This is a genomic window from Pseudomonas sp., from assembly GCF_030690725.1.
Taxonomy (GTDB): domain Bacteria; phylum Pseudomonadota; class Gammaproteobacteria; order Pseudomonadales; family Pseudomonadaceae; genus Aquipseudomonas.
Map to the genome: position 1 here is coordinate 1 of NZ_JAUYGD010000015.1, position 90,361 is coordinate 90,361.

Annotated in this window: 89 protein-coding genes and 1 pseudogene; 56 read left to right on the forward strand and 34 right to left on the reverse strand. The window is 60.7% G+C overall.

Annotated features, from left to right (window positions below):
- From Q8O69_RS03380 to ispD, 4 genes and pseudogenes are all read left to right on the forward strand, one after another.
- Positions 1 to 474, forward strand: a pseudogene (locus Q8O69_RS03380) (3-deoxy-8-phosphooctulonate synthase); the annotation flags it as partial.
- Positions 475 to 619: 145 nt separating this feature from the next.
- Positions 620 to 1,909, forward strand: a complete 1,290-nt coding sequence (eno, locus tag Q8O69_RS03385; RefSeq protein WP_305589555.1) for a phosphopyruvate hydratase — start codon at positions 620 to 622, stop codon at positions 1,907 to 1,909.
- Between the two features lie 190 nt (positions 1,910 to 2,099).
- A complete protein-coding gene (gene ftsB / locus Q8O69_RS03390) occupies positions 2,100 to 2,381 on the forward strand; it encodes a cell division protein FtsB (RefSeq protein ID WP_090248365.1) in 282 nt (93 codons plus the stop codon).
- Positions 2,378 to 3,082: a 2-C-methyl-D-erythritol 4-phosphate cytidylyltransferase gene (ispD, locus tag Q8O69_RS03395; protein ID WP_305589557.1), complete on the forward strand. Its 705-nt coding sequence runs from the start codon at positions 2,378 to 2,380 to the stop codon at positions 3,080 to 3,082. Before ftsB ends, ispD begins: the two co-directional genes overlap by 4 nt.
- A gap of 29 nt (positions 3,083 to 3,111) precedes the next feature.
- Here the strand turns inward: ispD and Q8O69_RS03400 are convergent, their stop codons facing one another.
- A complete protein-coding gene (locus Q8O69_RS03400; protein WP_305589559.1) occupies positions 3,112 to 3,426 on the reverse strand; it encodes an HPF/RaiA family ribosome-associated protein in 315 nt (104 codons plus the stop codon).
- 79 nt (positions 3,427 to 3,505) lie between these two features.
- Positions 3,506 to 4,438, reverse strand: a complete 933-nt coding sequence (locus Q8O69_RS03405) for a LysR family transcriptional regulator (RefSeq protein ID WP_305589561.1) — start codon at positions 4,436 to 4,438, stop codon at positions 3,506 to 3,508.
- Positions 4,439 to 4,563: 125 nt separating this feature from the next.
- Here Q8O69_RS03405 and Q8O69_RS03410 point away from each other — a divergent pair, with 125 nt between their 5' ends.
- The 9 genes from Q8O69_RS03410 to rpoS all read left to right on the forward strand — a co-directional run bounded on the left by Q8O69_RS03410 (position 4,564) and on the right by rpoS (position 12,597).
- Positions 4,564 to 5,676, forward strand: a complete 1,113-nt coding sequence (locus Q8O69_RS03410) for an S-(hydroxymethyl)glutathione dehydrogenase/class III alcohol dehydrogenase (protein WP_305589563.1) — start codon at positions 4,564 to 4,566, stop codon at positions 5,674 to 5,676.
- Positions 5,677 to 5,716: 40 nt separating this feature from the next.
- The gene (fghA, locus tag Q8O69_RS03415; protein WP_305589565.1) at positions 5,717 to 6,562 is read left to right on the forward strand and encodes an S-formylglutathione hydrolase; all 846 of its coding nucleotides are present in this window, start codon (positions 5,717 to 5,719) and stop codon (positions 6,560 to 6,562) included.
- Between the two features lie 100 nt (positions 6,563 to 6,662).
- Complete coding sequence (ispF, locus tag Q8O69_RS03420) at positions 6,663 to 7,136, forward strand: 2-C-methyl-D-erythritol 2,4-cyclodiphosphate synthase (protein WP_305589567.1); 474 nt, start codon at positions 6,663 to 6,665, stop codon at positions 7,134 to 7,136.
- Positions 7,133 to 8,191 (forward strand): tRNA pseudouridine(13) synthase TruD, encoded by a 1,059-nt coding sequence (gene truD, locus Q8O69_RS03425; RefSeq protein WP_305589569.1) that lies wholly within the window; start codon positions 7,133 to 7,135, stop codon positions 8,189 to 8,191. Before ispF ends, truD begins: the two co-directional genes overlap by 4 nt.
- Positions 8,179 to 8,928, forward strand: a complete 750-nt coding sequence (gene surE / locus Q8O69_RS03430; protein WP_305589571.1) for a 5'/3'-nucleotidase SurE — start codon at positions 8,179 to 8,181, stop codon at positions 8,926 to 8,928. The genes truD and surE overlap by 13 nt, the downstream gene beginning before the upstream one ends.
- A gap of 41 nt (positions 8,929 to 8,969) precedes the next feature.
- Positions 8,970 to 9,605, forward strand: coding sequence for a protein-L-isoaspartate(D-aspartate) O-methyltransferase (locus tag Q8O69_RS03435; RefSeq protein ID WP_275961604.1), 636 nt, complete (start codon positions 8,970 to 8,972; stop codon positions 9,603 to 9,605).
- 23 nt (positions 9,606 to 9,628) lie between these two features.
- Complete coding sequence (locus Q8O69_RS03440) at positions 9,629 to 10,567, forward strand: DUF368 domain-containing protein (RefSeq protein WP_305589573.1); 939 nt, start codon at positions 9,629 to 9,631, stop codon at positions 10,565 to 10,567.
- 50 nt (positions 10,568 to 10,617) lie between these two features.
- Positions 10,618 to 11,481 carry a peptidoglycan DD-metalloendopeptidase family protein gene (locus Q8O69_RS03445; protein WP_305589575.1) on the forward strand — a complete coding sequence of 288 codons (864 nt, stop codon included), beginning with the start codon at positions 10,618 to 10,620 and terminating at the stop codon, positions 11,479 to 11,481.
- A 105-nt stretch (positions 11,482 to 11,586) separates the two neighbouring features.
- On the forward strand, positions 11,587 to 12,597 hold the full coding sequence (gene rpoS / locus Q8O69_RS03450) for an RNA polymerase sigma factor RpoS (RefSeq protein ID WP_275961209.1): 1,011 nt from the start codon (positions 11,587 to 11,589) through the stop codon (positions 12,595 to 12,597).
- A gap of 567 nt (positions 12,598 to 13,164) precedes the next feature.
- On the opposite strand, the gene fdxA is transcribed toward rpoS, so the two are convergent.
- Positions 13,165 to 13,488 carry a ferredoxin FdxA gene (gene fdxA, locus Q8O69_RS03455; RefSeq protein WP_090248347.1) on the reverse strand — a complete coding sequence of 108 codons (324 nt, stop codon included), beginning with the start codon at positions 13,486 to 13,488 and terminating at the stop codon, positions 13,165 to 13,167.
- 138 nt (positions 13,489 to 13,626) lie between these two features.
- Complete coding sequence (gene mutS / locus Q8O69_RS03460; RefSeq protein WP_305589578.1) at positions 13,627 to 16,200, reverse strand: DNA mismatch repair protein MutS; 2,574 nt, start codon at positions 16,198 to 16,200, stop codon at positions 13,627 to 13,629.
- Positions 16,201 to 16,278: 78 nt separating this feature from the next.
- Between mutS and Q8O69_RS03465 the strand changes: the two genes are divergently transcribed.
- From Q8O69_RS03465 to recX, 3 genes are all read left to right on the forward strand, one after another.
- Entirely contained in the window at positions 16,279 to 16,791 is a 513-nt protein-coding gene (locus Q8O69_RS03465; protein ID WP_305589580.1) for a CinA family protein, read from the forward strand.
- A 90-nt stretch (positions 16,792 to 16,881) separates the two neighbouring features.
- On the forward strand, positions 16,882 to 17,925 hold the full coding sequence (gene recA / locus Q8O69_RS03470) for a recombinase RecA (RefSeq protein WP_090248343.1): 1,044 nt from the start codon (positions 16,882 to 16,884) through the stop codon (positions 17,923 to 17,925).
- Positions 17,926 to 17,936: 11 nt separating this feature from the next.
- Positions 17,937 to 18,401, forward strand: a complete 465-nt coding sequence (recX, locus tag Q8O69_RS03475) for a recombination regulator RecX (protein ID WP_305589582.1) — start codon at positions 17,937 to 17,939, stop codon at positions 18,399 to 18,401.
- A 199-nt stretch (positions 18,402 to 18,600) separates the two neighbouring features.
- Here the strand turns inward: recX and Q8O69_RS03480 are convergent, their stop codons facing one another.
- The gene (locus Q8O69_RS03480) at positions 18,601 to 19,680 is read right to left on the reverse strand and encodes an LOG family protein (RefSeq protein ID WP_305589584.1); all 1,080 of its coding nucleotides are present in this window, start codon (positions 19,678 to 19,680) and stop codon (positions 18,601 to 18,603) included.
- Between the two features lie 132 nt (positions 19,681 to 19,812).
- On the reverse strand, positions 19,813 to 21,216 hold the full coding sequence (locus tag Q8O69_RS03485) for an MBL fold metallo-hydrolase RNA specificity domain-containing protein (RefSeq protein ID WP_305589586.1): 1,404 nt from the start codon (positions 21,214 to 21,216) through the stop codon (positions 19,813 to 19,815).
- A 129-nt stretch (positions 21,217 to 21,345) separates the two neighbouring features.
- Between Q8O69_RS03485 and Q8O69_RS03490 the strand changes: the two genes are divergently transcribed.
- Complete coding sequence (locus Q8O69_RS03490) at positions 21,346 to 23,748, forward strand: xylulose 5-phosphate 3-epimerase (RefSeq protein ID WP_305589588.1); 2,403 nt, start codon at positions 21,346 to 21,348, stop codon at positions 23,746 to 23,748.
- Positions 23,749 to 23,783: 35 nt separating this feature from the next.
- The gene (locus Q8O69_RS03495; protein ID WP_160015662.1) at positions 23,784 to 23,984 is read left to right on the forward strand and encodes a hypothetical protein; all 201 of its coding nucleotides are present in this window, start codon (positions 23,784 to 23,786) and stop codon (positions 23,982 to 23,984) included.
- A 3-nt stretch (positions 23,985 to 23,987) separates the two neighbouring features.
- On the opposite strand, the gene Q8O69_RS03500 is transcribed toward Q8O69_RS03495, so the two are convergent.
- The gene (locus Q8O69_RS03500; RefSeq protein WP_305589590.1) at positions 23,988 to 24,386 is read right to left on the reverse strand and encodes a quorum-sensing-regulated virulence factor family protein; all 399 of its coding nucleotides are present in this window, start codon (positions 24,384 to 24,386) and stop codon (positions 23,988 to 23,990) included.
- A gap of 218 nt (positions 24,387 to 24,604) precedes the next feature.
- Between Q8O69_RS03500 and Q8O69_RS03505 the strand changes: the two genes are divergently transcribed.
- Complete coding sequence (locus Q8O69_RS03505; protein WP_305589593.1) at positions 24,605 to 25,315, forward strand: tRNA-uridine aminocarboxypropyltransferase; 711 nt, start codon at positions 24,605 to 24,607, stop codon at positions 25,313 to 25,315.
- Between the two features lie 3 nt (positions 25,316 to 25,318).
- Here Q8O69_RS03505 and Q8O69_RS03510 read toward each other — a convergent pair whose 3' ends face one another.
- Positions 25,319 to 26,206 carry a DMT family transporter gene (locus tag Q8O69_RS03510; protein ID WP_305589595.1) on the reverse strand — a complete coding sequence of 296 codons (888 nt, stop codon included), beginning with the start codon at positions 26,204 to 26,206 and terminating at the stop codon, positions 25,319 to 25,321.
- 199 nt (positions 26,207 to 26,405) lie between these two features.
- Here Q8O69_RS03510 and erdR point away from each other — a divergent pair, with 199 nt between their 5' ends.
- Positions 26,406 to 27,056, forward strand: coding sequence for a response regulator transcription factor ErdR (gene erdR, locus Q8O69_RS03515; protein WP_275961219.1), 651 nt, complete (start codon positions 26,406 to 26,408; stop codon positions 27,054 to 27,056).
- A 58-nt stretch (positions 27,057 to 27,114) separates the two neighbouring features.
- Complete coding sequence (locus tag Q8O69_RS03520) at positions 27,115 to 27,480, forward strand: diacylglycerol kinase (protein ID WP_305589598.1); 366 nt, start codon at positions 27,115 to 27,117, stop codon at positions 27,478 to 27,480.
- 10 nt (positions 27,481 to 27,490) lie between these two features.
- On the opposite strand, the gene Q8O69_RS03525 is transcribed toward Q8O69_RS03520, so the two are convergent.
- A complete protein-coding gene (locus Q8O69_RS03525) occupies positions 27,491 to 28,417 on the reverse strand; it encodes a LysR family transcriptional regulator (protein ID WP_275961221.1) in 927 nt (308 codons plus the stop codon).
- A gap of 124 nt (positions 28,418 to 28,541) precedes the next feature.
- Between Q8O69_RS03525 and fpr the strand changes: the two genes are divergently transcribed.
- Positions 28,542 to 29,321, forward strand: coding sequence for a ferredoxin-NADP reductase (gene fpr / locus Q8O69_RS03530; RefSeq protein WP_305589601.1), 780 nt, complete (start codon positions 28,542 to 28,544; stop codon positions 29,319 to 29,321).
- 49 nt (positions 29,322 to 29,370) lie between these two features.
- Here fpr and Q8O69_RS03535 read toward each other — a convergent pair whose 3' ends face one another.
- From Q8O69_RS03535 to Q8O69_RS03585, 11 genes are all read right to left on the reverse strand, one after another.
- Positions 29,371 to 30,705 (reverse strand): GGDEF domain-containing protein, encoded by a 1,335-nt coding sequence (locus Q8O69_RS03535; protein ID WP_305589603.1) that lies wholly within the window; start codon positions 30,703 to 30,705, stop codon positions 29,371 to 29,373.
- Between the two features lie 206 nt (positions 30,706 to 30,911).
- Positions 30,912 to 31,325 carry a VOC family protein gene (locus Q8O69_RS03540; RefSeq protein ID WP_305589605.1) on the reverse strand — a complete coding sequence of 138 codons (414 nt, stop codon included), beginning with the start codon at positions 31,323 to 31,325 and terminating at the stop codon, positions 30,912 to 30,914.
- 93 nt (positions 31,326 to 31,418) lie between these two features.
- On the reverse strand, positions 31,419 to 32,114 hold the full coding sequence (gene tsaA / locus Q8O69_RS03545; protein ID WP_305589607.1) for a tRNA (N6-threonylcarbamoyladenosine(37)-N6)-methyltransferase TrmO: 696 nt from the start codon (positions 32,112 to 32,114) through the stop codon (positions 31,419 to 31,421).
- Positions 32,115 to 32,153: 39 nt separating this feature from the next.
- Positions 32,154 to 32,924 carry an SDR family oxidoreductase gene (locus Q8O69_RS03550; RefSeq protein ID WP_305589609.1) on the reverse strand — a complete coding sequence of 257 codons (771 nt, stop codon included), beginning with the start codon at positions 32,922 to 32,924 and terminating at the stop codon, positions 32,154 to 32,156.
- A 120-nt stretch (positions 32,925 to 33,044) separates the two neighbouring features.
- Positions 33,045 to 33,506: a DUF1456 family protein gene (locus Q8O69_RS03555; protein ID WP_305589611.1), complete on the reverse strand. Its 462-nt coding sequence runs from the start codon at positions 33,504 to 33,506 to the stop codon at positions 33,045 to 33,047.
- Between the two features lie 48 nt (positions 33,507 to 33,554).
- Positions 33,555 to 34,265 carry an rRNA pseudouridine synthase gene (locus tag Q8O69_RS03560; RefSeq protein WP_305589613.1) on the reverse strand — a complete coding sequence of 237 codons (711 nt, stop codon included), beginning with the start codon at positions 34,263 to 34,265 and terminating at the stop codon, positions 33,555 to 33,557.
- A 190-nt stretch (positions 34,266 to 34,455) separates the two neighbouring features.
- Positions 34,456 to 35,157 (reverse strand): ABC transporter ATP-binding protein, encoded by a 702-nt coding sequence (locus Q8O69_RS03565; protein ID WP_305589614.1) that lies wholly within the window; start codon positions 35,155 to 35,157, stop codon positions 34,456 to 34,458.
- Complete coding sequence (livG, locus tag Q8O69_RS03570; protein WP_305589616.1) at positions 35,157 to 35,924, reverse strand: high-affinity branched-chain amino acid ABC transporter ATP-binding protein LivG; 768 nt, start codon at positions 35,922 to 35,924, stop codon at positions 35,157 to 35,159. The genes Q8O69_RS03565 and livG overlap by 1 nt, the downstream gene beginning before the upstream one ends.
- Positions 35,921 to 37,177, reverse strand: a complete 1,257-nt coding sequence (locus Q8O69_RS03575) for a high-affinity branched-chain amino acid ABC transporter permease LivM (protein WP_275961606.1) — start codon at positions 37,175 to 37,177, stop codon at positions 35,921 to 35,923. Before Q8O69_RS03575 ends, livG begins: the two co-directional genes overlap by 4 nt.
- A gap of 8 nt (positions 37,178 to 37,185) precedes the next feature.
- A complete protein-coding gene (gene livH / locus Q8O69_RS03580) occupies positions 37,186 to 38,109 on the reverse strand; it encodes a high-affinity branched-chain amino acid ABC transporter permease LivH (protein WP_275961229.1) in 924 nt (307 codons plus the stop codon).
- Positions 38,110 to 38,226: 117 nt separating this feature from the next.
- A complete protein-coding gene (locus Q8O69_RS03585; RefSeq protein ID WP_275961230.1) occupies positions 38,227 to 39,348 on the reverse strand; it encodes a branched-chain amino acid ABC transporter substrate-binding protein in 1,122 nt (373 codons plus the stop codon).
- A gap of 309 nt (positions 39,349 to 39,657) precedes the next feature.
- Between Q8O69_RS03585 and Q8O69_RS03590 the strand changes: the two genes are divergently transcribed.
- The 4 genes from Q8O69_RS03590 (at position 39,658) to Q8O69_RS03605 (ending at position 42,189) form a co-directional block, all read left to right on the forward strand.
- Positions 39,658 to 39,975 carry a DUF2288 domain-containing protein gene (locus tag Q8O69_RS03590; RefSeq protein ID WP_305589619.1) on the forward strand — a complete coding sequence of 106 codons (318 nt, stop codon included), beginning with the start codon at positions 39,658 to 39,660 and terminating at the stop codon, positions 39,973 to 39,975.
- 75 nt (positions 39,976 to 40,050) lie between these two features.
- Positions 40,051 to 40,419, forward strand: a complete 369-nt coding sequence (locus tag Q8O69_RS03595; RefSeq protein WP_305589621.1) for a DUF5064 family protein — start codon at positions 40,051 to 40,053, stop codon at positions 40,417 to 40,419.
- Between the two features lie 85 nt (positions 40,420 to 40,504).
- Complete coding sequence (locus Q8O69_RS03600) at positions 40,505 to 41,410, forward strand: NAD(P)-dependent oxidoreductase (RefSeq protein ID WP_305589623.1); 906 nt, start codon at positions 40,505 to 40,507, stop codon at positions 41,408 to 41,410.
- Positions 41,407 to 42,189, forward strand: a complete 783-nt coding sequence (locus Q8O69_RS03605; protein ID WP_305589625.1) for a hydroxypyruvate isomerase family protein — start codon at positions 41,407 to 41,409, stop codon at positions 42,187 to 42,189. The genes Q8O69_RS03600 and Q8O69_RS03605 overlap by 4 nt, the downstream gene beginning before the upstream one ends.
- Positions 42,190 to 42,237: 48 nt before the next feature.
- Here Q8O69_RS03605 and Q8O69_RS03610 read toward each other — a convergent pair whose 3' ends face one another.
- Positions 42,238 to 44,436, reverse strand: a complete 2,199-nt coding sequence (locus tag Q8O69_RS03610; RefSeq protein ID WP_371136039.1) for a hypothetical protein — start codon at positions 44,434 to 44,436, stop codon at positions 42,238 to 42,240.
- A 310-nt stretch (positions 44,437 to 44,746) separates the two neighbouring features.
- Here Q8O69_RS03610 and Q8O69_RS03615 point away from each other — a divergent pair, with 310 nt between their 5' ends.
- Positions 44,747 to 46,075, forward strand: coding sequence for an MFS transporter (locus tag Q8O69_RS03615; RefSeq protein ID WP_305589627.1), 1,329 nt, complete (start codon positions 44,747 to 44,749; stop codon positions 46,073 to 46,075).
- 109 nt (positions 46,076 to 46,184) lie between these two features.
- Complete coding sequence (locus Q8O69_RS03620) at positions 46,185 to 48,143, forward strand: HD family phosphohydrolase (RefSeq protein WP_305589629.1); 1,959 nt, start codon at positions 46,185 to 46,187, stop codon at positions 48,141 to 48,143.
- Between the two features lie 19 nt (positions 48,144 to 48,162).
- Here Q8O69_RS03620 and Q8O69_RS03625 read toward each other — a convergent pair whose 3' ends face one another.
- The 4 genes from Q8O69_RS03625 to rapA all read right to left on the reverse strand — a co-directional run bounded on the left by Q8O69_RS03625 (position 48,163) and on the right by rapA (position 54,448).
- Complete coding sequence (locus Q8O69_RS03625) at positions 48,163 to 49,050, reverse strand: M48 family metalloprotease (RefSeq protein ID WP_305589631.1); 888 nt, start codon at positions 49,048 to 49,050, stop codon at positions 48,163 to 48,165.
- 20 nt (positions 49,051 to 49,070) lie between these two features.
- The gene (locus Q8O69_RS03630) at positions 49,071 to 49,574 is read right to left on the reverse strand and encodes an SH3 domain-containing protein (protein WP_305589633.1); all 504 of its coding nucleotides are present in this window, start codon (positions 49,572 to 49,574) and stop codon (positions 49,071 to 49,073) included.
- Positions 49,567 to 51,414, reverse strand: coding sequence for an adenylate/guanylate cyclase domain-containing protein (locus Q8O69_RS03635; RefSeq protein ID WP_305589635.1), 1,848 nt, complete (start codon positions 51,412 to 51,414; stop codon positions 49,567 to 49,569). The genes Q8O69_RS03630 and Q8O69_RS03635 overlap by 8 nt, the downstream gene beginning before the upstream one ends.
- Positions 51,415 to 51,604: 190 nt before the next feature.
- Positions 51,605 to 54,448 (reverse strand): RNA polymerase-associated protein RapA, encoded by a 2,844-nt coding sequence (gene rapA, locus Q8O69_RS03640; protein ID WP_305589637.1) that lies wholly within the window; start codon positions 54,446 to 54,448, stop codon positions 51,605 to 51,607.
- A gap of 174 nt (positions 54,449 to 54,622) precedes the next feature.
- On the opposite strand from rapA, the gene Q8O69_RS03645 reads away from it, so the two are divergent.
- The 4 genes from Q8O69_RS03645 (at position 54,623) to ccoM (ending at position 55,967) form a co-directional block, all read left to right on the forward strand.
- Positions 54,623 to 54,922 (forward strand): aspartate-semialdehyde dehydrogenase, encoded by a 300-nt coding sequence (locus tag Q8O69_RS03645; RefSeq protein ID WP_305589639.1) that lies wholly within the window; start codon positions 54,623 to 54,625, stop codon positions 54,920 to 54,922.
- 11 nt (positions 54,923 to 54,933) lie between these two features.
- On the forward strand, positions 54,934 to 55,536 hold the full coding sequence (locus Q8O69_RS03650) for an alpha-ketoglutarate-dependent dioxygenase AlkB (RefSeq protein WP_305589700.1): 603 nt from the start codon (positions 54,934 to 54,936) through the stop codon (positions 55,534 to 55,536).
- Positions 55,533 to 55,694 (forward strand): hypothetical protein, encoded by a 162-nt coding sequence (locus Q8O69_RS03655; RefSeq protein WP_090248299.1) that lies wholly within the window; start codon positions 55,533 to 55,535, stop codon positions 55,692 to 55,694. The genes Q8O69_RS03650 and Q8O69_RS03655 overlap by 4 nt, the downstream gene beginning before the upstream one ends.
- Before the next feature lie 156 nt (positions 55,695 to 55,850).
- Complete coding sequence (gene ccoM / locus Q8O69_RS03660; protein ID WP_275941110.1) at positions 55,851 to 55,967, forward strand: cytochrome c oxidase subunit CcoM; 117 nt, start codon at positions 55,851 to 55,853, stop codon at positions 55,965 to 55,967.
- A 92-nt stretch (positions 55,968 to 56,059) separates the two neighbouring features.
- On the opposite strand, the gene Q8O69_RS03665 is transcribed toward ccoM, so the two are convergent.
- Both Q8O69_RS03665 and Q8O69_RS03670 read right to left on the reverse strand, forming a co-directional pair.
- Positions 56,060 to 57,991: an ATP-binding protein gene (locus Q8O69_RS03665; protein ID WP_305589643.1), complete on the reverse strand. Its 1,932-nt coding sequence runs from the start codon at positions 57,989 to 57,991 to the stop codon at positions 56,060 to 56,062.
- Complete coding sequence (locus Q8O69_RS03670; RefSeq protein WP_305589645.1) at positions 57,984 to 58,670, reverse strand: response regulator transcription factor; 687 nt, start codon at positions 58,668 to 58,670, stop codon at positions 57,984 to 57,986. Before Q8O69_RS03670 ends, Q8O69_RS03665 begins: the two co-directional genes overlap by 8 nt.
- 257 nt (positions 58,671 to 58,927) lie before the next feature.
- Here Q8O69_RS03670 and Q8O69_RS03675 point away from each other — a divergent pair, with 257 nt between their 5' ends.
- From Q8O69_RS03675 to Q8O69_RS03735, 13 genes are all read left to right on the forward strand, one after another.
- Positions 58,928 to 59,185, forward strand: a complete 258-nt coding sequence (locus Q8O69_RS03675) for a Flp family type IVb pilin (protein WP_275961244.1) — start codon at positions 58,928 to 58,930, stop codon at positions 59,183 to 59,185.
- A gap of 51 nt (positions 59,186 to 59,236) precedes the next feature.
- Positions 59,237 to 61,180, forward strand: coding sequence for a hypothetical protein (locus Q8O69_RS03680; protein ID WP_305589648.1), 1,944 nt, complete (start codon positions 59,237 to 59,239; stop codon positions 61,178 to 61,180).
- Between the two features lie 29 nt (positions 61,181 to 61,209).
- A complete protein-coding gene (locus Q8O69_RS03685) occupies positions 61,210 to 62,094 on the forward strand; it encodes a hypothetical protein (RefSeq protein ID WP_305589650.1) in 885 nt (294 codons plus the stop codon).
- A gap of 3 nt (positions 62,095 to 62,097) precedes the next feature.
- Positions 62,098 to 62,763, forward strand: a complete 666-nt coding sequence (locus Q8O69_RS03690) for a hypothetical protein (RefSeq protein WP_305589652.1) — start codon at positions 62,098 to 62,100, stop codon at positions 62,761 to 62,763.
- Positions 62,763 to 63,791 carry a hypothetical protein gene (locus Q8O69_RS03695; protein WP_305589654.1) on the forward strand — a complete coding sequence of 343 codons (1,029 nt, stop codon included), beginning with the start codon at positions 62,763 to 62,765 and terminating at the stop codon, positions 63,789 to 63,791. Before Q8O69_RS03690 ends, Q8O69_RS03695 begins: the two co-directional genes overlap by 1 nt.
- Before the next feature lie 120 nt (positions 63,792 to 63,911).
- Positions 63,912 to 65,963 (forward strand): Flp pilus assembly protein CpaB, encoded by a 2,052-nt coding sequence (cpaB, locus tag Q8O69_RS03700; RefSeq protein ID WP_305589656.1) that lies wholly within the window; start codon positions 63,912 to 63,914, stop codon positions 65,961 to 65,963.
- A gap of 106 nt (positions 65,964 to 66,069) precedes the next feature.
- The gene (locus tag Q8O69_RS03705) at positions 66,070 to 67,521 is read left to right on the forward strand and encodes a type II and III secretion system protein family protein (protein WP_305589658.1); all 1,452 of its coding nucleotides are present in this window, start codon (positions 66,070 to 66,072) and stop codon (positions 67,519 to 67,521) included.
- A gap of 9 nt (positions 67,522 to 67,530) precedes the next feature.
- Positions 67,531 to 69,168: an ATPase, T2SS/T4P/T4SS family gene (locus Q8O69_RS03710; protein WP_305589660.1), complete on the forward strand. Its 1,638-nt coding sequence runs from the start codon at positions 67,531 to 67,533 to the stop codon at positions 69,166 to 69,168.
- Positions 69,169 to 70,026 carry a type II secretion system F family protein gene (locus Q8O69_RS03715; protein WP_305589662.1) on the forward strand — a complete coding sequence of 286 codons (858 nt, stop codon included), beginning with the start codon at positions 69,169 to 69,171 and terminating at the stop codon, positions 70,024 to 70,026.
- Positions 70,027 to 70,028: 2 nt separating this feature from the next.
- Positions 70,029 to 70,907 carry a type II secretion system F family protein gene (locus Q8O69_RS03720; RefSeq protein ID WP_305589664.1) on the forward strand — a complete coding sequence of 293 codons (879 nt, stop codon included), beginning with the start codon at positions 70,029 to 70,031 and terminating at the stop codon, positions 70,905 to 70,907.
- Complete coding sequence (locus Q8O69_RS03725; RefSeq protein WP_305589666.1) at positions 70,907 to 71,266, forward strand: DUF192 domain-containing protein; 360 nt, start codon at positions 70,907 to 70,909, stop codon at positions 71,264 to 71,266. Before Q8O69_RS03720 ends, Q8O69_RS03725 begins: the two co-directional genes overlap by 1 nt.
- A complete protein-coding gene (locus Q8O69_RS03730) occupies positions 71,254 to 71,706 on the forward strand; it encodes a tetratricopeptide repeat protein (RefSeq protein ID WP_305589668.1) in 453 nt (150 codons plus the stop codon). The genes Q8O69_RS03725 and Q8O69_RS03730 overlap by 13 nt, the downstream gene beginning before the upstream one ends.
- A gap of 22 nt (positions 71,707 to 71,728) precedes the next feature.
- Positions 71,729 to 72,403 carry a TadE/TadG family type IV pilus assembly protein gene (locus Q8O69_RS03735; protein ID WP_305589702.1) on the forward strand — a complete coding sequence of 225 codons (675 nt, stop codon included), beginning with the start codon at positions 71,729 to 71,731 and terminating at the stop codon, positions 72,401 to 72,403.
- Between the two features lie 9 nt (positions 72,404 to 72,412).
- On the opposite strand, the gene glpD is transcribed toward Q8O69_RS03735, so the two are convergent.
- A complete protein-coding gene (glpD, locus tag Q8O69_RS03740) occupies positions 72,413 to 73,954 on the reverse strand; it encodes a glycerol-3-phosphate dehydrogenase (RefSeq protein WP_305589670.1) in 1,542 nt (513 codons plus the stop codon).
- Positions 73,955 to 74,092: 138 nt separating this feature from the next.
- Positions 74,093 to 74,851: a DeoR family transcriptional regulator gene (locus tag Q8O69_RS03745; RefSeq protein WP_275961258.1), complete on the reverse strand. Its 759-nt coding sequence runs from the start codon at positions 74,849 to 74,851 to the stop codon at positions 74,093 to 74,095.
- A 97-nt stretch (positions 74,852 to 74,948) separates the two neighbouring features.
- On the opposite strand from Q8O69_RS03745, the gene ybaK reads away from it, so the two are divergent.
- Genes ybaK through Q8O69_RS03760 form a run of 3 tightly spaced genes read left to right on the forward strand, consistent with a single transcriptional unit; the run spans position 74,949 to position 77,765 of the window.
- Positions 74,949 to 75,419: a Cys-tRNA(Pro) deacylase gene (gene ybaK / locus Q8O69_RS03750; protein ID WP_305589673.1), complete on the forward strand. Its 471-nt coding sequence runs from the start codon at positions 74,949 to 74,951 to the stop codon at positions 75,417 to 75,419.
- Positions 75,420 to 75,456: 37 nt separating this feature from the next.
- The gene (gene glpK, locus Q8O69_RS03755) at positions 75,457 to 76,944 is read left to right on the forward strand and encodes a glycerol kinase GlpK (protein WP_305589675.1); all 1,488 of its coding nucleotides are present in this window, start codon (positions 75,457 to 75,459) and stop codon (positions 76,942 to 76,944) included.
- A 44-nt stretch (positions 76,945 to 76,988) separates the two neighbouring features.
- Complete coding sequence (locus Q8O69_RS03760) at positions 76,989 to 77,765, forward strand: ABC transporter substrate-binding protein (RefSeq protein ID WP_305589677.1); 777 nt, start codon at positions 76,989 to 76,991, stop codon at positions 77,763 to 77,765.
- 34 nt (positions 77,766 to 77,799) lie between these two features.
- Here the strand turns inward: Q8O69_RS03760 and Q8O69_RS03765 are convergent, their stop codons facing one another.
- Complete coding sequence (locus Q8O69_RS03765) at positions 77,800 to 79,029, reverse strand: hypothetical protein (RefSeq protein WP_305589679.1); 1,230 nt, start codon at positions 79,027 to 79,029, stop codon at positions 77,800 to 77,802.
- Positions 79,030 to 79,371: 342 nt separating this feature from the next.
- Here Q8O69_RS03765 and Q8O69_RS03770 point away from each other — a divergent pair, with 342 nt between their 5' ends.
- The gene (locus tag Q8O69_RS03770; RefSeq protein ID WP_305589681.1) at positions 79,372 to 80,172 is read left to right on the forward strand and encodes a PhzF family phenazine biosynthesis protein; all 801 of its coding nucleotides are present in this window, start codon (positions 79,372 to 79,374) and stop codon (positions 80,170 to 80,172) included.
- Position 80,173: 1 nt separating this feature from the next.
- Here the strand turns inward: Q8O69_RS03770 and Q8O69_RS03775 are convergent, their stop codons facing one another.
- A complete protein-coding gene (locus Q8O69_RS03775) occupies positions 80,174 to 81,280 on the reverse strand; it encodes an ABC transporter ATP-binding protein (protein WP_305589682.1) in 1,107 nt (368 codons plus the stop codon).
- Positions 81,277 to 82,197 (reverse strand): ornithine carbamoyltransferase, encoded by a 921-nt coding sequence (argF, locus tag Q8O69_RS03780; RefSeq protein ID WP_305589684.1) that lies wholly within the window; start codon positions 82,195 to 82,197, stop codon positions 81,277 to 81,279. The genes Q8O69_RS03775 and argF overlap by 4 nt, the downstream gene beginning before the upstream one ends.
- Before the next feature lie 309 nt (positions 82,198 to 82,506).
- Between argF and Q8O69_RS03785 the strand changes: the two genes are divergently transcribed.
- Together Q8O69_RS03785 and grxD are read left to right on the forward strand one after the other, a co-directional pair.
- Positions 82,507 to 84,615 (forward strand): molybdopterin oxidoreductase family protein, encoded by a 2,109-nt coding sequence (locus Q8O69_RS03785; protein ID WP_305589686.1) that lies wholly within the window; start codon positions 82,507 to 82,509, stop codon positions 84,613 to 84,615.
- A gap of 120 nt (positions 84,616 to 84,735) precedes the next feature.
- Positions 84,736 to 85,062: a Grx4 family monothiol glutaredoxin gene (gene grxD / locus Q8O69_RS03790; protein WP_090387563.1), complete on the forward strand. Its 327-nt coding sequence runs from the start codon at positions 84,736 to 84,738 to the stop codon at positions 85,060 to 85,062.
- Positions 85,063 to 85,134: 72 nt separating this feature from the next.
- On the opposite strand, the gene bfr is transcribed toward grxD, so the two are convergent.
- Both bfr and Q8O69_RS03800 read right to left on the reverse strand, forming a co-directional pair.
- Positions 85,135 to 85,605: a bacterioferritin gene (gene bfr / locus Q8O69_RS03795; RefSeq protein WP_296219633.1), complete on the reverse strand. Its 471-nt coding sequence runs from the start codon at positions 85,603 to 85,605 to the stop codon at positions 85,135 to 85,137.
- Between the two features lie 195 nt (positions 85,606 to 85,800).
- Positions 85,801 to 86,019, reverse strand: coding sequence for a bacterioferritin-associated ferredoxin (locus tag Q8O69_RS03800; protein WP_275961267.1), 219 nt, complete (start codon positions 86,017 to 86,019; stop codon positions 85,801 to 85,803).
- Between the two features lie 387 nt (positions 86,020 to 86,406).
- Here Q8O69_RS03800 and flgB point away from each other — a divergent pair, with 387 nt between their 5' ends.
- From flgB to Q8O69_RS03825, 5 genes are all read left to right on the forward strand, one after another.
- Positions 86,407 to 86,814, forward strand: a complete 408-nt coding sequence (gene flgB, locus Q8O69_RS03805) for a flagellar basal body rod protein FlgB (protein WP_305589689.1) — start codon at positions 86,407 to 86,409, stop codon at positions 86,812 to 86,814.
- A gap of 15 nt (positions 86,815 to 86,829) precedes the next feature.
- Positions 86,830 to 87,273: a flagellar basal body rod protein FlgC gene (flgC, locus tag Q8O69_RS03810; RefSeq protein WP_275961269.1), complete on the forward strand. Its 444-nt coding sequence runs from the start codon at positions 86,830 to 86,832 to the stop codon at positions 87,271 to 87,273.
- Between the two features lie 25 nt (positions 87,274 to 87,298).
- Positions 87,299 to 87,967 (forward strand): flagellar hook assembly protein FlgD, encoded by a 669-nt coding sequence (gene flgD, locus Q8O69_RS03815; RefSeq protein WP_305589691.1) that lies wholly within the window; start codon positions 87,299 to 87,301, stop codon positions 87,965 to 87,967.
- Between the two features lie 43 nt (positions 87,968 to 88,010).
- The gene (gene flgE / locus Q8O69_RS03820) at positions 88,011 to 89,327 is read left to right on the forward strand and encodes a flagellar hook protein FlgE (protein ID WP_305589693.1); all 1,317 of its coding nucleotides are present in this window, start codon (positions 88,011 to 88,013) and stop codon (positions 89,325 to 89,327) included.
- A 206-nt stretch (positions 89,328 to 89,533) separates the two neighbouring features.
- Complete coding sequence (locus tag Q8O69_RS03825) at positions 89,534 to 90,274, forward strand: flagellar basal body rod protein FlgF (RefSeq protein ID WP_305589695.1); 741 nt, start codon at positions 89,534 to 89,536, stop codon at positions 90,272 to 90,274.
- Positions 90,275 to 90,361 lie beyond the last annotated feature (87 nt).

Below are 90,361 nucleotides of genomic sequence, written 5' to 3' on the forward strand. Positions count from 1 at the left end.
GTGGTGGCCATGGCCAAGACCGGTGCGGTGATCAATATCAAGAAAGCCCAGTTCCTCGCACCCCAGGAGATGAAGCACATCCTGGCCAAGTGTGAAGAGGCCGGTAATGACCAACTGATTCTCTGCGAACGTGGTTCTAGCTTCGGCTACAACAACCTGGTGGTGGACATGCTCGGCTTCGGCATCATGAAGCAGATGAACTACCCGGTGTTCTTCGACGTGACTCACGCCCTGCAAATGCCGGGTGGCCGCGCCGATTCCGCCGGCGGTCGTCGTGCTCAAGTGACTGATCTGGCCAAGGCGGGCATGAGTCAGGGCCTGGCCGGTCTGTTCCTCGAAGCCCATCCGGACCCGGACAACGCCAAATGCGACGGCCCTTGCGCCCTGCGTCTGGACAAGCTGGAGCCGTTCCTCACCCAGCTCAAGCAGCTGGATGATTTGATCAAGAGTTTTGCGCCGATTGAGACTGCCTGAAACGGCAAATCTCCGGTAAAGTGCCATTTGTATACAATCTGACTAAATAGTCAGTACATGTTGTGCGTTGGAGTAACCGCCAACGCGTAATGAGTGTGCAACTCGGTACCACCCTTTTCGTCAATTTTTTGGAGTGCTACACGCAATGGCAACGATCGTCGACATCAAAGGCCGTGAGGTTCTCGATTCCCGTGGTAACCCAACTGTGGAAGCCGATGTAATTCTCGAAGGCGGCATCATCGGCAGCGCCTGTGCGCCGTCCGGTGCCTCCACCGGTTCGCGTGAAGCGCTGGAATTGCGTGATGGCGACAAGAGCCGTTACCTGGGCAAGGGCGTGCTGAAAGCCGTAGCCAACATCAATGGCCCGATCCGCGACCTGCTGCTGGGTAAAGATGCCACCGACCAGAAAGCCCTCGACCTGGCGATGATTGCCCTCGACGGTACTGAAAACAAAGCCACTCTGGGCGCCAACGCCATTCTCGCCGTGTCCCTGGCCGCTGCCAAGGCTGCCGCTCAGGCCAAGGGCGTGCCGTTGTACGCGCACATCGCCGATCTGAATGGCACTCCGGGCGTTTACTCGATGCCGGTGCCGATGATGAACATCATCAACGGCGGCGAGCACGCCGATAACAACGTTGATATCCAGGAATTCATGGTTCAGCCGGTAGGCGCGAAAACCTTCGCCGACGCGCTGCGCATGGGTACCGAGATTTTCCATCACCTCAAAGCCGTGCTGAAAGCTCGTGGTCTGAGCACTTCCGTCGGTGACGAAGGTGGCTTCGCGCCGAACCTGGCTTCCAACGAAGACGCCCTGGCGGCTATCGCTGAAGCCGTGGCTAACGCCGGCTACACCCTGGGCGACGACGTCACCCTGGCTCTGGACTGCGCCTCCAGCGAGTTCTTCAAGGACGGCAAGTACGACCTGGCTGGCGAAGGCAAAGTGTTTGACGCTGCCGGTTTCGCCGACTACCTGGCTGGCCTGTCCGAGCGTTACCCGATCATCTCCATCGAAGACGGCATGGACGAGTCCGACTGGGCTGGCTGGAAGGTGCTGACCGATAAAATCGGCAGCAAAGTACAACTGGTTGGCGACGACCTGTTTGTAACCAACACCAAGATCCTCAAGCGTGGCATCGACGAGTCGATCGGCAACTCGATCCTGATCAAGTTCAACCAGATCGGCACCCTGACCGAGACCCTGGAAGCCATCCAGATGGCCAAGGCCGCTGGTTACACTGCTGTGATCTCGCACCGCTCGGGTGAAACCGAAGACAGCACCATCGCCGATCTGGCTGTTGGTACTGCTGCTGGCCAGATCAAGACCGGCTCGCTGTGCCGTTCGGACCGCGTGTCCAAGTACAACCAATTGCTGCGTATCGAAGAGCAGCTGGCGGGTAAAGCTCCGTACAAAGGCCGCGCCGAGTTTCGTGGCTGAAAACCGCTGCGCTCGACTATGCGGCGTTAAAATCAGGCTCGGCATGCTCATTTACTGCAGTAAACTCCGCTGCCTCGCCTGATTTTGCCTTGCCTAGTCTTCGCTCGCGATGTTTTCAGTGACCACTCAATGCGTGGTAAAAGAGGGGCGGCACGAGTCGCCCCTTTTTCGTTCGGAAGCTTCTTACGCTATGCGCAATAATTTTTACTGGGTTTTTATCGTGCTGATCGCCGTGCTGGCAGGTCTGCAGTATCGCCTGTGGGTCGGCGATGGCAGCCTGGCGCAGGTGGCCCAGTTGCAGCAGCAGATCGCCGATCAACAGGGCGAAAACCAGCAGCTGCAGGAGCGCAACCGGATTCTCGAAGCCGAGGTTCTGGAGTTGAAAAGCGGGATGGAAACCGTCGAAGAGCGTGCGCGGCATGAGCTGGGCATGCTTAAAGAGGGCGAAACCCTCTATCAGTTGGCTGAATGAATACCTCTGAATTACCCCCTTTCTGGGCGTTGCTTCCTGCTGCCGGCATTGGCAGCCGGATGCGCGCCGACCGGCCCAAGCAGTACCTGCAACTGGCCGGCAAAAGCATTATCGAACACACCTTGGCGTGCTTTCTTGAGCATCCGCAGCTGCGTGCGGTGGTGGTCAGCCTAGCGGTGGATGATCCCTACTGGCCGACCCTTGGCTGCGCCAGTGATCCGCGTATTCAGCGCGCCGATGGCGGTGCCGAACGCGCCGATTCGGTACTCAGCGGTTTGCTGCGTTTGAGTGAGCTGGGTGCCCAGGAACAGGATTGGGTGCTGGTACATGACGCCGCGCGGCCCAACCTGGCGCGCAGCGATCTGGATCTGTTGCTCAGTGAGCTGGCCGATGATCCTGTGGGCGGCCTGTTGGCCGTGCCGGCGCGCGATACGCTCAAGCGTGCCGGCGCCGATGGCCGGGTGCAGATGACGGTGGATCGTTCGACCATCTGGCAGGCCTTTACCCCGCAGATGTTCCGTCTTGGCGAATTGCAGCGTGCTCTGAGCGCCGCTTTGGCCGCAGGCGCGGCCATCACCGATGAGGCTTCGGCCATTGAGTGGGCTGGGTATGCCCCCCGTTTGATCGAGGGGCGCGGGGATAATCTCAAGGTCACCCGGCCAGAAGATCTGAAGTTGCTCGCGGGGCTCTGGCAAGACTAATCCGGCGGCTGGGCCGCCGGATTGTTTGGCTAATTGACGCGGGTCTTGCTGATATCGCGCTCAAGTACTGTGGTCAGCTTGTTGATGGCGCCCTCGATGGCCTGCTCGAGATGGTCGGCATTATGCGATACGGAAATCGGGTCGCGGCCCTTGGGGCGGGCTTCGATCAGGCAGCGCTTATCATTGCCGCCGGCTTTGTGGGCGTTCTCATCACGCAGATGTACTTCGACGCGGGTGAGATGATCTTCGAAGCGTTTGATCTTGTCTCCCACGCGTGTGCCAACGTTGGTTATAAATTCCTGCGACGCTTCAATGTGGTTGTCGCTGTTTACCAGTACTTGCATAACGCTCTCCTTAATTGAGGCAGTGGTCTGCTGTGGATCAAGTGCAGGCTGTCTACATACCTACTTTTAGGATAGGCGCTTAACGGCTAGGTTCCGGGGCGCCTGTGACACGATGTTGCCGGTCCTGATGGTATTCCGGCCGCGCGGCCAACCCCTGCTTAAGAAAATCCACCAGCTGCCGCACTTTGGGTGACAGGTGGCGCTGCTGGGGATACAGCGCCCACACCGCAGTGTCCGGCGGCTGCTGGTTATCCAGCAGCGAGACCAGCGCGCCGCTGCGCAGATGTTCCAGCACGTAATAATCAGGCAGCTGACACAGGCCAAGGCCGCGTAATGCGGCTTCCAGTACCGCCTGGCCACTGTTGCAGCGCCAGTTGCCTTGCACCCGCAGGCTGGAATCTCGGCCACTGGCCTGAAAACTCCAGAGATCCGAACTGCCGATCAGGCAGTTGTGCCGGGCCAGCTCCGACAACGAGTGTGGGCGCCCATAGCGCTGCAGGTACTCGGGGGCTGCGCACAGGTACATCTGCCGCGGAGCCAGGCGCGTGGCCACCAGTCTTGAGTCCTGCAGGCGACCCAGGCGGATGGCCAGGTCGAGACCGTCATGCAGCAGGTCGAGGGTGCGGTTGCTTAGCTCTATATCCACCCGCAATTGCGAATGCTGCAGCATAAAGTCGGTCACCAGCGGCACGATAAAGCGCTCGCCGTAGGCCACTGCGCAGGTCATGCGCAGCAGGCCCTTGGGTTCGCTGCCCAGGTCGCCGACTGCGCGCAGGGCTTCTTCGCGGGCATCCTGCAGGCGCTGGCAATGCTGTAAGAACGTCTGTCCGGCCTCGGTTAGTGCCACGCGGCGGGTGCTGCGGTAGAACAGGCGCGTTTGCAGGCGCTCTTCCAAGCGGGCGATCTGCCGGCTGACCTGGGATGACGACAGGCTCAGGCGTTCGGCGGCGGCGGTGAACTGGCCGCACTCGGCGACGGCGACAAATTCATCGAGGCCTTCCCAGCGATTCATGGCGGATGTCCTTGGTGCGGTTTGATTATCCCTGTATAGCAAGAATGTTTTGTTTTTTGGCAGATTATCTATCTGCATCACTGATCTACACTCTGCGCCACCGTTGAATCCGCTGGAGAGCGATCATGATCAAGTCCCGTGCTGCCGTAGCCTTTGCCCCCAATCAGCCGCTGCAAATCGTCGAAGTCGACGTGGCGCCGCCCAAGGCCGGGGAGGTGCTGGTGCGCATTGTCGCCACCGGCGTGTGCCACACAGACGCCTACACCTTGTCCGGTGAGGATTCCGAAGGGGTGTTCCCGGCGATTCTCGGCCATGAAGGCGGCGGCATCGTCGAAGCCATCGGCGAGGGCGTGACCTCGGTGCAGGTCGGCGACCACGTGATTCCGCTGTACACCGCCGAATGCCGCGCCTGCAAATTCTGCACATCCGGCAAAACCAACCTGTGCAGTTCGGTGCGCGCCACCCAAGGCAAGGGCCTGATGCCGGACGGCACCAGCCGCTTCAGCTACAACGGCGAGCCGATCTACCACTACATGGGCTGCTCGACCTTCTCCGAATACACCGTGCTGCCGGAAGTCTCCCTGGCAGTGATCCCCAAGGAAGCGCCGCTGGAGAAGGTCTGCCTGCTCGGTTGCGGCGTGACCACCGGCATCGGCGCCGTGCTCAATACCGCCAAGGTGGAAGAGGGCGCCACGGTGGCGATCTTTGGCCTCGGCGGTATCGGCCTGGCAGCGATCATTGGCGCGAAGATGGCCAAGGCCTCGCGCATCATCGCCATCGATATCAACCCTGCCAAGTTTGAGGTGGCGCGTGAGCTGGGTGCGACTGACTTCGTTAACCCTAAGGATTTCGCCAAGCCAATTCAGGATGTCATCGTCGAGATGACCGACGGCGGCGTGGACTATTCCTTCGAATGCGTCGGCAATGTGCAGCTGATGCGCGCGGCGCTGGAATGCGCGCACAAGGGCTGGGGTGAGTCGGTGATTATCGGCGTGGCCGGTGCCGGTCAGGAAATCAGCACACGTCCGTTCCAGCTGGTGACCGGCCGCGTGTGGCGCGGTTCGGCGTTCGGTGGCGTTAAAGGCCGTACCGAGCTGCCGAGCTATGTGGAAAAGGCGCAGAAGGGTGAAATTCCGCTGGACACCTTTATTACCCACAACATGCCGCTGGAAGACATCAACAAGGCCTTCGACCTGATGCATGAAGGCAAGAGCATTCGCACGGTTATCCACTTCTGATCACGCTGGGCGGCTGTGATGGCCGCCCACTGGAGGCCCTATGACCTTGGAAAATATTTCCTGCCAGAAGAGTGCCGGTGGCTGGCACAAGCGTTACCGCCACCGCTCGGCGGTGCTGGGCTGCGACATGGTGTTTGCCGTGTATCTGCCGCCGCAGGCCGAGCAGGGCGGCAAACTGCCGGTGCTGTATTGGCTGAGTGGGCTGACCTGCACCGACGAAAACTTTATGCAGAAGGCTGGCGCGCACAAGCTGGCAGCCGAGCTGGGGATGATCATCGTCGCTCCGGATACCAGCCCGCGCGGCGCCGATGTGCCGGATGATCCGGACAAGGCCTGGGACTTTGGTCTGGGCGCCGGTTTCTACCTGAACGCCACCCAGGAACCCTGGGCGCGGCATTACCGCATGTACGACTATGTGGTGCAGGAGCTACCGGCGCTGATCGAGGCGAATTTCCCGGTATCCGACAAGCGCGGCATCAGCGGCCACTCCATGGGTGGGCACGGTGCGCTGGTCTGCGCGTTGCGCAACCCGGGGCGCTATCAATCGTTGTCGGCTTTTGCGCCGATCAGCAACCCAAGCAACTGCCCCTGGGGCGAGAAGGCATTCTCACGCTACCTCGGTGATGAACGTTCACGCTGGCGCGAATGGGATGCCTGCGCCTTGCTTGCCGAGGCGCCGGAGAAACTGCCGATTCTGGTGGATCAGGGCGATCGTGATGATTTCCTGGAAAACCAGCTCAAGCCGGATGCCCTCAAGGCTGCGGCGCAGGCTGCAGGCCATCCACTGACCCTGCGCCTGCAGCCGGGCTACGACCACAGCTACTACTTTATCGCCAGCTTTATCGATGACCACCTGCGTCATCACGCCAAGGCGCTATTGAGCTGAACCGGCGCTGGCGGACGACGTTCGGTTCGCCAGCTAGCCGGCTCCTGCAGGCAGCTTTCAGTTAGAATCACGCCCTGACTTTTTCAGGGCGTTGTTTCTTATGCGTATTGGCCACGGCTACGATGTGCACCGCTTTACCGAGGGCTCCTTTATTACCTTGGGCGGCGTGCAGATTCCCCATAAGTTCGGCCTGCTGGCCCATTCCGATGGCGACGTGCTGCTGCATGCCTTGAGCGATGCCTTGCTCGGCGCGGCCGCGCTGGGCGATATCGGCAAACACTTCCCCGATACCGACCCGACCTTTAAGGGCGCGGACAGCCGTGTGCTGCTGCGCCATGTGCTCGGCCTTATTCACGGCAAGGGCTGGCAGGTCGGTAATGTCGACGCCACCATCGTCGCTCAGGCGCCGAAGATGGCGCCGCAAATCGAGACCATGCGTGCGCGGATTGCCGAAGACCTGCAGGTGGGCCTGGATCAGGTCAACGTCAAGGCCACGACCACCGAGAAACTCGGCTTTACCGGGCGTGAAGAAGGCATCGCCGTGCATGCCGTCGCGCTGTTGGTCGTCCGATGAACGAACGGCAACTGTTGGGCCCGCGCGCCCATGGCGAGCCCTGCGGTACTGCGGTGCTCAAGGCCGTGGCGGAAGATTTTCAGGTCGATGAAGTGCTGGATATTCCCCTGGCCGGCGAGGGCGAGCACCTCTGGCTGTGGGTGGAAAAGCGCGAGCTGAACACCGAAGAGGCCGCCAAGCGCATCGCCCGTGCCGCCGGCGTGCCGCTGAAGTTGATCAGCTATGCCGGCCTCAAGGATCGTCAGGCCCTGACCCGTCAGTGGTTCAGCCTGCACCTGCCGGGCAAGGTCGATCCCGATTTGAGCGCAGCCGAAGATGCCAGCCTGGGCATCCTCAAGCAGGTGCGGCATAGCCGCAAACTGCAGCGCGGCGCGCATGCGGCCAACGGCTTTACCCTGCGCCTGACCCAGCTGGCTGCGGATCGCGAGGCGCTGGATCAACGCCTGACGCAAATCGCCGCGCAGGGCATTCCCAACTATTACGGCTTGCAGCGCTTCGGCCATGAAGGTGGCAATGTTGCCCATGCCCGGCATTTTGCGGCGAACAAGAGCCTGCCGGAAAAGCGCAATGTGCGTTCGCGGGTGCTATCGGCGGCGCGCAGCTATCTGTTCAATCAGGTGCTGGCCGAGCGGGTAGCCGCCGGCACCTGGAATCAGGCGCTGCTCGGTGATCTGCTGGCCTTTACCGACAGCCGCAGCTTCTTCCCTGCTGGCGAGGCGGAGTGCAGCGATCCGCGCCTGGCGATTCTCGATCTGCATCCGACGGGCCCGTTGTGGGGTGCAGGTGTCTCTACCGCCGGCGGCGTGGCGCAGGCGCTGGAGCAGGATCTGGCCGCACGCGAAAGCGTTCTGGTCGACTGGTTGGCAGAAGCGGACATGACGCACGAACGGCGTATCCTGCGCCTCCCCATTGGCGGCCTGTCGTGGCATTATCCCGAACCTGACATTCTGCAACTGGAATTCGTCCTGCCGGCTGGATGCTTCGCCACCGTCTTGGTGCGTGAGCTCGTCGATCTGTTGCCTGCAGGGCAGACGGACAACCCATGCGTATTCTGATTTCCAATGATGACGGCGTTGCTGCGCCAGGCCTTGCTGCGCTGCATGCGGCGCTGGCCGACTATGCCGAGTGCACGGTGATTGCCCCTGATCAGGACAAGAGCGGCGCGAGCAGCTCGCTGACTCTCGACCGTCCTCTGCACCCGACCACCTTATCCAATGGCTTTATCAGCCTAAACGGTACGCCGACCGATTGCGTGCACCTGGGCCTTAACGGCCTGTTGCCGCATGTGGCGGACCTGGTGGTGTCGGGCATCAACCTAGGCGCCAATCTCGGCGATGACGTGCTGTATTCCGGCACCGTTGCTGCGGCACTCGAAGGGCGCTTTCTGGCCCGTCCGGCGTTTGCCTTTTCTCTGCTTTCGCGCATGCCGGATAACCTGGCCACCGCAGCCTATTTTGCCCGCAAGCTGGTCGAGGCGCATGAGCAGCTCGACCTACCGCCGCGCACCGTACTCAACGTGAATATCCCCAATCTGCCGCTGGAGCATATCCGCGGTATTCAGCTGACCCGCCTGGGCCATCGCGCCCGCGCTGCGGCGCCGGTGAAGGTGGTCAACCCGCGTGGTAAAGAGGGTTACTGGATCTCGGTGGCCGGTGATGCGGAAGACGGCGGCCCCGGCACAGATTTCCATGCAGTGATGCAGGGTTATGTCTCGGTCACCCCACTGCAGCTGGATCGTACCTTTATGGACGGTTTCAACAGCCTGCAACCCTGGCTGGAGGGTTTGCTGTGATCCGCCGTGAACAGGACGAACTGCAGCACCGCGGCATCGGCATGACCTCGCAGCGCACCCGCGAGCGGCTGATTCAGCGGCTTTACGAGGAAGGCCTATCCAACGCCCATGTGCTGGAAGCCATCCGTCGCACGCCGCGTCATCTGTTTGTCGATGAGGCCCTGGCCCATCGCGCTTATGAAGACACGGCGCTGCCGATTGGCAACAACCAGACCATCTCGCAGCCCTATATGGTCGCGCGCATGAGCGAGCTGCTGCTGGCCGCCGGTCCGCTGGACAAGGTGCTGGAAATTGGCACCGGCTCGGGCTATCAGACGGCGATCCTGGCTCAGCTGGTTGAACGGGTGTTTAGCGTCGAGCGCATCCAGAGCCTGCAGGAAAAAGCCAAGGAGCGTTTGACCCAGCTCAATCTGCGCAATGTGGTGTTTCGCTGGGGTGACGGCTGGGAAGGTTGGAATGCTCTGGGTCCGTACAACGGCATCATCGTCACCGCAGCGGCGGCCAACGTGCCGCAGGCGTTGCTCGATCAGCTGGCTCCGGGCGGTCGCCTGGTGATTCCGGTCGGGGCGGGTGATGTGCAGGAATTGCTGCTGATCGTCCGTGAAGAAGACGGCTTTTCTCGTCATGTGCTGGATGCTGTGCGCTTTGTACCCTTGCTTAACGGGCCTCTGGCCTGATTCGATTGTTTACGGATGAACTCATGAAGAAGTATTTCCTGCTATACGCCAAAGGCATTGCCATGGGCGCTGCCGACGTAGTGCCCGGTGTGTCGGGCGGCACTGTGGCGTTTATTAGCGGTATCTATGACGAGTTGCTGCGCTCGATTGCCAGCGTGCCGGTGGCTCTGGGTCTGTTGCTGCGTGGGCGTGTTGTTGAGGCCTGGAAAGCCGCCAATGCAACCTTTCTGCTGGTGCTGCTGCTGGGCGTTATGACCAGCGTGCTGAGTCTGGCGCGGCTGATCACCTACCTGCTGGTCGAGCAGCCGATTCCAGTGTGGTCGTTCTTCTTCGGTCTGATTCTGGTTTCCACACATTTGGTGGTTCGCGAAATTCAGCGCTGGAACTGGACGCGAGTGGTCAGCCTGATTCTAGGGGCGGCGTTCGCCTACTGGATTACCGTGGCGTCGCCCCTACAGCTGGGGCATGACCCGCTGAGCCTGTTCTTCGCCGGCGCTATCGCCATCTGCGCGATGATTCTGCCGGGTATCTCCGGCAGCTTTATTCTGGTGCTGTTGGGGCTGTACAGCTTTGTGCTGACGGCGGTAAAGGGCCTGGATATTACCGTGCTGCTGATTTTTGCCAGCGGTTGCCTGGTGGGTATTGTCAGCTTTGCAGGGATTCTGCGTTGGCTGCTGGCGCGCTGGCGTGACCTGACCCTGGCGTTTCTTACCGGGTTGATGATCGGTTCGCTGAATAAGATCTGGCCCTGGAAGGAAACCCTGACCTGGCGTGTCGATAGCCGTGGTGAGCAGGTGCCACTGTTGCAAGCCAATCTCTGGCCTACGCAATTCGCCGAAATCAGCGGCCAGGACCCGCAGTTGCTGCTGGCCGTTGCCCTGGCGATTGCCGGCATTCTGCTGGTGCTGGGCCTGGAGTGGTTGGCCGGGCGCAATCCGCAAAGCGCTGGTGATAACCCATAATTGCGGCACAATGCACGCCAGTTAGATGTAAGCAGTTTTGCCCGAGGGAGATGCAGGTGAGTTTCACAGCCATTCAATTGCCGATTCGCGCCAGCAGTGCTCGTACCCTGTTGAGTGGCCTTGTCTTCGGTGCGCTGCTCAGCGCCTGTGCAAGCCCGCCTCCGGGTGGCGTCAAGGTGGTTGACCGTACCCAGGGCGGCGCCACTCAGGCACCGCAGCGCCAGCCGGTCAGCAGTGGCCAGTATCAGGTACAGCGTGGGGATACGCTGTACTCGATTGCGTTCCGCTTCGGCTGGGATTGGAAGGCGCTGGCGGCACGCAATGGCATTGCGCCGCCTTACCTGATCCGCGTTGGCCAAATCATCCGCTTTGATGGACAGCCTGCCAGTCGCCCGTCCGTGGTAGCGACGGCCCCTGTGGTTAGCACGCCGCCGCCCGGCCGTCCTAGCACACCCATGCAAACCAAACCCGTGCAAACCCAACCGCCAGCGCCGGTGAAAACCACGCCAAGCGTCACCGCGTTACCGCCGACGCAGCGCTCTGCATCGGGTTGGCTGTGGCCGTCCAATGGGCCGGTTATCGGGCGTTTTTCCTCAAACGGCAGTTTGAATAAAGGCATTGATATCGGCGGAGAATTGGGCCAGCCTGTTTTAGCTGCGTCTGATGGTTCAGTGGTCTACGCCGGGAGTGGTTTACGGGGCTACGGCGAATTAGTGATCATCAAACATAGCGATACCTACGTAAGCGCCTACGGTCACAACCGCAGGTTGTTGGTGCAGGAGGGGCAACAGGTCAAAGCCGGGCAGAAAATTGCCGAAATGGGTTCCACAGGAACCGACCGGGTGAAACTTCACTTTGAAGTGCGCCGCCAAGGTAAACCTGTCGACCCGCTGCAATACCTGCCGCGACGTTGATCTTGCGCTAGCCTGTCTCCACCACGTGGGAGGGACAGGCTTTGGTGTAACCAGGGATTTGGTCTCGCCAGGGCTTGCTGTCGAACTCAGCAAGGAATAACAAAAATGGCTCTCAATAAAAAAGAAGCGCCGGAGTTTGACGTCGATGATGAAGTGCTCCTGATGGAGCCTGCTATTGTCCTTGACGATGATTCAGACGAAGAAGCGCAACCGCCACTTTCCCGCAGCAAAACCAAAGCATCCGCGACCAGCAGCAAACAGCATAAGTACATCGATTACACCCGCGCGCTCGACGCCACTCAGCTGTACCTCAACGAAATCGGCTTTTCCCCTCTACTGACTCCTGAAGAAGAAGTATTCTTTGCGCGCCTGGCGCAGAAGGGCGACCCTGCCGGCCGCAAGCGCATGATTGAAAGCAACCTGCGCCTGGTGGTGAAGATCGCTCGGCGTTACGTCAATCGTGGTTTGTCTCTGCTGGATCTGATTGAAGAGGGCAACCTCGGTTTGATCCGCGCGGTAGAGAAATTCGATCCTGAGCGAGGTTTCCGTTTTTCGACCTATGCCACCTGGTGGATCCGCCAGACCATCGAACGGGCGATCATGAATCAGACCCGTACAATTCGCCTCCCCATTCATGTGGTGAAAGAGCTCAACGTCTACCTGCGCGCAGCTCGCGAATTGACCCAGAAGCTCGACCATGAGCCTTCTGCAGAAGAAATTGCCAACCTGCTGGAAAAACCGGTGGGCGAAGTCAAACGCATGCTCGGCTTGAATGAGCGTGTTTCCTCGGTGGATGTCTCACTGGGCCAGGATTCGGATAAAACCCTGCTCGATACCCTGACCGATGATCGTCCGACCGACCCCTGTGAGTTGCTGCAGGACGATGATCTGTCGCAGAGCATCGACCAGTGGCTGTCTGAACTGACCGACAAGCAGCGTGAGGTGGTGATTCGCCGCTTCGGTCTGCGCGGCCATGAAAGCTGCACCCTGGAAGAAGTTGGCCAGGAAATCGGCCTGACCCGTGAGCGCGTTCGGCAGATTCAGGTCGAAGCCCTCAAGCGTTTGCGGGAGATTCTGGAAAAGAATGGCCTGTCGAGCGACTCACTGTTCCAGTGAGCTTGATGCGTTAACACTCAACCCGGCCCTGGCCGGGTTTTTTGTGCCTGTGTTCCATGGCCGCCACTCTCTAGTGAGCGTCATGGATGTCACCAGAAGATATTGCTGGCGAGTTTTGTGAGTACTTGTGTAAGCCATTGCTTACAGGGTGCGTAAGCCATTGGTGCGCAAGGCGGCCGGCGAACTGCTCTGTGTTATTTTAAGTTATTGTTTTTAAACAATATTTAATTTTACTGGCGAAGGCTAAAGACCATTTGAATGGAGTTTTAAGCGCTTGTTAGGAAGGCGGAAATCGCTAGTATTACACCTGTGCTCAGGGACAAGCACAGGTTGTCAGGAAGACAATCAGGACATCGCAAGACGCGATTCATCAGGATGATGAGCTGGGAAATACAGGGACTAGGGACAAAAGAGTGGGCGACGCGAGTCGCCCCTTTTTTTGTCCGCGTTTTGTGTGCCCATCATTTGCAGATCACTCTGCCGGCCTTGCTCCAGGCAATTCTGGGTCTGCAGAAAAGTAAAAACCCGCACAAGGCGGGTTTTTTGTGTAGCCAGAGGAGCTAAGTACTAGCGCTCCAGATACTGCAGCTTGTCTTTCACGCCATCCCACTCTTCAGCGTCCGGCAGGGACTCTTTCTTTTCGGTGATATTTGGCCAGACTTCAGCCAGATCAGCGTTCAGTTCGATGTATTCCTGCTGATCTTCCGGCACCTCATCTTCGGAGAAGATGGCTTGTGCAGGGCACTCAGGCTCGCAGAGTGCGCAATCGATGCACTCGTCCGGGTGGATCACCAGGAAGTTCGGGCCTTCGTAGAAGCAGTCCACCGGGCAGACTTCTACGCAGTCGGTGTATTTGCATTTGACGCAGTTGTCGGTAACGACGAAGGTCATTTCTGATTCTCTCCTCGGGCGCCAGCCTGCCCCGTTCTATGCGGGTTTCAGCAGGCTAGGGGTAATGGCCACGGCTCAGGCTTTAAGTCGGGCAGTCATAAAAATGCGCGCGATTCTAACAGTTCGCGCGCAATAACGTTAGAAGCGTGTCTTCCATGTATATAACAGTTCTAGCGCTTTACGCGGAGTCAGATCATCCGGGTTGATCTTGCGTAATTCCTCCTGCAGCGGATGCGGCAGGCTGGCAAACATATCGCTCTGCATCGGTGCGGCCGTCTGGCCGGGCTGCGCCGGCGGCAGTTCGTGGGGCAGGCTGGTGGTTTCCAGGCGCGCCAGATGCTCGCGGGCGCGCAGGATGACCTCATTCGGCACGCCCGCCAGTTGCGCCACAGCCAGGCCGTAGCTCTGGCTGGCCGGGCCAGGCAGCACATGGTGGAGGAAGACGATGCGCTCATTATGCTCGGTGGCATTCAAATGCACGTTGGCCACGATGGGCTGGCTTTCCGGCAGTACGGTCAGCTCGAAATAATGCGTGGCGAACAGGGTGTAGGCGCGCAGCTTGGCCAGCTGTTCGGCGGCGGCCCAGGCCAGCGACAGGCCGTCGAAGGTGCTGGTGCCGCGGCCGACTTCCTCCATCAGCACCAGGCTGCGCTCGCTGGCGTTATGCAGGATATTGGCGGTCTCACTCATCTCCACCATAAAGGTCGAGCGGCCGCCGGCCAGGTCATCGCTCGAACCAATGCGGGTAAAGATACGGTCGACCAGCGATAGTTCGCAGCTTTTCGCCGGGACGAAGCTGCCGATATGCGCGAGCAGCACGATCAGCGCGGTTTGGCGCATATAGGTGGATTTACCACCCATGTTCGGCCCGGTGATGATCAGCATGCGCGTGTCATCGTCCAGGCTCAGGTCGTTGGCCACAAAGGGTGTGGTCAGTACTTGCTCGACCACCGGATGCCTGCCCTGATCGATGCGCATGCAGGGCTCATCGACAAAGCGCGGGCGATTGAGATCCAGGTTCAGTGCGCGCTCGGCCAGGTTGCTCAATACGTCCAGTTCGGCCAGGGCAGCAGCGCTGTCCTGCAGCGGGCCGAGATGGCCGATCAGGCGTTCGAGCAACTCGTCATAGAGCATCTTCTCGCGGGCCAGGGCGCGGCTCTTGGCTGACAGCGCCTTGTCTTCGAACTCTTTCAGCTCGGGGGTGATAAAGCGCTCGGCGCCTTTCAGGGTCTGGCGGCGGATATAGTCGGCCGGAGCCGATTCGGCCTGCTTGCTTGGCAGCTCAATAAAGTAGCCGTGCACCCGGTTGTAGCCGACCTTGAGGTTGGCCAGGCCGGTGCGGGCTTTCTCGCGGGTTTCCAGGTCCATCAGGTACTGGCCGGCGTTTTCGCTGAGCGATTGCAACTCGTCCAGTTCGGCGTCGTAGCCGGTTTTCAGCACGCCACCATCGCGGATCACCGCCGGCGGGTTGTCGTTGATTGCGCGGGCCAGCAGTTCGGCCAGCTCCGGGTAGGTGCTGACTACGCCTGCCAGCTCGCTCAGGTGCGGCGCTTCCAGATTGCTCATGGCCATCTGTAGCGTGGGCAGCGCGGCGAGGGCGTCGCGCAGGCGCGCCAGATCGCGCGGGCGGGCATTGCGCAGGCCGATCCGCGCGAGGATACGCTCCAGATCGCCGATTTCCTTCAGCTGTGGCTGCAGGGTTTCGAAGCGATAGCGTTCCAGCAGGCAGGCAATCGATTCCTGGCGTGCTTCGAGAATGCTGCGGTCACGCAGTGGACGATTCAACCAGCGGCTGAGCAGACGGCTGCCCATGGCGGTCTGGCAGCGGTCGACCACCGACTGCAGGGTGTTTTCGCGACCACCGGCCAGGTTGATGTCCAGCTCCAGGTTACGGCGGCTGGCACCGTCGAGAATCACCGTGTCGTCCAAGCGCTCATGACGCAGGCTGCGCAGGTGGGGCAGGGCGGTGCGCTGAGTTTCTTTGGCGTAGGCCAGCAGGCAGCCGGCAGCGCCGATGGCCAGGGTCAGGTTTTCGCAGCCGAAGCCTTTCAGGTCCTGAGTAGCGAACTGCTGACACAGGCTTTTGTGCGCGGTGTCGCGTTCGAAATCCCAAGGTGCGCGGCGGCGTGCGCCACGACGTTTTTCCGCCGGCAAGCCCTGCGGCCAGTCATCGGGAATCAGCAGTTCAACTGGATTCAGGCGTTCCAGTTCGGCCAGCAGGTTTTCCCAGCCGTTGATCTCCAGCACGCTGAAGCGGCCACTGGTGATATCCAGCACGGCCAGGCCGAACAGGCGCTCGTCACCCAGCACTGCCGCCAGCAGGTTGTCGCGGCGCTCGTCGAGCAGCGCCTCATCGCTGACCGTACCCGGGGTGATGATGCGCACCACCTGGCGTTCCACCGGGCCTTTGCTGGTGGCCGGATCGCCGATTTGCTCGCAGATCACCACCGACTCGCCCAGCTTGACCAGCTTGGCCAGGTAGCCTTCCAGCGAGTGGTAGGGAATCCCGCACATGGGAATGGCCTGGCCGGCGGATTGGCCGCGCGCAGTCAGGGTGATATCCAGCAGCTTGGCGGCCTTTTTCGCGTCCTCGTAGAAGATCTCGTAGAAGTCGCCCATGCGGTAAAACATCAGCTGTTCCGGGTGCTGATTTTTCAGCTTCCAGTACTGCTGCATCATCGGCGTGTGAGAACTGAGGTCGCTTTGGCTCATCGTTTTAACTGTCCGGCTGAATCGCAAAAGCGCCTAGTGTACGGTATCGGCCTGGCTGGCTTTAACCCCGGAGTGCAGATGACTGCTAATGAATATGCCCTGACCCAACTGGCTGCCGAGCTGGGCGCACAATTACTTGCCGCCAAGGCCCAGGTGGCCACCGCCGAATCCTGCACCGGCGGCGGTATTGCCGAGGCGATAACGCGGATTCCCGGTAGCTCTGCCTGGTTTGAAGCCGGTTATGTCACTTACTCCAATGCGCAGAAGACCAAACAGCTATATGTGTCCGAGGCGCTGTTCACTACTGTTGGGGCGGTGAGCCAGGAGGTGGTCGAGGCCATGGTGCGAGGGGCGCAGGTTAATAGTGGCGCGCGCCTTGCGGTGGCGGTCAGCGGTGTGGCGGGGCCGGATGGCGGCTCTGCGGAGAAGCCGGTGGGCACGGTCTGGCTGGCTTGGGGCGATGGTGAGCAGTTATTCAGCGTGCGTCGGCAGTTTGCCGGGGACCGCAGCGAAGTTCGCCGACAAACGGTCGAGGCCGCACTGGCTGGGCTGTTGCGCCTACTTGCGCAAGAAAATCCAAACGCGGGGTAGGCGGGCGACTTGCCCTGTGGAATAATACTGTCTACTTATACAGTTGTTGGTGGCCGCTAGCTGGCCCTTCTTGATTACGTGAGGACTTAAATGGACGAGAATAAGAAGCGCGCCTTGGCGGCAGCCCTGGGCCAGATTGAAAAGCAATTCGGCAAGGGTGCGGTGATGCGCATGGGCGATCATGATCGTCAGGCGATCCCTGCTATCTCCACCGGTTCGCTGGGTCTGGATATCGCGCTGGGCATTGGCGGTCTGCCGAAAGGCCGAATCGTTGAAATCTACGGCCCTGAGTCTTCCGGTAAAACCACCCTGACCCTGTCGGTGATCGCCGAAGCACAGAAGCTTGGTGCTACCTGCGCCTTCGTCGATGCCGAGCATGCGCTCGATCCTGAATACGCTGGCAAGCTGGGCGTCAACGTCGACGACCTGCTGGTCTCGCAGCCGGATACCGGCGAGCAGGCCCTGGAAATCACCGACATGCTGGTGCGCTCCAACGCCATCGACGTAATCGTGATTGACTCCGTGGCGGCCCTGGTGCCGAAGGCGGAAATCGAAGGCGAAATGGGCGATATGCACGTTGGCCTGCAGGCACGCCTGATGAGCCAGGCGCTGCGCAAAATCACCGGCAACATCAAGAACGCCAACTGCCTGGTTATTTTTATCAACCAGATCCGCATGAAGATCGGTGTGATGTTCGGCAGCCCGGAAACCACCACCGGTGGTAACGCCCTGAAGTTCTACGCCTCGGTTCGTCTGGACATCCGCCGTACTGGCGCGGTGAAGGAGGGCGACGAAGTGGTTGGCAGCGAAACCCGCGTCAAGGTCGTGAAGAACAAAGTCGCGCCGCCGTTCCGTCAGGCCGAGTTCCAGATTCTTTACGGCAAGGGCATCTACCGTAACGGTGAGATTATCGACCTCGGTGTGCAGCTCGGTTTGCTGGAAAAATCCGGCGCCTGGTACAGCTACCAGGGCAACAAGATCGGTCAGGGCAAGGCCAACTCGGCCAAGTACCTGGAAGACAACCCGGAAGTGGCACGCACCATTGAAGGCTTGATCCGTGAGAAGTTGCTGGTGGTTAGCCCGACGGTCAAGGCCAACTCCACGGCCGATGACCTGGCTGACGCCGACGCCTGATTTGCCTGCCTATGTCCATTGCTCTGGATAACCCCGTCGCGGTGCGGCGGGCGGCCATGGATCTGCTGGCCCGGCGTGAACATGGTCGGGTCGAGTTGGCCCGCAAGTTACGCAGTCGTGGGGCGGCAGATGAGTTGATCGAAGCCGCTCTCGATCGTCTGGCAGAAGAAGGCCTGCTATCTGAAGCGCGTTATCTGGAGGCCTTTGTCAGCTACCGCGCGCGTTCCGGCTATGGGCCGCTGCGTATTCGTGAAGAGTTGACCCAGCGTGGCCTGGCTCGCGGCGATGTCGAACAAGCCTTGCGCGACAGTGGTATCGACTGGCGTGAACACCTGCAGGAAACCTGGCAACGCAAGTTTGCCGGTGAGCTGCCCCGTGATGCCCGTGAGCGTGCCCAGCAGGGGCGCTTTCTCAGTTATCGGGGTTATCCGCCTGAGCTGATCGGGCGGCTGCTGCGCGGTGCGCTGGACGATTAAGCCGAAGCCCGCGGTTCGCTGACCAGTTTGTATCGACTCCCTCCATTCTCCCCGTTACCTACTTCCACCCACCGATGTTGCTGCAGTAGGGGAAGCAAATGCTTCCCGTACTGAAATGCGTGTGGTTGATCTTTTCCTGTTAACCAACTGAGTCGAGATTGCCGATAACCCGCAAGCAGGCTATCGGCTGGGCGGCAGCTCAGGCGTTTTCCGCCCAGTTGTGCGGCTGATTGACCAGGTCCAGAAGTTCGCGCAAGCGGCCGTGGTTGCGGCCGTTAAAGGCGAAAGCCAGGCGCGTCATATGGCACAGCTCCGGCTCGTCCTGTTCGGAGTCGCAGCGCGCTTGCTGCTGGAAGTCGCCGTGCGTGCACAGGTCGTGGAATTCATTATTTAGCTGCTGCATTGCCGCCTCGTTCAGCGCATGGTTGAGGCGGATCACGTAGCGCTCCTTGAGCCAGCGGCTGGAGTGGTAATTGCGGTAGAACTGGGCGATTTCCTCGGCGGCCTCTTCGGCGCTGTGTACCAGGCGCATCAGGCGCATATCGCTGGGCAGGATATAGCCGTTGTCTTGCAGCTGTTCCTGCAAAAACGTCAGGGCGCTGGTCCAGAAAGTACCGCCAGGCTGGTCGAGCAGCACTACGGGTACCAGTGGGCTTTTCCCGGTCTGGATCAGGGTCAGCACTTCCAACGCTTCGTCCAGGGTGCCGAAACCACCTGGGCAGAGCACCAGGCCGTCGGCTTCCTTGACGAAGAACAGTTTGCGCAGAAAGAAGAAGTGGAACGACAGCAGGTTGTTGCTGCCTTGCACGGTGGCATTGGCGCCTTGCTCGAAGGGCAGGGTGATATTGAAGCCCAGGCTGTTTTCCAGGCCGGCACCTTCATGTGCGGCCGCCATAATGCCGCCACCGGCACCGGTAATGACCATCAGGTTGTGTTTGGCCAGGGTCGCACCGAGGTCGCGGGCCAGGCGGTAAACCGGGTGGCTGGCCGGGGTGCGTGCCGAGCCGAAGACGGTGACCTTGCGCCGCCGTTTGAACTGCTCCAGCGTGCTGAAGGCATGCTCCATTTCGCGCAGGGTCTGCAGCATGATCTTGGCATCCCAGCGGTTGCGGTCGGCTTGCGCCATACGCACAACCGTGCCGAGCATGGCCTGGTAGAGCTTGGTGTTGGGGCTGTCGGGCGGTGCGGCGAGGATGCCCAGTTCTTCCACTTTGCGGGTCAGATCGACGCCGCTGGTTTGAAAATGCCGAGACAGAAAATCGTCCGATTCATCGGGCATACAACTTCTCCTTCTGGTTGCCGGCCGAGCAGCTTATTGCCGCGTAGGCCTTGTCCTGAGTATGGCTGCTGGCTGCCGGATTGTGCGGCGCATACTGCCGCGCAGTTACCGCCAGCCTATGCCATGACTGCATCAGAGGGCGATTTGTTCGCCAGGTTCAGGAATATTGGCGATCCAGTTCAGGCGTTCGCGCAAGGCCAGTTGCAGGGCCTGCATCTTCTCCAGTTCGCCATGCACCAGGTACAGCTCGGGGTGGTGCTCGAAGTGGCTGACCCAGTCGAGCAGCTGCGCTTGCCCGGCATGCGCGGAGAAGCCGCCGAGGGTATGCACCTTGGCTTTTACCGCAATGCGCTGGTGGAGGATTTTCACGTTCTGCGCGCCATCAACAATGCTGCGTCCGAGCGTGCCTTTGGCCTGGAAGCCCGGAAAGATCAGGTGGCAATTCTCGCGCCAGAGGTTGTGCTTGAAGTGATGGACAATGCGCCCACCGGTACACATGCCGCTGCCGGCGATGATGATCGCGCCGCTCTTGATCCGGTTGATCGCCATCGACTCTTCCACGCTGGGTGTACAGCGCAGGATCGGTAGCCAGTCTTCTATGCGTTTGCTGCCGCGGGCCTGAAAAGCGGCGCGGTCTTCGGCGGCAAACTGGTCCTGGAAGCGCGAGTAGATGGCATTGGCCCTTATGGCCATCGGACTGTCGAGAAACACCGCCTGTTGCGGCAAACGGCCTTGCTGATAGAAGCGCCCGAGGTAGTAGATCAGATCCTGGGTGCGGCCGACGGCGAAGGCGGGGATCAGCACGTTGCCGCCGTCGCGATGGGCCTGCTGCAGAATCTCCAGCAGTTCGTCCAGGGTGTCCTCACTGCAGCGGTGGTCGCGGTCGCCGTAGGTCGATTCCAGCAGCACCACATCGGCTTTGCTCAGCGTGCTGGGGTCTTGCATCAAAGGCGAGCAGGTATTGCCCAGATCGCCGGAGAACACCAGGCGGCGGGTCAGGTGATGGTCCTGCACTTCGAACTCAACAATCGCCGAGCCGAGGATATGCCCGGCATCGTGAAAGGTGACCTGCACACCTTTGGCCACTTCGCGGCTTTCGCCATAGATCATTGGCCGGCGTTGGCTCAGCGCCTGTTCGGCGTCGGCGGTTGTGTACAGCGGGCTGATTGGCGGCTTGCCCATCCGCGCGCGCCATTTGTTTTCCCACTCGGCGTCTTTCTCCTGAAGAAAGGCGGCGTCGAGCAGCATCAGCTCCATCAGTTCACAGGTTGCGTCGGTGGCAAAGATTGGTCCGCGATAGCCGGCTGCGGTGAGTTTTGGCAGCAGGCCGGTGTGGTCGATGTGCGAATGAGAAATCACCACGGCGTCCAGGCTGTGCGGGTCAAAGGCAAACGGCGCGCGGTTGCCATCTTCCTCTTCGCGGCGGCCCTGACGCATGCCGCAGTCGAGCAATACCCTTGCGCCATCACGGCTTTCGATCAGGTAACAGGAACCGGTGACTTGTTGAATCGCGCCGAGGAAATTGAGCAGGGCCATGGCTAATCCTTGAACACGTTGAATGAGTGGAGCTTAAGGCTGTCCTATCAAGCAACCGGGGGTTTTGATACAGGTCAGCATCTGCCTGTATCCCGCGCTCTAAGCTGTCTCAAATTATCGGAGCCGCATATGACCCAGTTATTCCCCAGCGCCAGCGAGTTGGCCGAGCATGCCCGCCTTGAGCCAACCTTCGCCGCCTGGCAGCGCGGCTATGGCCCTTTGCAGCACAGTCCGCAGACCTGCGCCGCGGTCTACCGTATGGCGCACCAGCTGGTGCAGGCGGGCGTGCAGGCGGATCTGCCGAGCGTCTACCGTCACTTTCACGCGCTGGATCGACTGACAGCTGCCGGGCTGTGGCTGGTAGTGCATATGACCTATGCCCAGCGCGTGCGCCTCGATGGCGTAGCGTTGGCCGCAGAGGACTTCAAGGTTTCGCCCGAAGGGCATACCGGCGGCGCGCTGAATATGGTGCCGGCCTACGCAGGTTACCTGGCGCTGAATAACCTGACCGGGGAAACCCGTGGCTGGTTGATGGGCCAGGGCCACTGTGTGGCGGCCATCGAGGCGCTCAACCTGCTGACGGCCAATCAGCATCCCGAACAAGCCGAACGTTACCCCTGCGACGAAGCCGGGATGAGTCAGCTGGTGGCGGACTTCTATAGCTATGTGCAGAACGCGGCCGGCCAGGTCAGCGCGCCGCTGGGCAGTCACGTTAATCCGCACACGGCTGGCGGGATTGCCGAAGGCGGTTATCTGGGCTTTGCCGAGCTGCAATATGCCCATCTGCCGTTACCCGGCGAGAAGCTGGTGGCCTTTCTCTCCGATGGCGCGGCCGAGGAGCAACGCGGCAGTGACTGGATGCCGCGCTGGTGGCGGGCTGAAGACTGCGGCGTGGCATTGCCATTGATGATCGCCAACGGCCGGCGCATCGAGCAGCGTACCGAGCTGGCGACGCCCGCCGGGTTGGAGAATTTTCGCGAGCACTTGCGCCATTGCGGCTTTGATCCTGTGAGTTTCGATGGCCGCGATCCGGCCGCCTTTGTCTGTGCGCTGTGGGATATGGAGCAGCGCCTGGGCCGTCGTGTGCAGGAGCTGCGTGATGGCGTGTTGAGTTATCCGCTGCCGATGCCCTATGGCATTGCCGAAACGCTCAAAGGCTTCGGCTTCTACGGCGCTGGCAGCAATGCTGCGCACAACCTGCCATTGCCGGCTAACCCGCATACCGATCGGGCTGCCCGCGAGCTGTTCAATCAGCATGCCGCGCAGCTCTGGGTGGCCCCGGATGAGCTGAGCGCGGCCTGCGCGCTGTTTGCGGATCGAGGTCCCCGCGCGCTGGAGCGAGATAACCCGTTGGCGCAGCGCCATCCAGCATTGCCAAAACTGCCCGAGCTGCAGTATCAGGACGGCGCCTGTTCGCCGATGCTGGCCCTGGACCACTTCTTTGTCGATCTGGTCCACGCCAACCCGCAGTTGCGCCCACGGGTCGGTAACCCCGATGAATTGGCCAGCAATCGTCTCGGTGGCGTGCTCAAGGCGCTCAAGCATCGGGTAACCGCGCCGGAGAGCGAGCTGGAAGCGCTGGATGGCGCCATTATCACCGCGCTCAACGAAGAAGCGGTGGTCTCCGCCTGCCTGGCCAACCAGGGCGGCCTGAATCTGGTGGCCAGCTACGAGGCCTTCTGCGTGAAGATGCTCGGCGCGGTGCGCCAGCGGATCATCTTTGCCCGGCAGCAGAAAGAGTCCGGGCGCCCGGCAGGCTGGCTCGGCTGGCCGCTGGTGGCTACGTCGCACACCTGGGAAAACGGCAAGAATCAGCAGTCACACCAGGACACCACCTTCTGCGAGGCCTTGCTCGGTGAGATGAGCGATATGGTGCGGGTGGTATTTCCGGCCGATCACAACTCGGTATTGGCGCTGCTGCCGGGCATCTATCAGGCGCGCGGCCAGATCGCCTGCATGGTGATTGCCAAGCGCGAGCGGCCTTGCGTATTTACCCGCGAACAGGCCGAGCAGCTGGCGCAGGATGGTGCCCTTGTGCTGGCCGAGCATCAAGGTGAGCAGCCCTTGCTGCTGATCGCCACCGGCAGTTATCAGTTGGCAGAAATGCAGCGCGCGGCCGTTTGTCTGAGCGCGGCCGGATGTGCCTGGCGTCTGGTTTACTTGCAAGAGCCGGGGCGTTTTCGTGCGGCCCGCGATACCTGGGAACAGGCGGTGATTGTCGATGCCGAGCGGGTTGAACGGTTATTCCCGGCTGCCAGCACAAAGCGTGTGCTGCTGACCCATATGCGTGCGGAAGTCGCCCGCGGGCATCTGTGGCCGCTGCTCGGTGATGCTCGACACAGTCGTGTGTTGGGCTACCGTAACCGGGGCGGCACCTTGGATGAAGCCGGCATGCTGTTCGCCAACCAGGCGAGCTGGGCGCATGTGCTGGAGGCCGCTGCCGAGTTGCTGGAAATACCGCTTGGCGAGTTGCTCAGTGCCGAGGAGCAAGCCGCCGTGCAAGGGTGGGGAGAACCACGCTGTCTGCGTTAGCAGGCGCAGTGTGTAGCGGGAAAGGAGGGGCAGGTATGCCTAAGTTGACCTTGGATCTTGATGTGGATTTGTACCGCCTGTTGCAGCAGGCCGCGCGCAACAACCAGATAAGTCTGGAAGAAGAGTGCTTGCAGCGGCTTGAAGGTGCGGCGCGGCGTTCGCGTTATATGCACGCGTTGCTGGCGGATTTGCGCGCCGATGATGAGCAAAGGCGCGCGCAGCAGGGTGGTGGTTGAGCCTTACAGGCCGCAATCTGCTTTGCTGAAACGCTCGGTGGTCACCGGGCGGTTGCTTTTGTATTCGCTGAATTCATAGCGCAGCGCCGCGCCGCGCACCAGCAGCTGGCGATAACCCGCATTGCGGCACACGCTGTTGGCCAGTTGCGCGCGCACTACATCCGGGTTGCCGCGCATCTGCGCCGCATGCTCGCTGCGCACGCTGAGGTGGTTGACCAGCTCGCTGCCATCCACGGTGTAGCCCTGATCGAGAATGTCTTCGTTGATTGCCCGTGGCGTGCCCACGCTGCTTTCGCGCGCGACTTTTTCCAGGGCCTTGCTCAGTTCAAAGTCTTTCAGGGTGGCGGCATGGGCAAACAGGGGCAGGCTCAAGGCCAGGGTCAGGCTGGTCAAACGCAGCATGGGGTTCTCCAAAGTCGATTCGCACCTTCTGACCGGCAGTGCCGGGCAGAGGTTCAGTGCCGGCTATCTTACTCGCCTGCCGACACTTACGCAGTTGCCATGGCAGGCGGCGCAAGACGCACGGTTGAATAAGCGGCGGCAGGCTTTGTTAGACTGCCGCGCTTGCTGACCCCTGGATGACCCATGCCGTTCCTTCTTATCTGTCAGGCGCACGCCTGATGAGCCATGCCGTCGCGCGTTTGCGGGCTGCGCGGATTGCCCGCAGTGCCAAACCTTTTCTTGCCCGTGGCAGCCGCTCGGTGCGTTGTGATGATTGCCGTCTGGTGATGAGCCACTGCCTGTGCGCTTGGCGCCCGCGCATTGCCGCGACCTCGGCGGTGTGTCTGCTGATGCACGATGTCGAGGCGCTCAAACCGAGCAATACCGGCTGGCTGGTTGCCGACGTGCTGGCCGATACCTCGGCATTCGGCTGGTCACGGGTTGAGGTGGATGCCGGCTTGCCTGCGTTGCTGCGTGACCCGCAGTGGCAGCCTTATCTGGTGTTCCCTGGCGAATATGTCGCCGCCGAACGGGTGGTCAACGAAGTGCAGCCAGCGCCGGGCAAGCGGCCGTTGTTCGTGCTGCTGGATGCCACCTGGAGCGAGGCGCGCAAGATGTTTCGCAAAAGCCCTTACCTCGACAGCCTGCCGGTGCTCAGCCTGCAGGCCGAGCAGCTGTCGCGCTACAAGCTACGCCGTTCCAAGCGCGACGATCACTTCTGCACCGCCGAAGTCGCCGCGCTGTGTCTGGAGCTGGCTGGCGACCAGCGCGCCGCCGATGGCTTGAATGCCTATCTGGATGTCTTCAGCCAGCACTACCTGGCCGCCAAGGCGCCACGCGCGGTGCCGCTGGATGATCCAATGCATGATCGCCTGCGCGAGTTTCTCTAGCGTCTAGTGGGGTAGTTTCTTTGGCCACAATTGCGCCAACAACATGCCTGCAAACATCAGCGCACAGCCAAAGTAGCCGCGCAGCTCCAACGATTCACCGAGCAGCCAGGCCCCGGCGATGGCGGCGAATACCGCCTCCAGCGAGAGGATGATCGCGGCGTGGGAGGCGATGGCGTCTTTCTGCGCCACCACCTGCAAGGTAAAGCCGATGGCCACGCCGAAGATGCCGCCGTAGAGAATCGCCGGCCCGGCGGCGATGATCGCTTGCAGTTGGATTTCCTCGAAGATCACCGCCAGCACCAGGCTGATCACCGCGCAGGTGATGAACTGCACCAGAGCCAGGCGCAGTGGGTCATGGCGACCGGCAAAGAAGCCCACCAGCAGCACATGCACACCCCAGACGAAAGCCCCGGCCAGTTGCAGCCAGTCACCGGAGGCCACGGTAAAGCCCTCGCCAACGCTGAGCAGGAACATGCCGACCACCGCCAGGCAGGCCCCCAGCCATATGCCCAGACCGGTCTTATGGCCGATAAACAGCCCCAGCAGCGGCACGATGATCACGTATAGCCCGGTGATAAAGCCGGAGTTGGTCACGCTGGTAAACAGCAGGCCAACTTGCTGCAGGTTGATCCCCAGGGCCAGCGCCAGGCCCATCAGCACGCCGCCACGCAGCAGCTGGCGGTTCAACGGCGCGACCGTCGCACTGCTGCTGCGACCTTCCAGCAGGCGCAGCACCGGCAGCAGAATCAGCGCCGCCAGGGCAAAGCGCAGGCCGCTATAGAGAAACGGACCGATGGAGTCCATGCCCAGGCGCTGGGCGACAAACGCCGAGCCCCAGATCATTGCGGTCAGCAGCATCAACAGGTCGGCGCGCAGGGCGTGGCTTCGCATTTCAGGCTCTCGTCGGCAAAGCTGCGAACTGTGCCGCAAAGCGTCGTGCTTGACCACCCCGTCAGTGCTGGGCATGCTTGGTCGCTTTTCTGCGTTTTCAGGCTTGGTTGCGCGGCAACCCTGCGGCCTGCACGCACTGTTCACCGTGCCCTGGACAGTACCCCTGGCGGGTATCCACATAACAAAAACAGGATTCACCATGGCCGCTTTTGAAATCCTTATTGCTGATGATCACCCCCTGTTTCGCAGTGCCTTGCAACAGGCGCTGACCCTGGGGTTGGGGCCGGATGTACGGCTGGTCGAAGCGGCCAGCATCGCCGAGCTGGAAGCCTGCCTGGCACAGAAGACCGACTGGGACCTGGTTCTGCTTGACCTCAATATGCCCGGCGCTTACGGTTTCTCCGGCCTGGTGTTGCTGCGCGGGCAGTACCCGCATATCCCGGTGGTAATGATCTCCGCCCAGGAAGAGCCGTCCATCGTCGCGCGTTCGCGGGAGTTCGGCGCCAGCGGCTTTATTCCCAAATCCAGCCCGCTGGAAACCATTCAGCAGGCGGTGCGTCTGGTGCTTGATGGCGAAGTCTGGTGGCCGCAGCAGACTCAGGAAGCGATTGCCCTGTCGGCTGAAGCCAAGGCCGCCAGTGCCGGCTTGGCCAGCCTGACGCCGCAGCAGTTCCGCGTGCTGACCATGGTCTGCGACGGTTTGCTGAACAAGCAGATTGCTTATGAGTTGAGCGTCTCCGAGGCCACGGTAAAGGCCCATGTCACGGCGATTTTCCGCAAGCTCGGGGTGCGCACTCGCACGCAGGCGGCGCTGCTGTTGCAGCAGCTGGAATCGATTCCGTCTAACTGAAGTGCTTTTCTCCCGGGCTTGGCGTAGCCTGCCGGGCTTTCTCGAAATGGTTGTAATGATGTCGCCATTCAAAGGCCAAACCGGCCTTAAACGTGTTCTCAATGCCACCGGTTATTCCCTGGCCGGCCTGCGCGCCGCCTTTACCGGTGAAGCCGCTTTTCGCCAACTGTTGCTGATCAACCTGGTGCTGGTGCCTGTGGCGTTTTACCTGGATGTCAGCCGCGTTGAGCGCGCCTTGATGGTTGCTGTGTGCCTGCTGGCGCTGATCGTCGAGCTGCTCAACTCGGCGGTGGAGGCGGCCATCGACCGCATCTCCCTGGAGCTGCATCCGCTATCGAAGAATGCCAAGGACATGGGCAGCGCCGCTCAGTTCATCGCCCTCAGCCTGATTGCCCTGGTGTGGGCGATTATCCTGCTCGGCTAATTCGCCGTTCTCAGGCGATAGTCGGCAGGACAATCTGATCGCTGCGCGTCACGCCGGCGGTCAGTGCGCGGCACAGTTCGATAAATTCACGCATGGCGGCGGTCTGGTACTTCTGTTTGTGCCAGATGAAGTAGAACTGCCGACGCAGATCCAGCTCGGGGGTTTCCACTGCCACCAGGCTGCCGCGGCGAAATGCATCACGCAGCGCCAGGCGGGAAATGCAGCCAATCCCCAGGCCTGACTCCACTGCACGTTTGATCGCCTCGGTGTGCTCCAGCTCCAGACGGATATTCAGGCTGCTGGGGTGATGACGCATGGCCTGGTCGAAGGTCAGGCGCGTACCGGAGCCTTGCTCACGCAGAATCCACGCCTCGCGCGTCAGTTCTTCCAGGCTCGCCTCACCGCGTTGCGCCAGCGCATGCTGCGGCGCACAGAACACCACCAACTCATCTTCAACCCAGGGCTGTACCTCGATATCCGGGTGCTGGCAGTCACCTTCGATCATGCCCATGTCCAGTTCATAGTGGGCAATCTGCTGTACCACGTAGGCGGTGTTATGCACCTGCAGCTTGACCCGGCATTCCGGATGGCGCTGCATAAAACTGCCGATCAGCAGGGTCGCCAGGTAGTTGCCGACCGTCAGGGTGGCGCCGACATTCAGTGAACCGTAACCACTCTTGCCACCCAGCAGGCGTTCGATTTCCTTAGCCTGGTCGAGCAGCGCCACCGCTTGTGGCAGCAACTGCAGGCCGAGGGCGTTGAGGCACAGGCGTTTACCGGCGCGGTCGAACAGCTGACAGTCGGACTGACGCTCCAGTTCGCTGAGTGAGGTGCTGGTGGCCGATTGCGACAGGGCCAGGGAATCGGCGGCGCGCGACACGCTTTCATGCTGGGCCACGGCGACGAAGACTTGCAGTTGTCTGAGAGTAAATCGCATATCTATATAACCGATAACCTATATCTTGATAATCAAGTTAACAGATATTCTGCCGCTCATTACAATGCCGTGCAAATGCGCACAGGCGCGCAGCTGATATTCCATTCATCGGAGCCCCCGGCACATGAGCAACCTTAACTCCGAGCGCATTCTCAGCGTTCATCACTGGAACGACACGCTGTTCAGCTTCAAGTGCACCCGTGATCCAGGTCTGCGCTTCGAGAATGGCCAGTTTGTGATGATCGGCCTGCAGCAGGACAACGGCCGTCCACTGATGCGCGCCTACTCGATCGCCAGCCCGAACTGGGAAGAGCATCTGGAGTTCTTCAGCATCAAGGTGCCTGATGGCCCGCTGACCTCGCAGCTGCAGCACCTCAAGGAAGGCGACGAGGTGATTATCAGCAAGAAGCCCACCGGTACCCTGGTGCTGGATGATCTCAAACCCGGCAAGCACCTGTATCTGCTCAGCACCGGCTCTGGCCTGGCGCCGTTTATGAGCGTGTTTCAGTACCCGGAAACCTACGAGCGCTTCGAGAAGGTGATTCTGGTTCACGGCGTGCGTTATGTGAACGAAGTGGCCTACCGCGAATTCATCACCGAGCACCTGCCGCAGAATGAATTCTTCGGCGATGCGCTGAAGGACAAGCTGATCTACTACCCGACAGTGACCCGCGAACCGTTCGAGAACCAGGGCCGTCTGACCGATCTGATGCGCAGCGGCAAGCTGTTCGAGGACATCGGCCTGCCGCCGATCAATCCGCAGGATGACCGCGCGATGATCTGCGGCAGCCCGAGCATGCTTGATGAAACCAGCGAAGTGCTCAACGAGTTCGGCCTGCAGATCTCCCCGCGTATGCGCGAGCCAGGTGATTATCTGATCGAGCGCGCCTTCGTCGAGAAGTAAGCCTGCCGTAATAAAAAGCCCGCCGATTGGCGGGCTTTTTTATGCGCGCTTATTCCAGCTCAAGGGCGCTGTGCGCGCGGTTACCGCCTTTCTGCTTGGCGCGGTACATGGCGTTGTCGGCATGCTGCAGCAACTGCTGGGCATCCTGGGCGTGCTGTGGATACAGGGCGATGCCGATGCTCGGCAGGATGGTCTGGCTCTGCCCGCACAGCTCGAAGGGTTGATTGAGGCTCTGGCGGATTTTCTCCGCCACTACGCTGGCGTGGTCGGCCGAGTGGAAGTCTTCCAGCAGCACAACGAATTCATCACCGGCAAAGCGCGCCACGGTATCGGCCTCGCGCAGGCACAGTTGGATACGCTGGGCGACGCCTTGCAGCAGCTGATCGCCTGCGGCATGGCCGAGGTTGTCATTGACCTGCTTGAACTTGTCCAGATCGAGAAACAGCAGCGCCACCTGCGATTGCTCGCGGCGCGCGCGGGCCAAGGCCGTATGTAGGCGGTCGCGCAGCAGTTCGCGGTTGGGCAGTTGGGTGAGCTGGTCGTACTGCGCCATAAACTGCAGGCGGCTGAGCATCTGCTGACGCTCGATAGCGGTGGCCACCTGGGTCGAGACAAATTGCAGCAGCTCCTGATCACGCTCGCTGTAGCGTGTGGAGGCGCTGCTTTGCACCAGCAGCGCGCCGATAATTCCACGGTGCGAGCGCAGCGGTACGCCGAGCCAGCTATGTGGCGTTGCAGTTTGTGCCTGGCCGGCGTTGGGCAGCAGCAAGGTGTTGCCGCTGCGAATCACCTGCGCGCTCAGCGTGGTGGCATTCAGTGGCGTATCGGCAGTCGTTGCCGGCGGTTGTTCGGCGGGGTAGGGGAAGCTCAGCTCGTCGTTCTGCTCATCGTACAGCGCCACGGAAAAGCTGATGGTCGGCAACAGTTCGCCAATGATCTGGTGCACCTGCTGAAACAGCCCGAGCAGGTCCTTGGCCGAATGGGCCGCTTCGGAAATACCGTATAACGCGGTCTGCAGGGCTTCGCTGCGTTTACGCTCGGTGATGTCGTGGGCGACGGCGATGCGCACCTGATCATCCTCGGACCAGCGCGCGGACCAGAGGATATGCACGGTGCTGCCATCCTTGCGCAGGTAGCGGTTCTCGAAGTTCGGTTTATGCTCGCCGGCCATCACTTCCTTGGCGGCCTGCAGGGTTTTCGCGCGGTCTTCGGGATGCACCATTTCGATCATCACTTGGCCGATCATCTCGTCTGCGCTGTAGCCGAAAATGCGCTGGCAGGCGGCGCTGACAAAAACGAAGCGTCCGCGTTTGTCGACCACGCAGATGGCGTCGAGCAGCAGATCGACAAGGTTCTCGGTCGGCGCGTAGGTGCTGGCTTTCATACACTCACAGTACGTCGGTGCGTGGTGGTAGATGGGGCGGTTACTGGCGATTTGGCAGTATGGCCCTTGCGATCACCATACCTGCAAGGCGCCGAACAGTGAACGCCTGTTTGCCGCCTGCGGGTTTTGCCAAGTGCTGATGCGGTTGTCTCTGCGCCCGGCATCTGCTCAGTGTAGATGCCCTGCGTCGACCGAGCGCTGCGCAGCTATTGCGCGTGGCTGAAGCGCTGCCCGGAGACGGCCGGATGGTAGATTGGCTGCACCTTGTTACCGGCGGGGTCGAGCAAGTGGAAGCTGTGCGCACCGTCGCCATGGGCGAAGGGGCGGTCCAGCAGGGTCACGCCCTGTGCCTTGAAGTAGGCGTACCAGGCGTGCAGCTCGTCGATGCTGTCGACGATAAAGCCGTAGTGATCCACCGCCTGCTCGCCGCTGCTGGGCACAGAAGCGCGACCCAGGGACAGGTTGTCGTTACCGCAGGTCAGGTAGACCAGGTCTGGATTGGCGCGGTGCAGCACCTGCATGCCGAGAATATCCACGTAGAAGCGTTCGCAGGCTTCCAGGTTAGGGACCAGCAGGGCGATATGGCGCAAGCCATTAAGGCGACCGGGGCGTTCTAGCATGGTGAACATCCTATTTTGTATACATTTATATGGTAAATATAAGACAAAATAGTTGCTTGGCCTATCTGCGCGAACGAGGTGAGGCGAACTAGATCAGTCGGCGGGCACGACTTCCAGCACGCAAATGCTGCCAGGCTGCGGGTAGTGCCAGTGCACATCGACATCCCAGAAGCACGCGCCATAGCGGCGCTCCGGGCTGGGCTGCTGGTAGGCCGGGCGTGGGTCCTGGGCCAGGCACTGCTCGATCAACGCGACCAGCGGTTCATTCAGGCGCTGCCCATGTTCGGTTGCCTCGATCAGTGCGCTGTCCTGCCAGCTGACGTCGATCAGCGCCGGCGCGCTGTCGGCGATGCGGTTGTAGGCTCCGGCGACGCTGTCGGCGTACGGCACGTAGGGTTTGATATCCAGCACCGGGGTGCCGTCGAGCAGGTCGATACCGGACAGCCAGAGCTTGCCGGCTTCGACCTTGTCCAGTTTGACCACCGACTGGCCGATGCCATTGGGCCGGTGGGTGGCGCGGGTACTGAATACACCGACCGATTGATTGCCGCCCAGGCGCGGTGGGCGCACCTTCAGGCGCGGCTTGTCTTCCAGCGCCTGGTGAAACAGAAACAGCAGCCAGACATGGCTGGCCTGCTCCAATCCCTGCACTGCATCGCCGTTATCGAAGGGCGCGACCAGCTCCAGTACGCCACGGGCCGCCGGGGCCAATTGCGGCTGACGGGGAATGGCGAACTTCTCCTTGAAGCAGGAGCGGACAAAACCGATGGGGGAAACGGAGTAGGGCATGGCGGCGTGATCGAGTGAAAACGCCGCCATAGTACCTGACTAGAGGTGAAAACCGCCGTCGATGGGGATGATCGCACCGGTCATATAGGCCCCGGCGGTGCTGGCCAGGCTGATCGCCAGGGCGGCCATTTCCTCTTCGCGGCCCCAGCGCTGCATCGGGATCAGCGCGGTATCTTCGGCCATGGCGGCCTCGTCGGTGGCGATATGCTGAGTCATCTTGCTCGGGAAGCGCCCCGGCGCGATCACGTTGACGTTGATATGTTGGCCGACCAGCTCGCGGGCGAGCATGCGTGACAGCTGGTGCAGCGCCGCCTTGCTCGGGCCATAGGCATAGGCGTCTTCGCCGTGGGAGGTGATGCCGGCAACCGAGCCGATATTGATTACCCGCGCCGGATTGGCCGCGCTGCCGGCTTTGCGCAACAGCGGCAGCAATTGCTGGATGCAGCTGAACACCGAGGTCACATTGAGCTGCATGACCTTTTCCCAGCCCTTGGCCGGGTAGCTTTCCAGCGGCGCGCCCCAGGTGGTGCCGGCGTTATTGACCAGAATATCCAGGCTGCCGATCGTGCCGGCCAACTGCTCGGCCAACACGTGCACGCCTTCCTCGCTGGCCAGGTTGGCGGCGATGCCGTGGCAGGTGCCAAAGGCCGACAGCTCGGCAGCGGTTTGTGCGCAGGCTTCGCCGTCACGGGCGCAGACGTAGACCGTGGCGCCGGCTTCGACAAAGGCTTTGGCGATCATCTTGCCGATACCACGGGTGCCACCGGTAACCAGGGCGGTGCGGCCTTGCAGGCTGAAGTAGGGGTGCATGGCGAGTCCTTTTAACGGATGAGTGCCACTACCCTAATCATCTGATCGTGCCATGGCAGTCATCATTGCCCGTGGAAATACGCTGCCATGCGGGCAGGCATGGCAGCGAGGCGCTGGGACTTAGCCGCGAACGCGCAGGGTTAGACCCTTGAGGAAGTTGCGCAGAAACTGATCGCCGCAGGTGCGGTAGTTGCTGTGGCCGAACTTGCGGAACAGCGCGCTCATCTCCGGCTTGGAAACCGGGCAGTCGACGCTACTCATGATCGTGTGCATGTCGTCTTCCTTCAGCTCGAAGGCCACGCGCAGTTTCTTCAGCACCGTGTTGTTGGTGATCGGCAGCTCAAGCGGCTGGGCCGGACGGCTGTCGTCCTTGCCACGCTTGAAGTACACCAGGCCATCGAGGAAGTGCGCCATCAGCTCGTCGTCGCAGGGCGTGAAGCCTTCTTCGTCATCCTTCTTGAGCATCGCCGCGAGGTCGTTGAGGGCGACCTGCTTGCCGCTGAGCTTGATGATGTCGACCATCTGCGCGTCGCTGATGTCGAGGGTGTAGCGCAAGCTGCGCAGTACGTCGTTATTAAGCATGGGGTGGTCCTGAAAAGGGCTGATGCACAAGACGCATCAGCTGAAAAATTAGAAGCGTTCTTTGCCTGCCAGGTAGCGCCACTGGCCCGCGGGGACCTTGGCCATGGGCACGCCGCCGATGCGGATGCGCTTCATGCCCAGCACCTTGAGGTCGACGCTGTTGCACATAAACACGATCTGCCCGGGCAGTGGGTTCTTCAAGGCAAAGCGCAGGCGAGTTTCGTTTTGCCAGCTGACCTTGCAGGGGGCCAGAGCCACACCGTTGAAGGTCAGGCCGTGAGCCAGGCGCTTGAGTTGGCTGGCGCTCAAGGTGCCGACGACTTCGACCACATATTCCTGCTCCAGTTTGCTCAGGTCTTCCTTGAGTTTGCGCTCGATGCGCCAGTCCTGGGTCAGCACATGCAGGCCATCGGCCCCGGCTTGCAGGGGAATGCAGGAGATGAGTCGGGCGAAATGGCCTTTCAGCGGGCGAATGCCCGAGCCGTCTTCCGGCCAGTGGCTGGCTGGGCTGAGGCTTTCCGCAGCGCGTTCTGCGTTGTGGCCGTTGGGTACGTTCAGCAGCAGGGTGACCGGCTCGACCGGGGCCAGCAGGGCGTTTTGCAGCAATTCCACGCGCTGTTCGGCGACCTTGAATTGCGGCTCTTCCACCACCACACCATCCACCGTGACCCAGCCGCCTTCGATATACAGTTCGGCCTCGCGGCGCGAACAGCCAATCACTTCGATCAGGCGTTTGGATAGGCGAATGGGGTCGGTCATAAAAACGGTCATCGGCAAAAAAAGGGCCGCCATTGTAACCGGACAGGCCCACGGTGCACGGAACATCGGGCGAACGGCGGCGATAAAAAACGTTTGTCAGCATTGAGGCAGAGATAGGCGGGCAGGGTGGGCCTTTGTCTTCGCTAATAAAAAACCGCTCCGAAGAGCGGTTTTTTCAGCGAGGTAGCGCTTAACCGCCGAGGTAGGCGTCGCGTACCTTTGGATCGTTCAGCAGTTGTTCGCCGCTGCCTTGCATGACGATCCGGCCGTTTTCCAGTACATAGCCGCGGTCGGCCAGCTTGAGCGCCTGGTTGGCGTTCTGCTCGACCAGGAACACCGTTACACCGTCCTTGCGCAGCTGTTCGATGATGTCGAAGATCTGCTGGATGATGATCGGGGCCAGACCCAGCGACGGCTCGTCGAGCAGCAGCAGCTTGGGCTTGCTCATCAGCGCGCGGCCGAGGGCGAGCATCTGCTGCTCACCGCCGGACATGGTGCCGGCGCGCTGGGCAAAGCGTTCCTTCAGGCGCGGGAACAGGTGCAGGACCTTGTCCAGCTGTTCCTGATTGTCGGCCTTGCTGCCGAAGAAGCCGCCCATCACCAGGTTTTCTTCCACGGTCAGGCGGGAGAACACCCGGCGACCTTCCGGCACTACGGCAATGCTCTTGCGCATGATGCTCGGGGTGTCCTGGCCGATCAGCTCTTCACCCTGGTAGCGGATGCTGCCGCTGCTCGCCTGAGGCGAGCCGCAGAGGGTCATCAGCAGGGTCGACTTGCCGGCACCGTTGGCGCCGATCAGGGTGACGATCTCGCCCTGACGGACTTCGACGTTGACGCCATGCAGCGCCTGGATCTTGCCGTAGAAGGTGGAAACGTTCTCGAAATACAGCATCACGCTTCCCCCAGGTAGGCTTTGATCACGTCCGGATTTTCGCGGATCTGCTCCGGCGTGCCGTCCGCCAGGGGCGTGCCCTGGTTGATCACATAGATGTGGTCGGAAATGCTCATGACCAGCTTCATGTCGTGCTCGATCAGCAGCACGGTGACATTGTGCTGGTCGCTGAGCACGCGGATCAGCGCCTTGAGGTCGTCGGTCTCGCGCGGGTTGAGGCCAGCGGCTGGCTCGTCGAGCATCAGGATGCTCGGGCGGGTCATCATGCAGCGGGCGATTTCCAGGCGGCGTTGCTGACCGTAGGCCAGGGTGCCGGCCGTGCGGTTGGCGAACTCGGTCAGGTTGACCTGATCCAGCCAGTGCGCGGCGAACTCCATGGCTTCGCGTTCGCTCTTGCGAAACGCCGGAGTTTTCAGCAGGCCCGCCAGGTAGTTGGTGTTGAGGTGGCGGTGCTGGGCGACCAGCAGGTTTTCCACCGCGGTCATGTCCTTGAACAGGCGCACGTTCTGGAACGTGCGCACCACGCCTTTGCGCGCGATCTTGTGGCCAGGCAGGCCTTCGATCTGTTCACCGTTGAGGCGGATGCTGCCGCTGGTGGGCTGGTAGAAGCCGGTCAGGCAGTTGAATACGGTGGTCTTGCCGGCGCCGTTCGGGCCGATCATCGACACAACCTGTTTTTCCGCGACCTGCAGGTTCACCCCGTTGACGGCCAGCAGGCCGCCGAAGCGCATGGACAGGCCGCTTACTTCTAGAATCGGGCGGCTCATTGCTTCAGCTCCAGGTGCGGACGTTGCATGGGCAGCAGGCCCTGCGGACGCCAGATCATCATCAATACCATCAGCGCGCCGAACATCAGCATGCGGTATTCGTTGAATTCACGCGCCAGCTCCGGCAGCAGAATCATCACGATGGCCGCGAGGATAATGCCGAGCTGTGAGCCCATACCGCCCAGTACCACGATGGCGAGGATGATCGCCGACTCGATAAAGGTGAACGACTGCGGGCTGACCAAGCCTTGGCGCGCGGCAAAGAAGCTGCCAGCGAAACCGGCGAAGCAGGCGCCGATGGTAAAGGCCGAGAGCTTGATCGCGGTGGGGTTCATGCCCAGTGCGCGGCAGGCGATTTCGTCTTCACGCAGCGCTTCCCAGGCGCGGCCGATCGGCATGCGCAGCAGGCGGTTGATCACGAACAGAGTCAACAGCACCAGCAGCAGGGCGATCAGGTAGAGGAAGATCACCTTGTTGATCGAGTTGTAAGCCACCCCGAAGTACTCGTGGAAGGTCTGCATGCCTTCGGCGGCCTTGCGGTCGAACGACAGGCCGAACAGCGTTGGCTTGGGGATCGAACCGATGCCGTTGGGGCCACCGGTCAGCCAGGTCATGTTGTTCAGCAGGATGCGGATGATCTCGCCAAAACCCAGGGTAACGATAGCCAGGTAGTCGCCGCGTAGACGCAGTACCGGGAAGCCCAGGATAAAGCCGAAGAACGCCGCCATCAGGCCGGCAATCGGCAGGCAGATCCAGAAGCTCAGGCCGAAGTAGAACGACAGCAGCGCGTAGCTGTAAGCGCCTACGGCGTAGAAGGCCACATAGCCGAGATCGAGCAGACCAGCCAGACCAACCACGATGTTCAGGCCGAGGCCGAGCATCACGTAGATCAGGATCAGCGTGGCGATATCCACCGCACCGCGCGAGCCGAAGAACGGCCAGGCCAGCGCGACGACGATCAGGCCAAGAACGATCCAGCGCTGGGTCGAAGGCAGGGTGAGGAACTCACTGGCTTTGCCCGGCATGCTCGGCAGCTTGGGCGCGTGGCTCCAGGCGGCGCTCAGGTGGTTGCGGAACAGTTGCCAGAAGAACATGGCAATCGAGCAGCCGAAGATGGTCCACAGCACGGCCGGGCTGGCGCCTTGTACTTCGAGCTTGATGCCAACCGTGGAGAGCTTGAGGCCCAGCACCGGGTAGGCCACGGCCAACACCAACAGGGCGCTGAAGATCGCGGTCTTGAGGTTTTTGCTGATGGAGGTACTCATACTTTTTCAACCTCCGGACGACCAAGGATACCGGTCGGGCGGAACAGCAACACCAGTACCAGCAGGCTGAACGCCACCACGTCCTTGTACTGGTCGCCGAAGATATCGGCGCCAAAGGCTTCGGCCACGCCCAGCAGCAGGCCGCCGAGTACCGCGCCGGGGATGCTGCCGATACCGCCAAGTACCGCTGCGGTGAAGGCCTTGATCCCGGCCAGGAAGCCCAGATGCGGGTTGATCACGCCATATTGCATGCCCAGCAGCACAGCCGCTACGGCCGCCAGGGCGGCACCGATAACGAAGGTCAGGGCGATGATGTTGTTGGTGTTGATGCCCAGCAGGTTGGCCATCTTCAGGTCTTCGGCGCAGGCGCGGCAGGCGCGACCCAGGCGTGAACGCGAGATAAACAGCGTCAGGCCGACCATGACAAAGAAGGTGACGACGAAAATCAGCACCTGCATATAGGAAATCACCACGCCATTCATGGCGCTTTCACCAAAGATGAAGTTGCCCGGCAGCAGGTTGGGAATCGATTTGTCTTTGGAGTCCTGGGAGAGGAGTACCCAGTTTTGCAGGAAGATCGACATGCCGATGGCGGAAATCAGCGGGATCAGACGGTTGCCGCCGCGCAGAGGGCGGTAGGCGACCCGTTCGATGCTGTAGCCATATGCACTGGCGACAATGATGCTGGCGGCAAAGGCCGCAATCATCACGATGGGTAAACTGTCCAGGCCATACATGGCCAAGCCGGCGACCACGATGAAGGCTACGTACGAGCCAATCATGTAAACCTCGCCATGGGCGAAGTTGATCATGCCGATAATGCCGTAAACCATGGTGTAGCCGATGGCAATCAAGGCATAGGTGCTGCCAACGGTCAGGCCGTTAACCAGCTGTTGCAGGTAGTGATAAAGATCAGGCATTGCCTAACTCCTGGGTTGTCACGCAAGGCAGCGCTTATGGCGCAGCGTGCAGCCGGAATTCTTCTAATAAACAAAACCCACTGCCGAAGCAGTGGGTTTTGGGTTCAGGCTAAGAGCTTACTTGGCTTCGGACTTGGTGCCGTCCTGGTGCCATTCGTAGACGACGAAGCTGAAGTCTTTCAGGTCGCCCTTCTCGTCGAAGGCCAGGTTGCCAGTCGGGGTGTCGAAGCTGTTGGCACGCAGGGCTGCGGCCACTTTAGCGGTGTCGGTACCGCCAGCCTTGGTGATGCCTTCGGCGATCACTTGTACCGCGGCGTAAGCCGGGAACACGAACGGACCGCTGGAGTCTTCATTTTTGGCTTTGAACGCATCAACCAGTGCCTGGTTGCGTGGGTCCTGGTCGAACGACTTCGGCAGGGTAACCAGCAGGCCTTCGGAAGCTGGGCCGGCAATGGCCGAGATTTCCTTGTTGCCTACGCCTTCAGGGCCCATGAACTTGGCGCTCAGACCTTTTTCAGCCGACTGACGCAGCAGCAGGCCCAGCTCTGGGTGGTAGCCACCGTAGTAGATGAAGTCCACACCGGCTTGCTTGAGCTTGGCGATCATCGCGGAGAAGTCCTTGTCGCCGGCGTTGATGCCTTCGAACATCACCACTTTGGTGCCTTTGCTTTCCAGGGTCTGCTTGACCGCGGTAGCAATGCCTTCACCGTACTGCTGCTTGTCGTGGATCACGGCAACGGCTTTCGGCTTGACGTGGTCAGCGATGAAGTTGCCGGCGGTTGGGCCTTGCAGGCTGTCCAGACCGATGGTGCGGAACACCAGCTCGTAGCCACGCGCGGTGATGTCAGGGCTGGTGGACGCTGCGGTGACCATCAGGATGCCTTCGTCTTCGTAGATGTCGGACGCTGGCTGAGTGGAGCTGGAGCAGAGGTGGCCAACCACGAACTTAACTTCGTCGTTGACGATCTTGTTGGCTACGGCAACGGCTTGCTTCGGATCGCAGGCGTCGTCATACACCACGCCTTCGAGCATTGCGCCGTTCACCCCGCCGGCCTTGTTGATCTGCTCGATGGCCATCTTGGCACCGATGAACTGCATTTCACCGTATTGCGCGACGGCGCCGGTGACTGGGCCTGCCAGGCCAATTTTGATGGTGTCAGCCGCTACCGAGTAGCTGGCAACGCCAGCCATGGCCATGGCGGCAAACAGTTTGGAAATCTGCTTAGTAGCCTTGTTCATAGTGCTCCACTCTTATTGGTTTTGATTGTTGTAGTTCTGGCGGCCAAAGCTGCAGAACCGGGTTGTTTCCCCGGTCATCCCCCCGGCAACTGTACCGGTGCAGTGTAGAGCGCGGCTTTGCGGCTTGAAAAGCGGCTTGCTGGGGGCAAAACCCTGGGGTGTCGCTTTAACGCAATAAACGTATAGAAAAACGGCGTGTCTTGATCGCCGTTGGCAACGTCGCGAACAGCGTTGCGAATTTGCCAGCGGGCTGGGCGACGCTATCATGGCGGCCGATTAAAAAAGCGGCCATTCATGACAGGGCAATCCATGACAGAACAACCTAGCACCCTCTATGCCAAGCTGCTTGGTGAAACTGCAGCTATTACCTGGCAGGAGCTGCAACCTTTCTTCGCCCGTGGCGCCTTGCTGCTGGTCGACGGCACCCAGGATCTGATCGAAGTGGCGCAGGCCGTGGCGCAGAACGACCAGGACAAAGTCGCTGCCTGGCTGGCTGCCGGGCTCTTGAGCAAGGCTGACGACAGCCGCGCCGAAGACCTGCTAAACCGCGATCCAGAGCTGTGGGCGGTGGTTGTAGCGCCCTGGGTGCTGGCGCAGGAACGCACTGCGCGCGCGCCACTGCACTGATCTGGCGCGTGCGCCGTGGGCCATCCTGAGTAACTATGCTGGCAGCATCACAGACTGATTGCAGGAGCTGCCAGCATGTTTCAACCCGGACATTTGCATCGCGCCAATACCTTGGCCACGGCCGAGGCGCCGCTGTTTAGCGTCGACCTCCATTACGAAGTACGCCAGGACCCGACCGAAGGCCCGATGTTGCATATGCGTATGCAAGGGCAGGTGAACGGCAAGGCGTTTGAAGAGGTCTTCGAGCTGCACCGCGATACCGCCTACAACTTCGCCAGTGTGGCCACGCGCCTGGCACACAAGCATGGCCTGCCGACCAACAGCAGCCTGATCATGCGCAGCCATGCCGAGTACGACCTGATGTTCGAAGATATTCGCGCCAAGCTCGGCGCGCACAGCGGCGAGCCGGTCAATCTCGATCATCTGGAAAAAGACGGCCTGTAGGTCTGGCGCTCGGGCGTTGACTGGCGGGACAGGTTCCGCTGCCGCTAGGCTAAGATGGCGGCCATCAATGAGTCGGAGTCTGCCTATGTCCACCTCCCTTCCTGCTTTGGCATTTGCTGGTATTGGCCTGATGGGGCTGCCCATGACCCAGCGCCTGTTGGCCGCTGGCTATCCGCTGAGCGTATGGAATCGTTCCCCTGATAAGTGCGCGCCACTGCAGGCGTTGGGCGCGCAAACGGTGGCCAGCCCGGCGCAGCTCTGTGCTCAGGCCGATATCGTCATGCTTTGCCTGGCCAACACCGAGGTCGTGCGCGAAGTGGTGTTTGGCCCTGGCGGGATTGTGGAAATGGGCAAACCTGGCCAACTGCTGGTGGATTTCTCCAGCCTGGAGCCGGCCGCTACCCGCGATATGGCTGCTGAGTTGCACGCCCGCTGCGGCATGCACTGGGTCGATGCGCCGGTCTCCGGCGGTACACCGGGCGCGGCCAATGGCACATTGGCGATCATGGCCGGTGGCCGGGTTGAGGATGTCGAACGGGTGCGGCCGATTCTCGCCCATCTGGGGCAACGCCTGACGCGCATGGGCGATGTCGGTGCGGGCCAGGTAACCAAGGTGTGCAACCAGATGATCGTTGCCTGTAACGCGTTGGTGATCGCCGAAGTAGTGGCCCTGGCCGAGCAGGCCGGGGTTGATGCCAGCCTGATCGCGCCAGCGCTGGCCGGCGGTTTCGCCGACTCCAAGCCGCTGCAGATTCTTGCGCCGCAGATGGCCGAGAGCCAGTTTGAACCGGTCAAATGGCATGTGCGCACCCTGCTCAAGGATCTGGATACTGCGGTCAAACTGTCGCAGCAAGTCGGCTCGGCCACGCCGCTCAGTGGCCTGGCCGCGCAGCTGATGCGTCAGCATGGCAGCCAGGGCAATCAGGAGCGGGACCCGGCGACCTTGGTGCAGCTGTACCGGGCGCCACAGCCTCAAGAGCCGCAGCCATGAAGATCGCGGCCAACCTGTCGTTGTTGTTTACCGAGTTACCGCTGCGTGAGCGGGTAGTGGCTGCCGCCGCTGCCGGTTTTGATGGCGTGGAAATCCAGTTCCCCTATGAGTTGCCGGCCATTGCCCTGAAAGAGGCGCTGGACGCTGCGGGTATGCCGCTGCGGTTGATCAACCTGCCAGCCGGTGACTTGATGAGTGGCGGCGCCGGTCTAGCCGCCGTGCCTGCGCGCCAGGCCGAGTTTGCTGCGGCGCTGCAGCAGGCGTTGAGCTATGCCGCCATGGTGCGGCCAGCGCTGGTCAATGTGCTGCCGGGGCGCTTGGCCGAGGGTGTAGAGCCTGAACAGGCAATGGCCTGTTTGATCGACAACCTACGTAAGACCGCCGAGGCCTTTCAGTTATTGGGTATCGGCGTGGTGGTGGAGGCGATCAACCCGCTGGATATGCCAGGCTTTCTGATCAACACCCCGACGCAACTGGATGCGCTACTCAAAGCCGTGGCCCACCCCAATCTGGCTGCGCAGTACGACCTCTACCATATGGCGCGGCAGGGCCTGGATATACCGGCCGGTATTACTTTGCTGGCCGGGCGTATCGGTCATGTGCAGTTTGCCGATTACCCAGGGCGTGGCGCACCGGGTACAGGCGAGCTGCAGTTTGCGCCGCTGCTCAAGGCTCTGCGTGACAGTGGTTATGAGGGCTGGCTGGCGGCCGAATACCGACCAGGAGAGGTGGGCACCCAGGCCAGCCTGGGCTGGCTTGAGGAATGGCGAGCGACCTGAGGCGCCCACCGGCAACCCGATTGAACTCGGGTTGCCGGTGGCAGTGGCTTATTCGGGCTTGTCTTCGGCGTACTTGTTGAGCGAGATAACCCGGGTCTTGCCGATACGGTGACGGTAGATCTCGCGCAGGTACTTGATCGCCTTTTTCACGCTTTCACGGGACAGGCGGATGTCGTTGATCGAGACGAACTTGTCCTGATCGTGGATCAGCTCGCGGTACTTCTTCTCGTACATCGGCTTGATCGCGTACCAGTTGGTGTCGAGGATCTTCGCCGGGTTTTCGTATTCGTTGAGCATGGCGTCGACCCGCACTTCGTCGAACTCGTCGCTCATGATGAAATCGAGAATGGCGTTGTCCAGGCTTTCATCGAAGCGGTGCGGGTCGCGGGCGAAGCAGCGCTTGATAAAGGCCACGATCAGCGTCAGGAAGTCGTCCGACAGACACGGGCTCTTGGCGATCAGGGTGGTCAGCGACAGGTTGGCCGAGGCGCCGATCACCAATGCATAGCGCTTCAATGTGGTGTTGGGGAACAGGCTGTTGAGGTGGGTCTTCAGCCGGTTCAGGTCCATATAGGACAGCTTGTAGTCTTTCGGTAGCGAGACAATCGACACCACCGAGGAGCAGTTCTTGAAGAAGTGCAGGTCGCTGAGTTTGGCGGCGTTGTAGTCGGACTTCTTGTACTCATCCAGCGCTTCGCGATAACGCTTGGACTCGATGGGCAGCAGGCTGATGCCCTCAATGGCCTGGGTGACCTTGTTGAAGTGCGGCAGGTCGATGGAGCGGAAGAACAGGTCGTCGATATTCAGCCGCGACGGCTCCTTGTCCAGCACGCGGAACTTGTCCAGCGCTGCGGCGCTTTGCTCAGGCACCACCGATTCGGCATACGCCACGGCCACCGGGCCGGCCAGGCTCATAAACAGGTCGTTGGCGTCCAGGCGGATGGTTTCGCCGATGTCGATGCCGGCGCGGCGGAAGTAGTTCTGGTCGTAATCGGTGGTCACCGCCTGGGCAGTGAGGATGTTGAAGATCTGCTGTGAGATGTACTGGTTGGCGTGGCGCTCCATGGCGTTGACGTCGATGTTCTGGATGTTGCCGTCATCGCTTTCTTCTGCGTAACGCATGATGTCGTTGGAGATCAGCATCATGGCGTTCCATGGGCGGATGCGCCGCATCACGCTTTCTTCGCTGTTTTCTTCATTATCGAAGTTGTAGGAGAAGTCCCACTCCTCGGCGAGGTACTTGCACAGCAGGCGGCCGGCGTTGATATGCAGGGCCTCGGACATCTCGCTGCGCTGGTCGGAGATGTTCGGCAGGATGCAGATACCGCTGGTGAAAATCGGCTCGAAGACGAAGCTGTGGTCGCGGTTCTCCGGGCTTTCGTCGAAGTTCTTGGTGTCGAAGGTCTTGCTCATGTAAGCGAACTGCTGCGCCAGGCCGAACTCCGAAGCCATGCCCGAGCCGGTGCCGCCGCCAGCGCTGAAGATGTAGAAGTACAGGCGCGACTGGTTGGCCTTGATGCCGCAGGAGTCGATCAGGTAGCTGTGAATGAACTTCCAGTCTTCGTTGGTAAAGCGCTGGGTGTCCTTGTTAAGGATGATCTTGGCCAGGTACTGGCCGAGGATCGGCGCGTTACCGGCGCCGCCCGCATGCACCTCGGAGAGGTCCATGATCTTCATCTTGCTGTAGTCGCTGAGGAAACCGCTGGTTTCGCCCTTGCGCGAGAAGCGGATGCGCCCCTCGATGTCCTTGTCCAGGTCGCCGAGCATCACCAGCGGCTCGATCAGAAATACCGGCTTGCTGTCCTTGCTAGGAGCGCGCAACAGGTTGCTGCGAATCCAGCGCGTGGGGCGGAAATCCTGTTCGGCAACGGTTTTTTCTTCGTTGTTGAATTCGCTCAGGTAGAACTGCCGGGCGTTGTAGACCAGGGAGGCGACATCCAGGGCGATGTTCGAGCCGCAGCGGCCAAGGCCGATCAGGCAGACGGAGGGGAAATGCTGCACCCGCCGTTCACTGTCGTCATCCTGCGGCGCTGGCGGGAACACCAGGCTGCGCAGGCCGTCAAGGTTATCGAGGATGCGATCAATGTCGCGCTCGGTGAAATACATGTATTGCTCGCCGCTGCTGTCCAGCCGCATGGGGGGCTTGAGCGGGGAAGGGCGCTCAAGCGGGGCGAGCAGGGTATCAGCCAGATCAGCCAGTGTGGCTTCGGTCGCGGGGGAGGTCACAGCGTCTTTTTTTGTTTTCATTTAGAGACAGTCCGGCGGCTAACGAGGGTGGAGAGGCAAATGGCCACATTTCACTCAGCAAGCTTGTTTGTAGCATGAAAAATGAAAAATCTCGCTGTTTCGCCTGGTTTTACTGAGGCATATCCGGAGTTTTTCCGATGCGCTTTGTGACCTGGGTGCTTGCCCGGACGCCCATTACCCGGCATACACGCAACAAATAGTCACAGACAGCATAGTCGCAAGGCTCTAGATTGCGCCTGCACATGCTGGATACGGCGGTTGGCCATGCGCCACCGACCTGCTTCGATAACAACAAATAGAGATGGATTCCATGCAGCAGTCCCTACAAGCGGCGAATGCCTGGCGCATTCTGTTCCTGCTTTTTCTCGCCAACCTGTTCAACTTCTTCGACCGCACCATTCCGGCGATCATCATCGAGCCGATCCGCATGGAATGGGACCTCAGTGACCTGCAGCTGGGCTTGATCGGTACTGCCTTTACCATCGTCTATGCGATTGCCGGCATTCCGCTGGGGCGCATGGCCGATACTGGTGCGCGGCGCAAGATCATGGGCTGGGGCCTGGCAGCCTGGAGCGGGCTGACTGCGGTTAATGGCTTGGCCTGGAACTTCTGGAGCTTCCTGCTGATTCGTATGGGCGTCGGCATTGGTGAGGCCAGCTATGCGCCGGCGGCCAACTCGTTGATCGGTGATCTGTTCCCAGCGCACAAACGTGCGCGGGCCATGGGCATCTTTATGCTCGGTCTACCGATTGGCCTGCTGCTGGCTTTTTTCACCATCGGTGCGATGGTCAAGGCCTTCGACAGCTGGCGCGCGCCGTTCTTTATTGCCGCCGTGCCGGGGCTGATCCTTGCGCTGTTTATGTTCTTTATCAAAGAACCCAAGCGCGGCGCGGCCGAGTTGGTGCAGTCGCGCACCACGCCGGTGGAAAAACCGCTGCGCAAGGTGCTGGCGATCCGTACCTTCTGGTGGCTGGTGATGGCCGGTCTGGCCTTCAACTTTGCCACCTATGCCTGTAACTCCTTTATGGTGCCGATGCTGCAACGCTACTTCCTGATGCCGCTGGAGCAGGCGGCGATGGCCACCGGGGTAATCGTCGGTTTGACTGGCCTGGTCGGCCTGACCCTGGGCGGTTGGCTGGCGGACAAGATCCACCAGCGCTGGCAGACCGGGCGCCTGCTGTTTGCCGCGCTGAGCATGTTGATTGCTTCCATGGCCACGGGTTACGCCTTGCTGGCCGGGAGGGTGGAAATCGCGGTGTTTGTGGCGCTGTTCAGCATCGGCTGGCTGTTTGCCTACAACTTCTACACATGCGTCTATACCGCGATTCAGGATGTGATCGAGCCGCGCCTGCGGGCCACCGCCATGGCGCTGTTCTTCGCTGGTCTGTACCTGCTTGGCGGCGGCCTTGGCCCATTGGCGGTGGGCATGCTGTCGGATCACTATTCTCACGCGGCTATGCTTGCGGCCGGGGCCAGTGAAATGAACGAGACCTTCAAGGCCGTTGGCCTGCACAACGCCATGTACCTGATTCCGGTGGCCTTGCTGCTGACCATGCTGGCGCTGCTGCAAGCCTCACGCTGCTTCGTTGCCGATGCCGCAAAAATGCAGCAAGGCATGCAGCTGCAGCCCGCTAGCTAAGCCATTTCGTCAGGTTGTCCGGCATGCGCCGGACGGCCGGGCAGCGGTTAAATCCTGTGCAATACTCAGTCGCACTGCTGTCACGCAACTGCGACTGAGGACAACCACCATGGGCACTTCCCGCCTTGTGCTGGGCCACAGCAATGCGCTTGGCGCGCATCCCCTGTGCAACGTATTGGCCCAGTGTCCGCTGAGCTTGCAGGCGATTGACGCGCCTGACGAGCTGCCGGATGAACTGGCGCTGGTGCTGCTTGACGAACACCTTCTGGCACTGCGGCCCTTGGCCGATTGGTTGGCGTGTGGCGCGATTCTGGTGGGTTGCATGGATCAGCCTGGTGTCCTGCCATTACCGCCGCATGCCAGTGCCGAGGAATTGTCGGCGCTGCTGCGTTTTGCCGGCGAGCAGTACAGCCTGCGCCATCAGACCGAGCAACTGGCCGCCGCCCTGGCGGGCAAGCATGATGACCTGAGCAAACTGGTGGACGTAGGTCTGGCGTTGTCGGCCGAGCGTGATCTGGATCGTTTGCTGGAAAAAATCCTTATCGAAGGGCGGCGTTTGTCCAACAGCGACGCCGCCTCGCTGTTTCTGGTCAGCCGCCGCCCCGATGCGCCAGCGCAGCTGATCTTCAAACTGACGCAGAACGGCACGCTCAGCCAGAACAGCTTTCAGGATCAGCGCATGCCGTTGAGCAAGGCCTCGATTGCCGGCTACGTCGCGCTGACCAGCACCGAGCTGAATATCGAAGACGTGTACGCGATTGCCGCCGATGCGCCGTACCGCTTCAACCGCTCCTTCGACCTGCAGATGGGCTATCGCACCATGTCGATCCTGGCGATTCCCATGCGCAACCATCGCCATGAAGTGGTCGGCGTGCTGGAATTTATCAACTGCCAGCGTAAAGGCAGCGAGCAGCTGGAACCTGAGCTGATTGCCTTCGACGAAGAAACCGCCGTGTCGCTGCGCGCGCTGGCCAGCCAGGCGGCGGTGGCCATCGAGAATCGCCAGTTGCTGGATGACATCAGCCGGCTGTTCGACGGCTTCGTGCAGGCTTCGGTGTTTGCCATCGAACAGCGCGACCCGACTACCAGCGGCCACTCCTTCCGGGTCGCCGAGCTGTGCCTGACCCTGGCCAATCAGTTGCCCCATGCGCCGGAGGCCCGCTTGCGTGAGCAGGCGCTGAGTAGTGATGGCCTGCGCGAGCTGCGCTACGCCGCCTTGCTGCATGATTTCGGCAAGGTCGGGGTGCGCGAGCATGTGCTGGTCAAGGCCAAGAAGCTTCCCGAACAAGTGCTGGAAAACCTGCGTTATCGCGTTGCCCTGGCCCAGGAAAACCTGCGCAACCAGACTCTGCGCAAGATGCTGCATGCCTATCGGCATCAAGGTGGCTTGAGTGATGAGCGGCGCCTGCAGCTGGATGCCGAGCTGGCCTATGAATGCGAACGCCTTGAGCGCTACCTGAACAATATCGTTCAGGCCAACGAGCCGAGCATGCTCAGTGAAGGGGATTTCCAGCACCTGCAGGAAGTGCAGGGCGAGCTGGTCAAAGCGCCCGGCAACTGCCTGGTCAGCCTGCTTAGCGAGGGCGAATTCAGCGCCCTGGCTGTGCGCAAGGGCAGTTTGACCACGGCCGAGCGCGAAGAGATCGAGCGCCATGTGGTGCACACCCAGCAGTTTCTCAGCCTGATTCCCTGGACTCCGGACCTGCAGGGTGTGCCGCATATCGCCGGGGCGCACCACGAGAAACTCGATGGCAGCGGTTACCCCAAAGGTTTGGTCGGCGATGCGATTCCCTGCGCCTCACGGATCATGACCATCTGCGATATCTACGATGCCTTGACTGCGGCGGATCGCCCCTACAAACCGGCAATGCCGCTGGAACGGGCGCTGGATATTCTCAAGAGCGAGGCGCAGAGCGGTTTGCTCGACGCCGAGCTGGTGCAGCTGTTTATCGCCAGCCGCTGCTTCCAGGTGACGGGTGCGCCGGGCTCGCACACCACTGCACCGTTCAGCCATCACGTGTGTGATTACGAGCCATCGTGCAACCTTGAACATCCCCACTCGCATTAGAAGTGGGGCTGTCTGCTTTTTACCGCTTGCTTCTAAGCGCCTGCTGATAGCGGGCATCCAGGCTCTGGGTCGGACCGCTGGCGGTCTTCTCGATATACAGATAGACCGGCTGCAGGCGTTGCAGGCGGTCGTCGATGCCAGGGTGCACCTTGAGAAAGCTGCTTAGCGCCGCGTCGTTCTGCCGGGTGGTGCCGAGGGTCTGCAGCACACCGGCCAGGCCGTAGGCGTCATAGCCGGCGCGGGTGGCGATTACCGCGCCCATGGCATCGGCTTCGTATTCATCACCACGGTCCAGGCCGCGGCTGTAGAGGTCGCTGACACTGCGGCTAAAACGGTCGGTCAGTTCGCCGGCTTTGCTGCCACCTTTGTCGGCGGCGCCGGCTTGCACGGCCAGGGTAGCGAGGTCAGTCAGCAAACCGGTTTGCGCCTGCTGCTGAATGGCCTTGAGGTGATGTTGCTGCACCACGTGAGCCACTTCATGGGCCAGCACGCCGGCCAGTTCAGCTTCGCTGTTCATTCGCGTCAGCATGCCGCTGGTGATAAACACGTAACCGCCAGGGGCGGCGTAGGCGGCCACTTGCGGGCTGTCGAGCACGACGAAACGCCAGGGCAGGTCGGGGCGCTCGCTGTGTTGGGCGACCCATAGGCCGACACGGTTGACGTAGGCCTGCAGCGGCGGGTTGTTCAGCACCGCCGCCTTGCTTAGCAGGATGGTGGCAGTGTTCTGCCCAATCACCCGCTCTTCATCGACGCTTTTTTGGCCCATGTTGGTCAGGTGTTGGCCGGCGCTGGACAGCTTGCCCAGGTCGACGCCTTGAATCTGCACGCCTTCCAGACCCTGGCAGGCACTCAGGCTGACGATCAGGCCGAGCAGGCTGGCGCACTTGAGTAATACGGCTGTTTGCATGTCGCTCTCCTCTCGGCGTGTTAGCGGGCGTAGGGCAGGTTCTGGCTGCGCAGGCCGCCTTGCTGGGCGAAACTGCGCGCCTCGCTCGGGCTGGCGGCGAAGGCATCCAGGCTCTGCACGCTGGCCGAGGTGTTGGCACTGCCGCTGCGCAGTTCTTCATCGCTGATGCCGCGAATCCCGGTGGCCACGCCGCTGGCGGGGGAGGCCTGGTTGCCGAGCTTGAGCAGGCTGCCCAGGTCATTGCTGCGGCTGGCTTGGGCATCCTTGGCGAAGCGCAGGCTGAGCAATGGCAGCCAGCCGCGCTGGCCGCTTGAGGTTTCTACCTGATACCAGCCGCCCTGGCGTTCCAGTACCAATACCTGCGCCTGTTTGCCGACCTGGCCGACACTGGCGGCCGAGGCGCTGGGTTCTGCGCGCAGGGCGCTGTCCTGCAGGGTCTGTGCCTGGCGTACTTCGGCCAGCGCCGAGAGGCCGTAGAAGCTGAATATCAGCGCCGCAAGGGCACTGCAGAGGCCTTTATTCATCATGTCTCCTTCGCGGTTCGTAGAGCATTACGGCTTCGGCGCGACCTTTTACCTGGTGTTCGCCCTGGGGCACGAAGTCCAGATCGAGCGTGCAGGCCTCACGGGTGGCGGCTGAAATCAGCAGATGGGCACGGCCCTTGGTCAGCCCTTCGATGCGGCTGGCCAGGTTCACCGTGTCGCCTATTGCAGTGTAGTCATAGCGCTGCTTTGCGCCGACCAGGCCGACGACCGCTGGTCCCGTGTGCAGGCCGATGCCGATGTCGAAATCCGGGCAGTTGTAGTCGCGACGAAAGGCGTCGAGGTTATCGAGCATTTCCATGGCCGCCAGAATGGCTTGGTCGGCTTGCTGCGGGTTGTCCAGCGGCGCACCCCAGAAGGCCATGATGGCGTCGCCGATAAACTTGTCGAGGGTCGCCTGGTGTTTGAACAGCACCTCGACCTGACTGCTGAAATAGCCTTCGAGCAGGTGCACGATTTCGCTTGGTGTGTGCTGCTCGGAGAGGGTGGTGAAGCTGCGGATATCGGAAAACAGCACAGTCAGCTGGCACTCCTTGCTCGCCAGCAGGGCTTCCGGGTCGTCGCGCGACACCAGTTGGTTGACCACCACGGGGTCCATAAAACGGCTGAACAGGCGAATGGTGTCCTGTAATTGCTGGCGCCGCCGTAGGTAGAACAGTGCCAGCGCGGCGGCCAGCAGCAGCCACAGGCAGATCAGCCCCGGTAGCACGCCAAGCAGCGTGCCGCGCAACGCCAGCCAGTAGCTGCCGGCAAACAGCGCCAGGCTGCCGAGCAGGCACAGGGCAAAGGCCGCCGGCAGCTGTTCGCGCAGCAGCAGAAGGCTTAGACCGAGCAATAGCAGCAACGGGCCGAGCAATTCCAGCCAGCTATCCGCTTCACGCAACTGGCTGTTGTTGAGCAGGTTGTCGATGGCCGTCATCAGGATAAATGGCGCCGGATAAAGGGTATCCAGCGGTGTGGGGCGCAGGTCGTGCAGGCCGGCTGCGGTGGTGCCGATCACGATGATGCGGTCCTTGAACTGCTCGGCTGGCAGCGGCTCGCCCTGGTTGCGCGCCGCTGCCAGCACCGCGGCATAAGGCAGGCGTGGGTAGGGCAGGCGGCTGGTGCCGGGCCAGTCCAGCAGCAGGTTCTGTTGCTGCGGCAAGCTGCCGGTCAGGTCATGCACGATACGCGCAGGCATGCTGGGCAGGCGCCAGTCGGCAAAGCTGCGGTACAGCTCATAGCGCCGACCGATGCCGTCGGCATCCGGGCGAAAGTTGATGCTGCCCAGGCGCCACAGCTCGCTGGGGAATGCGTTGGGCAGTAGCAACAAGCCACGCTGATCGTCGGCGCCGCGTTGCCCAGGGGCTTGCCAGGTGGAGGCGGGATAGTCGCGCAGCAGTGGCGGCTGGCTGCCTTCGTCGGCTTGCTGGACCAGAGCGGCGAGGTAGGTGTTGGCGCTGCGTTGCAGCACTTCGGCAAAATAGCTGTCGGCGTCCGGGTTGAACTGGTCGGGCTCGCTGAACAGGATGTCGAAGGCTACAGCCTTGGGCTGTTGGCTGAGCAGGTACTCCAGCAGTTCGCCATGCAGCGAGCGCGGCCATGGCCATTTACCGGCTTCACCGGCCAGCACTTGCAGGCTCAGGTCGTCGATATCAATCAGCAGCAGGCGCGGGTCGGGCGTCTGTTCGGCGGCGCGTTGGCGGATCAGCCAGTCGAGGTGGGCGTTGTTTAACCCGTTTAGCGCGGGCCACAGATGCAGCAGGGGAAGCAGAAGCAGCGCCAGCAGGCAGAGCCCGCCGAGGCTGTGGCGAAACCGGCGCGAGGCGGCGCGTGCAGGCACTGTGAGCTCCTGTGGGCTGTGATGACAGAAGTAGTGCTTCTGACTCTAGCAGCCCGTGTGGAGTGCACCTCGGCGTAGGTTGGGTTGAGGAGCAACGCGACGAAGCCCAACGACACCAATCAATGCCTGTTGGGCTTCGCTGCGCTCAGCGCCAACCTACCTGCGTGCGCCTGATGCTCATTTGCAACGCTTAGCCGGCGACCAGCACGCGAATGGCTTCGAGTCGCAACGCCGCTTTATCGAGCATGGCCAGGCCTTGCTCGCGCAGTTGGCGCAGGGCGTTCAGTTCGCTGTCGCGCACGCTGGGGTTGACCGCTTGCAGGGCGATCAGGCGCGCCAATTCCTCATCGGTTTCAGCGGCCAGGCGGCGCTTGGCTTCGTCTACGCGTTCGCTATGGCGTGGCACCACCTTGCCTTCGCCGGCGTTGATCAGCGGGTTGAGGCTGTCGCGCTGGGCCTGAACAAACTTGTTGGCGCTGGCGCGCGGCACGGTTTCCAGCTGCTCGTTGAGCTTCTCGAACGAGACCTTGGCCGCCAGGTCGTTGCCGTTGGCATCAAGCAGGCAGCGCAGGGCGATAGGCGGCAGGTAGCGGCCCAGTTGCAGCGCGCGCGGGGCGACCACTTCGCTGACATACAGCAGTTCCAGCAGCACGGTGCCGGGTTTCAGCGCCTTGTTCTTGATCAACGCGACGCCGGTGTTGCCCATCGAGCCGGAGCGCACCAGGTCCATGCCGCCTTGCACCATGGGGTGTTCCCAGGTGAGGAATTGCATGTCCTCGCGGGCCAGGGCCAGGTCGCGGTCGTAGGTGATGGTCACGCCTTCGTCGTCACCCAGGGGGAAGCTGGCATCCAGCATTTTTTCGCTGGGACGCAGGATCAGCGCGTTGTCGGAATGGTCTTCGCTGTCGATGCCAAAGGCGTCGAACAGCTGCTCCATATAGATCGGCAGGGCGAACTGGTCGTCTTGCTCGAGAATCGCCTCAACCAATGCCTCGCCTTCGCCAGCACCGCCGGAGTTGAGCTCCAGCAGGCGATCACGGCCGGCGTGCAACTCGCCTTCCAAACGCAGACGCTCGGTCTTGGCTTCGTCGACCAGGGCCTGCCACTCGCCGTCATCGCCGCTTTCCAGCAGCGGCAGCAAACGGCTGCCAAACTGATGTTGCAGGGCGTTGCCGGTCGGGCAGGTGGCGAGGAAGGCGTTCAGCGCCAGGTGATACCACTGGAACAGGCGTTCCTGCGGACTGTTTTCCAGGTACGGCACGTGCAACTGGATGCGGTGCTTCTGACCGATACGGTCGAGACGGCCGATGCGCTGCTCAAGCAGGTCCGGGTGGGCCGGCAGATCGAACAGCACCAGGTGGTGGGCAAACTGGAAGTTACGACCTTCCGAGCCAATTTCCGAGCAGATCAGCACTTGGGCGCCGAACTCTTCATCAGCGAAGTAGGCTGCCGCGCGGTCACGCTCAAGGATGCTCATGCCTTCGTGGAATACGGTGGCCGGGATGCCTTTGCGCACGCGCAGGGCGTCTTCCAGGTCCATGGCTGTTTCGGCGTGGGCGCAGATCACCAGCACCTTGAACTTCTTGAGCATCTTCAGCGTGTCGATCAGCCATTCGACGCGCGGATCGAATTTCCACCAGCGCTGTTCTTCATCGACATCCGGCTGCGCCTGGTAGCTGACTTCCGGGTACAGGTCAGCATGCTCACCAATCGGCAGCTCCATATATTCATCGGGGCTGGCCAACGGGTAGGGGTGCAGCTCGCGATCTGGAAAGCCCTGCACGGCGGCGCGGGTGTTACGGAACAGCAGGCGACCGGTGCCGTGGCGATCCAGCAGCTCGCGCACCAGGCGCGCCGAAGCTTCGCTGTCACCGGCATTAACGGCAGTCAGCAGCTCTTCGCCGCTGGCGCCGAGGAAATCGTGAATGGTCTTGTGCGCAGCAGCGGACAAGCGGCCCTGGTCGAGCAGTTCCTGCACGGCTTCGGCAATCGGCTTGTAGTGCTCGCTCTCGGCGCGGAAGGCGGTCAGATCATGGAAACGGTTCGGGTCGAGCAGGCGCAGGCGGGCGAAGTGGCTGTCCTGGCCGAGCTGCTCGGGGGTGGCGGTGAGCAGCAGCACGCCAGGGATGACCTGGGCCAGCTGTTCGACCAGGGCGTACTCGGGGCTAGCGTGTTCCGGGTGCCAGACTAGGTGGTGCGCTTCGTCGACCACCATCAGGTCCCAGCCGGCGGCAAACAGCGCGTCCTGGGCTTTTTCGTCCTCGCACAGCCATTCCAGGGCGACCAGGGCCAGCTGGCAGTCTTCGAATGGGTTGCTGGCGTCGCTTTCGATAAAGCGCTCTTCATCGAACAGTGCGACATCCAGGTTGAAACGCCGGCGCATTTCCACCAGCCACTGGTGCTGGAGGTTTTCCGGCACCAGGATCAGTACGCGGTTGGCGCGCCCGGAGAGCAGCTGGCGATGGATTACCAGGCCGGCTTCGATGGTTTTGCCCAGGCCTACTTCGTCGGCGAGCAATACGCGCGGGGCGATGCGGTCGGCCACTTCACGGGCGATGTGCAGCTGGTGCGCAATTGGCTGTGCACGCACGCCGCCCAGGCCCCAGAGGCTGGATTGCAACTGGCGGCTGGTGTAATCCAGGGTGTGGTAGCGCAGGGCGAACCAGGGCAGCGGGTCGATCTGCCCGGCAAACAGGCGATCACTGGCCAGGCGGAACTGGATAAAATTCGACAGCTGGGTTTCCGGTAGGGTGACGCTTTCATGCTGCGCATTGAGGCCGTGATAGACCAGCAGACCGTCGATGTCGTCGACTTCCTGCACGGTCAGCTTCCAGCCCTCGAAGTGGGTGATTTCATCGCCCGGCGAGAAGCGTACGCGGGTCAATGGCGCATTGCGCAGGGCGTACTGGCGAGTTTCGCCGGTGGCCGGGTAGAGCACGGTGAGCATGCGGCCGTCCTGCATCAGAACGGTTCCCAGCCCCAGCTCCGCTTCGCTGTCACTGATCCAGCGTTGCCCCGGTTCATACTGCGCCATGCTTGTCTCCCGCGTGAAAAAGCCGACTATGTTAACGCAGCGTCGGGCCCTGGCCAAAGGCGCATTGCTACGCATCGGGCACTTTGTGTGTTTAGGTAGATCAAAAGTGTAGCGAGGCGAGGCTCAAGTCGCGGCTTGGCTGGCCGACAGTCTGACCAAAGGAGGGCTAAATAGATGCTGCCGCCAATCCCCCACAGTCTGGTTCCCGTAACCGTCCAGCACGACGTGGTCAAACCGCGCCCGGAAATTCCGCCGGTGACAGCCACGGCTGAAAGCTCCAAGGAAAGCGGCGTGAGCCTGGACAAGCGCCATCCGCAGGAAGCCGAGATGATGCTGCGCGAGGAGCAGCGCCGCCGTCAGCGCCGTCACGGTTACACCCCTGAAGAGCTTGCCGAAGGCGAAGTGGCCGAGGCCGATGAAGCTGTGGTCGGCGAGTTGCCGCGCCAGGGGCTATGGGTGGATGTGGAAGTTTGAGTGATTTAGCCGTGGATCTATTTGCCGACAGCCCCTTGCCGCTGCCCAACGCCGATTTGCAGCTGCAGGCGCAGTGGCTGGATGCGGCGACTGCCGATCACTGGCTGGCCGAGTTGAGCGCGCAGACGCCTTGGCAGCAGCCGCAGGTGCAGATTTACGGGCGGCAATTACCGGTGCCGCGTTTGGTGGCCTGGTATGGCGATGCCGAGGCCAGTTATCGCTACTCAGGCTTAACCCATCAACCATTGCCCTGGACGCCGCTGCTGGCGTTGATTCGTGCGCAGGTGGAACAGGCCGTCGGGCAGCCGTTGAATGGTGTGTTGCTCAACTATTACCGCGATGGCCAGGACTCCATGGGCTGGCACAGCGATGATGAAGCCGAGCTGGGCGCTAATCCGCTGATCGCTTCCCTGAATCTGGGCGGCACCCGGCGCTTCGATCTGCGCCGTAAAGGGCAGAGCCGTATCGAGCATTCGTTGCCGCTGCAACATGGTTCGCTGCTGGTCATGCGTGGGCCAACCCAGCATCATTGGCAGCACCAAGTGGCGAAGACGCGCAGCCCCTGCGCGCCACGTCTGAACCTGACCTTTCGTTTGATCAAGCCCACCCCATGAGCAAAGACGACAAGCTGATTGATTTCGCCGCCGAGCGCGACAAGCGCATCCATGACCTGCGCGACAAGAAACTCAATGAAATGCGCGATGCCTTCGAGCAGGCCCTGCCGTTGCCCAAAGGCAAGAAAAAGCCCAAGGGCAAACCGAAAAAGCCTTGAGGCGGCTCCGTTAGAGGCTGATTTGTTGATCTGGATCAGCTAAGCCCCGCCTCATCCGGTCCGTGCCCGCCGCTTGTTGATCTGGATCAATAGCGCCCCTGCAGCCCCTGTTAATTTGAAGCCATACCCACACAGGCTTCACAGCAGGAGGCAACCATGTTTATCGATGTCGTAGTTCTCGCCGGTATCGGCACCGTCGGTCTGATGGTCGCCTTCTTCGCCGGTGTCGGTTATTTCATCTGGCAGGATTCGCACAAGCGCAAGCAGGGCTGATTCTGTTGTAAGGGGCACGCAAGGCAATTTGGGCGACTTAGGTCGCCTTTTTTTATATCTGTTCCCCAGTGCTATTTAACAAGGCTTATATTTTATTGCGGGCATTCGCTTATATGGCTATTACGCTCAGTTGCGACGATAGGCAGCGTTAATGTGACAGTTACCCCAGTCGTGGTGGAATGCCAGAGAACTTCAGCGCCTATTGAGGCAGCGCGGCGTTGTTGATTCTTAAGTCCTTTGCCGTTAAATAACACGGACTGTTCTGCGCTAAAACCCTGGCCGTTATCTATGATGATGACTCTGATATGAGTCGCATCAGAAGATGTGGTAATGCGAATTTCCGTAGCGTTGGTGTGCTTGATGATGTTGGAGAATGTCTCTTGTAGAATGCGCAAGATGTGTAATGCATTGCGCGGGTCAAGCCAGTCAAGCGCGGGCACGTTTTGAATATCCCAGCGCAAGCGTATGCCGGCACTTTCCAGGCGAGGTGTTAGGCGAAATCTTAATGTCGCCATCAGCAGTAACAGGTCGGCCTCTACCGGCTCCATGGAATCTATGGTCAGTTTCAGGTCTTCGATGCAGTTTTTCAGTACATCGGTCAGTGAAGACGCATCAAGGTGACCTTTCTCAGCCTCCAGTAATGCAATGATCAGTGAAGAACCCATGCCGTCGTGCATATCTTGCATAAGCCGCTGACGTTCATTACTGAGTGTTTGCCGATGTTCTATTACGCGTAGGCGTTGATGGCTGTTCTTTAACTCGTCCTCGCGCTCTTGTAGGCGGAAAGCCAAGCTGGCATTGGTGCTTTTGACGTTTTCATTAGCTTTGAGAAAACGCCGAAAAATAATGCTCATGACAATCAGGAATGCGCCGATGTTGCTGTAAGGGCCGAGATAAATAGATTCGATACTTAAATAGTTGTTTTGCAGTAACCAATCATGGCAGCCCAGCAACATACCTGCTATTGCCCAGCCGCTTAATAACAATCCATCATTGCAATTTTCCTGCTTTGATTTGTATGCGCCGAATCCTGCTACTAAAGATCCGGTGATGATCAAGGCGAAGTAAATCAGTGGCGACAGTGCATAGGCATTCAGTAGTCCGGAAAGCATTGGCAGAGTCAGCACTCCAGCTACAAATGTAACCAAGATGACTAGTGCGCTTAGCCAGCGGCTGGGGCGGTGGTGAAGGCTTTGCAGGAAGAAGTGAGTAACTAATACCATCCAGAATAGTGAGTTTATGGTTAGCCAACTGAACCAGGACTCCGCTATGGGTAGCTCACGCTCGCCGACGTAATAATGGAGTGTGCGAATAAACGAGGCGATTGAGATAAAGAAAAATAATAGGTAGGAGTGCTCGCTGCGTAATCGGCACCAAACAAAAAAAGAGAATAAGCCAACTGCTAGAAAAACCACGCTACTGGTATACGGCAGCTGGACCTGTAGCAAGTATCGAAGCCGGTAACGCCAGTTCAGGCTGCTGCTTTCTTGCACCCATATAGAGGAAATACCGCCACCCGAATCGCTCGGGCGTTGGATGCGCAAAAGGATAGTGCTGGGGCTGGGTGTGTTGGCTGTTGCATTTAACGGGATGCTTAGGGGGATATTCCAGCCATTCCAGTACACGCCACCGCTTGACATGTAAATCAGCTGGCCGTCGGCATAAATGGCAAGGTTGCCATCGGTTTTCCAGCGTGGAATGTAGAGTTGTTTTTGTGTTTCTGAGGCTGAAGCTGGTAGTTGCAGGCGATACCAGGTTTCTATTGTGGCTGTTCTTTTATGTTCATGCAGGGCAGAGGAAGGAATCAATTGCCGGGTCAGTGCGTGTGGAAGATCAACAGTGGCCCAGTTATCAGGCAGCACTCGTTCATTAATTACTTGAGGTGGGGCGCTAAAATCTTGCGCGGGGATATTGAGTATGTGCGCGGTGGTAATGTGTAAGGGCGATTCAGTCGCAGTGGCTGCAGGAATATATGCGGCTAGCAGTGCAGTTATGAGAAAGATTCCTGACCATTGCTTAGGCACCCAGTAATCCTTGGCTGCGCGCTTCGTAGATCGCTTCTGTTTTCGAGCTCACTTCAAGTTTCTTATAAATTCGTCGTACAAAGGTCAGAACAGTATGGCGTGATACGTTCATTAATCCGGCAATCTCATCCGAATTAAAGCCTTTGGTAATGTATTCCAGTACCTGCTGTTCTCGTGTCGAAAGTCGCGCACGGCTGGTGCTGGGTGAAGTCGCTGCCAAAGGCTGCGTTGTATCTTCTTGGCGAAAACGCATCAGTATCTGGCGGGCGATCAGGGGGCTGATCGGGCTGCCACCCTGGTGCAGGCTGCGAATTTCTGAGGCAATGCTGGCGGTACTGCTGTCTTTAAGCAGATAGCCCGTCGCGCCGGCCTCAAGCGACTGCATGACATGCATCTCATCGCCAAAAGCGGTGCTGACCATGATGTTGCACTCAGGCCATTTGCTATGGGCGGCACGAATGACATCGATCCCCGAACCGTCGGGCAGGCCGAGATCGACCAGCAGGACATCCGCTGGCGCATGGTTGAGGATCTTTAAGCCCTCAGCGCGCGTGCTCAATACGGCCACCAGTTGCATATCTGGCGCTGTGGTGAAGGTATGCCGCAGTGCTTGCTGAAACGCTACATCGTCCTCAACCAGGATCACTCGAATCGGCATGCTGTCATTTTCGCTGCGCATCTTGATCCTGAATGAGACGAGTTTATTGCCGCGATAGTAGCGCAGCTAATTGGGCGGTATTGCCTTAACAGATTAAGGCGGCAGGTTTATCTGTAGCTATAAATGGGGACATACGGCTCGGGATACCTTCGCTTAGCATCGCTGTGACAAGAAGGGCGCTTGTGGCAAGCACGCCGAACATGACCGCCCCAGGCCAGCCAGTGGCCACGCCAGCATCCATACATCCCAAACACTCGGCCTAGTTCAGAGGAAGCACCATGTCCATTAAGTTGCGCGCTCGTCAGTTGGGCCAAGGCATGACCGAGTACATCATCATCGTGGCGCTGATCGCGATCTCGGCCATTGTGGTTTACAACCTGTTTGGCAGTACTGTGCGCGAGCAGGTCGGTGACATGGCTGCGGAGCTGGGTGGTGGCGAAGCCACGCAAGCGGCCGCTACAACGGGTGGCGAAGCGCAGACAGCCGCCGGCGCCAAACACAACCTGAGCAGTTTCAAGCAAGACGAACGCAAGTAATAAGCAGCAGATATCGCGGTTGTGAGCGCGCACCGGCAGTCGGGGCAGGCCATGGTCTTTGGCCTGTTCTTTCTCGGCATCGCGCTGATCGGCCTGATCCTGATGTACAACCACGGGGTATTGACCCGTGATCGTGTTCAGGTCGAGAACGCTGCCGATGCGGCGGCCTACTCGCAAGCCAAGCTGTTTGCCCGTCACCAGAATCTGATCGCCTACACCAACCGCGCTATCGTCGCCAACGAGATGTCGGTCGGTCAGGTGGTGGCTTTGATGTCCTGGTCCAAGCGCTACGCCAATATCCCACGTTGGGTGAACACCTTTCCGCCGTACCAGATCCCCCTTGCACCAGCCCCTAAACCGACAATCGGTGATGTGCTGTCCACTATCACGCTGCCGTATCAGGTTCTTGGCAATGTCACGGGGGCCGCGGCCAAACCGCTGCTCGGCATCTACCCCGACGTGATCTCCAGCTTCAACCTGGTCATGGGCTTCTTTCAGAAGATCTTTGCCGTCGCCACGCTGGAGGCGCAGTTCACCGCCCCAATAAACATTGTGAACCGCCACGAGATGCCGGGAACCAACGACGACATGAAAGTTGTCACCCTCAGCCATCTGTTGCTGGCACAGAACTTCATCCTGACCTACTTCGCCAGCGATCTGAACCTGAGCAGCCTGGCCAGCCAGGCAAAAAGCGCCAGCACGGCCGCCGGTGGCAGTGCGGCCTCATCCGAAGACTTTGTCGCCGACTTTCTCGGCAGCCTTGCCCCCTCGACCATGCTGGTCAATACCGCACCGGAAAAGTACGACAGCAGCAACGCCCAGAATGCCGATAACAGTGCCGCTCGGACGGCAGGCCGCCAGTACGCGGCAATCATGAACAGCAACCGCAATGACTGGCTGGATGCGCGCACCTTCGATGCGACCGTCAGTTTTAGCCCGCCGGAGCTGCCGATTTACCTCGGCTTTATCACGATAAGGTTGGGCTTAAACGTTGAGGTGGGCGTGTTCAACAATGGCGGCACGGCCTATGTCTATAACCCAAAGAGCACGGCCGCTGGCGGCAAAGGTATCCCGCATTACGGCTGGAGCTCTGTCGACTTCAGCTCCATCGGTTTCAAGGTGCAAGTGTTCCTGAAAATTGAAGTCTGTCTGCCTGTTTTCGGCTGCGCCGAGATACTCGACACCGACTTCCCAATCGATATGGGGTTGCCGCTGGGCGGCGGCACGCACCAGCTAGTGGCCAAGGCGGGCGATCAGTTTCTGATTGGTACGCAGTGGGGCAGCCCCACGCAAAACACGCCGCCCGGGAGCCCGCGCCCTTACGGTGAAGCCATGCAAACCGTGCATGCGACGACCTGGGGCTATGGCAACGCGCTGGGGGTCTTTGGTGCCAATCAGGCTGAGGACGTCAACACCGGTTATGGCGGCGCGCCCTCATTCTTCAGCCTTGGCCGTGATTATCAGGGCCGCGGCACCAGCAACGAATTTACCGTGGCGGTGGCCAAGCCGCTGGGCAGCCTGCGCACCAGCGACAACCCTGCCAGCCTGGGACTGGACAGCGGCAAGTTTGCCCTCGATACCCAGGGAGTAAAAGACAACGCGCTGTCGTCGCTGTGGGGCGGGCCCGACAACATGATGACCATCGCTTCGGCGGAGTCCTATTTCGCCCCGCCGCCTGGCCGAGTGGAAAGCCCTAACCAGTTCAGCCCCTTCTGGGATGCCCGCCTGCGTGAGCCGAGCCGCGTGGTGCAGATGATTGCTGCCGGGCAGATCGACCTGATGGCCGTATTGGGCCTGGAAGCTGGCGCCAGCACATCAGCCATTGTTGGCGCGGTGCTCGACCTGGGCCTGAAAAAGCTGATCGAGCCGGGCAAGGATCGGGTGGTCGACAAGCTGCCCTCTGTCATCAGAGGCCCGGTCAAGCCGGTACTCGACAAATTCGTTGATACGGTCACGGGCACCGCCAGCGGTGCTGTCTCCGGGCTGGTGAAATGAGCATGGCCGCTTATGCATGCAGAGCCCGCATGCACGGCCAGGCCATGGCGGAATTTGTCGTGATGGTCGCGGGCGGCGTGCTGCTGTTGTTCGTGCTGGTGCCCGTGGTGGCCAAGCTGGCCGACATGGCCTACACCGCCCAGCAGGTGGCGCGTTATGTGGCCTGGGAACGCACCGTCTGGTTTGACACTGACAAAGCGCCGGGCGAGACCGACGACGGCGATACCGCGCAACGCGGCAACGAAGCGATATTGAAAACTGCGGAAAAACGCCTGATGTCGTATTCCGCGGCGGCTCAGCCCTTCACCGCCGCCGACATCGACGGCAGCCTAAATACCGCCAGCAACCACAGCCTGTGGCGCTGGACGCACGACGGCGGGGCCAAGCCGATGACGGCCACGGGTAGCATGCCGAGCAACTCCAGCCTGAGCGCAGAGGACACACCGTCCTATAGCTACGACGTGATCGGCATTTACAACGATGCTATGGGCGGCGTGATGAAAGTGCTGAGCTTTCTGAAAATCGCCAAGGATGACGACTTTCTGCAGGTGGCCCACGAGACCGAGAACCTCTACAACCCCAGCATCGTCATTCCCGTTTCTATGGCCGGTAGCCGGTTAGGCAGCAAGCCGCTGTTTGGCGGTGCGCTGGACAAGCAGCTGAATATTCGCGCCCAGTCCGCAGTGCTTGCCGACGGCTGGAACGCCCAGGGCGATCATCATTTCAAAGAACGCGCCGACGATTTTGCCGTGGGCACCATGCTCAGTAACCCCCTGATCGAAACCATCATCTCGACCATCGGCATCTTTGAACCCTCGTTCAAGGATGTCGAGTTTGACTATGTCGGCATCGAGCCCATTCCGGATAAGCCGGCCAAATGCACCAACAGCACCGGGTTCTGTTACTTCGAATAGCCTATGAAAATAATCCCGCTGCTCTTCCTCACCTCGTTACTGGCCGCCAATTCGGCGCGGGCCGACTGTGACTACGACGATTTCCCGCTGATGCCGGACATGTTGCTCGCCAGCATCGGCAGCAATATTCAGTGGAACCAGACGCCCATGGCCGGGCGCAGTTTTCGTGTGCCGGCCAACCTGGCGACCGTCAAAGACTTTTACACCAAGGCCTGGGCCGACGGGGTCGATTTCTCGGCGTTCAACGGCTGGGAGCAGATCCTGCACATCAATCAACACTGCATGATGCTGATCCAGGTAAAGCGCCAGAACGACCGCTACAGCTACGGCCAGCTGCTTATCACCAACCCACCGGGCAAAGCTGTCGTGGCTCAAGTGCTGGGGGACGGGATGCCGGTGCCGCCAGGTGCCCAGGTGATCAGTGACATGCGCAGCGACGACGATATTCGCCAAGGCCGCATGGTGTTGCTGCTCAACGCAGAGGACATGCACACCACGGCCCGTTGGTACGAAACCGAGCTCAAGCAGCAAGGCTGGAGCCTGGAGCAGCGCAGCCAGCAGGCCAACGGCGTGGTGCTCAGCTATAGCCGCAAGCGTGAGCTGATGACGGTCGGCCTGTTACGCCATCAGGACAAGACCCAGATCCTGGTCAACCGGATGGATCGCTGATGAAGGCCCAGCGCGGACAGTCCATGACCGAGTACCTGGTGGTGCTCGGCGTCACCGGCGCGGCACTGATGCTGGCGGGCAATGATGTCGAGCGCCTGTTCGATAACGTGCGCAGCAGCTACAAAACCTACTCCAGCGAGATGAACAAGGTTCAGCTGTACAACAACGAAGCCGTGCGCTTCCTCGACCCCAGCCCGGATGACGACTTCGATGACGGCCAACCTGAATCACCGCCACCGAGCGATACGGAACAGCCCGCCAGCGACGCGCTCGCGGTACTCAACGAGGTATATGACGCTAATGGCATGTACGTCGGACGCGTAGTCAATGACCAACTGGTTGCGGCCAATGGCGATGTGATCGGCACGTACGCCCTCGATGCATCGGGCAACAGCATTCTGCTTGATGCCAATGGCCAGGTTCTCTATCCCGGCTTCAGCATTAGCCAGGTCTTCGTCGACAGCACTGGCAAGCCCCTGGTGCTGCAAGCCCTGGCCAACGCCAACGGTGAGGTGCTGGGTTTTGCCTATCTGGAACGTAACAAGTACTACAACGCCGTCACCGGCAAGGCGCTGGTCAAACAACCCCAAGGGCTGACGCCCATCGCCACCCGTGACGTGCTGATGTACGCCCCTGATGGCAAAACCTTCGTCGCCGCTTATGAAGCGGCGGGCCTGGTGTATGCCAAGAGCGATGCGCTGATCAGCAGCAGTGGCACATTCACCAGCCCCCGCAAAATAACCGGCGAGCTGGTCAGTCTGTATCTCGCCCCGGAGACCGAGGCCGCCTGGAGCAAACATTCACTGTGCATCGTGCGCAGCTATGGCTGGGCCGCCGAGCAGGTCAGCCCCTTGCCGGCAGAAGGCGCAAGCGTGGCCATTGGCAGCAGTGTGTATGGCCAGTTCAACGCCCCCGAGGCTCAACTCAGTTACGTAGACAGTACGGCGGATGCCTGCAAGGCACGCTTCTCCGTGCTGCAAACCAAGGTTCCGAATAGCGCAACGCAGTGGTCGCTGCGGCGCAACTGATGGGCACGCGCCATCCAAGCCAGACACGCCAGAACAGCTGTAAAGCGTAGAAAACCATAAGAGAAATAGATCAACCATTGCGCACCTGCGCGGACAGCACTTTTTGCACTGGGGAGCACCATGTCATCTGTATCAGGAAAGAAACTGCTGATCATCGCGGTGGCGTGTGGCGTGCTCGCAGGGGCCATGGGCTGGCTGTACCTGAAATCCAAGGAAGCCCAGTACCGCGACGCCTATCGTCCGCCGGTTGAGCAGAAAGTCACGGTGGTCGTGCCCCGGGCCGATATCGGTAAGGCCCAGGCCCTGACCCCGGAACTCGTCGCCACCCTGGATGTGCCCAGTGACTACCTGGCCTCCAATGTCGTCCTGGCCGAGGACTGGCCCAAGCTTGAAGGCCGCATGACGGTTGCGCCGCTGCAGCGCGGCCGGCCCATCAGCTGGGATGCCGTGGAGCAGGAGCGCGTCTCGCGCTTCTCGGAGAACGTCGAGCTGGGCAAGCGGATCAAGACGGTCAAGATCAGCAAGATCAATTCCTTTGACGGCATGCTGCGCCCCGGCGACCACATCGATCTGCTGGGCAGTTTTGCCGCCGGCGATATCGGCCTGCAAAAGCAGCCCAACTATGCCGACGATGTGGTGATCAACATCCTCGAAGACATCATCGTGCTGGCTGCCGGTCGCGAAGATGCCAGCGGCCACAAATACGAGAACTACTACGACCAGAGCACGCCCGACGGCTTCAATATGAACTTTTCCACGCTGTCGCTGATGCTTACGCCGGCGCAGGTGGCCCGGGTTGAGCTGGCGGAAAAGGCCGGGGAAATGGTCGCGGTTCTGCGCCACCCGAAAGACACCAGCATGGCCGCACTGGGCCAGGTCACCGTGGCCAACCTGCTGGACCCACCGCCACAGGAGCTGATCGACGTGGTGGTGGATGCCGACGGCAACCTGATCGGCCGCATTGTGGGTGACAACATTGTTGGCGTCGATGGGCGCATCCTCGGCAAGATCGTCGATGGCCAGGCCGTTGGCTTTGACGGCAACGTGATCGGCAATATTGTGCGTGGTCTCAGTGCCGACGACCCGCTGCTGCGTATGCATGAACGTGCCACGGTGGTGCGCGATGAGCAGGGCAACGTGATCGGCCGCGTGATCGATGGCAAGGTCATCGATGCCCACGGCAACGCCATCGGCACCGTCGTCGATGGCAAAGCCGTTGGCGTTGATGGCAAGCCGCTGGGCAGGGTGCAAACCAATGCTGTGCTCGACAGCCAGGGCCGCGTAGTCGACATGAGCCGCTCGCGAGTGCAGGACCACGCGGCACCACAAAACCAGGAACGCCAGGTCGTGCGTGATGCAGCTGGCAATATTCTCGGCAGGGTGGATGGCGACAAGATCGTCGATGCCGAAGGTAATGTGATCGGTCACCAACGCGACGGTAAGGCCTACGACCTTAACGGTCAGCCGCTCGGCAGCATCAGCACCGTGGTGCAAGACGCCCAAGGCAAGATCATCGGCGAGATGGGGCAAGTGGCGCGCGATGCCGACGGCAAGATCATCGGCCGCGTGGTCGACGGTCAATTGATCGGTGCCGACGGCGACGTGCTCGGCGTCGTCAAGGACGGCCAGGTAATCGGCCGCGATGGCCAGGCAATCGGTCAGGTCGAAAACATTCAGCTCGACAGCAATGGTCGTCCCGTTGAGGGCAACGTGCGGGTGGCCCGCGATGCCAGCGGCAAGGTGCTCGGCACCCTGGTGGGTGACGAGATTATCGATGCTCAGGGCCGCAAGGTCGGCAGCGTCAAGAATGGCGAAGTCCGCGATCTGGCGGGGCAGGTGCTGGCCGGTGCCCAGGTGGCGGTCCAGGGCGACGCCAAGGTCGTGGTACGCGATGCCGAGGGCAACGTTATCGGCACTTTGCGCGGCGACACCCTTTACGGCGCTGACGGCAAGGCCACCGGAAAACTGCTCAACGGCAAGCTCGTCGATGGCAACGGTAACGTACTGGCCAGCGGCCTGACGGTGGCCGCTGAATCGGCCGCCAACCTGCCCGGCGAGCAGTCGGGTAAAGCGCGCAACAAGCGCCTGGAACCTACCCGCATGATCCAGTTCATCCCTGGCGGCACAGGCACCGCTGGGGTTATTCCGGTGCAGACCCTGCGCCTTGAATAACCCTCACCACTGCGCGCGGGCTGTGTCCGCGCCGGCTCACTCAATTGCACACGCTGGGGCGACAATGAAAAGGCTACGAGTGTTATCGATAGTGTGCGGTGCCGCGATGGCCCTGCAGGTTCAGGCCGACGAGATTCCCGCAGCGATGGTGCTGTACGACGGCGATGTCCATGTGCTGCTGGCACCCGGCGTGGAACGTGTGGCCGTCGGCAATGTGGCGATCATCAGCGCCACCATGCTGAAGAACGAAGAGGTGGTGATCACCGCAGAAACACCGGGGGAAACCACGGTGCAGTTGTGGTTTGAAGGCAACCAGCGCAAGCAGGTCAGCGTGGTCGTCGCCAAGGCCAATGGTTACCGCCAGATCGGCGAGTTGCGCGCCTTGTTGTCGGATATCCCGGGGCTGCGCATTCGCACCGTGGGTCGCCAGGTGGTGCTCGATGGTCGCCTGAGTAGTGAGTATCTGGCGCGCGTCAAGGAAGCCGCCAAGTTCTATGAAAACGTGCTGGTGCTGGCCGAAGAGCAGACCGGCGCCGCCACCAAAGCCGACTCGGCCCAGGTGCTGCAAGAGGTTCAGGCCATGCTCGGGCAGATTCCCGGCATCAAGATCAAAGCCGTAGGCCGGCAGATTGTCATCGACGGCGACTTGCACACCATTGATATCGCCCGAATCGAGCTGCTCAAGACACGCTACCCGGACGTGCTGGTACTCGCTCAACCAATGTCCGAGTTCCTCGCGCCGATGATCTACTTCGACGTGCGCATCACCGAGTTCGCCAAGGACGATGTGGAAGAGCTGGGCGTCAACTGGAGTACCAGCATCAATGGCCCCACGTTCGCCTTCAACGCCGACGGTGGCACCAACAACCTCTACCGCGGCCAGTTCCCCAGTGCCTCCGGCACCTTTGACGACCTCAATGACGCGGTCGGCAATGTCGGTTCCCATGCCTATTGGGGGGTGGCCAGCGAGATCACCTCACGGATCAACCTGCTGGAGAAAAACGGTTCGGCCCTGACACTGGCCTCGCCGCGGCTCAGCGCCCGCAGTGGCGGCAAGGCGGAACTGACCGTTGGCGGCCAAGTGCCGGTGGTGACCAGCAGCATCAACGGCCCCTCGGTGGAGTACAAGGACTTCGGCATCCTGCTCAATATCGAGCCGCAACTGTACGGCGGCGAAACCATCGCCACCCACGTCAAGGCGGAAATCAGCCAGCTGGACAAAGCCAACCAGGTCGGCGAATACCCGGCCTTCAAGACCCGCCGCACCGAGAACGAAGTACAGCTCAAGGTCGGCGAGACCCTGGTGCTGTCCGGCCTGGTGACCGAGGACAGCCAGTCAACCATTGAAGGCATCAAGTGGCTGATGAACATCCCTTACCTCGGCGCCCTGTTTCGCAACAAAAGTTTCAAAGGCAATCGTACCGAGCTGGTGATCTTCATCACTCCGCGCCTGCTCACCGAAGGCGCCGACTCGCCGAACGTCAAAGAGCTCGCCCGTGAGAAGCAGATGATCGAGAAGTACGCCAAAACCGTTGGCAATCTCGAACTGATCGATTGAGGGCTGAGCATGTTTGAAGTTGTGGTCACCTACAAAGGCGGCGAGCCGCTCGACACGCTCACCTGCACCTCGGCGCAATGCGATATAGGCAAGGCGCGCACCGGGCTGGTACGCCTGCGCGGCTGGAAGGTGGCCCCCAGCCACGCGCGCATCGAGCAGTCGCTGGGCGGTTTATTTGTGGAAAATATCAGCCGTGGCAACGAGCTGCTGGTCAATGGCAAACCGGTGGAACGCTTCGGCCCGCTAAGCCCGGAAGACCTGATCGGCATCGGCGCCTATAACCTGCAGGTGCGGGCCGTTGGGCAAATCGAAACCGAGGCCGACACGCCGCTGCCACCGGATGCCGCGATCAGTAGCGGTGAGGACAACGCACCCTACATGGGGTGGTCGCAGTACGTGCAGGCGGAGCTGTTCCGCGCCATGGACCTACGGCGGATGAACCTCGACAGCATGGGCCCGCTGGAAGTGCGCAACAGTCTGTCCGAGTTGATCAACGGCATTACCGAGCAGATCGCCCATCGCCTGCCGGTCAATCTCAGCCGCGAGATTCTGCACAAGATCGTGATCAACGAAGCCGTGGGCCTTGGCCCGCTGGAGGACTTGTTGGCCGACCCTAGCGTCTCGGAAATCATGGTCAACCGTTACGACGATATCTACGTGGAGCGCTCGGGCCGCCTGGAGCGCACCGGTATCAGCTTCAGCTCCGACTCGGCCGTGCTGTCCACTATTGAGCGGATTATCTCGCCGCTGGGCCGGCGCATCGATGAAAGCTCGCCGATGGTCGATGCCCGCCTCAAGGATGGCTCGCGGGTCAACGCCATCATCCCACCGCTGGCGCTGCGTGGACCGTGCCTGACCATCCGCAAATTCTCGGAGAAGAAGCTCACCACTGACGACCTGCTGCGTTACGGTTCGATCAATGAACCCATGGTCGAGTTCCTGCGTATCGCCGTGGAACAACGGATGAACATCGTGGTGTCCGGCGGTACGGGCTCGGGTAAAACCACGCTGCTGAACATTCTCTCCAACTTCATCCCGCTGGATGAACGTGTGGTGACCATCGAAGACGCCGCCGAGTTGAGGCTGGTGCAACCTCATGTGGTCGTCCTGGAAGCACGCCCGGCCAACATGGAAGGCAAGGGCCAGGTGACCATTCGTGACCTGGTGCGTAACTGCCTGCGCATGCGCCCCGACCGCATCGTGGTCGGCGAGTGTCGCGGCGGTGAAGCCCTGGACATGCTGCAGGCAATGAACACAGGCCACGATGGTTCGCTGACCACCGGCCACGCCAACTCGCCGCGCGACATGCTGCGCCGTCTGGAAGTGATGGTGCTGATGGCCGGCATGGATTTACCCGTACAGGCCATTCGCGAGCAGATCTCCTCGGCGGTGCAGCTGATCGTGCAGCAGACGCGCTTTGGCGACGGCTCGCGGCGTATCACCAGCATCACCGAAGTCACCGGCATGGAGCAGAGCACGATTCTGCTCAACGAGATCTTTGCCTACCAGCAGCAGGGCTTCGACGAGCACGGCCGGGTCAAAGGGCATTACCGCGCCACCGGGCAGATCCCCGAGTTCTATGAGGCGCTAAGCAAACGCGGCATTGGTGTAAACATGGACATCTTTCATACCCCGGAGCGCCTCTAAGTGGCCGCCGTGTGGCTGGTGCTGTGCGCGCTGTTGCTGGCCGTCTCGGTCTGCGCGCTGGCCTTGCTGATCAGCCGGCGGGTGGCCGATAACCTGGACCATTACCGCCGGCAGTTTTCCCGTCGCGCCGAGCTGGAAATGGCCGACATGTTCATTTTCACCAGCGGCCGGCAAGTGCTCATCCTCACCTTGGTGCTGCTGTTGCTGGTGCCGGTGCTACTTGAGCTGTTGTTCCAACTGCCGGTGGTCACGGCAGCAGGCATTGTGGTGACCCTGTTCACCCCGCACCTGATGTTCAATCACCTGCGCAAGGCACGGCTGAAGAAGTTCGAAGAGCAGCTGCCCGATGCCTTTATGCTGCTGTCCAGCAGCCTGCAATCCGGTGCCAGCCTGAACATGGCGCTGGAGAATGTGGTGCACCAATCGCCGGCCCCGCTGAACCAGGAGTTTGGCCTGTTGATCAAGAACATCCGCCTCGGCGTCACCCTGGAAGAGGCGCTGATCAAGCTGGAAAAACGCCTGCCGTTGCCCTCATTCATCATGGCCAGCTCGGCCATTCGCATCAGCCGTGAGGTGGGCGGCAACCTGGTGGAAACCATCAACGGCATGGCCGCCATGCTGCGGCGCAAGAAAGTCATGGAGGGCAAGATCGACAGCCTCACCGCCCAGGGCCGCGCCCAGGGCACATTTATGGCCATGCTGCCGATCATGCTGGCCATCATCCTCAGCTTTATTGAGCCGGAAGCCATGCGCCAGCTCTACACCACCCGCAACGGTCTGATGGTGCTGGCGGTGATGGTGGTGATGGAAGTGCTGGGCTTTATGTTTATCAAAAAAATCACCCGGATTGACGCCTGATCATGAGCGAACTTCTTGTCCTGTTCAGCAGCGCCAGCCTGGGGGTAACCGTCACCTGCATCCTGCTCGCGGTGTTGTCGCTGTTTACCCTGTTGCCCGCAGAAAACCGCACCTACATGGACCCGGTGCCCAGCTGGATTCGTCCGATCTGGCCGTTGGTGCGCCTGGTCAGCCATTTTGCCTGCAGCAACCTGCCGCCCAAATTCATGGACTGGCTGGACGTACGCATGCAGCGCACCGGGGCGCTTTATGTGCTCACGGCTGAAGACTTTCTCGCCCTGTGCATCACCATGGCGCTGCTCTTTCCTGCACTGGCGATCCTGCCGATGGCCAGCGGCAAGAGCGGCATCCTCTGGTCGGTGCTGCTGCTGATGCTGCTGATGGGTGCCGCCTTGCCCGTGATGTGGATCAGCGACACGCATAAACGCCGTGACCGCGACATCGTGCGTAACCTGCCGGTGTTTCTCGAATACCTGTCCATGTGCGTCGACGCCGGCCTGAACTTCCTCGGCGCCTTGCAGCAGGCCGTGGACAAAGGCCCGGATGGCGCGATGAAAAACGAATTTCGCATCGTGCTGCGCGACATCCGCTCTGGCCTGCCACGCGCCGAGGCGCTGGCGCGCATGGAGCAACGCATCAACCTGAAGGATGTCACCACCTTCGTGCGCTCGGTGGTGCAGGCCGAGAAGATGGGCAGCAGCCTGCGCAATACCCTGCAGATTCAGGCTCAGCAGCGCCTGGAAGAGCGTTTCCAGCGGGCCGAGAAAACTGCCATGCAGGCTCCCGTGAAGCTGATCATCCCGTTGATCATGTTTATCTTCCCGCTGACCTTCGTGATCTTGCTGTTCCCGATTGTGGTCAAGTTTATGGGGCAAACCTGATGCCTGAAGCCCTCGTCCTGCATGCGCATGCGCATGGCCATCGCCCAGCGAGTCGCTTGCAGCTGCAACTCGCCCACACACCCTGGGCGCGGCTGCGCGGTTTGCTCGGCTACAAAACCCTGCCGGCCGGCCACGGCTTATGGCTGCGGCCGTGTAATTCCGTGCATTGCTGGTTTATGCGTTATGCCATTGATGTGATCTACCTGGATAAGCAACAACGGGTGCTGCAGGTCCGCACACAGCTGCGGCCCTGGCAACTGAGCCTGTGCTGGCCGGCCAACAGCGTTATCGAAATGGCCGCCGGCGAATGCCTGCGGCTGAATATTACAGCGGGGGACCAGATCCAATGCGTGGCTTAATCATCATCGCCCTGAGCGTCGTGTTGCAGGGCTGTGCCGGGCTCGGGCTCGGCAGCTCAAACGACCTGCTCGACCTCGAGCGCCAGGCGCAACAGGCCTACGCCAAAGGTAACTACCCACGTTCCAGCGAGTATTACGGCAAGCTGGTGGCGCAAATGCCCACCGATGCTGACACCCATTATCGCCTGGCCAATAGCCTGGCGCGCGAAGGCAATCATGGCCTGGCGATCCGCACCTATCGCGAAGCCTTGCTACGTGACCCGCAACACGCCGGTGCCTGGTACAACCTGATGCAGCTGCAAGCGCAGGAGCTGACGCTGACCGCCATGGAGGCGCGGCGCTATCTGGACCGGAAAAACCCCAGGGCCCGCACGGCCCTGGAGCGCGCCGAGCAACTGATCGAGGTGTTCGATGAGCACGCCCCAGCCAGCACCGAGTAGCCGGCAAGGGCGTGGGCAAGCGATGGTTGAGTTTTTGATCATCATCCCGGTATTGATCCTGCTGATCTTCGGGGCCTTTCAAGCGACGCTGATCTATTCGGCAAAAAGCGGGCTGAACTACGCGGCCTTCCAGGCGGCACGCCTCGGTGCGGTGAATAACGCGCAATACGAAAGCATGCGCCGTGGCCTGCTGCGCGGCATGTACCCGATGTTTTCGCAGTTTCCGGAAACCGCGCGGATGGATAAAACCGCCGAGGAAGTCGACAACTTTGTGCTGATCACCCGCATCAGTCCGGCGCTCAACAGCTTCAGCGCCTGGCAAGCGCCCCATGCCGGGCTGCTAAGCAGCGGCCAAACTGCTCAAGCCATCCCCAATGACAACCTGATGTACCGCTCGGCCCAACAGAACCCGGTGTCAATTCAAGATGCCAATCTGCTGAAAATACGCGTGCAGTACTGCGTGAAACTGATCGTGCCGATGGTCGAGAGCCTGCTCAGCACTGCCTCGAAATTCAATCAGCGCCAATCCGGCGGCAGCTTCAGCGAGAACTCCAGGCAATCATGGGATCAGTACGCGGCCATTTGTGGCCAGCGCAAGGGGTTTGTCCTGACGTCCGAGGCTACCGTGCGAATGCAGTCGGCAGCCGTCCATGACACGGAAAACTGCGGGGCGGGCAAGAAGATGCTTTGCCCCTGAAACAACCACTCACGCCGCGTGAGCATCTTCCGGGCTGCGCGGTGATTCGATGCGCAGGTAGCTGTCGAGCTTGGCTTGCTGCGCCGGGGTGGTGAACAGGCCGAGCTTGCTGCGCCGCCAGAGAATGTCGTCAGCCTGCATGGCCCATTCTTCCTGGCACAGATAGTCGACTTCACGGGTGTACAGGCCGCCACCCAGGTGTTCGCCGAGATCGCTGAGGTTGCTCACGCCTTTGAGCATCACCCAGCTGCGGCTGCCGTAACTGCTGGCCCAGCGCCGTGCCAGTGAGGTGGGCAGCCAGCCAAAGCGTGCGCACAGCGCTTCCACCAAAGCGCTCTGGCTGTCCAGCTGCTCTGCGCCGGGTAGCAGGCTGCTGGCGGTCCAGCTTGGGCCCATCTTGGGAAAGAACGGCGCCAGTTGCGCCAGCGCCGATTCGGCGAGCTTGCGGTAGGTGGTTAGCTTGCCGCCGAACACCGAGAGCAGCGGCGCTTCGCCAGGGTGGCCAGACAATGACAGGGTGTAGTCGCGGGTGACCGCCGACGGATCGTCCGACTCGTCGTCACACAGCGGCCGCACACCGGCATAGGTGTGCAGGATGTCGCTGCGTTGAGTCTGCTTCTTGAAGTGCGCATTAACCACCTTCAGCAGGTAGTCGGTTTCTTCGTCGCTGATCGCCACCTTGGCCGGGTCACCCTGGTATTCGCGGTCCGTGGTGCCGATCAGGGTGAAGCGCTCCTGATAGGGGATGGCAAACACGATGCGGCGGTCTTCGTTTTGCAGAATGTAGGCCTGCTCGCCATCGAACAGGCGCGGCACGACGATATGGCTGCCCTGGATCAGGCGAATGCCGTAGGGCGATTCCTGTTTCAGATCCTCGCGAATAAACCGCGCCACCCAGGGGCCGGCGGCATTGACCAGGGCGCGAGAGCGAATCGAGAACAGGCTGCCGTCGCTGCGCTCCAGATGGATATGCCACAAGCCCTTGCTGCGCCGCGCGCTGACGCAACGGGTGCGGCTGTGCACGTGGGCGCCTTGCTCGCGGGCGGCCATGGCATTGAGTACCACCAGGCGGGCGTCATCGACCCAGCAATCGGAATATTCGAAACCGCGGCTGATCTCGGCCTGCAGCGGGCTGCCGGCGCCGAAACGCAGGCTGCGTGAACCGGCCAGCTTCTCGCGCTTGCCCAGGTGGTCGTAGAGAAACAGCCCGGCGCGGATCATCCACGCCGGGCGCAGGTGCGGGCGGTGCGGCAGGATAAAGCGCATGGGTTTGACGATATGCGGGGCCTTGTTCAGCAGCACTTCACGCTCGGCCAGTGCCTCACGCACCAGGCGGAACTCGTAGTGCTCCAGGTAGCGCAGGCCGCCGTGGATCAGCTTGCTGCTGGCCGACGAGGTGTGTTGCGCCAGGTCGTCCTTTTCACAAAGGAACACGGACAGGCCGCGCCCGGCTGCATCGGCGGCAATCCCGACACCATTGATGCCGCCGCCGATCACGGCAAGGTCATAGACTTCAGCGAGTGGAGTGTTGCTGGCGGGGCGAGTAGGCATGGCGGCACCGAAAGTCAGTATTGAACCTTTAATGTTCACTTTCGAAAATATGCTAGTCGAATAAACACGGCTTCGCCACCCCGAAATGCGCTTTCGCGCCCAGTGGTCGTTGATTTTTAAGCTAAGGCGGTAGGGGGCTTACACCAGGTCGAGGTGCACCTTGTGCTCGGCGAGCAGGCGATTGATTGCAGCGGAAGGCGCGGCATCGGTGAACACCCGGTCAACCAGGGCCACCGAGCCCAGGCGCACGACGGCATTGCGACCGAACTTGCTGGAGTCGACGGCGAGAAATACCTGGCGCGCATTGCTGATGATCGCCTGGGAGACCCGCACTTCCTGGTAATCGAAGTCGAGCAGGCTGCCGTCTTCATCGATACCACTGATGCCGACCAGGGCGAAATCGACCTTGAACTGCTGAATAAAATCCACCGCCGCCTGGCCCACTACACCGCCGTCGCTGCGCACCGTGCCACCGGCCAGCAACACCTCGAAGTCCGCCTTGGCGCTGAGCTGGGCGGCCACGTGCAGGTTGTTGGTGATGATCTTCAGGCCCTTGTGGCCGAGTAGTTCGCGGGCAATGGCTTCGGTGGTGGTGCCGATGTTGATAAACAGCGAGGCGTGGTTGGGGATCTGCGCTGCAATCGCGGCGGCGATGCGCTGCTTTTCATCGCGCATCTGCCCGGCGCGCATGCTGTAGGCGGTGTTCTGCGTGCTCGAGCTTTCACTGGCTGCGCCGCCGTGGGTGCGACGCAGTAGGCCCTGTTCGGCGAGCTGGTTGATGTCGCGGCGGATGGTCTGCGGGGTGACGGCAAACGCCTGGGCCAACTCGTCGATGCTGACATAGCCGCGTTCGCGGGCGAGTTCGAGAATGTCGTGTTGGCGGGGCGGCAGGGTCATGAAAACTCCTCGGAAGTGCGCGCCATTATAGGCTGTCGCCGCAGCCAATTTGCGGCTAAGGTACGCCAACTTTGTCAGATTGTTTTCACATTCGAACATGACTCCTGCCATTGATCTGCTGAAAAAAGCCAAGGCTGTGCATCAGGTGCACAGTTACCACCACGATCCCAAGGCGGCTTCCTATGGCCTGGAAGCGGCGGAAAAGCTCAATCTTGAGCCCGCCCAGGTGTTTAAGACCCTGCTGGCGGCCAGCGAGAAGGGCGAGCTGCTGGTCGCTGTAGTGCCGGTCGCTGGTACGCTTGATCTGAAAGCCTTGGCGCATGCCGCCGGGGTGAAGAAAGCCGATATGGCCGACCCCGCTGCAGCGCAGCGCGCTACCGGTTACCTGCTCGGTGGCATCAGTCCCTTGGGGCAGAAGAAGCGTTTGCGTACCTTTATCGATGAGTCGGCGCAGCACTTTCCGAATATCTATGTCAGCGCCGGGCGGCGTGGGCTGGAAGTGCAGCTGGATGCTGCGGTGCTGGCGCAGCTGACGCAGGCTTTGTTTGCATCTATTGGTCGCGGCTAGCAGCCGCTCTACAACTTATAAAAACAAGGAAATTTGCATGTCTCATTACCTGCTTGCCATCGACCAGGGCACCACCAGCAGCCGGGCGATTGTCTTCAGTGCCCAGGGCTTGCCCGTGGCGCGTGCACAGCAGGAGTTCAAACAGTATTTCCCACAGGACGGCTGGGTTGAGCATGACGGCGAAGAGCTGTGGCTGAGCACTCTCAAGGTCTGCCGTGAGGCGCTCAAGCAGAGTGGCCTGAGTGCCAGTGATGTGGCGGCTATCGGCATTACCAACCAGCGCGAAACCACCCTGGTGTGGGATGCGCAGACTGGCACGCCGATCCATCCGGCCATTGTCTGGCAGGACCGGCGCACCGCTGACTATTGCGCCGAGCTGAAAGAAGCCGGGCATGAGGCAGCGGTGGCGGCCAAGACCGGTCTGCTGATTGACCCGTATTTTTCCGCGACCAAACTGCGCTGGATTCTGCAGAAAGTGCCCGGCGCCCGTGAGCGTGCCGAGCGCGGTGAGCTACGTTTTGGCACCGTGGACTCGTTCCTGCTGTGGCGCCTGACCGGCGGCAAATCGCACAAAACCGATGCCAGCAACGCCTCGCGTACCCTGCTGTTCAACATCCACACCCAACAGTGGGATAAGGAGCTGCTCAAACTGTTCGAGATTCCCGCCAGCCTGCTGCCCGAAGTACTCGATTGCGCCGCTGATTTCGGCATTACCGAAGCCAATCTGCTCGGTGCGGCGATTCCGGTACTGGGAATGGCCGGTGATCAGCAGGCGGCGCTGATCGGCCAGGCGTGCTTTGAGCCGGGTATGGTCAAGAGTACCTACGGCACCGGCTGCTTTATGATCCAGAACACCGGCAGCGTGCCGGTGATCTCGAAAAACCGCCTGCTCACCACGGTCGGTTATCGCCTGAATGGCCAGGTCACCTATGCGGTGGAAGGCAGTATTTTCGTCGCTGGTGCCGCGGTGCAATGGCTGCGCGATGGCATCAAGCTGATCAGCCATGCCCGTGATACCGAGGCCATGGCCGAGCAGACCGGTGATGCCTGCGGCGTGTACCTGGTGCCGGCCTTTACCGGCCTGGGGGCGCCGTACTGGGACCCGAAAGCCCGTGGCGCAATCTTCGGCTTGACCCGCGATACCGGGATCAAGGAAATCGTTACCGCCGGCCTGCAGTCGGTGTGCTACCAGACCCGCGATCTACTCGAAGCCATGCGCCAGGACGGCGCGGCCGAGCCCAGTGCGCTGCGGGTGGATGGCGGCATGGTGGAAAACAACTGGGTTATGCAGTTTCTCGCCGACATCCTTGGGGTGCCGGTGGAGCGTCCGGAAGTCACCGAAACTACGGCGCTTGGCGTGGCCTATCTGGCCGGCCTGCAAGCCGGGCTTTATAAGGATTTGGCGAGCATCGCCCGGCATTGGCATCGTCAGCAGCGCTTCGATCCGCGCATGGCCGACAGCCATCGCAGCAAGCTGTATGACGGTTGGCTGGATGCGGTGAAAAGGGTGCGCAGCGAAGGCTGAGGGTGGTAAAACGTCCAGCATCCCTATTGCTCGTGGAGCCCTGCATGTCGATATGCCGTCAGCTGGTTGCTCGTGGATTGTTGCTGGCGCTGCTGGGCTGTGCCGGCTGGGCGCGAGCCGAGACGCTGGTGATTGCCGGGGATATCTGGTGCCCGGTGAATTGTCAGCCAGACTCGGGGCGGCCGGGCATCTTCGTTGAGTTGGCGCAGGAAATCTTTGCCGAATCCGGTATTGAGGTGCATTACCAGGCGCTGAACTGGGCGCGCACTCTGCAGCAGGTACGCCGTGGGCAGTTGAATGCGGCAATCGGTGCGGGCGTCGAGGATGCCCCGGACTTTCTCTTTGGCGCCACGCCCGTGGCGTCGTCACGTAGCTGCTTTTTTACCTTGCCGGACTCCACCTGGCGCTTTACCGGCACCGCATCGCTCGCCGAGCAACGCCTTGGGGTAATCAATGACTACAGCTACGGCGATGAGCTGAACACCTATATCGCCCTGCATCACGGTGACAGCGAGCGTATTCAGATTGCCGCCGGTGATACGGCGTTGGCCTTGAATATCGGCAAGCTGATCCATGGTCGCGTGGATGTGGTGCTGGAAAACGCTTGGGTGATGCAAGCCATGCTGGCCAGCCAGGGGCGGGAGGGGGCGTTGCGTGAGGCCGGTTGCCGCGCCCCGGATGTGCCGATCTACCTGGCGTTTTCCCCGGCGCTGGAATCTAGCCCACGCTATCTCGCGTTGTTCGAGCAGGGCGTGCAGCGCTATCGGGCCAATGGCCGTTTACAGCAGCTGCTGCAGGCCTATGGGGTGGGCACACCCTGAGTCGAAAGCGGCCCCGTTGCCGGGGCCGCGAGCATCAGTAGCTGTATTGCACTTGCAGCCAGGCTTTGTCGGTATCCACGGCAAAGTCGTCGGCGTCGTAGCTGGCGTATTTGACCAATCCAACCAGGCCTTTCACGCCGGGAATCGGGTGGGCGTAGGACAGGTTGATCTCCTCGCCGTACTGGCTGCTGCCTACTTCGGCGCGAAAGTCGTGGTACCAGGCCTGCAGGGTGCCGCCGAACAATGGCGCACTAATGCCGGCGTAGGCATCCTTGACGCCGCCAGCGGGCGTCATCAGGAACATATCGGCCCAGCCCTGGAAGGCATGCTTGGTCGCCAACGGGGTCTGGAAGGCGCGGTTGCCTGGGCCCGCGTCGCCGCCAAGCACTTCATAACCGGCTTTCAGCGCCACGCCTTGGACGGTGTAACCGAGTTCAGCCAGGTAATAGTCGCTATCCAAATCCAGCGGGTTGTCGGCGTATTCGCTCTGCTGCGCGTATTCCAGCACGTAGCTGATGCCGGCGATGGCACCGTTGAGGCGCAGGCCAGTGGTCTTGCTCGACTGGCTGCCCGCCGTCAGGTTGTCCAGGCCCAGGCGGTACTGGTAGGCGGTGGCGGTCAGCTCGGGCATCAGGATGTACTGGGCATTGAGCAAATGGCTGTGGCCTTCGATATTGGCCGGGTTGGCGGCGCTGTCGTAGCGGCCGTTGCCGGGGCCGAAAACGGTGTTGATGTTGTCGATATAGGCGTAGCTCAGGGTCAGGCCTTGCAGAGGCTTCAACTGGCCGAGCACGCCATCGTAGGTTTGCTCGTTCTGCCGCCAGGCCACGCCGCCGACGAAGCGCTGGTTATCCAGGTTGATCCGTTGGCGACCCAGCACGGCGCTGCCGTATTGGTGGTCGTAACGCAGCAGGGCCTGGTTGACCTCGCTGCCATTCGGGTCGGCGACCACCGAGTACTCGCTCTGGCCGTTGCGGGTTTCGTTGTAGCTCGCATCGCCGATGCGGCTGACGTTATCGGCCTCGATCAGCGCCGACAGGCCGTACCACTTGCCGCTCTGCACGCCGACGCGGGTGCGCAGGGTCTGCGCGTTGGCGTGTTTGAGGGCGTTGTCCTGGTCGACATGCTCATAGCGGTAGCGCGCATCGAGAATCGGCTTGGCCTCGCTGAACAGGTTGCTGAAGGATTCTTCGGCAAAGGCGGCGTGGCTGAGGGTGGTGCCGGCAATGGCCAGCGACAGCAGGGACAGTTTCATCATGCGCATAGCGGTCTTCCTGTAAGCCAAAAAACGCAAAAAAAAAACGCCACAGCGCCCATGTCTCGAAAGGAGAGGGTGCTATGACGTCGTTGTCGGTTGAGTGGCAGACACGCCGTTGTGCTGACCGGGGTGGGTCATAGCAGGCGGCGTGCCAGGATTTCTAAGTTGCTGATTTGTGACGAATTAGTGAATTTTTAAGAACCTTTGGCGATTAATCCGTGCACCGTCGATGCCCGATGCGCATTCAGACGGTGCAGCTGTACCGGCGCAATCGTCGGCCGCTGTAGTAGGCGCACGTTGCCGTGCTGCGGCATGCTCTACGCCATCACAGATAAGGAGCGTCGCCCCATGCAGCTTGAATTTCACCAGGTTGATGCCTTTGCCACGCAGCCATTTACCGGTAATCCGGCGATGGTTTATCGCCTGGACAGCTGGCTTGAAGATGCCCTGATGCAGCAGATTGCCGCCGAGCACAATCTGGCGGAAACCGCCTTTGTGGTGAAGGAAGGCGCGGCCTGGCATATCCGCTGGTTTACCCCGGCGGCGGAAGTGCCGCTGTGCGGTCACGCCACCCTGGCCAGTGCCCATGTGTTGTTTGATATCTATGGCGAGCCGGGTGATGTGTTGGATTTCACCTGCCTGTCTGGCGCGCTGCGGGTCAGCCGCGCAGGCGACAAGCTGGTGCTGGATTTCCCCGTGCGGCTTGCACAGCCCTGTGAGTTACGCGCAGAGGTTGAGCTGGCGCTGGGCGTGCCGGTAGAAAGCGTGCTGGCGCTGCATGAAGGGCAGGGCATTCAGGAGCTGTTGGCGATTCTGCCGAACGAGGCTGCAGTGCGGGCTTATCAACCGGATCTGGCGGCAGTGGCCAAGTTGCCAGGGTTGGGCTTGCTGATCAGCGCGCCCGGCGAGCGGCATGATTTTGTCTCGCGCTACTTCGCCCCCTCCATCGGTATCAATGAAGACCCGGTAACCGGTTCGACCCACTGCATGCTTACGCCCTACTGGGCGCAGCGTCTGGACAAGACCAAGCTGAGCGCCTTCCAGTGTTCGGCGCGCGGCGGCGAGTTGCACTGTGAGCTGTCTGGTGAGCGAGTAAAGATCGCCGGCCAGGCGCTGTTGATTGCCAGTGGCCGGTTACTGTTGGGGTAGGTCAGCTGTCGCTGCTGTAGCGGCGCACACCTGACTCCCCCAGGTTGACCTGGGCGGCAATGCTGCCCGGGGCGGGAAATACCACCAGATGGTCGGCGGCCACACGAATGCCGACCTGCTGGCCGGGCAGGTGGTCGGCGTGACTGGGGAAGATCGACTCCAGCTGGCTGCCGGTGGGCAGCTGCAGGCGATACAGGGTCGCCGCACCGAGGAAAGTTTTGCCGACGATCAGCGCCTTTTGCGTGCTGTCCGGGTCGTAGACGATATCGTCCGGACGCAGCAGCACGTCCACCGCACTGCCGGTCGGCCAGGTGTAGGCGCGGTTGCCGCGAATCAGGCCCAGTTCGGTCTGCACCGAGTCCGGGCTGAGCAACTGGCCGCGAATAAAGTAGCCCTGGCCGATAAAGCTCGCGACAAAGGGCGTCAGCGGCTCGTGGTAGAGGTTGAACGGGGTGTCCCACTGTTCCAGCTTGCCTTCCTTGAATACGCCGACGTGATCGCTGACGGCAAAGGCTTCTTCCTGGTCGTGGGTGACCAGAATCGCGCTGGTGCCACGCGCCTTGAGAATGTCGCGCACTTCATGGCTGAGGCGCCGACGTAGCTCGCCATCCAGGTTGGAGAAGGGTTCATCGAGCAGCAGCAATTGCGGTTCCGGCGCCAGCGCGCGGGCCAGGGCTACGCGTTGCTGTTGGCCGCCGGATAGCTCGTGCGGGTAGCGCTTGCCGAGGTGGCCGAGTTTGACCAGCTCCATCAGCTCCTGGGTAACCCGCTCGCAATTGGATTGCTTGCGGATGCCGAAGCCGATGTTCTCCGCCACGCTCAGGTGCGGGAACAGCGCGTAATCCTGGAACACCATGCCGATCCGGCGTTTCTCCGGGGCCAGGGTAAAGCCAGCTTTGGAGATAATCTGATCGGCCAGTTGAATCTCGCCTTCCAGCACCGGCTCGAAACCGGCAATCGCCCGCAGTGTGGTGGTCTTGCCGCAACCCGAAGGGCCGAGCAGGCAGCCGATGTCGCCGGCATTCAGGTGCAGGTTGAGGTTCTGCACCACCTTGTGTCCGGGGTAGCCGCAGCTCAGCTCGCGCAGGTTCAGCAGGGCTTGGCTCATGCGTGGTGGTACGCCGGTTCAACCAGAAATTCGAGCAGCGCCTTCTGTACATGCAGGCGGTTCTCGGCCTGGTCCCAGGCAGCCGAACGCGGGTCGTCGAGCAGGTCCTCGCTGATTTCCTCGCCACGGTGGGCTGGCAGGCAGTGCAGGAACAGCACGTCTTCTGCGGCGGCATCGAGCAGCGCACGATTGACCTGATAGGGCTGGAACAGCTTGAGGCGTTCGGCGGCCTCGTCTTCCTGACCCATGGAGGCCCACACGTCGGTGCTCACCAGGTGGGCGCCAGCAACGGCAGCGCGCGGGTCGCGGAGAATCTGCACACGCTCGCCCGCAGCGGCGAGGAACGTGGCGTTCGGCTCGTAGCCCTCGGGGCAGGCGACGCGCAGCTGAAAGTCGAACTGGATGGCCGCTTCTATATAGGAGTTGCACATATTGTTGCCGTCGCCGATCCAGGCCACGGTCTTGCCTTTGATGCTGCCGCGATGCTCCTGATAGGTCTGCATATCGGCCAGCAGCTGGCAGGGGTGCAGGTCATCGGACAGGCCGTTGATCACCGCCACCCGCGAGTTAGCGGCGAATTCGGTCAGGGTGCTGTGGGCGAAGGTGCGGATCATCACCGCATCGAGCATGCGCGACATGACGATGGCGGCGTCGCCAATCGGCTCGCCACGGCCCAGCTGGGTGTCACGCGGCGAGAGGAAGATGGCCTGGCCGCCGAGCTGGATCATGCCGGCTTCAAACGACAGGCGGGTGCGGGTGGAGGCCTTTTCGAAGATCATGCCCAGCACGCGATTCTTCAGCGGCTCGAACAGCACGCCGCGGTTGCGCAAGTCCTTCAGCTCCATGCCGCGGCGGATCAGGCTCACCAGTTCGTCCGGTGTGCAATCCATCAGCGAGAGAAAGTGTCTTGCGCTCATCGTTAACTACCTTTTGACAGCTGGGCGCAGGTTCAATGGCCTAATTAAATAGAAGAAACGGCAGAACCTGCGGCTGGGGGGCCGCACTATGCGACGAAACGGGGAAGTCGCGATCTTATAAGCAAACGCCGATCAGGCGCAAATTGCCTGCGGTTTGCGGGTGAACTGAGCGGGGGCGAGAACCATCTATCGGCTGACCTGATGCCGCGCAATTCACGCAGCGAACCCTGCTGGCGCAGGTCAGCACCAGCCGCCATAGTCATGCCTTAACGGTGCTCAGCGCATCGCGTTAAAACAAGAGGCCCGGCCATGACCAAGACCCTCCACCACCGTGCATGCCATCTCTGCGAAGCCATCTGTGGCCTGACCATTGAAACCGAAGTGCAGGACGACGGTTCCACGCAGATCCGCTCGATCAAGGGAGATGCCCAGGACAGCTTCAGTCGTGGCCATATCTGCCCCAAGGCCGTGGCGCTGCAGGATATCCAGAGCGATCCCGACCGCCTGCGTCAGCCCATGCGCCGTGTCGGCAATGAGTGGCAGGCCATCGAGTGGGATGAAGCCTTCGAGCTGGTGGCCGAGCGCCTGAGTACGATCCAGACGCAGCATGGGCAGAACGCCGTGGCGGTGTATCAGGGCAACCCGAGTGTGCATAACTACGGCCTGATGACCCACAGCAACTACTTCCTCGGCCAGCTGAAAACCCGTAACCGTTATTCGGCCACCTCGGTCGATCAGTTGCCGCATCACCTGACCAGCCATCTGATGTATGGCCATGGCCTGCTGATTCCGATTCCGGATATCGACCACACCGACTTTATGCTGATTCTCGGCGGCAACCCGCTGGCGTCTAACGGCAGCATCATGACCGTGCCGGATGTGGAAAAGCGCCTGAAGGCCATCCAGAAGCGCGGCGGCAAACTGGTGGTGGTTGACCCGCGCCGCAGTGAAACGGCAGCGATTGCTGACCAGCATGTATTCGTGCGGCCCGGCCAGGATGCTGCGCTGCTGTTCGGCCTGCTCAATACCCTGTTCGAGGAAAACCTCGGCCGCGCCAGTCATCTGGCGATAGATGGGTTGGATGAAGTGCGTCAGGCGATTGCCGGGTTTACCGCCGAAAGCATGAGCGCCCAATGCGGCGTGCCAGCGCAGACGATTCGCCAGTTGGCGCGCGACTTTACCGCTGCCGAGTCGGCGGTGTGTTACGGCCGCATGGGTGTCTCCACCCAGGCCTTCGGCACGCTGTGTCAGTGGCTGGTGCAGCTGATCAACCTGGTCACCGGCAACCTCGATCGGGTGGGCGGCGTGCTCTGCACCGAGCCGGCCGTGGACCTGGTGGCCTCGACTTCGGGTGGGCATTTCAATCGCTGGCAGAGCCGCGTGTCCGGCTTGCCGGAGTACGGCGGCGAATTGCCGGTTTCGGCCCTGGCCGAGGAAATGCTCAGCGAGGGTGAAGGGCAGGTGCGCGCGCTGGTTACGGTGGCGGGCAACCCGGTGCTGTCCACGCCCAATGGCCGGCAGCTGGAGCAGGCGCTGGATGGCTTGGAGTTTATGCTCAGCATCGACTTCTACATCAACGAAACCACCCGTTATGCCGACCTGATCCTGCCGCCGACCGGGCCGCTGGAGCACGATCACTACGACACCACCTTTAATATGTTCGCGGTGCGCAATGTCACCCGCTTCAATGAAGCGGTGCTGGCCAAGCCGGCCGGCGCGCTGCATGACTGGGAAATCTTTGTCGGCCTGGCCAAAGCCTTTGCTGTGAAAACCGGCGTGGAACTAAAGCCGACCATGGCCCCCGAGCAGATGATCGACATGGGCCTGCGCTTTGGCAGCTACGGCGACAAGTCGGAACATAAGCTGTCTTTGGCGGCGCTGCGCGAGCACCCGCATGGCCTCGATCTGGGCGCGCTCAAGCCCAACCTAGCAGGCCGCTTGAAAACCGCTAACAAGCATATTCAGGCGGCGCCAGCGGTGATCATGGCTGACCTGCAGCGCTTTGCTGAACAGCCGACGGCCAAGGCCGATGAGCTGCTGCTGATCGGTCGACGCCATGTGCGCAGCAATAACTCCTGGATGCACAACTATCACCGCCTAGTTAAAGGCAAGCCGCGTCACCAACTGCTGATGCACCCGGTGGATCTGAGCCAGCGCGGGTTAACCGATGGCCAACTGGTGCGCGTGCGCTCGCGGGTCGGGGTCATTGAGGTGGAAGTGGCTGCCAGTGAAGACATGATGGCCGGCGTGGTCAGCCTGCCGCATGGCTGGGGTCATGCGCGGCCTGGCGTACAGATGAGCATCGCCAGCGAACAACCAGGTGCCAGCGCCAATGACCTGACCGATGAGCGGCAGCTCGATGCCCTGTCCGGCAATGCGGCGCTAAATGGGGTGCCGGTGCAGGTTGAAGCCGCTTGAGCAGCTGATATTTGGCATAGGGAAAGTGGCAGGGAAGGCCGAGCATTGCGCTCGGCTTTTCGCTACAATGCCGCCACCGTGCCGACCCGTGAGTCGGGAAGTTAAGTCCTGAGGTGCCCAATGGATATCATCGAAACCATCAAAGAGCAGATCGCTAAAAATACCGTTCTGCTGTACATGAAAGGCTCGCCGAACGCTCCGCAGTGCGGCTTTTCCTCCAAAGCTGCGCAGGTTGTGATGGCCTGTGGCGAGAAATTCGCCTATGTCGACATCCTGCAAAACCCGGAAATCCGCGCCAACCTGCCTAAGTACGCTAACTGGCCAACCTTCCCGCAGCTGTGGGTCGGTGGTGAGCTGGTCGGCGGCAGCGACATCCTCGCGGAAATGTTCGATAAGGGTGAGCTGCAGACACTGATCAAAGACGCCGTGCAGAAAGCCGACGCCTAAGCTAAGCAGGCTGCATAAACAACAAACCCCGCCAAGTGCGGGGTTTGTTGTTTATGGCGCAAGCGTTTTGGTTTATTCGTCCATCTGCGACTGCAGGTAGTTTTGCAAGCCCACGGCCTCGATCAGGCTAAGTTGGGTTTCCAGCCAGTCGATGTGGTCTTCTTCAGAGCAGAGGATTTCTTCGAGCAGCTCGCGGCTGGCGTAGTCGCCGATGCTTTCGCAGTAGGCAATTGCCGCTTTCAGGTCGATATGCGCTTTGTGTTCGATCTTCAGGTCGCACTCGAGCATTTCCTTGGTGTTTTCACCGATCAGGATCTTGCCGAGGTCTTGCACGTTGGGCAGGCCTTCGAGGAACAGGATGCGCTTGATCAGCTTGTCCGCATGCTTCATCTCGTCGATGGACTCGTGATACTCATGCTCGCCGAGTTTCTTCAGGCCCCAGTCCTCATACATGCGTGCGTGCAGGAAGTACTGGTTGATCGCGACCAGCTCGTTACCGAGGATCTTGTTCAGATGCTGGATGACCTTCTTGTCGCCTTTCATGTCTGCGTCTGCCTTGCAGGGGAGTTAGCGTCAAATTCTGGGCCGATGGTTTTCGGCTGTCAAACCTAAGTATTTGAATTTAAAGTTAAAATTAATATGAATACGAATGCTTAAGTTCTGCGCTTTGCCGCTAAGGTATTGAATTAAAGCAATAAAAAACCGGACACAGGGTCCGGTTTTTTTATATCGCTAAATTCAGGCGGCAACAAAGTTCGCCGGATAGGCCATAGCGGCTTGGCTGTTTTGCACGTCGCTCAGTGTTTCGCGGACCACTTGCTTGGCCAGGCAGGCGCATTTGCCGCATTGGCTGGCAACGCCGAGGGTGGCGCGCACGTCACGGTAGCTGCAGCAGCCTTCGTAGATGGCTTCGCGGATCTGACCGTCAGTAATACCTTCGCAGAGACACACGTACATGATTAAGGCTCGTGGCAGGGCAGTGGCTAATGCGACGGATACTAATGTTAATGAGAATGCTTGTCAAAACTGTGTGTGGTTGATTATGGATTGCCTGACGGGCGGTGCTCAGAGTGTCGCGGTTGGTGGTAGGTGAGGGGTTGCAGCCCGTGCTGATTAGTCAACGCCACCCAGCCCGCCACTGAAATTGTCCGCGTGAGCGGCAATTAGGCAAAACTCGTTTGCCGCTTGCTTGCCCATAGGCGGAAAGCGCTTGCCGCTTTGCCGCTCTGAGCACTGTATTTATCAATCAACCTATTGATAAATAAGTAAAAAATAATATGGCACAGGCATTGCTTGTGGTCTTGCACGGAAAGTAGCAACACCAACCGGCAAAGGTTTCTGACCATGAGCATCAGTTTCGATCGGGCACTCGGCATCCATGAACAAGCACTGGGCTTTCGCGCTCAGCGCGCCGAGGTGTTGGCCAACAACATCGCCAACGCCGACACGCCGCACTACAAGGCGCGTGACCTGCAGTTCGCCACCGTACTGGCCGAGCAAAGCGCTAAAAGCCAGCGCGGCCAGGTGAGCCTAAGTCGTACTGACAGCCAGCATATCCCGGCTGATGGCGTGATGGTCGGGGATGCCAGCCTGGCGTACCGCACCCCGTTCCATCCCTCGATTGATCAGAACACCGTTGACCTGCAGATCGAGCAGTCCAATTACGCGGAAAACTCGGTGCAGTTCCAGGCCAGCTTTACCTTTCTCAATAGCAAATTCAAAGGGCTGGTCAGCGCCCTGCGCGGCGATTAATAGGAGCCTGATGCCATGTCACTAGCCAGTGTTTTCAACATCGCCGGAACCGGTATGAGTGCCCAGAGCACTCGCCTGAATACCATTGCCAGCAACATCGCCAACGCCGAGACAGTCTCCTCGAGCATCGATCAGACCTACCGTGCGCGGCATCCGGTGTTCGCCACCATGTTCCAGTCGGCGCAGAACGGCGACCGTGGTTCGCTGTTTGCCGATCAGGACAATGCCGGGGTCGGCGTGCAGGTCTTGGGTGTGGTCGAGGATCAGAGCAGCCTGATGCCGCGCTATGAGCCGAACCATCCTGCAGCCGATGCCGGCGGCTATGTGTATTACCCCAATGTCAATGTGGTGGAAGAGATGGCCGACATGATTTCTGCCAGTCGGGCCTTTCAGACCAACACTGAAATGATGAACACCGCCAAGCAGATGATGCAGCGCGTATTGACCCTCGGTCAGTAAGCCAACGGAAAAGGAGTGCAACCCCATGAGTACTGTTGGCGATGTCAGTGGTTCGGCGCTGGACCAATACCAGATCAAAAATGAGCGCACCACCAATAAGGATCTCGGCAAGAACGAGTTCTTGAATCTGTTGGTGGCGCAGCTGAATAACCAGAACCCGCTGGAGCCGCAAGGCAATGGTGAGTTTATCGCCCAGCTGGCGCAGTTCAGTCAGGTTGAGGGGATCGAGAAGCTGAACACCAGCATGGGTTCGCTGCTCACCGGTTATCAGTCGTCCCAGGCGTTGCAGGCGTCCTCGCTGGTCGGGCGCAAGGTGATCATCCCGAGTGATAAGGCGGTGGTCGATACCAGCGAGAGCTTCAAGGCCAGCCTGGTGCTGCCGGTTAGCAGCAGCAATGTCTACGTCAATATCTATGACAAGGCCGGCTCTGCGGTGGGCCGAGTCAACCTGGGTGAGCAGGCGGCCGGCAATGTCAGCTTTATCTGGGATGGCAAGGATGCCAGCGGCAATCTGTTGCCGCCCGGCACTTACAAGTTCGAGGCGCAGGCCACCTACGCCGATGGCACCAAGGGGCTTTACACCATGCTGCCGGCCAACGTCGACAGTGTGACCCTGGGCGGCAAAGAGTTGATGTTGAACCTGGCGGGGCTTGGCAGCGTGCCAATGTCGCAGGTCCAGGTGATCGGTCAGTAACTAACAGGTTTTAGCCGCCGGCTGTCCGGCAAAGGAGTCTTCCATGGGTTTCAATATCGGTCTTAGCGGTCTGCGTGCCGCGACCAGCGACCTTAACGTGACCGGTAACAACATCGCCAACGCCGGCACTGCGGGCTTCAAGCAGTCGCGTGCTGAGTTTGCCGATGTCTATGCGGCGTCTGTGTTGGGTTCTGGCTCGAATCCGCAGGGCAGCGGTGTGCTGCTCGGTGATGTGTCGCAGTTGTTCAATCAGGGCAATATCAATTACACGCAGAATGCCCTGGACCTGGCGATCAATGGCAACGGCTTCTTCCAGACCAGTAACAATGGCGAAGTGAGCTACACCCGTGCCGGTTATTTCGGTACCGACCGTGATGGCTTTATGGTGAACAACTTCGGTTATCGCCTGCAGGGCTATGCAGTGGATGCCAATGGCAATTTGCAGAATGGCATCATCAACGATTTACGTATCGAGACTGCCAGTCAGGAGCCCCGCGCAACCGAGAGTCTTGAGCAGGTGTTCAACCTCAACTCGACCAATAAAGTGCCGACTACCGTACCGTTCAATCCGTCGGACCCGACGACCTATAACTCGTCGACTTCGACCAATATTTACGACACCCAGGGTAACTCCCACGTATTTACCCAGTACTTCCTCAAGACGGGTCCCAATACCTGGCAGATGAACGTATTGATCGATGGGCGTAACCCGGATGATCCGACACTGACCACGCCTTCGTCAGTGGATCTACAGTTCACCACGGCCGGGCAGTTGGATATTCCCGCCTTGATCGCCTCAACGCCGACCGGTTTCACCGTTGACGCCAATGGTCTTATCAATCTGACCACCTGGGTGCCGGCAGCGCCGGACAATTCCATCCCGCCTGTATGGAGTGGCAACGGCGCTACTGCCAGCGCCGCGGGTGTGGCTGTTGATGTGCGCGCCTCAACGCAGTTTGCCAGTAACTTTGCGGTAAACCGGGTCAGCCAGGACGGTTACACCACCGGTCAATTGGCTGGGTTGGAAATCGATGACACTGGGGTGATCTTTGCCCGCTACACCAATGGTCAATCCAAGGTGCAGGGGCAGGTGATTCTGGCCAACTTCGCCAACGTGCAAGGGCTGACGCCGGTGGGTAAGACTGCCTGGGTGCAGTCCTTCCAGTCGGGTGAACCGGTGGTGGGGACGCCGCGTAGCGGTACCCTGGGCGCCCTGCAATCTGGTGCGCTGGAGGACTCCAACGTCGAGCTGTCGGATCAGCTGGTCAACCTGATCGTGGCGCAGCGCAACTACCAGGCCAACGCCAAGACCATTGAAACCGAAAGTGCGGTGACCCAGACCATTATCAACCTGCGTTGATAAGTGTTGCCTGCGACAGGCAAGCGCCTGTCGCAGGCGGCAAAAGTACGCCGCGCTGGCATTTAGAAGGCTCCATGTGGAGCCTTTTTTGTTTTTTAAAATCTATTTAAATCAATAAGTTAATATGATTTTTCGAGTGCTGGCATAGGCATTGCTTTATAGCTTGTATAGAGCAGCGCGGCGGCAAGCCCACTCGGAGAATTACCATGGACAAGATGCTGTACGTTTCCATGACTGGCGCCCACAACAACACCCTGGCCCAGCGTGCCCACGCCAACAACCTGGCAAACATCACCACCAATGGTTTCCGTCGGGATTTCGAGCAGGCGCGTTCCATGCCGATCTTTGGTGACAGTTATCCGTCGCGGGTCTACGCCATGAGCGAACGCCCGGGTACTGATTTCACCCCAGGCTCGCTGCAGGAAACCGGTCGTGATCTGGACGTGGCAGTGGGCGGTAAAGGCTGGCTGGCCGTACAAGCCCCCGATGGCAGCGAAGCCTATGTGCGTACCGCCAGCTTGAACGTTGATGCCCTGGGTGTTTTGCGTACCGGCAATGGCTTGCCGGTGATGGGCAACGCCGGGCCGATTGCGGTGCCGCCGGAGCAGAAAATCGAAATCGGCAAGGACGGCACCATCAGCATTCGCGCCCTTGGCGAGGCACCTAACGTGCTGGCCGAGGTGGACCGGTTGAAGCTGGTCAATCCGGACCTTAAGCAGATGGAGAAGGGCACTGACGGGATGATCCGCTTCAAGGGCCAAGGCCCGGTGCTGGCGGATGCCAATATGGAAATCACCTCGGGCTTTCTCGAATCAAGCAACGTCAACGCCGTGGAAGAGATGACCGCGATCCTCTCGCTGTCCCGCCAATTCGAATTGCAAGTGAAGATGATGCGCACCGCCGAAGACAATTCGGCGGCCATGGCGCGCGTCTTGCAGATGACCTAATTATCAGCACGCGGCGTCGTTAAAACGGCGCCCGAGGAGAATCGATATGCTTCCGGCACTGTGGGTCAGCAAGACCGGTCTGTCCGC

Bases quoted from the DNA above. Each gene is read 5' to 3' on its own strand.
- eno (WP_305589555.1), top strand. From the start codon at position 620: ATGGCAACGATCGTCGACATCAAAGGCCGTGAGGTTCTCGATTCCCGT.
- ftsB (WP_090248365.1), top strand. From the start codon at position 2,100: ATGCGCAATAATTTTTACTGGGTTTTTATCGTGCTGATCGCCGTGCTG.
- ispD (WP_305589557.1), top strand. From the start codon at position 2,378: ATGAATACCTCTGAATTACCCCCTTTCTGGGCGTTGCTTCCTGCTGCC.
- Q8O69_RS03400 (WP_305589559.1), bottom strand. From the start codon at position 3,426: ATGCAAGTACTGGTAAACAGCGACAACCACATTGAAGCGTCGCAGGAA.
- Q8O69_RS03405 (WP_305589561.1), bottom strand. From the start codon at position 4,438: ATGAATCGCTGGGAAGGCCTCGATGAATTTGTCGCCGTCGCCGAGTGC.
- Q8O69_RS03410 (WP_305589563.1), top strand. From the start codon at position 4,564: ATGATCAAGTCCCGTGCTGCCGTAGCCTTTGCCCCCAATCAGCCGCTG.
- fghA (WP_305589565.1), top strand. From the start codon at position 5,717: ATGACCTTGGAAAATATTTCCTGCCAGAAGAGTGCCGGTGGCTGGCAC.
- ispF (WP_305589567.1), top strand. From the start codon at position 6,663: ATGCGTATTGGCCACGGCTACGATGTGCACCGCTTTACCGAGGGCTCC.
- truD (WP_305589569.1), top strand. From the start codon at position 7,133: ATGAACGAACGGCAACTGTTGGGCCCGCGCGCCCATGGCGAGCCCTGC.
- surE (WP_305589571.1), top strand. From the start codon at position 8,179: ATGCGTATTCTGATTTCCAATGATGACGGCGTTGCTGCGCCAGGCCTT.
- Q8O69_RS03435 (WP_275961604.1), top strand. From the start codon at position 8,970: ATGACCTCGCAGCGCACCCGCGAGCGGCTGATTCAGCGGCTTTACGAG.
- Q8O69_RS03440 (WP_305589573.1), top strand. From the start codon at position 9,629: ATGAAGAAGTATTTCCTGCTATACGCCAAAGGCATTGCCATGGGCGCT.
- Q8O69_RS03445 (WP_305589575.1), top strand. From the start codon at position 10,618: ATGCAGGTGAGTTTCACAGCCATTCAATTGCCGATTCGCGCCAGCAGT.
- rpoS (WP_275961209.1), top strand. From the start codon at position 11,587: ATGGCTCTCAATAAAAAAGAAGCGCCGGAGTTTGACGTCGATGATGAA.
- fdxA (WP_090248347.1), bottom strand. From the start codon at position 13,488: ATGACCTTCGTCGTTACCGACAACTGCGTCAAATGCAAATACACCGAC.
- mutS (WP_305589578.1), bottom strand. From the start codon at position 16,200: ATGAGCCAAAGCGACCTCAGTTCTCACACGCCGATGATGCAGCAGTAC.
- Q8O69_RS03465 (WP_305589580.1), top strand. From the start codon at position 16,279: ATGACTGCTAATGAATATGCCCTGACCCAACTGGCTGCCGAGCTGGGC.
- recA (WP_090248343.1), top strand. From the start codon at position 16,882: ATGGACGAGAATAAGAAGCGCGCCTTGGCGGCAGCCCTGGGCCAGATT.
- recX (WP_305589582.1), top strand. From the start codon at position 17,937: ATGTCCATTGCTCTGGATAACCCCGTCGCGGTGCGGCGGGCGGCCATG.
- Q8O69_RS03480 (WP_305589584.1), bottom strand. From the start codon at position 19,680: ATGCCCGATGAATCGGACGATTTTCTGTCTCGGCATTTTCAAACCAGC.
- Q8O69_RS03485 (WP_305589586.1), bottom strand. From the start codon at position 21,216: ATGGCCCTGCTCAATTTCCTCGGCGCGATTCAACAAGTCACCGGTTCC.
- Q8O69_RS03490 (WP_305589588.1), top strand. From the start codon at position 21,346: ATGACCCAGTTATTCCCCAGCGCCAGCGAGTTGGCCGAGCATGCCCGC.
- Q8O69_RS03495 (WP_160015662.1), top strand. From the start codon at position 23,784: ATGCCTAAGTTGACCTTGGATCTTGATGTGGATTTGTACCGCCTGTTG.
- Q8O69_RS03500 (WP_305589590.1), bottom strand. From the start codon at position 24,386: ATGCTGCGTTTGACCAGCCTGACCCTGGCCTTGAGCCTGCCCCTGTTT.
- Q8O69_RS03505 (WP_305589593.1), top strand. From the start codon at position 24,605: ATGAGCCATGCCGTCGCGCGTTTGCGGGCTGCGCGGATTGCCCGCAGT.
- Q8O69_RS03510 (WP_305589595.1), bottom strand. From the start codon at position 26,206: ATGCGAAGCCACGCCCTGCGCGCCGACCTGTTGATGCTGCTGACCGCA.
- erdR (WP_275961219.1), top strand. From the start codon at position 26,406: ATGGCCGCTTTTGAAATCCTTATTGCTGATGATCACCCCCTGTTTCGC.
- Q8O69_RS03520 (WP_305589598.1), top strand. From the start codon at position 27,115: ATGTCGCCATTCAAAGGCCAAACCGGCCTTAAACGTGTTCTCAATGCC.
- Q8O69_RS03525 (WP_275961221.1), bottom strand. From the start codon at position 28,417: ATGCGATTTACTCTCAGACAACTGCAAGTCTTCGTCGCCGTGGCCCAG.
- fpr (WP_305589601.1), top strand. From the start codon at position 28,542: ATGAGCAACCTTAACTCCGAGCGCATTCTCAGCGTTCATCACTGGAAC.
- Q8O69_RS03535 (WP_305589603.1), bottom strand. From the start codon at position 30,705: ATGAAAGCCAGCACCTACGCGCCGACCGAGAACCTTGTCGATCTGCTG.
- Q8O69_RS03540 (WP_305589605.1), bottom strand. From the start codon at position 31,325: ATGCTAGAACGCCCCGGTCGCCTTAATGGCTTGCGCCATATCGCCCTG.
- tsaA (WP_305589607.1), bottom strand. From the start codon at position 32,114: ATGCCCTACTCCGTTTCCCCCATCGGTTTTGTCCGCTCCTGCTTCAAG.
- Q8O69_RS03550 (WP_305589609.1), bottom strand. From the start codon at position 32,924: ATGCACCCCTACTTCAGCCTGCAAGGCCGCACCGCCCTGGTTACCGGT.
- Q8O69_RS03555 (WP_305589611.1), bottom strand. From the start codon at position 33,506: ATGCTTAATAACGACGTACTGCGCAGCTTGCGCTACACCCTCGACATC.
- Q8O69_RS03560 (WP_305589613.1), bottom strand. From the start codon at position 34,265: ATGACCGACCCCATTCGCCTATCCAAACGCCTGATCGAAGTGATTGGC.
- Q8O69_RS03565 (WP_305589614.1), bottom strand. From the start codon at position 35,157: ATGCTGTATTTCGAGAACGTTTCCACCTTCTACGGCAAGATCCAGGCG.
- livG (WP_305589616.1), bottom strand. From the start codon at position 35,924: ATGAGCCGCCCGATTCTAGAAGTAAGCGGCCTGTCCATGCGCTTCGGC.
- livH (WP_275961229.1), bottom strand. From the start codon at position 38,109: ATGCCTGATCTTTATCACTACCTGCAACAGCTGGTTAACGGCCTGACC.
- Q8O69_RS03585 (WP_275961230.1), bottom strand. From the start codon at position 39,348: ATGAACAAGGCTACTAAGCAGATTTCCAAACTGTTTGCCGCCATGGCC.
- Q8O69_RS03590 (WP_305589619.1), top strand. From the start codon at position 39,658: ATGACAGAACAACCTAGCACCCTCTATGCCAAGCTGCTTGGTGAAACT.
- Q8O69_RS03595 (WP_305589621.1), top strand. From the start codon at position 40,051: ATGTTTCAACCCGGACATTTGCATCGCGCCAATACCTTGGCCACGGCC.
- Q8O69_RS03600 (WP_305589623.1), top strand. From the start codon at position 40,505: ATGTCCACCTCCCTTCCTGCTTTGGCATTTGCTGGTATTGGCCTGATG.
- Q8O69_RS03605 (WP_305589625.1), top strand. From the start codon at position 41,407: ATGAAGATCGCGGCCAACCTGTCGTTGTTGTTTACCGAGTTACCGCTG.
- Q8O69_RS03610 (WP_371136039.1), bottom strand. From the start codon at position 44,436: ATGAAAACAAAAAAAGACGCTGTGACCTCCCCCGCGACCGAAGCCACA.
- Q8O69_RS03615 (WP_305589627.1), top strand. From the start codon at position 44,747: ATGCAGCAGTCCCTACAAGCGGCGAATGCCTGGCGCATTCTGTTCCTG.
- Q8O69_RS03620 (WP_305589629.1), top strand. From the start codon at position 46,185: ATGGGCACTTCCCGCCTTGTGCTGGGCCACAGCAATGCGCTTGGCGCG.
- Q8O69_RS03625 (WP_305589631.1), bottom strand. From the start codon at position 49,050: ATGCAAACAGCCGTATTACTCAAGTGCGCCAGCCTGCTCGGCCTGATC.
- Q8O69_RS03630 (WP_305589633.1), bottom strand. From the start codon at position 49,574: ATGAATAAAGGCCTCTGCAGTGCCCTTGCGGCGCTGATATTCAGCTTC.
- rapA (WP_305589637.1), bottom strand. From the start codon at position 54,448: ATGGCGCAGTATGAACCGGGGCAACGCTGGATCAGTGACAGCGAAGCG.
- Q8O69_RS03645 (WP_305589639.1), top strand. From the start codon at position 54,623: ATGCTGCCGCCAATCCCCCACAGTCTGGTTCCCGTAACCGTCCAGCAC.
- Q8O69_RS03655 (WP_090248299.1), top strand. From the start codon at position 55,533: ATGAGCAAAGACGACAAGCTGATTGATTTCGCCGCCGAGCGCGACAAG.
- ccoM (WP_275941110.1), top strand. From the start codon at position 55,851: ATGTTTATCGATGTCGTAGTTCTCGCCGGTATCGGCACCGTCGGTCTG.
- Q8O69_RS03670 (WP_305589645.1), bottom strand. From the start codon at position 58,670: ATGCGCAGCGAAAATGACAGCATGCCGATTCGAGTGATCCTGGTTGAG.
- Q8O69_RS03675 (WP_275961244.1), top strand. From the start codon at position 58,928: ATGTCCATTAAGTTGCGCGCTCGTCAGTTGGGCCAAGGCATGACCGAG.
- Q8O69_RS03680 (WP_305589648.1), top strand. From the start codon at position 59,237: ATGGTCTTTGGCCTGTTCTTTCTCGGCATCGCGCTGATCGGCCTGATC.
- Q8O69_RS03685 (WP_305589650.1), top strand. From the start codon at position 61,210: ATGCACGGCCAGGCCATGGCGGAATTTGTCGTGATGGTCGCGGGCGGC.
- Q8O69_RS03690 (WP_305589652.1), top strand. From the start codon at position 62,098: ATGAAAATAATCCCGCTGCTCTTCCTCACCTCGTTACTGGCCGCCAAT.
- Q8O69_RS03695 (WP_305589654.1), top strand. From the start codon at position 62,763: ATGAAGGCCCAGCGCGGACAGTCCATGACCGAGTACCTGGTGGTGCTC.
- cpaB (WP_305589656.1), top strand. From the start codon at position 63,912: ATGTCATCTGTATCAGGAAAGAAACTGCTGATCATCGCGGTGGCGTGT.
- Q8O69_RS03705 (WP_305589658.1), top strand. From the start codon at position 66,070: ATGGCCCTGCAGGTTCAGGCCGACGAGATTCCCGCAGCGATGGTGCTG.
- Q8O69_RS03710 (WP_305589660.1), top strand. From the start codon at position 67,531: ATGTTTGAAGTTGTGGTCACCTACAAAGGCGGCGAGCCGCTCGACACG.
- Q8O69_RS03720 (WP_305589664.1), top strand. From the start codon at position 70,029: ATGAGCGAACTTCTTGTCCTGTTCAGCAGCGCCAGCCTGGGGGTAACC.
- Q8O69_RS03725 (WP_305589666.1), top strand. From the start codon at position 70,907: ATGCCTGAAGCCCTCGTCCTGCATGCGCATGCGCATGGCCATCGCCCA.
- Q8O69_RS03730 (WP_305589668.1), top strand. From the start codon at position 71,254: ATGCGTGGCTTAATCATCATCGCCCTGAGCGTCGTGTTGCAGGGCTGT.
- Q8O69_RS03735 (WP_305589702.1), top strand. From the start codon at position 71,729: ATGGTTGAGTTTTTGATCATCATCCCGGTATTGATCCTGCTGATCTTC.
- glpD (WP_305589670.1), bottom strand. From the start codon at position 73,954: ATGCCTACTCGCCCCGCCAGCAACACTCCACTCGCTGAAGTCTATGAC.
- Q8O69_RS03745 (WP_275961258.1), bottom strand. From the start codon at position 74,851: ATGACCCTGCCGCCCCGCCAACACGACATTCTCGAACTCGCCCGCGAA.
- ybaK (WP_305589673.1), top strand. From the start codon at position 74,949: ATGACTCCTGCCATTGATCTGCTGAAAAAAGCCAAGGCTGTGCATCAG.
- glpK (WP_305589675.1), top strand. From the start codon at position 75,457: ATGTCTCATTACCTGCTTGCCATCGACCAGGGCACCACCAGCAGCCGG.
- Q8O69_RS03760 (WP_305589677.1), top strand. From the start codon at position 76,989: ATGTCGATATGCCGTCAGCTGGTTGCTCGTGGATTGTTGCTGGCGCTG.
- Q8O69_RS03765 (WP_305589679.1), bottom strand. From the start codon at position 79,029: ATGCGCATGATGAAACTGTCCCTGCTGTCGCTGGCCATTGCCGGCACC.
- Q8O69_RS03770 (WP_305589681.1), top strand. From the start codon at position 79,372: ATGCAGCTTGAATTTCACCAGGTTGATGCCTTTGCCACGCAGCCATTT.
- Q8O69_RS03775 (WP_305589682.1), bottom strand. From the start codon at position 81,280: ATGAGCCAAGCCCTGCTGAACCTGCGCGAGCTGAGCTGCGGCTACCCC.
- argF (WP_305589684.1), bottom strand. From the start codon at position 82,197: ATGAGCGCAAGACACTTTCTCTCGCTGATGGATTGCACACCGGACGAA.
- Q8O69_RS03785 (WP_305589686.1), top strand. From the start codon at position 82,507: ATGACCAAGACCCTCCACCACCGTGCATGCCATCTCTGCGAAGCCATC.
- grxD (WP_090387563.1), top strand. From the start codon at position 84,736: ATGGATATCATCGAAACCATCAAAGAGCAGATCGCTAAAAATACCGTT.
- bfr (WP_296219633.1), bottom strand. From the start codon at position 85,605: ATGAAAGGCGACAAGAAGGTCATCCAGCATCTGAACAAGATCCTCGGT.
- Q8O69_RS03800 (WP_275961267.1), bottom strand. From the start codon at position 86,019: ATGTACGTGTGTCTCTGCGAAGGTATTACTGACGGTCAGATCCGCGAA.
- flgB (WP_305589689.1), top strand. From the start codon at position 86,407: ATGAGCATCAGTTTCGATCGGGCACTCGGCATCCATGAACAAGCACTG.
- flgC (WP_275961269.1), top strand. From the start codon at position 86,830: ATGTCACTAGCCAGTGTTTTCAACATCGCCGGAACCGGTATGAGTGCC.
- flgD (WP_305589691.1), top strand. From the start codon at position 87,299: ATGAGTACTGTTGGCGATGTCAGTGGTTCGGCGCTGGACCAATACCAG.
- flgE (WP_305589693.1), top strand. From the start codon at position 88,011: ATGGGTTTCAATATCGGTCTTAGCGGTCTGCGTGCCGCGACCAGCGAC.
- Q8O69_RS03825 (WP_305589695.1), top strand. From the start codon at position 89,534: ATGGACAAGATGCTGTACGTTTCCATGACTGGCGCCCACAACAACACC.